We start from the raw sequence: 81180 nt of genomic DNA on the forward strand, positions 1-81180 counted from the left end.
GAAGTTGCTGATCGAGATTCTCAAATTCCTCCATTTCATGGGATAGCGACAATGTCATGGTCTTGAACGTATAGGCCGGATAGTTTTTACGACAATAATCAAGGAGGTTTGCGATGACTTCCGGGTCGCCCTGCGGTTTCTTTTTAGTAGGAAGAACCGTGAGAGTGACGGACAGTGAGGTTTCGGGGAAAATCCTGTAGAGAGCGTCAAGCGCGAGGATGTCCTGCTGACGCGATGCCGCGAAATAGATCACTTCACGTATCTCATCCGTACGTTTGAAACGTAGAGATTCGGGAACTGTAAGCACGCATGACCGACAGGTATCAAGAACTTCAGCCGTGACACTACCGAGCATTGCGCGATTTTGCTTATTAGTTCCGCGAGTACCCATCACAATGAGGAATGGATTATGAGATGAGGCGTAGTTGTTGATGACTTCCTCCGGTAATCCTTCAGTGATATCGGAGGAGAACATTGCTGGAGGGATGACTCCGTCTTTTATCTTTTCACGCAATTGGCTTTCGACTTCCTGCATGTCCTTACGGCTTGTTTCAGTGAGTAGCTTGTCCTCCTGTATCTGTTCGATGACATCGGCGGTGGTGTCGAATGTCATAGTATCGGAAAGCTGCATTGCCGCACCGTCGGCCATGATCGGATCGCAGAATGAGTGCAGGAGCTTTATGTGGGCCTTATGAAGCGATGCGATGTGGAATGCAAGGAAGCATGCTTGGATCGACGATGTTGAGAAGTCGATCGGGACAAGTATCTCCGGACCACCTGCCGGACATTGTTTTACGGCTGAAGGGGAGAAGATCTCAATGTTTTCAATCAGTCGCAGAGCCATCGGGAGGTCATTTTCGTGGATACGCACTCTGATGCCTGACGATACGACAGGTGTCGTGAGGTTGACATTCTGGAGCACTACGCTTATGCCCTCGCATTCGAGAATATTCTTCAGCTGATGCGCCTTCTCATAAGTGTGTATGGCAATGGTGATGAGTCTGTCGTTCTGCATGTCGTTAGAATTGATGATTGTGATTTGTCGGTAGAATGACTTCTACAGTTTTTTATATTTTGACTTACAACTATAGAAACAATTGAAAGGACAAAAAGTCGTTGGCAAGCAGCGCACTTTTTGTCCTTTCGCAATATTTTACCGATCGGAAAAAGAGTGGGATTTATTCCCTGATTATTCCTTGTTGGCCTGAAGGATTTCAATAGCCATATCGTAAATGGTGGTGTCATCGAGGACTACAATACCACCATCGGGACCCGGCTCGATGTGTACGCCACAATTCTTGCCGAATTCATAATTTGTGCCACCGAAGTAGTTTCTGACTGTCTGTGGAGTGACGTTGAGTTTATCGGCTATCTGACGGATTGAACCATCGGGCAGACTATCCTTGATGAGGCGGAGGTCATTGAACGAAATAGTTTTAGTCATGATACTATAGGTGTTTGGGGGGGTTAATACTGAGGTTGGTTATGTGTGGAGTATTTCCACGTCACTAAATTAGGGTTTAATTTCTATTCAGGCAAATAAATGAAGAAAAAAAATCTATGTTATACAACACTTTCTCTTCACAAACCAGCCGTAAGGGAGAATAACCTTTTGACCTCCAATGGCTAATGACTTCGGGGTCAGATTTTCTCAACCGCAGCGGCATTGATCCATGCCCTGTGAGCATTGTCAACCTGAACATCATACCATAGTGAATTGATTGAATCCGTTGTCGAACGAACGGAGTCAAGGATTTCAACCCGTGTACCTTCATGGAGGAGCATTGCCTCCTGAGCACGATCCTTAGGGACACGCGGAGTGGTTGAAAGTATGGTTGATGGAGAGGTGATGATGGCAACATTGTCGGCTGTAGCAATAGCTGCGGAGCGGAATGCGAAATAGATGAAGCAGAGACAGCCTAATAGTGTGAGAAAACCTCCGAAAAATCCTATTTTGCGCAAGGTGACAGCTCCTGAAAAAGCGTAGGTGAGACCTCCGATGAGAGTGAGGACAAAACATCCGAATGCAAGCCATGCCCAGACGTTGGAACGTGCCGAATTGGCTGCGGCATCAAGAGTGTTGCCAAGGAATGTGCCGCGTTCGCCGGGTCGGTCTGCGATGCGGGCATTGACAAACTCAAGATTGGTACGTGCATCATTGAATGTAGGGTCAAGACGAAGGGCACGTTCGTAAGCGAGAATCGCTTTGCCCATCTCACCGAGACGGTAGTAACAGTTTCCGAGATTATATTGGAGCGTTGCCGATGTGCCTTCGGTGGCTATGGCATGGAGATATGTATCGGCAGCTTCCTTAAAGTTGTCGGCTGTGTAGGCAGAGTCAGCCTGCTGGATCAGTGTCGATTCTGACTTTGCATAAAGACAGCAGGCTACAGCAAGTATGAGGGTGACGAAATATTTCATTTTTTGTTGCTTTCAAGTTGGTTAATGGCATTAACACCGCGGTCATAGACACTGTCCATACGGTTTGAGCTGTCAGGGGTATAACGAGCCATCTCGCAGTCATCAAGGACTGAGACAATGGCCTCGGCACTCGCTTCGGAGTAACCCTTGGAGGCAAGCGTGGCCGAGATGTTGTCGCGTGAAAGCTGTGAGACAGGCATCGAAAGCTTATCGGAGAGGTAGCCCCAGATTGCCTTCAGCATCTCTTCGTAGAAGCGTTCGCTGTCACCTGACTTCATGAAGCCTTCGGCTACGCGGAGACGACGATGGGCCATCTTGCTCGCCTTGGCCGTACGACGACCGATGACATCGGCATTCATGCGGGCTTTCCGGCGGTTCACAACCGCGATGACCACAACAATAACAATGAGACCGATGTACATGAACCAATACCACGAGCTGAGGACCACTATCGGGTGAGTCATTGATGGATTCTTGTCGCCGAGATAGATGTGGCGGATATCGGAATTCTTATTTTCAACATCCTTCTGATCAGTGGTGACAGGAGCGGAAATTCCTTTGGCTACCTTGATGGGATATGTGGGCGTGTTGAGTGTAACATAATTCTTGGTCTGCGGATTGAAATAGACAAACTTGTCACTTCCGATTGTGAAGTCACCGACGCTTTGAGGGACGAAGGTGTATTCGACAGTCATGCTACCGCTGACATCGTTGCCGCTGACGGATGCTTCGATATCACTCTTGGGAGTGTATTGCTCAAATTCAGAGGGGAAGTCGATGACAGGTTCTTTGACATACTTTATATTACCCGTACCGCGGATGGTATAGATAAGGGTTGCCGGATCGTTGGTACGGAATGAGTTGCCGACAAGACGGCTGTCAATAGAGAATGTACCGACTGCTCCGGTAAATCCTTCAGGCTGGGGCTGGGGGAGGGGGAGAATGTCGATGGAGGCAGAGTTGGAGTTGACCTTGATCTTGGCTTCCTTGGGCTGACGCACTTGGAACATGCCCATGTTGACATTGTCATACTGCACGACAGAGATATCGTAATTGCCGGAGTTGATGGTCAGCTTTCCACTCTTCTGCGGGAAAATTATACACTTTTTCAGGACAGCGGTCATGTAGTTCTGTCCATTATAGGTCTCCATCTGGTTGAGAGTCGGCTGGAGATCCACCTCCTGAATCAGAAATCCGTCAAAGGCGGGCTGACGTGTCGGGAGGAATGATGAAATGCTGTACTTGGTGTAGAGTTTGATGGTGCATCCGATGGCTTCCTGCTCGTAGGCTGATGACTTCGACAGGATGATCCTGACAAATACGTCGTCGTTGTTGACACGGCGACCGGCAGCCTGAGTATCGACATCGTTCACATCAACCGGACGCTGCGATGCAGGTGTGTTTGCAGCATCAAGATCAAGGACGGCAAAATTGACCGGTTTGGTAGTCATCCGTTTGCCGTCAGCCATGATGCTCGCTGCGGGGATGGTAAAGTTACCGGCTTTGTCGGCCTTATAATAATATGTGTATTCAGTCACCGTGTTCGATGAGCCTTTTCCGTTTATCACCTGATAGCTGTGTGACGTGGAAACGGCGGGTCCGTAGAGCAGCGTGCAGCCATTGATCTGTGATACCTTCAGGTCCGAACCATTTGCATCGGTCAGACGGAAGGTGACAGGGAAACGCTGACCCTCGTGAACTCGCGTCGGGGGCTTGACGGTGAAACTTACTTCCGCCTTGATCGCCGGGACGGCGACCAGTAAGGCGAGTAATATTGATAGTATGAAACGTTTCATTCAGTTGTCTGTTTGAGTGAGGGTGAGTCGTTAGTTCAAATGTTACCAAGGATTAGTGACAGGGCGACGTGAAGGAGCACCGTTCTTCTGCTTCTCGGCGTTGACACGCGCTCTTGTCGCGTTCTCTTCATTTTCCATAGCCTTTAGGATCTTTTCAGCATTCTGTTGGCTTATGCCGCTTTGTTGCTGCTGTGGCTGCTGCTTCTGGTCAGGCTGCTGCGGTTGCTGCTGCTGATCCTTCTGGTCATCTTTATTGTCCTGATTCTGGTTTTGATCCTGATTTTGGTCCTGATCCTGTTTATCCTGATCTTTCTTGTCCTGATCCTGGTTCTGGTCTTGGTTCTGATCCTGATTTTGATCCTGATTCTGCTGTTCCTCCAGACGTTTCTGTGCCAGACGCAGATTCTCGCGTGCCTTATCATTGTCAGGATTCCTGCGGAGAGCATTTTTGTAAAGTTCGATACTCTTTGCATAGTCCTGACCGTTGAAAGCTATGTTGCCGAGATTATAAAATGATTTTTCAGCGATTGAAATATTCTCGGCATCGCGTGTGAGGTTTTGGAGTATGTTCATCGCCTCTTTCTGAGTTTCACCGGAGGCAGAACCCTGACGTAACAGGGATGCAGCGAGATTAAACTGCGCGATCTCGTTCATGGCGTTTTCCTGAAGGGCCTTACGGTAAGCGACCTCGGCTTCGGCATAACGCTCATCATTGTAGAGCTTGTTGCCCTCGACAATGTAGTTGCGCTCGTTGCGTGTGGTCGTAGCTTTGCTTTCTGCCATTACAGGCATGGCGGCCATCATTGCCAAAAGCGGGAATAATATCTTTTTCATTTTTTGTCTCCTTCCTCTTCTTTAGTGAAGAAACGATATCTCTTGAGCCAAGAGATCTTGCGGGTGACGGTGATGGAGTAGATGACGAGCAAGATCAGGGTAATGAAGGCAAAGATAGGGAACTGCTCGCTCGCCGGTGAGAATGATTTGCGCTCGAAATCACCCTGCTCAAGTTCGTCCATCTTTTCATCTATGGCTGTAATGGCTGAATTGGATGCACCGTTGACATAGATACCGTTTCCGGCCTTTGCAATCTGTGCGGCGGTCTCCTCGTCGTGACGTGTCACTACTTCCTCGCCTGTCATAGGGTTGATCATGTATGTTCCCTTTCCGAGAGGAATGCGTGCGCCTTTAGCAGTTCCGAGGCCGATGACATCGACCTGAATACCGGCACTCGCCGCACGTTTTGCGGCCTCGACCGCATTATCCTCAAAGTTCTCGCCATCCGTGATCACCACAATGGCTTTGCCCATATCATCCGTCGGAGTGAATGAATTCATGGCCATTTCGAGAGCAGAACCGATGGCAGTTCCCTGAGTAGGCACCATATCTGTAGTGATTCCGTTAAGGAACATTTTGGCGGATATGTAGTCCGAGGTTATGGGGAGCTGTGTGTAGGCATCTCCGGCAAACACGATAAGACCCACCTTGTCGTTTGTCATCTTGTCGATGAGCTTCTCAAGGATGTGCTTGGCGCGCTGCAGACGGCTGATACCATTATCATCATCCGTAGTTGATGCAAGCATTGAGTTCGATACGTCCAGACAGACCATCACTTCGATACCTCGTGAAGTCTTGGTCTCTGAAGCATCCGGTTCGAGGCCGCCAGTAGCACGTGGACGAGCTATCATGAACACCATTGCCGCAATGACAAGGAGTGACAGGACCATCTTGACCCAAGGCATATATTTTGACACCTCAGGCATAAGGGCCTCGATCACTTCCGGACGTCCGTAGCGCGCAAGTTTACGGCGACGTGTGTAACGTGCCCAGATAAATAGGGCGGCTACTACCGGGAGCAGGAACAGCAGATATAATAAATGTGGATATGCAAACGAGATCATAGAGAAGTTATTTAGGGAATGGTCCTGAAAACTGTGTAGCGGAGGAGCACTGCAAGGCCGAAGAGACTGAGAGCCGCGATGGCCCACGGGAGATAATCGTCCTCGGTGCTTGTGAAGTTCCTTAGATCCATTTTGGTCTTTTCAAGACGGTCAATTTCTGCGAATACATCCTTCAGCACATTATTGCCTGTTGCGCGGAAATATTTTCCGCCTGTGGTCTCGGCAATAGTTTTAAGTGTGGCTTCGTCAATTACTACCGGGAGGTTGACATATTCGATGCGACCGAACATGTTTTCTTGTGGATAGGGAGCGGTGCCGTTTGTACCGATGCCTATTGTATAGACTTTGATGCCGAGTTGCTTTGCGATTTCAGCTGCGGTTATCGGGGCTACGTTGCCGGTATTGTTCGAACCGTCAGTGAGGAGGATGATGCTCTTGGATTTTGCCTTACCGTCCTTGATACGGTTGATGGAAGTCGCAAGACCGTCACCGATGGCTGTGCCGTCCTGAAGCATACCCATCTTTATGTCGCCTATGTAGTTGGCGATGAGCGAACGGTCAGTGGTCATCGGAATTGCTGTGAAGCTTTCTGCGGCAAAAATAACCACTCCGATATTATCGCCCTCACGACCGGCCACGAATTTCGCAGCCACATCCTTGGCTGCTTCAAAACGGTCAGGTTTGAAATCGCGCGCCAACATACTGGTCGATATGTCCATTGCGATCACGATGTCCGTACCCTCGACGCTCGATGTGTTCCATGAGTCACGCGTCTGAGGACGTGCAAGAACCATGATCACACAGCCTATTGCTGCGAGCTGGAGAATAAAGAGAATGTGGCGCATCGAAGCGAGGAGCGATCGCGGTGCTTTACCGAAAGCCGACACAGTCGAGACCTCCATCGAAGCGAAGAGTGAACGCTGTTTATAGATGTACCATGCTATCAGCGGTATGAACAGCAGGAACAGCCAAAGGTATCCGGGGTTTGCCAGTAACATTGTCGCTTAATTATGGTTTTTGGGTTGGGTTTTATCATTTTTATTGTCGTCCGCTGCATCGCCGGCACTATCCTCAGCAGGTTCGGGTTTCGGTTTGGTGTCCTCGACAAACTGCATTGCTGAATTGAATGCGCGGATATTATCATCGGGGAGAGGACGGACCTTTGCAAACTTGACAAAGTCGGCAGTCTCAAGCACACGTTCCATATTCTCCTTGGAGAGACGCGTCTCCTCGTTCGTATTGATGGTATTGCGGATCTGTGTGGATGTCATCTCCATAGCGTTGATGCCGAAGCGTCCCTGCAGATAGATGCGGAGAATATCGGTGAGGCGGGTATAGAATTCCTTTTCGCGTCCGCTTTCGCAAAGTTTCTCCGACTGCAGACGGTTAAGCTCGTCAACCGCTTTCTCGTATGGCGGAACAGGTTTCGCAACCGGTGCAAACGGATTTTTGCGGTTGCGGAGCAGGTAATATGCGTAAGCACCACCGCCAAGTACGATTATTACTGCAAGAATCCATAGACCATAGTTAACCACGAAGTCCGGGAGATAGTCGATGAAACTTCTGTCAATGTCGGCCACATCTGCATAGTCATGTATGGTCTCAAGGGAATCAACCTCTACGGGATATACTTTCAGCACCAGACGGTTGGAGCGGAAAGTATCGTTATTCACGACATACATTATCGGATTCATCCGATAGACACCGGAGTCAAACGACTGGAGTATGATGTCCTGTTTGACTTCAATTCTGCCGTTGCCGAGCTGGGTTGTGTCAGCTTTCAGAAGCTTGAGGATCTCGACTTTGTCACACATAGAATCCTTGGGGATAATAAGGTGGCCTTCGGGATTTTCGGGTGCGACAAGCTCAAGATGCAGGGGTGTGGTGCGTCCCATCAGCAGGAATGCTGAATCAAGGCTTAGTTTCACGCTCGGATTCTGTGCGAAAGCCGATGTCCCTAACAGGGCGGTGAGACATATTAGAAGTATGCGTAGGGGTCGAAGCATAGACTTGAATTGAATATTTTGTTTATGACAGCCGTTAGGGCCTGATAAGGAGAAGATGTAAAAGCCGATATGATAGGAGGGGTGAAATAGAGAATCTTTTCAGCGTACACCACGATTTTTGAACAGTGCCATCAGTGAGCGGGCAAAGTCTTCATCTGTAGCAATTGAGGCATGATCGACACGACATTTGCTCAGGGTGGCCATCATGGCCTGCTGGCGTTCGTACCACCATTTTCCGTATGCCTGACGGGTATGTTTAGAAGACGTGTTCACCCAACGTGTGCCTCCGGTTTCAAGATCCATCACTCTCATCAGCCCGACGTCGGGGAGAGAGGTGTCACGCTTATCATAGACCTGTATGGCTATGATGTCATGTTTGTTGCATGCCACCTGAAGCTGACGCGTGTAGTCATGACTGTCAATGAAGTCGGAGATCACGAATGTCGTGCAACGTTTTTTCAGCGCATCGGTGAAATAGCGCAGGGCCACGCCGATGTCCGTACCGGAGCTTTCGGGGGTGAAGTCGAGGAGCTCACGTATGATAAGAAGGATATGTTTCTTTCCCTTTTTCGGAGGGATGAATTTCTCGATCTTGTCCGAGAAGAAGATCACACCGATCTTGTCATTGTTGGTGATGGCGGAGTAGGCGAGAGTAGCGGCTATTTCAGCGATCATTTCGCGCTTTTCTTCACCGACAGCTCCGAAGAGACGGCTGCGTGACACGTCAATGAGAAGCATTACCGTCAGCTCACGCTCTTCCTCATAGACCTTGACATACGGATGGTTGTGACGTGCGGTGACATTCCAATCAATGTCACGCACATCGTCGCCATACTGATATTCCCTGACTTCCGAAAAGGTCATGCCTCGGCCTTTAAAAGCCGTATGGTACTCTCCCGCAAAAATGTTTTGGGAGAGACCACGCGTCTTTATATCTATTTTTCTAACTTTTTTAAGTAGTTCGTTGGCTTCCATAGGGAGGACTCGGAATGATAGGGGTTAACAAGGATCAGGGCACCTCGACCTTATCGAGGATCTCAGATATAACCTGATCGGTAGTGATATTGTTTGCCTCGGCTTCGTATGTGAGGCCGATACGGTGACGGAGGACATCATGACACACGGCACGCACGTCCTCAGGGATCACATAGCCACGTCCGCGGAGGAAAGCGTAGGCACGTGCTGCCTTTGCGAGACCGATGGATGCACGGGGTGATGCGCCGAAGCTGATCATACCGGCGAGATCCTTGAGGTTATAGTCGGCCGGATTACGTGTAGCGAACACGATATCGACGATGTAACGTTCAATCTTTTCATCAAGATAGATTTTCTCGACGATCTTCTGAACCTCGATGATTTCCGAGGGATGAAGCAGGGGATGGACTTCGACTTTCTCGCCTGAGATGTTTTGGCGGATGATGAGTTTCTCTTCCTCCTTTGTCGGATAACCGATGATGACTTTGAGGAGGAAACGGTCCACCTGCGCTTCGGGGAGGGGATAGGTACCTTCCTGCTCGATCGGGTTCTGTGTAGCCATCACGAGGAAGGGCTCGTCGAGTTTGAATGTCTTCTCACCAATTGTCACCTGACGCTCCTGCATGGCTTCGAGCAGTGCGCTCTGCACCTTTGCGGGGGCACGGTTGATTTCGTCCGCGAGAACGAAATTGGCGAAAATAGGACCACGTTTGATCTGGAACTGCTCCTTCTGGACGCTGTAGATCATAGTACCGATGACGTCGGCAGGGAGAAGGTCAGGGGTGAACTGGATACGGCTGTATTTAGCATCAATGATCTGTGCGAGAGTCTTGATGGCAAGAGTTTTCGCAAGACCGGGGACACCTTCAAGGAGTACATGGCCATTAGAGAGAAGTGCGATGAGAAGTGAATCGATCAAATGCTTCTGACCGACAATGGTCTGATCCATCCCTCGTGTGACGAGATTTATAAAGTCTTTCTTTCCCGCTACGAGGTCGTTGAGTTCGCGGATATTTACTGACTCGCTCATGATTTCAAAAGTGAAATTTCGTATGTATTGTGTTAATTTAATTATCTATCTGCAGTGATTAACTGAAGTACAAAATTATAAATAACAACAATTATTGTGTGAAAAAAGTGTGTTAATTTTAGCTATTTTTCGTTTAACATATAGGATGTGATATATAAAAAAGCATAAAACAAGCCCTCTGACCTACATATCGCAATCAGTGGTGCGACAGGGCTGTCAGAGGGCTTGTTTTTATGTTCTGGTAGAGGCTGTGACAGAATGGATAAATTCCGGGTTTTAGGGTCTGCGCTTGCGCTGGCCGAAATGTAAGGCAATGTGATAATCAGCTAATTACAGTGCAGGATTCGACCGGCTAAAACGTAGGCCATACAACCGAGCTGATTTTGACAAAGTATCCGTTATTTACTGAATTTACGCAGGACTTCTCCGGCTTTGGCACGGGCTTTACGGAGGCTTTCAGGATCATTTGCGGAAATGCCGTATTTTTCAGCCGGCGGGATCACAAGTACAACACCTGCCTGCATGTTGTTGGGATTTCCGATCTTTGATTTGTTTTCCTCGTAGATATAGACCCAGAAGTCCTTGTTGCCGTAATGTTTCTTCGCCATATCATGGATGAGATAGCCACGACGGACAGTATCGGTTACTGTTGCAGCTGTGGTCGCGGTGGCAGGAGCGGTATCAGTCTGTTTCGGCTCATCTTCTTGGGCGGGTTCAGGTTGAACCTCAGGGGTGGATTCAGAGGGGGTGGCAGCAACGGTATCGGTCGGTACTGTCTCTTCCTCTGAAACGGAATCAGACATGATAGCATCAAAGAGCTCATCAGCTTCCGCTGAATCCTCTTCATTGAATACGGATGACTGGTGCATGGTCGGGAAGATCTTGTCAATGGCAAGATAGACACCACACGCTCCGAGAGCGAGACCTACAATAAGTCCGACAATGAGTCCGATCCATAAATTCCCTCCTCCATTAGTTTTGACCGCAGTTGGAGTTACATATTCTTCCTCATCCTCCACTAATTCTGCTACCGGTCTGACCGGAGGTATCGGATGGTTGATGGCTTCAGCTGTTTCTTTTTGCACGACCTCTGGTTCAGTCGTGGCAACTTTCTCTACGGCAGTTTTAGAAACGGTAGGTTGAACAGGCTCTTCCTGTACCGTAGGTTGAGAAGCGAAAGATTGAACAGGCGCAGGGATGGGTTGTGACTGTACGGTTGCTGATTCCGCTGCAATCGGTTCATCATCCTTTTCGGCAGGTTGCTGCTCCTCTTCGACGATTTCTTCAATCACAGGTTCGGTTTCCACGGCTGCCACCGGTGTTTCAGGTTGAGCTTGGGCTGCGATGACTACATCGGTAGATTCCTTTTCAACAATCTCTGTCGCTTCCTCGGAAGTAACCTGATTAAGTTCGGATGATTCAGTAGAAGCAGTCTGATTAGGTTCGGATGATTCTGTCGGTTCGGACGGTTCATCCTCAATCACCTGTTCAGTCAATGTCTCCGGTTCTGAAGCAGCCACAGTGCTGTTCTCCTCTACGGTATCAGTTCCGATTATTGTATCTGCCGGTGTTTCCTCGCTATCGTTCAGGACTTCCTGTTCGATCGTGACGGATTGATCATAAGTCGGTGTTACTATTGTCTCATCCGCGGTTGCAGGAGCTTGAGCTTCGATCGGAACATCGTTTTCAATCTCAGCCAGCATTTCGTCAGAAACGTCGTCACTGAGGCTCACAGCCTCAAACATTGCGAATGGAGCGTTAATCGTATCGTTAATCTCCTTATCCGGCAAAAATTCAATGCTGCGTTCTCCGTCAGCTTCGGTAACATTGAAAGCTCCCAGACCTTTGATGCGGACGCTTTCACCGCTTGTCAGTGCCTCAGAGAGCAGATCGAAGAAGTTTTTGACGAACAGCTCCGCGCTTTCCGCTCCTATGCCTGTGGCCAGTGCGATGCGGGCTGAAAGTTCGTGGAAGGGTATTTTCTGATTCATCTGTGGCTTAACTTTTTCCTAAGTACAATGCTGGGTTGAAACTCCATAGTGATCATCGGAGGATAGAGCTTACGCTCTCCGGTTGCCTCGTCAGTCACAACTTTCTCTTCCTCCTTTGTCGATTTGAAAGTTCCGAATCCGGGAACAGCGATGGAATCAAGTTCAGAACCTGCCTCCCGGATAATAACGCTGAGCCCCTCGACAAGTGTCGTGACCTCAGCCGGTTCACGGTTGAGGCGTTTTGACAGACGGCTGATAAATGCTTTGTTGTCCAATTTTTTCTTATTCAATCAAAAATCCGCGCTGATCATCAGATCATATCACACTGCGGACGCTGTTTAACTTAATAAAATATAGAGTTCTCCGGACTCACACCGATTCCGATGTATGTTTCAATATCGGGATACATACACATTTTTTCATCCGAAAGGATGGGAGAGAGGGGAATGAGTATATGGTTCATGATGGGGTGTCAAAACAATCATTAACGTTCCCATCAGGTATAGATCAATAATTACGTGCGAAGATGACGCGGCGTGCCGAGGGTTTGCCTGTCACCATGCAGAATCCGGGAGTGTCATCGCCATCCAAAGGAATGCAACGGATAGTAGCCTTGGTCTCTTCCTTGACTTTTTCCTCGGTTTCGGTAGTTCCGTCCCAGTGGGCAAGGATGAAGCCACCCTTTTCGATCTCTTCTTTGAACTCCTCGTATGTATCGACTGTACGGGTCATTGATTCGCGGTGTTTGAGTGCCTTCTGGAAGATATTGTCCTGAATCTCTTCGAGAAGTTTGGCAACATAACCGGCAATGCCTTCGAGGGGAGCAACATGCTTTTCGAGAGTGTCGCGGCGCATAACCTCGACAGTCCCGTTTTCAATGTCACGAGCACCGATAGCGAGACGGACAGGAACGCCTTTAAGCTCGTAGTCGGCAAACTTGAAGCCCGGACGCTTATTCTCGGAGTCATCATACTTGACACTGATACCGAGTGCGCGGAGCTCGTTGATGATAGGTTCAACTTTAGCCGAAATTTCAGCAAGCTGCTCGCTGTTCTTATAGATAGGTATAATTACTACCTGAATGGGTGCGAGATGGGGAGGAAGCACGAGGCCATTGTCATCGGAGTGGGTCATGATGAGAGCTCCCATGAGTCGGGTCGATACGCCCCAAGAATTGGCCCACACGTATTCGGGTTTGTTGTCCTTGTTGACGAAGGTCACATCAAACGCTTTGGCAAAATTCTGTCCGAGGTTGTGTGAAGTACCTGACTGAAGAGCCTTGCCGTCCTGCATCATGGCCTCGATAGTGTAGGTGTTGAGTGCACCTGCAAAGCGTTCGTTGGCTGACTTTACACCCTTGATAACAGGCATGGCCATGTATTTTTCAGCGAAGTCCGCATAGAGGTTGATCATCTGAACTGTGCGGGCTTCCGATTCCTCCGCTGTGGCGTGGGCACAGTGGCCTTCCTGCCAAAGGAATTCAGCTGTACGGAGGAACATGCGTGTGCGCATCTCCCAACGCATCACATTGGCCCACTGGTTGCAAAGCAGGGGAAGATCACGGTAACTGTGGATCCAGTTCTTGTATGTGCCCCAGATGATTGTCTCGGAGGTCGGACGTACGATAAGTTCTTCCTCAAGACGGGCGTCGGGATCGACAATCACGCCATTGCCGTTAGGATCATTCTTCAGACGATAGTGGGTGACGACAGCACATTCTTTGGCAAAGCCTTCGACATGTTCGGCCTCGCGGCAAAGAAACGATTTGGGAATGAGTAGGGGAAAATATGCGTTCTGCACGCCGGTTTCCTTAAACATCTTGTCGAGAGTCTGCTGCATCTTTTCCCAGATGGCATAGCCATAGGGCTTGATCACCATACAGCCGCGCACCGCACTCTGTTCGGCAAGATCAGCCTTTACAACAAGTTCGTTGTACCATTTTGAATAGTCTTCACTGCGCTTGGTGAGATCTTTTAGTTCCTTTGCCATTGTATAAAGAAATGTATAGAAATTATATTCTTGATTTTTTGTAGTTTCGTAGTCTGTAATAGAGGTGAGTCGAGGAGGGTGCAAATTTACGAAAAATTATGCATTGCAGCCGTCATTTTAGTGCCCCTTTTTGAGCGAGAGTGATGAGCTTAGGACCGGGAATAAGGAAAATTTCAAGACGGCGGTTCTCCTTGCGGCCCTTTCGGGAGTCATTTGCCACGAGCGGTTCAGTGTCACCAAATTCATAAGGGATTATGATTAGATCCTCGCTGACTTGGTCAAGAAGCCATTCATAGATTGAAGTGTTGCGCTCATGGGAGAGGTTCATATTGTAGGTCGGCGATCCTGTATTGTCAGTGTGTACGGCATAGACCACCTTAAACATCATCGGGTCATTTAGGAGCGAGATGATCGGACGGAGTTTGCCCGGTGCGGCCGGGGTGAGGAGAGTATCGTTGGGCAGGAAGAGATCGTCTGTAGGGATGGTCACAAGTACCACCTCATCGTTGCGCATAAGATCAACGATATAATTTTTCTGTACGAGATCCCGTCCTAAACGCCCCATATAATTCTTGACGGCGGCATGTTCGCGCTCACCGACGGCAGGGGCTTTCAGATTCTCCTCCAGCTCCATGTCCATATAGACAGTCTCATCATAATCTGCATACGGATCATTGTTTCCTGCTTTTGCGGTCAGGCCGGGCAGTGAAACAGAGAGCGTGAGTGCTGTCAGTGAAGCAAAGAGGATTTTTTTCATATTCGGATTTGTGAGTTGCTTATTGTAGAGTTTTCCACAGAAGAGGTCAGAACTCTTCAAGTGACTGTTCGTAACGGAGCTCAGCCATGACCAATGGCTCTACGTCCTCGCGTCGGATGGGGGAATCACTATCTTTAGCGAGCATCTTGCCGACATGCTTTATGAGGGCATCGGTGTTGATATCCTCATCATCTGCTTCAGTATCGATGTCAAGGAGTCCCTGATCATCATACCAGTCCCAGATAATGTCAATGACATTGAGCAGTTCATCATCGTCATAAAGGACCGAGCTTTCATCGGAGAGGACGGCATGCATGGCGTTGATAGCTTCTTTTTCGTCAAATTCTTTCATAAGTTTCAACTATTTAAGTCTATAAGTCCTGTCGGGAGATCGGTAGTGATTACTTCTGAGTCGTGATCAATGGATTCAATATATTCATCCGCTACGGGAACGAAAATTTCTTCGCCGGCCGGAGTTGTGATCAGGAAGAGGACATTCTCTGTCGCGTCATTGATACCTGAAATCATACCGATGTCTCCGAGGTTGAGATCATGAACTTTGTAACCGATCAGGTCAGAAGCATAAAAACCTTCCTCGTCATCATACTCATCCTCGTCATCTTCAGGAATGTCAGAGCGAAGGATGTAGAAGGGCATATTATTGAATTCCTGTGCCCGGACCTCATTGTCAATGCCCTCAAGCGAAAGCAGGCATGTGTCGGCTGTCCGCGGACGCCATGATTTCACAAAAAACGGCACGAAAATTCCCTCGATAGGGATAATGATACATTTGATCTCATCGAGGTCAAGATCCAGATCAAGAGTGGCCGACATCTCGCCCTTAATTCCGTGGGCTTTGTTGAAATGACCGGCTTCAGCGATTTCCGACAGCTTTATCACGTTCCTGATTTATATTGATTAGTTGATTAGACTTATCTCTTTTTCTTTTTCTTGCTTGCAGCCGGAGGTGCGATTATCTTGAACTCGTGTAATCTTACGGTCTCCGGATCAAGACGCAGTGCGCCGTGGGAATATTCGGCAAGATCTTTGAATATCTTCACATCCTCAACACCGTCGGGGTTGACGCCGAGCAGAAGTTTCTTCATGTGGTTGGCTATGAGCAGCACAAGTTCGTCGCGTTCCGGACCCTCATCCATGCTGACAGCCTTGCGTATCATCAGCTCTACATCTTTTCCATAATGACGGTAACGGATGTGTTCCGCCGTATAGGGCACTTTTTCAGGACGAGAATTGAAATTGTCCGATTTAAGTGTCTCGAATGGCCAGTCGATATCAAGACTGAAATCACTCATGATTGCAAGGTGATCCCAAAGTTTACGCTGATAGTCCTCTTCTTCACGGATCTTCGGAAAAAGCTTGGCCATGCTGTTGACGATAGAGTGGGCGCAACGTGTGCGCTCATCCCTGTCCTCGATTGTGAGGCAATGGTCAACCATTTGATGGATATTACGACCGTATTCCGGCAGAATGAGATGTTTGAGTTGAGTGTTGTATGTCAGCATTCGGTATTGTGAGCGTTGTATTATAAGGAATGACATAAGGACCGGTGATTACGGAAAATCCGGTTGACCGTGCCCTTATGTCAAGAAAACGTTAACGGCTTATTACATGTTCATGCCACCGTCCACCTGAATGACCTGACCTGACACGTAGCTTGACATGTCTGATGCAAGGAAGGTGGCGACATTGGCGATGTCCTCGACCTGACCGGCACGGCGGAGAGGAATTTTGAGAGCCCATTCCTTACGCACTTCGTCGGGGAGGGCGGCAGTCATGGCTGTCTCGATGAAGCCGGGGGCAATAGCGTTGGCACGGATGCCGCGCGAGCCGACTTCCTGAGCGATACTCTTTGCGAGAGCGATAAGACCGGCCTTGGATGCAGCATAGTTTGCCTGACCTGCGTTGCCGTGTACGCCTACAACTGATGCCATATTGATGATGGAACCGCTGCGCTGGCGCATCATGATGGGGAGGACTGCATGAATGAAGTTGAACGCGCTCTTGAGGTTGACTGCGATCACTGCATCCCACTGAGCCTCAGTCATACGCATCATAAGGCCGTCCTTAGTGATACCTGCATTGTTGACGAGAATGTCGATATGACCGAAATCTTCCTTTACCTTAGCAACGACTTCCTCGGTCTGAGCGAAGTCAGCTGCATTTGAGGCATATCCCTTAGCCTTTACGCCGAGAGCTTCAAGTTCCTTCTCGGTGGCTTCCATGTTTTCATCGCGGTTAAGGTCAGTGAAGGCGATATTTGCACCTTTCTGTGCGAATTTAAGGGCGATACTCTTACCGATACCACGGGCGGCGCCGGTGATGAGTGCTACTTTTCCTTCAAGTAATTTCATTTTTTTGAAATGTCTTTTAGTTGAACTATGTTGTTGGTTTAATAACAAGCGTATTGATCAGAAAATGGATGACCGATTCACGGATCTCCTCCGCTGTGAGGTTGAAATCCGCAAAGTTGCTGCGCAGATGGCAGAAGTCAAATCCTTGAAAAATCATTTCATAGACTCCCGGAAACAATCTTGACTGGACAGGATCGAACACGCCTTGACTGACACCTTCGTCGATCATCTGCGAGATCAGCCCCTTTTCCTTAGCGACTGCGAGTGTGCGTATGCGCTCAAGACGCTTATAGTCGAGTGTGATATATGAAATGATCTGACTGGTGGTGGATTCACGGATGGTCTCCTCCACGATATCAAATCGAGCCTCAAGGAAGCGTTTGAGTTTTTCGGCCGGCGCGAGATTGGAAATGACCACATTTCTGAGTTTCATCACTATGGCCTCACTCTCGCGTTCGATCACAGCATCGTATATCTCTTTTTTATTTTTGAAATATGTATAGATGGTGCGCCGCCCCTTGTCAGAGGCGGTGGCAATGTCGTTCATCGTAGTCTTTTCAACACCATTGCTGGCAAAGAGTTGACGGGCAACGTCCAGAAGTCTTTCGCGGGTCTTTGACGCCATTGTCATGCTGTAAATCTTTTCTACGGCAAAGTTACAAAAAAATCCTAAACTTTCTTACTTTAATCCGTTGAATGGCGCATTTTCGGAGATATACACATATATTTATAGGAATACTGCCTGAAATCCCGCAATCGGATTTCAGGCAGTATTCGATTATAATAGAGATTAAAAGGCCTGTGTAGGTGATCCGGAAATTATACCGATCCACTACCTGTACCCGAAGTCGGGGTGTCGGACCCGGATTGTCCCGGCTGCGAATTGCCACCGGTGGAGGCTGCGAAGATTTTCGAAAGGTACTTCTCGCGGAATCTCTCGAAAAGTTCCCAGAATCCCGGTACGAACAGAGTGCCGGCGATGGCATTTGTCGCCATACCGAATACCACAGCCGTGCCGAGTGCGATTCGGGACTGTGCGCCTGCACCCGTAGCGAACAGCATGGGGAGGACACCGAAGACAAATGCGAATGCTGTCATCATGATAGGGCGGAAGCGGATGCTACCCGCATCGGCCGCAGCCTGACGTATGCTCTGGCCGGCCGCATGGAAATCACGGGCATACTCGACAATAAGGATCGCATTCTTGGCCGCGAGACCGAGCAGTAGTATTATACCGATCTGCGTGTAGATTGATATGGATTGCGAAAGGAACATACAGCCAAGCACAGTTCCGAAGATGGCTGTAGGCATGGCCACGACAACTGCAAGCGGATCGGTCCAGCTTTCATACTGTGCGGCTAACACGAGGATCGTTATGATGATTGCGAAAATCAGCACGAAAGATATTGTCGTTCCGGACTGGGTCTCCTGATAAGCCTCGCCTGTCCATGCGTAGGCAAATCTGTCGCCTACGGTTTCCTTGAGTACCTCCTCCATAGCCGCGATAGCATCTGAACTTGATACGTTGGCTGCAGGAGTACCGGTAATGGATGCGGAGTTATACATGTTGTAACGGCTCACCGTAGATTGTCCCATTGTCGGAACAATGCTTGCGAATGATGAGAATGGGACCATCTCGTCATCATTGTTCCTTACCGTCAGATTCGGGATCTGGTCGATGCTGCTTCGTGTGAGGCTATTACCACTCATATTGACCTGATAGGTGCGTCCGAATTCGACGAAGTCATTCACATAGCTGCCGCCCATGAATTGAGCGAGGGTGCTATAGATGTTGTCAATCGTCAGACCCATAAGTTTGGCCTTGTCACGATCAATGTCAATGCGATATTGCGGAACGCCGGCTTGGAACATAGTGGTCATCTGAGCCAGTCTCTTATCCTTGGCGGCCGCAGCCTGCATTTCACGCAGTGTCTCCTGAAGCGCATCCGCGCCAAGATTGTTAATGTCAAGAATCTGCATCTCCATACCTGATGTCATGCCGAGACCGGGAATGGCGGGGGGATTGATGGAGAACACGATGGGTTCCTGATAGGAAGCCGCTATCGCGTTGACCTTATCCATCACGGCATTCACATCATGAGATTTACCACGGCGTTCACTCCAAGGCTTGAGCACTACGAACAGTGATGCCATATTACCACCTGAACCACCACCCATCATTGACTGACCGGAGATCGAGATGATGTCCTTTACTTCTTCGATATCCTTGATCTGGTCAGTAAGTTTATCAACGACTTCTTCCGTGCGTTCAAGCGATGCACCCGTCGGCAGCTGAATGGAAGTCATGAAGTAGCCCATATCCTCCTGCGGAATGTAGCTCGACGGAATTTTCACAAATCCCCAGAAGGCAAGGACGCAAAGACCGAAATATATACCTATGGCGACAATGGGGTGTTTCAGGAGTTTCCCGATTGTTGAAGTGTAGTGTTTGAGGACAGAGCCATAGCCCTTGTTGAACCATTTGTAGAGAAAGAAGTGAGGGTTGGGATCGGATTTCTTACGGAGGAAGAGCGCACACATGGCCGGTGTGAATGTGAGTGCATTAAAGCCTGAGAAGGCTACAGATGTAGCGATGGTTAATGCAAACTGTTTGTAGAGCTCGCCTGTGATACCGCTGATGAATGCAGTCGGGATGAATACGGAGAGTAGTACGAGCACCTCGCCGATCACCGGGCCTTCAAGTTCGACCATGGCTTTTTCAGCACTCTGCCGTGGGGTCAGTTTCCCCTCCTGAACCAGTCGAGCACAGTCCTCCACGACGACTATCGCATCATCGACGACTATGGCAATTGCAAGTACGAGACCGAAAAGAGTAAGCGTATTGAGCGAGAAACCGAGAAGCTTCATTACAGCGAACGTGGCTATAAGTGAGACCGGAATCGCTATCATCGGAATGATCACCGCACGCCAGCTCTGAAGGAAGATGAGAATGACAATCATCACGATAAGGGTGGTTTCGACAAACGTTACCAACACCTCGTCAATAGATGCGGTGACAAATTCAGTGGTATCAAGAATTACACGATAGTTAACTCCCGATGGAAAATATTCTGAGAGATCTTCCATCTTGGCCTTAACCTTATTTGCCACCTCAAGAGCATTCGCTCCGGGGAGCTGCTGAACGCCGATCAATCCTGCCGGTTTACCCGACACGGAAGCGTCTCCGGAGTAACTTTGGCTTCCGAGTTCAACTTTTGCAATGTCTTTGAGACGGAGCAGACCTCCGTTGGCTGCCGAACGGATAATGATGTCACCGAACTGCTCGGCACTTTTGAGCTGACCTTGAGAGGTCAATGTGAACTCGAATTCCACTCCGTTATTGACAGGCGGCGTGCCCACGCTACCGGCTGATACTTCGAGATTCTGCGACTGGATCATCGCGCTCACATCTGAAGGCGTGAGATCATAGTAACGCATTTTTTCAGGATCAAGCCATACGCGCATACTGTACTTACCTGCACCGAAGGCAGCCGCACCACCTACACCGTCGATACGTGAAAGCTCGTCGATGATGTTGAGCTGCGCATAGTTGGTTAGATAGAGCGCGTCGTAGCGGCTGCTGTTGTCACCCTCAAGTGCAATGAAGAGGATGATGTTGGATGACTCTGAAGTCACCGATATGCCTTGCTCCTTGACGGCCGTCGGGAGGGTAGCCTCTGCAAGAGAGACACGATTCTGAACCTTCACGGCTGCATCATCGAGATTTGTTCCATTCTCGAATGTTATAGTCAGATTATACGAGCCGTCGCTTGAGTTCGAACTCATGTACATCATTCCTTCTACGCCGTTGATCTGCTCTTCGATAGGTTCGCCGACAACTTTTGCCACCGTAGCTGCATCTGCGCCGGGATAGGAGGCAGACACCATAACTGTCGGGGGAGTGATGTCGGGATACTGTGAGATTGGCAGACTCTTGACGGTCATAAGGCCGACAATCACCATCAATATTGCCAGTACCGTGGCAAATATAGGACGGTCTATAAAAAATCTTGAAAACATCTCTTTACTGAAAATTAGGGGTGGATTAATAGATTTCTGAAATCATTTCATCGGGCTGATGTCAACTGTAGCCGGGTCTATTTGACAAGCTTGGGGTTGACTTTCATTCCCTCCCTGACTTTCAGGAGTGCTTTGGTTACATATTTTGAATCCGGTGTGATACCTGACACAACTACGCGAAGTGAGTCGTGGTAGAGCGGACCTACTTTTATAGGAGTATAGACCACGGTATTGGAATCATTGACCACATACAGATATTTTCCTAACTGGTCGGTGCTGATCGAGGCATCTTTGACAAGAATGGCTTTCGGCTCGACTTTGTAGGGCAGATCAACTTTTACAAACATTCCGGGGCGGAGTTCATCATAAGTGTTCTGGATCTTGCACTGGAGAGCAAGTGTTCCTGTTGATGTATCAAGATTAGGAGCGACGTAGCTAAGATCTCCGTAATATGTATGCTTTACGGAGTCGGAGAACATCAGAGGTATGTGGGACAGGAAAGAACTGTCGATCATCTCCATGTCGATATCCTGCGAGCTTTCCACAGAGAAATTTGCGGTAAGGCTTGAATTATCATATATGGTGGTCATCTTTACCGCGTTACCCTCACCGTTGACATAGTTACCTGCATCCATTGATGCGGATGTTATGACTCCTGATATCGGAGCCGTAATGGTGCAATAGCTCAGATTTGTCCTTGCGGTCTCTAACGCCGCACGAGCGTTCTTTATGCTCGCCTCGGCCTGACGCAGATTGCTTTCAGCCTCGTTTACTTCCATCTTGGACACGGCATCGCTCTCAAGGGCTTTTTTCACGGCTTCATAGTGACTGTTGGCATAATCTCTCTCGCTCATGGCGGTGGCGAGAGCTGCGTTGGCCTGCTGGACAGCGTCACGATACTTACTGTCCTCTATGCGGAATAGTAGGTCGCCTTTATTTACATATTGGCCACCCTCATAATTTTTGGATAGGAGCTGACCGCTCACGCGCGCCACCACATCGACTTTCTGCGCTGCTGTCAGCACTCCGGGATAAGTGTTGCTGAGTGTCACGGAATCCACTTCCGGGAGCGCGACGTCAATGGCCTCTTCTGCGCCATGGATTTCATCTTTCTTATGTCCGCCACATGATACGGCGAGTAAACCGGCGGCAACGGCTGCCAATGCTAAATTCTTATTCATAATGCAGGAATAATAAACTTGGATGATTGAATGGAATTATGGTTATTCGATTGGCGAGCCTCCTAATGATTTGTACAAGTCTATCAGGCTGATAAAGGCATTACCTCTCGCTGAAATAAGTGTGTTGGCGTATGTAAGACTATTGATCTGAGAATCGACGACGTTTGTGAATGCTGTCAGACCCTCCTTATATAGATCCACGGACAGATGAAATGATTCGTCGCATTGATTGATGACATTGGTGTAGCTGTCTATCGCGTGGAGGGCTGCGGAGTAGGATAGCATTGCGTTATCGACTTCCTGAATAGCCGTCATGACGGTCTGATTATAGTTCTCAATTCCGATTTTCATCTGCTCCTTAGCTTCGCTGACAGCTGCTTTTCGTGCGAATCCGTCGAATAGCGTCCATGACAATGTGGGGGCTATGCTGTACGTCAGACTATTGTTCTTGAACATATCGTTAATCTCATGTGCGCCTACGCCTATTGTACCGTTGAGTGTGAGGGTGGGGAGAAAATCCTTTTTCGCTACGCCGAGTTGCGCGGCGTATGCGCTGACCTCACTTTCAGCCGCGATGATGTCAGGACGGCGTCGAAGAAGATTGGCAGGAACTCCGGCAGGGACGAGATGTCGGAAGTCAGGTGTGGTCCACGAAGCCTCAAGTTGTGGAGCAAGATCTTCAGGATATACTCCGAGGAGGATTGCTATCGCGTTTTCGGCTTGTTTCATGGATGATTCAAGTTGCGGGACGGTAGCTTCCGTAGAATAATATACGGTCAGAGCTTGTGCGACATCGAGTTTTGACACCAATCCGGCTTCAAAACGGGCTTTTACTATTTCAACTACTCTTTCCTGAGATGCAAGATGTTCCTTGGTGACATAGAGCTGACGCTGGAATATTCGGAGATTGAAATAATATGTGGCTATATCTGCGGCAAGACTGATCATGGAACTCATGTAGTCCGCACGGCTCACCTGATAGAGAGCTTTTTTGTTTTTCACGCCGTCAGTGATCCTTCCGAATACGTCGATTTCCCACTGCATGTTTGCTCCGAGATTGAAATAGCTCGAATTGCTTGACGGGACTTTACTGCCGCTCATTGCACCTGCACTGCGGCTTTTCGTGTAGCCTCCGCTGAGTCCGAAGGTAGGATAATAGCTCGCCTCCGCACTTTTTATCTGGGCTTTTGCCATATCCATGCGGTGGAGGGCTGTCAGTACATTGAAATTATTGTCCATACCGACGGAAATCAGTGAGTCAAGAAGCGGATCGTTGAATCGTTTCCACCACTGGTCATCACTGGGGAGAGTCTGCTCCATTTCGGAGGCATACATCCATCGGTCAGGGACATTTCGTTTCAAAAGATCCCTATTGGTGCTTTGTGCGGATGAGATCTGAGTTGAGCAGAAGATTATTCCGCATGCAATAGTCAAAACGTGAATTATTTTTCTCATAACAGGTTGGGTTGCTTTTATTCAAACATCCCAATTAAATTCTCTGTTCATCATATCACATATAAAAAATCATGTATATAACGACATTTTAACCTTCATTTTAATTGGTGTGCTTAATATTGGCACATCTATCGCGGTAAATTTGCATTATAATCAGGAGATTAATCTCTCCGGAGTAATTTTAACCATAAATATTCTGATTATGACAGCTATCAATAGAACAGACACCCTCTATGTTACCGCTCTCAGCAGCGGTGTGACTCTTCTTTCGACCAGTCTGCGTGGTGCAGAGTCAATGGGCGATGTGCTCCGTCATGTCAAAAGTCAGGCAGAAATGACAAAAGGAGTGGTTACATTAAGAATACGCAACAGCACCCAAGGGTGGGTACAGCAACACAATGTCGTTCTCAACACGCAGGCTAAACCTAACATGTCGGCCAGCTTCTATGCATCAACCGGGCAGGGACAGCGTAAATCCTATCCTTCATTATTTGATTGAAAACTCGAGGCGGGAAAGGCAGGTAGAAAACCGTAGATGATAAGCGTCACTTCCCAGCTCCAAGCAACTCGAAGTTATCCACATATATTTCTGTTACCGTGCGCTTGATGGCATTACGGTCCTCCCATATCCGATAGCGTATCTTCCCTTCCACATAGAGGCGTGTGCCTGTGCGGATATATTTTTCGGCAAACTCAGCCGCGGCATCCCACATTATTATAGTGTGCCATTCCGTTCTTTCAGGGATCTTTGTTCCGTCGGGGCGTGTGCGTTCGCGCTCGTTTGTCGCAAGCCGTATAGTAGCTATAGGCCGTGATTCTATATAGCGGATTTCGGGATTGCCACCCACGTTACCTATAAGTATGACTTTGTTGACGCTCACCTTGACTTGGATTTTTAATTGTTGGATAATGGGATAAAAAGGATATGGAATCTCCTGCTGACAGGGTCATACGACCATATCCGCCACACAAAATTAATCATTTTTTCCGATAGCCACGAAACTAATCTTAATACATGAGTGTTTATTTGGTAAAAATAGTTAATAACTACAATTAAAGACAATGAAAGGTTTGATCACTTCTGCCTGCATTTTTGCAGCGCTTTCTCTTGTGTCATGTGACGGCAGCAGCCGTCTGGCCAAAGATATCCAAGGTTCTTGGAGCGGTACGCCTGAGAATTTTATGGACAATTCAGTTGCCTCAACAACTATTCTTGAGACTTATGATTTCGCTGCACCTGAAAATGGCGGTAAGACCGGAAGCATAACCATAGCCGGAATGCTGACTATCTCAACGCAGGTATTGGCTGATACAGGAATCGAGCAGCCTCTCACTCTTACAGCTTCTGCGCGTTCGACCATCAGTGGCACATGGACCGCTATTGATGACGATGAGATAACGGTCGCTCTTGATCCTGCCACATTAAATGTTATGGTCGATCCCGATCAGATTGTGGCCGAGGGAAACATGATAGGCACGCAGACCCCGGAGATAGAGACAATGCGTCCGTCTGTAGCGCAGGCTGTAACTTCAAATATGAAGCGGGCTTTGGAAGTGCGCTATTCCTCGATCCGTCATCTCGACGATGTAAAGGTCAAAGGCACGTTACTGAAATTCGAGATCGGTAATATGGATTGCGTGTTTACCCGTCAGGGCACACCGCAATAAGAAAAAAATCCTTACCTTTGCTGTGAAATCTTATACATGGAAAGATGAACAGGAAAGGTAAACTTTATTTCCGTTACGGCACGATGGGGTCGGCAAAGACCGCTATCCTTCTGACAACGGCCTACAATTTTGAGGAACGGCACATGAAATATGTCTGCCTGAAACCGGTAGTCGATACTCGTGACCTGACCAATGTGATCAAGTCGCGTATCGGCATCCAGCGTGAGTGCAGATGGGTCTATCATGATACAAACCTTTATGAGATGGCAAGACAGTTGTCGGAGGAATCGGAGGCTGTCATCGACTGGTTTCTGGTAGATGAAGCGCAGTTTCTTACAGTGGAACAGGTGGATCAGCTTGCACGTGTCGTGGATGATTTCGGCAGCAATGTCATCTGCTATGGACTGCGTACCGACTTCAAGAGTAACCTTTTTGAAGGTTCGCGCCGTCTGTTTGAAATTGCAGATACTATTGATGAGATAAAATCGACATGTACATGTGGCCGAAAGACAATCATCAACGCAAGAATAGACCGTAACGGAGATTTCGTGGAGGAGGGAGAGCAGGTAGAGATCGGTGGCGACGACCGCTATATTGCCGTATGCCGCAAGTGCTGGCGCAATAAACGCATCGAGCAGTCCTACCGTTCGGTTCTGCCATTCCGCGAACTCACGGCAGATTGATAAAACGTATCAAATACGGTTTTGTATGAAACATAAATTTTTTAAAGCCTTTTTCGGCTTGTTCATCATTGCTTCAGCCGCAAACGCGGCAACCCCTGTGGCACTTGAGGATGAAACTCTGACCTACGATGTTATGTATAAATGGGGTTTCATTAATAAAGTGGCAGGCTACGCAACCATGTCGCTCCAAAATGAGGGCGATTGTTACAAGGCATCCCTTTATGCTGAAAACGCACCGTGGGCCAACAGTATCTACATGTTGCGCGACACTCTTTACTCTACAATGACGAAAGACGGTTTCTTTCCTATCAACTACGTCTATATTGCCCACGAGAATGGAAAGTACAAGAAAGACGTGCTTAATTTCCAGCGCGACGGTAATACATTTACCGCAGAGGCTGTACGCTACAAGCGTTCAGCACCCGGTGAACCGATTACATCTTCAACGCTCGATCTTGAGGCGCAGGGTATGACTGTCGATATGCTCAGCTCGTTCTTCTATCTCCGAACTCTGGATTTCGATAATATGTCGAAGGGACAGGGTGTGACAGTCAATATCTTTTCAGGTTCAAAGAAAGAAAAACTGAGGATCACTTATATGGGCCGTCAGAATGTGAGCTTAAATGGCCAGTCATATCCGGCATACTATATAAATTTCACTTTTACCCGCAGAGGTGTTGAAAGTTCTGAGCCTATTTCCGGCTGGATCTCTACTGATGGGCAGAGAATACCTTTGAAAGTGGAAGGCTCATTGCCGGTTGGTAAGGTCCGCGCACTCTACACCGGACCGAATCCCTGACGGGTGTTGGACCGTAAGTCATTATGGACTTAATCAGGATTTTGACTACTGTAAAATCAATAATCACATATATTTTGAAAAAATACATTTTGGCAATGACTATTGCATCATCACTCCTCGGCGCGGCTAATACCGCGGCCGAGGAGCTGACGTTTAAAATCGCAGCTACTTCTGACGTTCACGGAAATTTCTTTCCGTATGACTTTATAAAAATGACACCCGGAAACGGATCACTCGCAAGAGTGGCCACACGTGTGCGTCAGTTGCGCGACTCCTTGGGGAATGACCGTGTAATTCTTCTTGACAACGGCGATATCCTTCAGGGACAGCCCACAGCTTATTATTATAATTTTATCAAGACAGATGTCCCACATCCGACAGCACGGATGCTGAACTACCTTTCGTATGACGCGCAGACGATAGGTAATCATGATGTGGAGACAGGTCATGCCGTTTATGACCGTTACCGTGCCGATCTTGGAAATCTTCCTCTCCTCGGAGCGAATGTCGTTGACCGTTCGACAGGGAAGCCCTATCTCCAGCCTTATGCCGTGATCGAGCGTGATGGAGTCAAGGTTGTAGTGCTCGGACTCCTCACTCCCGCCATCCCTGCGTGGCTTCCTGAAAATCTTTGGTCGGGATTGGAATTTGAGGATATGGTGGAAAGCGCGCGCAAGTGGGTTCCCTATATTCTCGAAAATGAAAAACCTGATCTTCTTGTCGGACTGTTCCATTCAGGTCATGATTCCGGGAAGATGACGGGTGAATGGCGTGAAAATGCCTCGCTTCTTGTGGCTGATCAAGTGCCGGGATTCGATATGATATTCATGGGTCATGATCACACGCTTTATAATTCCACTGACGGCAAGCACCCTGAATCCAAGGCTGTCATCCTGAATCCGGCCAATAGTGCCGGCTATCTTGCCGAGGGTGAGGTAACCTTTACGAGAAATGCCGATGGAAAGATTGTGGATAAAAAGGTGAGCGGATTGCTTACCCCCCTTAATAATCTCAAACCAGACTCTGCCTTTATGCAGGCATTTCATCCCGAACAGCAGGAAATCAAAGAGTTCGTCAGCCGCCGACTTGGTTCTTCCGAAGGTGATTTCTCCGTCCGTGATGCCTATTTCGGTCCTTCGGCTTTCATGACGCTTCTGCATGATTTACAACTGGCCATCTCCGGAGCTGATATTTCACTCGCTGCACCGCTTTCATTCGACGCACTGATCAAGAAAGGTGACCTTCGCATGAGCGATATGTTTACTTTGTATAAGTATGAGAATATGCTCTACACAATTTCTATGACCGGACAGGAGATCAAGGACTACCTTGAGATGAGCTATTCGCTTTGGACTGATGTGATGAAATCGGCTGACGATAATCTTTTGCTTTTCTCAGGTGAAAAGACAGCTGCTAAGGGAGATTATGCCAAGCTTCTCAATCCGTCCTATAATTTTGACTCCGCGTCAGGTATAGATTATACTGTGGATGTCACCAAACCTCAGGGTGAGAAAATAAATATCATCTCCATGAGTGACGGCACTCCCTTTGATCCTCGGAAGGTCTATAAGGTCGCTGTCAATTCCTATCGTGGCAACGGCGGTGGAGATCTGTTGACGAAAGGTGCAGGTATTCCCCATGACCAATTGAAATCCCGCATACTCTCCTCCACTGACAAGGATCTGCGCTACTATCTCATCAAGGAGATAGAGAAGCGTGGCTCTATTTCACCAAAGGTCGATACAAACTGGCGATTCATACCGGAAGATATTGTTGCACCGGCAGCCCGGAGGGATCGTAAGGTTCTGTTCGGCGATTGATAGCGTAATTTATTATAAGACCATCCGCGGGCTGAATTTCTGATAATCCAGTCCGCGGATGGTCTTATAAGGTTTGATGCAGTACGTTTTCGTCACACCTTCCCGTCAATTATATCGAAAGCAGCCTGACGGCCGAAAGTTATGCGTTCAGGGTAATGTACGTCGCTGTTGACTGCGAGAACAGCACTTGCATCCCTTAGACGTCTTACAGTGTGGGGCGACGGGAACATTCGCGGGACATATTTCTTCACTTCTTCTTCCGTGCTTCCGACCGGAGCTTCCCATGCTTTGGTATTGACCTCAATAATGATATCTTTTGCAATGAGAGCATCGATCACATTGTCGAGGTGTTTTCTGTACCAATCCTCATCCTCGATTCCGGGACGGAAATGTGAGGCATTGAACCCCACTTTATCGAAGTGCCCGATTATGTCGAAATCTCCTGCCTCGATCATGTCAAGAGTATGACGGTAAAAAGTATCGACCACATAACGGATGTCATCATGGAAATTGGTGTGCATCTTTTCGATAAATCTCTTAGGACTACCGTCGATGTCGATCAATTCGCCTTCCTGAGTCGGAATGAAATGAATCGAGCTGAGTCGGTAGTCAAGCGGAAGGTTTCTGAAATACTCGTGTGATGCACCCCAGTTCTTGCCAAGATAATCAATTTCCATTGACAGGTAGAGATCGATTTCCCCTGCATGTTCATCCTTGAGATTATGGAATGTCCGGATATATTCATCAACCGCATCAGCACTCATATTGCAGGGCGATGCAATAGGAATCGGGGAATGAGGAGTGAAGCCGAGATGTTGTATCCCGGCTTCGATGGCTGCTTCAACAAAGCGCGCCATATCGGCGCGCCCGTCACAGAATTGAGTATGAGAATGAAGGTTATACGCTCTTGTCGAGCTTATAATTTCTCTTATGTTCACTGGTCTTTATTTAGTTGTTGGAGGATTGGCTATGTTCTGACGCATGGTGGTATCGGATTCGATATTCTTCATGCGGTAATAGTCCATGATACCGAGATTTCCTGAAAGGAAGGCTTGAGCCATAGCACGCGGTAATTCTGCTTCGGCCTCGATCACTTTTGCACGTGCTTCCTGAGCCTTTGCACGCATTTCCTGTTCGAGAGCTATCGCCATAGCGCGGCGTTCCTCCGCCTTGGCCTGTGCGATACTCTTGTCTGCCTGAGCCTGATCGATCTGAAGAGCCGCACCGATATTCTTACCTATGTCAATGTCGGCGATGTCGATCGAAAGGATCTCAAACGCAGTTCCCGAATCAAGACCTTTGCGGAGTACGAGTTTCGAGATGTTGTCGGGGTTTTCAAGAACCTGCTTGTGGCTTTCAGACGATCCGATAGATGATACAATGCCTTCTCCGACACGGGCGAGCACAGTATCCTCACCGGCACCGCCGACAAGTTGACGGATATTCGCACGGACTGTCACACGGGCTATTGCGATAAGCTGAATACCATCCTTAGCAACGGCTGTGACGTGAGGCGTTTCAATCACTTTGGGATTCACTGACATCTGTACGGCCTGAAACACGTCACGACCTGCGAGATCGATAGCGGTAGCCATCTTGAAACCAAGGTCAATGTTGGCTTTTGAAGCCGACACGAGTGCATGAACCACTTTCTCGACATTACCACCGGCAAGGTAGTGTGCTTCAAGATCATCGCGTGTGACATCGTTGAGACCTGCTTTATGAGCCTCGATGAGGGCACGCACGATCAGTGAGGCGGGTACATTTCGTATGCGCATGAGGAATAACTGCATGAGCGAGATCTTCACTCCGCTTACTCGTGCCGAGATCCACAGGAAGAAGGGGACGTAGTAGAAGAAGATACAGATAATGATTACTACTGCAATCAGAATCAGGATTAATGTTATCTCCATAGGCAAAATTAGGGGATTAATGGATTAGACTATAGGGTTAGTTCTTTTCAAGAGAGATCACACGGTTCTTCAGCTGTTTAAGTTCAGCTTCCTTCTGTTCAAGCTCTTTTTCCGCAGCCAGAATCCGGGGGCCGATTGACTTATCACGTTTGGCGTAGGTTGTGCGCATAGCGGCCAAGTCCTGACGCATCTTTTCGACCTTTGCTCCTGCTGCAAAGTATTCGCGCAAAGCCGTAGCGGCCCGCGGACTTCTCAACTGTGAAGTAGAGGTAATTATGCGTCCTCCCGGTAAAGCAAAGCGGATTTCATCCTCATTTTTCTTTCCGGTATTGCTTGAGATAGCAGCTATCTGCTTTCGGATCTGTGCATAATCAGTTTCGCCTTTCTGTGTCATGGCTATGGAACTTACACGTGCATAGTCGGCGAGATCCGGAGTTTCTACCGGATAATTGACGCGCAGATCCTTAGGGAGAAAAGTATAGATTGTCACAGAATCCTGCAGTTGATTTCTGTCTGAAACCCACCATCCGATACCATTCTCCTCATCAATTGCATATAAGTAGTCATTGTAAGGAGAATTATATGGCATACCTATATTGGAAGGTTGGAGGAAACCGTCCGATTCCCTGCGCGAGATGAAGATGTCGAGTTCACCAAGTGAGTTTTCACCGTCTGCAGCGAAATAAAGTGTGATACCATCCGACATGAGAAACGGGTAGGATACCCACGAGCCGTTAGAATCACCGAAGATGGATGCATAGTCGAAGAGTTCCGTCGGATTGTCCCAACTTCCATCGGCAAGACGTATTGACTCGAATACTTTTGAGTTTCCTGTCCCTGTAGAACCATACCATATAATATCGTCACCTGATTCGCTGACATACACCGGTGAGCACAGACCGTTGACGCCAAGCTGTTCCATAGCGGTAGCGTTGACCGCTTTGTCAAGCGCACTATCATCCGCGAGTGCACCCGCACTTTTTGCGAGCTTGACAAATTTGAAAAACTGTTCGGCCGGGACATTGATGCTATCTACGATCTCGATCTGTTCGACACGGTCAAGCATTGAGCGGCCGAGTTCGATACGGTTGCTCAGATTTTCAGTCCAGTCGATCATTTCACTTCCATCACCGTAAGAGAAATTCTGGTCCTTGGCTTCCTCTGCCTTTGTCCTTTTCGCAAGATATTTATCAAGATGCTCCTCAGCTTTGTCAAAATCATAGAGGTAGAAGTAACACTCTGCCGCGCCAAGATTTGCCGCGTTGTCACCTTTAAGATAAAAGCTCACCGCTTCTTTATAGCGGCCTGCTTCCTGCAGAGCTTCACCGGCCTTGCGGTTCAGAACTTTGTTCTTGGGTGCCTCACGAGCGAGGTTCACGGCCTTTGTAACCTCCTCCGGGGTGATTGCCGATGCAACCATCACGGAGGAAATCATTGAGGCCAACAGTATGTGTCGGAATGGTATGTTCATATTCAGACGTTGAAAAAATTACTTTTCCTGTTTCATAAGCTCCTTGTGCATAGCGGCTGCGGCTCTGCGGCCGTCGCCCATAGCAAGGATTACGGTTGCGCCACCGCGGACAATGTCGCCTCCGGCATATATGTCGTAGATCGACGATTGCATACTCTCTTCATTGACAACGATCGTGCCACGGCGTGAGACTTCAAGTTCAGGAATGGCATTGGGGATAAGTGGGTTGGGGGAGACACCTACACTGACGATCACCAGATCCACTTCAATCTCGTCGATTGCACCTTCGATGGCCACGGGGGAGCGTCGGCCGGAAGCATCAGGCTCGCCAAGCTCCATACGCTGAACACGCATTGCCCTCACGCGGCCTTTCTCATCGGCAAGATACTCCAGGGGATTACAGAGGGTCATGAACTCTACGCCTTCCTCCTGCGCGTGATGTACCTCCTCTACGCGGGCAGGCATCTCTTCAAGACTACGGCGATACACGATCATGGCTGTCTTTGCGCCTTGACGCAGTGCCGTGCGCACTGAATCCATCGCAGTGTTGCCGCCGCCGATCACAGCTACGCGGTTACCTTTGAGTACAGGTGTATCCTCACCGGGGCGACCTGCGCCCATAAGATTTATTCGTGTAAGATATTCGTTGGCCGACATTATGCCGATGAAGTTCTCACCGGGGATACCCATGAATCTTGGCAGGCCCGCACCGGAAGCTACGAATATGCCGTCATAGCCCAGCCTGTGAAGTTCATCGTATGAAATAGTCTTGCCGATCACGCAGTCCTTGACAAAGTTTACGCCTTCGGCACGCAGACCATCGATTTCTGCTTCGACAACGACATTCGGGAGGCGGAATTCGGGGATGCCGTATTTCAACACGCCACCTATCTCATGAAGTGCTTCATAGACGGTTACGTTATATCCTTTCTTGATCATATCGCCGGCAAATGACAGACCGGCAGGTCCTGAGCCTACGACTGCGATACTCATGCCGTTTTTCTCCACATCAGGAGCTTGCGGACGGATGTTGTTTGCACGGTTGTTCTCTCGTTCGAAGTCAGCAGCAAAGCGTTCGAGATAGCCGATGGCCACAGGTGCTTTCTTCATTTTATTGTAGATGCAGCGTGACTCGCACTGCTTTTCCTGCGGACAGACGCGGCCGCAGACAGCCGGAAGCGCACTTGTGCGTTTAAGTACCTTTGCAGCCGTAAGGATTTCACCCCGCTCGATATTTTTGATAAATGCAGGAATCTCGATTGACACAGGGCAACCGTTGATACACTGGGGATCGGGACAATCGAGACAGCGGGTAGCTTCGAGCACGGCCTGCGCCTGTGACAGACCCTGATTCACTTCATGGTTGGAGTGAACGCGATATTTAGGATCGAGTTGAGGGATTACGGCTCTTGGAATCGATGTGCGCTCTTTTGCGCCAAGAGCGGAGCGGAGTTCCTCACGCCATTTGGCGTTGCGGTTTGTATCTATATTCATTTCTGAAATTGTATGCTGTGAAAAAACTGAGGTATGAAAAAGCTTTCTCCAAAAGAAAGGTGTTGTTTTAATTATAAGCCTTAAGGCGCATGATCATTTCGTCGAAATCCACTTTGTGTGCATCGAATTCCGGGCCGTCGATACATACGAATTTAGTTTGGCCATCGACAGTCACGCGGCAAGCTCCACACATACCTGTTCCATCGACCATGATCGTGTTGAGCGATACCATTGTCGGGACGTCATGTTTCTTTGTGGTAAGCGCGACAAATTTCATCATCACCGCAGGGCCGATAGCCACTACGAGATCAACTTTTTCGCGTTCGATAACGGCTTCCACACCTGCAGTGACAAGACCTTTCTGTCCCCTTGAGCCGTCATCGGTCATGAAAATCACTTCGTCGCTGAATTCCGCCACCTCGTTTTCAAGTATGATAAGCTCGGATGTACGGGCGGCAAGGATGGAGATCACGCGATTTCCAGCCTGTTTCATTGCCTTGATGATCGGGAGTAGGGGGGCTACACCTACGCCGCCTCCGCAACACACCACTGTGCCTACTTTCTCGATATGCGTAGCCTGTCCGAGTGGTCCGACGACATCTGTGAAACAATCACCCGGTTCGAGCGCGCATATCTTGCGTGTGCTGTCACCTATAGCCTGAATGACGAGTGTGATAGTCCCGCGTTGCAGATCTGCATCAGCGATAGTGAGGGGGATACGCTCGCCACCTTCGCCTGTGCGGACAATGACAAAATGGCCCGGCCTGCGCGACTGCGCTATCATCGGGGCTTCCACTACAAGCTTTACCACATTTTCCGAGAAGTGTTCTTTCTCTACGATTTTAAACATTGACATAACTTAGTGTCTGCGATTGATTTTAATTACGATAAGTGATATTACGTTTTTGTACTATGGTCTGATCCATTGATTCGAGTTTCTCATGACGGAGAGTCCAGTTTCCATGAGCATCAAATTCGAGATATTCATATTTCTGCGCCTCATCCTGATCCGCACCGTCATAGTCATGCTCCTTGAGGAGGCCTCTGGAGTCATAACGGTAATTCTGTACCCAGCTTTCGCCTTGGGATGTAGCAGTTACCTTTATGACGCGTCCGGCACTGTCATACGTGAGTTTCATTTCGATAGTCGTAAACTCATCCTCATTATCCTCCACGGCATCTTCAACTGTGATGCTTGATATGCGGCCTTGTTTGTCACGGGTACACTCCACCTCCGAACCGTCGATCTCAATGAGCATTCCATCCTCATCGAATGTAAATTCGGTTTGCCATTCGAGACCTGCGTCATCCATGATTATACAGATGGAATCCACTGCCCCTTTGAGCCCGAACATGTCAAGATCGTTGACCGCACCGTGGGCTGAAAGGGCGAAAAGAGAGGCAAACAGAAGTATAATTGCTTTCATAACTGTCCAACTGATGTCTATTTCACAAAATTACTATTTATATCTTAAACAAACGCTAAAGTTTGCTAAAAAAAGCCCCTGCATCTCTAATTTTAGTAATTTTGTATTGATGGAATCTGCTACAAAACAATCCAAAAACCTCAAAGAGCTGAGTGAAGCCCCTGTCGGAAGGCTTCTGTGGAAATACAGTCTGCCTGCAGTCGTGGGTATGCTCGTGATGTCATTGTACAATATTATTGACCGTATTTTTATCGGGCAGTGGGTAGGGCCGGAAGCGATAGCCGGACTTGCGATCACGTTTCCGGTGATGAATCTGTCGGCCGCTCTCGGTGTGCTCATCGGTGCAGGTGGCGCGGCAAGAATATCCATACTTCTCGGTGCTAAAGACCATAAGGGGGCACAGGCTGTCCTCGGCAATGCGCTTGTTCTCCTTTCGTTGATAATATGCTGCTATCTTACGGTTTTTGCTGTGTTCATTGACGATATTCTTCTTGCTTTCGGTGCCAGTCAGGTGACACTCCCGTATGCAAGGGATTTCATGCTCTATATACTGCCGGGCATGTTCATGACCAATTTCGCTTTCACGTTCAATAATTTCATGAGAGCGTCAGGCTACCCTGTGCGGGCCATGGTCACGATGTTCATAGGTGCGCTCTCGAATTTACTGCTCGCTCCAATTTTCATATATTATCTGGAGATGGGGATCAAGGGAGCAGCTATTGCAACAGATATATCTATGGGGATTTCGGCATTCTTCGTGCTGTCTCACTTTTTCAAAAAGTCGAGCACTCTGCATTTCCTCCAGGATAAGACTATGTATAGTTTACGAATGCGTGTGTTTGTGCCGATGCTGTCGATCGGTGCAGCTCCATCGCTTGTCAACGCGGCTGCCTGCTTCATAAACGTTATCATTAACAAGACGCTTTACGCCCACGGTGGTGATACGGCGGTGGCTGCCGCCGGCATTTTCACGACCTATACCTCGCTTATGACCATGGTTGTTGTTGGTATCTGTCAGGGAATGCAGCCGATCATAGGATATAATTACGGAGCAGGACTCATCCATCGTCTCCGCCGGACGTTCTGGTTGGCTGTAGGGGTGTCAACGCTTATAGTGACGACTGGTCAGATAATCGGACTTACGATGCCGGCTTATATCGGCCGTGCATTCACGACCGATGCAGGGCTTATTGCCGAGACATCACGCTGTCTCCACATTTCGTTGCTCGCTTTTACGGTGGTTGGTTTCCAGATTGTCGCGACAACGCTTTTCCAGTCCATCGGCAAGGCTTCAGCTTCGATTTTCCTTTCGCTTACCCGTCAGGTGCTTTTCCTTATTCCCCTTCTTCTGATTTTGCCTTCGGAGTACGGACTCGATGGTGTATGGGCGGCATTCCCTACGTCTGACGTAATTGCAACCGTCGTTACAGCTGTCATGGTAGGCTGGCAGCTCGCCCGTTTCAAGAAATCCGAGCAGTATGCCTTGGCATAATTCCGATTACTGCCAGACATAACAGTCGGTATGAAAATTTTTGGAAGCCAGTTATAAAATTTGTATCTTTGCCCTCGCTTAAATAATAAAATTAAATTTATTTATCGAAAACCATGCTTAAAACCATACTTGCAATAGCAGGCCGTCCCGGTCTATACCGTCTTGTCAACCGTGGCAAAAATATGCTCATCGTTGAATCCATCACGACAAAGAAGCGTACTCCCGCCTACGCTCATGACAAGGTGATCTCTCTCGGCGATATTTCTATCTATACAGTCGAGGATGATATACCCTTACCGACAGTTCTTGAAAGCGTCAAAGCTAAGAGCAACGGTCAGCCTGTAGATATCAAGGCCATTGGTAATGACGAGGCTGTACGCGAGTATTTCGCCGAGATCCTCCCTGATTTCGACCGCGATCGCGTCTATACCTCCGACATCAAAAAACTTCTCACATGGTACAACCAACTTCTTGAAGGTGGCATCACTGAATTTGCCGAAAAAGAGGTGGCTGCTCCGAAATCTGCACCTGAAAGCGAAGAGAAGTGAAAATAAACCGTCTGTTTACCGCCGAGGACAGTGTGGTCGATTTGATCGAATATGATTATAACGTCCTCACTGTCCTCAGCCGTTTTTCTCTCCCGTTGGGATTCGGCCATAAGACCATTGCCGAACTTTGCGAGGATTCCGGCATAAATACCGAGGCTTTCCTGCTGGTGGTCAATTTCCTCCTAAGCGGAGAGATAGATCAGCTTACGCTACCTTACGTGAGCCCGGCCGATGTGGCCTATTTCCTTCACAATTCCCATGAGTACTATCTCTCCTACAAACTTCCCCATATAAGGGCCAATTTGCTTACCGCGCTCGATGAGGGTCACAGTGACATCAATCCGATAATAATCAAATTTTTCGATGACTATACCTCGCTCGTAAAACAACATTTCAGTTACGAGGAAGGGGTAGTCTTCCCTTACGTCCGTGCGCTTGCGTCCGGCACACCTACGGACTACAGCATCGATGTGTTCCGCCGACAGCATGACGATGAGATTGAGGAAAAACTCTCGGAACTTAAAAATATAATCCTGCGCTATTATTCCACCTCCATGCCGTTTAAAATGTATGATGCCTTGGTGGACATCTATAACTGCGAGCAGGATCTCAAGTCACATGCGCAAATCGAAAACGATATTCTCGTTCCCATGATCTCGCGGATCGAACATTGCCGGTAAGGAAAGGAGGAGTTTGTCAGCCATGCGTCATCATATCTCTATCGCCCTTATGCTTCCTTCTCCGCTCATGGTCGCGGGGATAGGGACACTTCTTCGTTCGCTCCCCGATCTTCCATGCACGGTCACGGAATTGCAGCCCGATGGCTACATGGAGGCTATCGCACGTATGCATCCGGCCATACTTATAGTCGATCCGGTCATAAACGGCGTTGAGTGGGATGCTCTGAAAAGCTCATCGTCGTCACCCATGAAGATCATAGCCGTTCTTACGCAGCAGATGCCAAAGACGGCTTTAAGATGGTTTGATGATAGTTTTTCGATTTACGATAATGCGACTGCAATTATCGACGTGATCCGACGGAATGTCAAGGCTGATGAAGACAGCGACAAGGGAAAGGATCTAAGCCCACGTGAAAAAGAGGTTATTGTCGGTATCGTTAAAGGACTCTCCAACAAGGAGATCGCATTGGAAATGAATGTTTCGGTCAATACTGTAATGACCCACAGACGCAACATAGCTGCAAAACTTCACATCCATACCCCGGCCGGTCTAACGATATTTGCAATCGTGTCGAATCTTGTCAAGCTTGAGGACATAAAATCCGATATGGATAAGCTATGAGCATTCCTGATGGGTGGGATATAGCAATGCTCTAATACTATTTTTTTATGTTGGTATCGGCAACAAGCCTTTCTGTTCTATGAAGAGGTCTGTTAATCTATGGCCATAGTTTTAATGACGCAGTGTATTGAAAAACTCCTCGCGGAGCGCGGCCGATTCCTCAAATACACCGGCGGTTTCAATAGTCGTTGTTGAAGAATTCTGTTTTTCCACACCGCGCATTTTCATGCACAGGTGTTCGCCCGTACAGATTACGATCACGCCTTTAGCACCGAGTTTTTCCATCACGATCTTGCAGATCTGCGCGGTCATGCGTTCCTGAACCTGAAGACGTCGTGCGTAAAAATCCACGAGACGAGCGAGTTTACTCAGTCCGATAGTTTTACCATCCGGAATATAGCCGATTGAAACTTTTCCGAAGAAGGGGAGGATATGATGCTCACACAGAGAATGAAATTCTATATCCTTGACGACAACCATGCGTGAGCCTTCGTATGAGAAAATCGCACCGTTGATCAGTTCGTCGGCATCCTGACGGTAGCCGCGTGTTACGTAGGCCATTGCTTTGGCCGCACGCATCGGGGTCTTGATCAGACCCTCGCGTTCGACATCTTCTCCGAGAAGACGTATGATTGCCTCGTAATGTGACGCTATTTCCTTGATGGTATCTTCGCTTAGTTCTTTCACTGTGCTTGAGTTTGTTTGGGGACAATTTGATCCGTGTGCGTATGTTCAGTGCAGATTAGTCCTGTACGTTTACGCGATCGCGGACCACACGTATCTCTTTGCTATAGGCCGGAAACGCCTTGCGCAGCTCTTCGGCCGCAGCGTTGGCATCCCTCTGCGTTCTAAAATCGCCCACTCGTAATCGCCAGTAAGGCGAATTGTACATGACGTATGTCTGATAAGCCGGAAAGCGGGAGGATATGACGCGCTGTTTCGAGCGGGCCTCGTTCTTAGCTGTACGCACATTTGTGTCACTGAACACCTGCACGCGGTAACCGGCCATGCGGCCGTTGACCGGGCGGTTGACCTCCTCTTTCTCCTTGTCATCCTCTGGCGCAGCCTCTACAGGGACGAGACGCAGCAGCATCTTGTCCGGTTGGTTGATCACGTTCGAATTGCCCCTTGTGATATGGTCAACGATGGTCACGACTTCTACATCGGCGTTAACGGCCGGAGCAGCCATGAGCATCATCAGTGGTAATACGATTGCTTTCATAAGGATTTTGAGGTGCGGTTGATGTGTCAAAGAAACCGCGCGGACTTGACTGTCCACTGTCAGAGCGGACCGGTAATAGGCCGCGCGGTTTTGAGAATGTGATTATATTTTCGGGGTTGTTATCGTGTGATCTATGATCAGAATGCGTTCACGATACCCATGAATGAAGCAGCTTCGAGCGCGGCGCCACCGATGAGACCGCCATCGACGTCGGGCTTTGCAAAAAGCTGTGCGGCGTTAGAGGGCTTGCAGCTTCCACCGTAGAGGATAGAAGTATTATCAGCCACCTCTGCACCATACTTGTCAGCGATAGTCTTGCGGATGAAGGCGTGGATTTCCTGAGCCTGATCGTCAGTAGCTGTCTTGCCTGTTCCGATAGCCCATACGGGTTCGTAGGCAATGACGATCTTGCCGAATTCCTCTGCGTCGAGGTTGAAGAGACCTTCTTCGAGCTGAGCCTTTACGACTTCGAAGTAGCTGCCGTCCTCACGCTGTTCGAGGACTTCACCGATACAGAAGATAGGAGTAAGACCATTGTCAAGGGCGAGACGCACCTTCTCGCGGAGAGTCTCGGAAGTCTCGTTGTAGTACTGACGACGCTCTGAGTGACCGAGGATCACGTATGTCGCACCGGTGGATGCTACCATGGGAGCGGAAACCTCGCCGGTGTAGGCACCTGAACGGTGATCAGCGCAGTTTTCTGCACCAAGGCCGAGTTTGTTCTTATCAATAACGTTGTTGATTGAAGCGAGGTGAGTGAAAGGAACACAGATGACTACGTCACATTTGGGAGTCTCGCCTTTGAGGGCTGCGTTTACTTCCTCAGCAAGCTTGATGCCTTCGGGCAGGGTGGTGTTCATCTTCCAGTTGCCTGCTACGATGTTTTTTCTCATTTTTACCTTAATTAATGTGGTTTTTTGAAAATTCGAGGACAAAATTAACGATTTCTGTTGAATTATTCAACCTCTTGGGCTTCAATATTGGCTCGCCGCACGTATTTCCTCTGAATTTGCTCCATTTTTTGTGTCCTGAGCGGTTACTTGAAAAAAAATACTTAAATTTGCAGCAGTCAATCAAAGATGATTCCGGACCGGAAAGTCAGGCAGTAATCATCAATAACCAATCATTTCATTAATCACTGATGGCAAAAATAGGAAGTAAATGGACCGGAAGCGGCCGCAAGGCCATGCTTCTCGGAAGTGGAGAATTAGGCAAGGAAGTAGCTATTGAACTGCAGCGTATGGGTGTCGAGGTTGTTGCCTGCGACAAGTATGCCAACGCTCCTGCAATGCAGGTGGCGGATAGCTGCCGCGTGTTCAACATGCTTGATCCTGAAGCTCTGAAAGCTGCTATTGCAGAGGAAAAACCTGACCATATCATCCCGGAAGTGGAAGCCATAGCCACCCCCGTGCTCGTGGAACTTGAAGAGAAAGGTCAGAATGTGACCCCGACAGCCAAGGCAGCATGGCTGACAATGAACCGTGAGGGTATCCGTCGTCTTGCAGCCGAGGAGCTTGGCGTCACGACTTCACCCTACCGTTTTGCTTCGGATTTTGAAGAATTTAAGGCCGCTGTGGAGTCCGTGGGTATTCCTTGTGTCGTGAAACCTATCATGTCGTCGAGCGGTCACGGCCAGAGTGTGATAAAGTCAGCCGATGATATAGAGAAGTCATGGAAAATCGCACAGGAAGGCGGACGCGCAGGTGCTGGTCGTGTCATTGTCGAGGGCTTCGTGAATTTCGATTATGAAATCACCCTTCTTACTGTGCGTTCAGTAGCCGGCACATCGTTCTGCGAGCCTATCGGTCATATTCAGGTTGATGGTGACTACCGTTATTCTTGGCAGCCACAGGCCATGACGCCGGCTGCGAAGGCCAAGGCGCAGGAGATAGCTCGGAAGGTGACCGATGCTCTCGGTGGTTACGGAATTTTCGGTGTGGAGCTTTTTATCAAGGGTGATGAAGTGATCTTCAGCGAGGTTTCGCCACGCCCCCATGACACTGGTATGGTCACTATGATCTCGCAGGAGCTTAGCGAATTTGCTCTCCATGCACGCGCCCTGACAGGCCTCCCTGTTCCTGAAATCCGCTTCCTCGCTCCGTCGGCTTCACGTGCTGTTGTTGTAGAAGGCGACAGTAAGGAAGTCGTGATGGGCGGACTTGAAAAGGTTCTTGAAGAGCCCGGAGTGCAGATGCGTATATTCGGCAAGCCCGAAGTGAAGGGACATCGCCGTATGGCCGTTATCCTTGCCACCGCCGACACAGTGGAGGAGGCGAGAGCCAAGGCTGATCGCGCTTATGAAAAACTTACAGTGGAAGTGCTTTAATGCACTTCCACTCCTCCCTCCTGTCAACCGACTTTCCTCCCCCTTAGATCTAACGCTGTTTCCCGGCTTGATTTAATCTAAAGAACTGCCGTAGGAACTGAAAAATTATATTGTATCCGTGCATCACAGGATATAAAATCCTGATCTCATAATACCTTGATAAGGTCGTCTATACTCCTTCTTGCTATATCCCATTTTTTTTGATCCCAAGATGCATATTTTCATTTCATTTTTAGCCTGTTTGTTTCTCCTTTGCTCATCCGTTGCCGCTTATGCCGGTAATGAAATCGGGACAAAGGATGTCGATGCGATACTTAAACGTCTTGATACCGAACTTGAAAAACGAGGCACCTACCTTAACGCCCGTCACGCATTCATCGATTCCTTGAAGCGCGTGGTGGTTTCAGGTGATATTTCAACTGAAGATCGTCTGGAATCATTCTTGGAGCTCGGTGACAGCTATAATGCGCTCAATACAGACTCCGCATTGACATTTTACAACAAAGGGTATGAGCTGGCCACATCGATAGGGGAGGATTCCATACGGACGCGTTTTGAACTCAGGATAGCAACTTATCTGCCTCTGCTCGCTTTCATGCATGAAGCCTCACGCCGTTTTGAATCGATTGATCCGGGGACTCTACCGGCGGGCTTACGCGAGGAATATTATGATGCGGCACGTCAGATGTACTTCTACATTGCTTCATATTACATCAATCATCCTGAGGTATATGATAAGTACATCAAGCAGTCGCAGGCTTCGCAAGCCGTCCTGCTGACTCTGTTAGAGGAGGGCTCGCCTAAATTCATGTTGAATCAGGGTGAATATCTGCTTTCTCATCAGCAATATGCCAAGGCCAAGGCCATACTCTTCGCGCTTCTCGAACGCGTGTCGGAAGAAGACAACCTATATGCCAGAGCCTGCCACTTCCTCGCGGATATCTCAAAAGCGAACGGTGAGCATAATGCCTACGTCTATTATCTTGCGCTCTCAGCGATAGCTGATACGCGCGGAGCTACGCTTGAAAATTCATCCCTGCAGGAGCTCGGCCGTATAATGTACTTGAACGGTGACGTTCATCATGCCTACGATTATCTCTCCACTGCCTTGTCCGAGGCCGTGGAATGTGATGCTCCTCTGCGTGTGTTGCAGTCATCAAGTATTTTCCCCATTATCGAGAGTGCTTATAAATCAGAACTTAAAAAGTCTGACCGTCGTACTTTTATTGTCATTCTTATAATGGCGATGTTGCTGGTCGGACTTGCCGTCACGCTCTATATCCTTAACCGGAAGAAGCAGCTGATGGATCGCATGGCCTTGAAACTTGAGGAGGCCAATAACACTAAGGATGTCTATATTTCGCAGTTTCTGAATCTCTGTTCGATCTATATGGACAAGCTCAACCAGTTCAATAAGATGGTGAACCGCAAAATTACTACAGGTAAGGTTGACGATCTGCTGAAACTCACAAAGCAGGGCCGCTTCATAGAGGAGCAATCCAAGGAATTCTATGATGTGTTTGACGACGCCTTCCTCCATATCTATCCTCAGTTCGTATCTGAGGTCAACAAGCTTCTGCGCCCTGACGAGCAGATTGTGCTCCGCGAAGGTGAAAAACTCAACACAGATCTTCGCATAGTTGCTTTCATGCGCCTTGGGATCGAGGAGAGCACGCGGATAGCACAGATGCTAAATTATTCGGTCTATACTATCTATACTTATCGCAATAAACTGAAGAACCGGGCCATCAACAGGGATACCTTTGAAGATATGATCATGAACATTAAATCGGTTTCATGATAGGTCGGTTTTGTTAACAATAGGTGATCTATAACCCACATGAATGCCTGATATTTCCTAAACATATTTGTATTTTTGCTAAATTTTGCATGGTATATATTATTGATTTGTATAGTGTTATATGTGATGCAACATTTATATACCCTCAATTCGGCTTCATGGATATTGCATGAGCTGTGATTTCGATATAATTTTGCAATGCAGAGAGGAAAAAGGCAGTGTTTTCAGGCTGCCCGGAACTCGAAGTAATCACTACGAATCAGACAGAATTGCATATTTTTAGTTTTAGGGTTAGTATAGATTGTTAGTATCTTAGCGTAATTCATTAGTTATATGAGAAGAATTGCATAATAGTAAATGTGTTTTTATGTTAGGTTTGTAGAGTCTTATTGCTAAGACAACGATACGACTTCTCCGTGAGGAGAGGTCGTATTGTCGTTTTAGCCAATCAGAATTTGACCGGGGTAAATAAGTTTGGATATGACGTGGATTTTTGCTAATTTCGCGCTGTCTAACCGAAGCTGTTTTAATATCCAGTCAAGACCATGTTTCAGCCCTTCAGCTTAAATATAGGAGGTGAGCTCCGCGAGTATTCCCGCCCTCAGGTGATGGGAATTATCAATGTCACGCCTGATTCTTTTTTCAAGATTTCACGCACGATGGATGAAGATGCATTGGCATCGAGGATAGAAAGATTTATAGCTGACGGCGCAGACTTCATAGACATGGGGGCTTATTCGTCACGTCCCGGAGCGGCCGACGTAGATCCTGCGGAAGAAATAGCTCGTCTCCGTGTAGGGATGAAAGTGCTGAGATCTATTGATCCGCAAATCCCGGTCTCGATAGATACTTTCCGTTCGGAAGTCGCGAGGGTCGCAATAGAAGAACTTGGAGCGAATATTGTCAATGATATTTCCGGCGGTTCGCTTGATCAAGATATGTTCAGAACTGTCGCACGGCTTAAAGTCCCGTATATATTGATGCACATGCGCGGCACTCCGGCTACTATGCAGTCCCTGACGGATTATTCCGATGTTACTGCTGATGTCATTGCTGATCTTTCGGTGAAATTGCGTGAGCTTCATCTGCTTGGAGTTGCTGATGTGGTTGTCGATCCCGGATTTGGTTTCAGTAAAACAACGGAGCAGAATTTCGAGATGATGCGCAACTTGCAGCAGTTCGAAGCACTTGGCTGTCCATTGTTGGTCGGCATCTCGCGCAAATCAATGATAACCCGCACTCTTGATATTGACCCGGCGGATGCTCTTGCCGGTACGGTGGCGTTGGACGCATTTGCTCTTACACAAGGGGCGGCTTTCCTTCGTGTCCACGATGTTCTTGAAGCTGTCCAGACGGTAAAACTGTTTATGAAAACATTTTAAAAATCATCTTTCCTCATGGATCATTTCGGGATAAAAGACGCTCTTGATATTGCGATTGTCGGACTTCTGCTTTATTACCTTTACAAGATAATGAAGGAGAGCGGCACGTTGAATATCTTCTTCGGCGTGCTTGCATTTATCGTTGTGTGGGTGCTTACGTCGCAGATTCTTGAACTGAAATTGCTCGGATCAATCCTCGATCAGTTCATGGGAATTGGTCTTCTCGTCCTCGTAATTCTTTTTCAGGAGCAGATCAAACGGTTTCTCGTTGAACTTGGCGACCATAAGCGATGGCGGTTTTTAAGGAATCTGTTTATTCATGACAAGCGTGACCGCGCATCGGATACGCGCAAATATGTACTACCCATTGTCTATGCCTGTCTTAACATGTCCAAGACAAAGACCGGCGCGCTGATCGTGATTCGTCAGGAGATGCCGCTTGAATCATACGAGAAGAGCGGCGATATCATTGATGCCGATATCAATTCCCGGCTTATCGAGAATATATTTTTCAAAAATTCTCCGCTTCATGACGGTGCAATGATCATAGACCATGACCGCATAAGGAGCGCAGGATGCATCCTGCCGGTGAGTCATGACCGTAATGTTCCCCGTGCGCTCGGATTACGCCACCGCTCGGCTCTCGGTATCTCGCAGGCGACGGATGCTTTTGCAATTGTGGTGTCGGAGGAGACGGGCAACATTTCTGTCGCTCATCGCGGGACCCTGACCACCCGTCTGAGCTCCACGGAGCTTGAGCATCGCCTCTCGTTGGCCATGGCTAACGATTGATAGTCCCCTACGTGGAGACTTTTCTGGTCAAGACAGTGGATTTATTGGCTTTTTCCATTTGCCGGAGTGCGAAAAAATTTGTAATTTTGTTTGCTCAAAAGAGCTGTCGGACGCCCGCTATCCCCGATGTCAGGGATTAGGAGCGATGACATGAAAACATATAACTATTTCGAGAAAATCATTTTATCAGACTATGTCACAAGACAAAGAACGCGAAGAGGCGTATAGCGCAAGTAATATTCAGGTGCTTGAAGGACTTGAAGCCGTAAGAAAACGTCCGGCCATGTATATCGGCGACATCAGCTTCAAGGGACTCCATCATCTTGTTTATGAGGTTGTCGATAACTCTATTGATGAAGCTCTTGCAGGCTATGCCACGCATATTGAAGTGACCATCAATAAGGACAATTCCATCACTGTGGTCGATAATGGCCGCGGTATCCCTGTCGATATGCACGAAAAGGAACACAAGAGCGCACTTGAGGTGGTGCTTACGGTGCTCCATGCAGGTGGTAAGTTCGACAAGGGTTCCTACAAAGTGTCAGGCGGTCTCCACGGCGTCGGTGTGTCATGTGTAAACGCGCTTTCAACCTATCTTCGTGCCGAGGTGCGTCGTGAAGGCAAGATATTCATGCAGGAATACTCATGCGGTAAACCCACCACGGAGCTTCAGGTGATAGGTGAGAGCGACACTACCGGTACGACGATCACCTTCCTCCCGGACGACTCAATCTTCACTGTGACAGAGTACGATTATGACACACTTGCCAACCGTCTCCGTGACCTTGCATTCCTTAATGCCGGCATCACACTCATCCTTACGGATCTTCGTAAGCTCGATGCCGAGGGTAATCCCAAGACTGAAACTTTCTATTCACGCGACGGTCTGCGCGAATTTGTCCAGTATCTCGACTCGAACAAGGAATCACTTATCAACGATGTGATCCATCTCAACACCGAGCGTCAGGGTATTCCCGTGGAAGTGGCGTTGACTTACAACAACACTTACAATGAGAATGTCTATTCCTACGTCAACAACATCCACACCATCGAGGGTGGTACACACCTGACCGGTTTCCGTCGCGGACTCACCACCACGCTCAAGAAATATGCCGAGGACAACAAGCTCCTTGAAAAGTGCAAGGTCGAGGTTTCGGGCGATGACTTCCGCGAGGGTCTTACAGCGGTCATATCCGTAAAGGTGCTCGAACCGCAGTTCGAGGGTCAGACCAAGACTAAACTCGGTAACGGCGAGGTTCAGGGTGCTGTGTCGGCTGCTGTCAGCGAAGCTCTCCGCTACTATCTTGAGGAGCATCCCCGACAGGCCCGTACAATTGTCGATAAGATCGTCCTTGCTGCTCAGGCCCGCCATGCGGCCATGAATGCCCGCCAGAAAATCCAGCGCAAATCACCTCTTGCAGGTGGCGGACTGCCCGGCAAACTGGCCGACTGCTCTTCGCGTCATGCTGAGGACTGTGAGCTCTTCCTCGTCGAGGGTGACTCTGCAGGCGGTACGGCAAAGCAGGGTCGTGACCGCACATTTCAGGCAATCCTTCCTCTCCGTGGTAAAATTCTAAACGTGGAGAAGGCTATGGATCACAAGATCCTCGATAATCAGGAAATCACGAGTCTCTACCGTGCGATGCGTGTGACCATCGGTACGGAGGAAGATCCCATGGCGATCAACCTTTCGCGCCTTGCCTACCACAAGATCATCATCATGACAGATGCCGATGTGGATGGTAGCCATATCGCCACGCTTCTCATGACATTCTTCTTCCGCCGCATGCGTCCAATAATCGAGCAGGGCTATCTCTATCTCGCAACTCCGCCGCTCTATAAGTGCTCTATCCGCGGAAAGAAAGAAGAATATTGCTGGACTGACGCACAAGTGCAGCAGTTTATTGCCATAAATGGAGAGAAAACCAAAGTGCAGCGTTACAAAGGTCTCGGTGAGATGAGTGCGGAAGAGCTCCGTGACACTACCATGGATCCCGAACAGCGTCTCCTTAAACAGGTTACGATCAGTGATGCTGTTGAAGCCGACCGTATTTTCTCGATGCTTATGGGCGAGGATGTGGCTCCCAGACGCGACTTTATCGAGGCAAATGCCAACTACGCGAATATTGACGCATAAACGATTTATGCGTTACAAGCGTTTATTCATAAAATAATCATCAATTCATACACACCTCGTTTATACTATGGCTCAATCAAAGAAAGCAACTGCCGGTTCACGAAGTGCCGCCATCCTCGAGAAGAAGGTGGAGGAATTTGTCGCGCAGCAAAAAAACAACACATATAACTATAAGCAGGTGGCCCATGCTATCGGGGCCACCACTGCAACCCAGCAGCGGAACATCGCGCTTCAACTTGTCGAAATGGCCTTCAACGGACAGATCATAGAAGTAGCTCCCGGTAAGTACAAATCACCCCAGCGTGGCAATGAGGCCACCGGAGTGTTTGTCCGCCGCAGCAACGGTAAGAATTCTGTGATCACCGATGCCGACGGCGAGGCCATCATGGTTGCCGAACGCAATTCAATGCGTGCGCTTAACGGCGATAAGGTACGTGTCAACATTGCTGCTCACCGTCGTGGTGCCGAGCCGGAGGCCGAGGTGATAGAGATAATTGAAAAGAAGGATCAGACGTTCATCGGAACGCTCAAGGTCGATCGACATTTCGCATACCTTCTTACGGATTCCAAATATCTTTCGACCGACATATTCATTCCCAAAGCCAAACTCAAAGGTGGAAAGACCGGTGATAAGGCAGTGGTAAGGATTGTCGAGTGGAAAGAAGACAGCAAGAATCCGAGTGGTGAAGTGGTCGATATTCTCGGACGTGCCGGTGAGAACAATGCTGAGATACATGCTATTCTCGCAGAGTTCGGTCTGCCATATAAATATCCTGCCGCAGTAGAGAAAGCTGCCGACAAGATTGACGCCGGTATAACGGAGGAAGTGATTGCGCAACGTATAGACATGCGTGATGTCCTCACATTTACCATTGACCCTGCGGATGCCAAGGACTTTGACGATGCCTTGTCATTCCGCGTTCTCCCCAGCGGTAATTATGAGGTCGGCGTGCATATTGCCGATGTGACGCACTATGTGCAGCCTGACACTATCATCGATCGTGAGGCTCAGAAGCGAGCCACATCCGTCTATCTTGTCGATCGCGTTGTCCCGATGCTCCCGGAGCATCTGTGTAACGGCATCTGTTCTCTTCGTCCCAATGAGGAAAAGTTGGCGTTTTCAGTCATTTTCCACATGGATAGTGAGGCGAAAGTGCTCAGCTCTAAGATCGCGCGTACCGTCATAAAGTCTGACCGTCGTTTTGCATACGAGGAGGCTCAGGAAGTAATCGAGACCGGTCTCGGTGACTGTGTGGAAGCTATTCAGACCCTCAACGGTCTCGCAAAGATCCTCCGTCGTCAGCGTTACGAGAACGGTTCGGTTGAGTTTGACCGCCCGGAAGTAAAATTTCATATTAATGAAGAAGGCAAACCTTTAGGCGTGTTCTTCAAAGTGATGAAGGATGCCAATAAGCTCATCGAGGAATTCATGCTGCTCGCCAACCGTACGGTTGCAACCTTTGTCGGCAAGCCAAAGGACAAGAAGAAACCAAAGGCATTTGTCTATCGTGTCCATGATGTGCCCGATCCCACACGTCTTGCCGATCTTGCCTCCATCGCACGCGCATTCGGCTACAAGATAAAGGCATCAGGTACGCCACGTGAGATAAACCGTTCGATCAACCGTATGCTTGACGAGGTGAAGGGCAGGGGTGAGGAGAATTACCTTGCAACCCTCGCTATACGTTCGATGGCAAAGGCCGTATATACGACTGACAACATCGGTCACTACGGACTTGGCTTTGAATACTACACTCACTTCACGTCGCCTATCCGCCGTTATCCGGACATGATGGTTCACCGTCTGCTCGAACGCTATCTTGCAGGTGGACGCAGTGTGAATGTCCAGAAGCTTGAGGATCAGTGTAAGCATTCGAGTGAGATGGAGATTCTTGCTTCCACCGCTGAACGCTCGTCGATCAAATATAAGCAGGTCGAGTACATGCAGGAACACATCGGCGAGACTTACTCAGGTATCATTTCCGGCGTTACCGAGTGGGGACTGTATGTCGAGCTTAACGACAATCTTTGTGAAGGTCTTGTCCCTATGCGTGATCTTGCGGACGATTTCTATGATTTCGATGAAAAGAACCACTGTCTCGTAGGTCGTCGTCACAATCATCGTTATCGTCTTGGTGATAATGTTGACATCAAGGTCGCACGTGCTGACCTTGAAAAGAAACAGCTTGACTTCTTCCTTCTTGATGACAAGGGACAACCACTGCGTAAAAGCGGCGAAGACGAGTTAGGCAAAAAGGTTACTGTCGCCGAAGCCCTTTCCAATAACCACGGAAAGAAAAAGCGTCGTCGCAGGTAATAACCGATCATAACAGGCTTCTGACCGTTATAGAACCTGACAGAGACTATATTAACAAATAAGAATTGCAGCGACCTGCGTCTAATCCGCCGGCCGCTGCAAACACAAATACACAACTTTAACCATAACAGACAACACCATGAAGGAATTTGATGAGTATATCGCAATGGTCAATCAGGCGATAGCCAATCTGAAACTTCCCGCACAGCCCGCCGGGCTCTATGATCCGATACGTTACACGCTCGATTGCGGCGGTAAGCGTCTGCGTCCCGTCCTGACACTTGCAGCATGTCAGGCGATGGGCAAAGAACCTATGACCGCGATCCATCAGGCGATTGCAATAGAGATGTTCCATAATTTCACGCTTCTCCATGATGATGTCATGGATAATGCTGATGTCCGCCGCGGACGGCCTACTGTCCATAAGCGTTGGAACATGGAGACAGCAATACTCTCAGGTGACGCGATGCTCACCACTTCAACCATGCTTCTCGCTATAAAAGCCGGCGAACGCCTTGGTTCGGCTCTTGAGCTTTTCAACGGTACTGCGATGAACATATATGAAGGTCAGCAGTACGATATGGATTTTGAGAAACGTCTTGATGTAACCGTTGAGGAGTACATGGAGATGATCCGTCTCAAGACCTCCGTGCTTCTCGGATGTGCATGCGGAATGGGTGCGCTCATGGCGGATGCAGAGTTCGACGCTCAGCTCCAGTTTTTCAACTACGGTGTGAATCTCGGTCTCGCATTCCAGCTTCAGGATGATTTCTTGGATACCTACGGAAATCCCGAAACGTTCGGAAAGGCTATCGGTGGCGACATTCTCAACGATAAAAAGACTTGGTTGCTGATCATGGCACTGAAGGAGGACGAGACAGGTACAGTCAGATCACTTATCGGAAACAACGAAAATCCGGAAGAGAAAATCCGCCGTGTACGTGAGGTCTATGACCGGCTTGGACTTCCCGACAGAATCCATGAGCTTATCCGTGCATATATCGATACTGCCATCAGTTGTCTCGATCAACTCCCGATCATGCCGGACGCACGTGCATTCTTCATTGAGCTTGCCCTGAAATCGGCTACGAGAAATAAGTAATCACGTAGAATCTCCCTAATCAGAATAATGCTGACTGACACTCATACGCATCTCTATCTTGACGACTTTGCGCCCGAAAAGATCGAGACAGTTAAACGCGCCCTCAATGCCGGTGTGAGCAGAATGATCTTCCCGAATGTGGATCTCACCACGATCGTCCCGATGAAGGAGTTGCACGCTGCTTTTCCTTCACAGATATTCATGGCTATGGGGCTACATCCGACTGAGATCCGCGAGACTTGGCAGGAGGATCTTACTAAGATCCGGAAAGAACTTGACAGCTGTCCTGACGATTATATAGCGGTAGGGGAGATCGGTATTGATCTCTACTGGGACAAGACTTACCGTGAAGAGCAGATCGAAGCGTTCTCCCGACAGGTCGATTGGGCTATCGAGAAAGATTTACCCGTGATAATCCACTGCCGCGAAGGACTGCCTGAAGTACTTGATGTGCTTAGCTCCAAAGAAGTCAAGCCAAAAGCCGTGTTTCATAGCTTCGGTGGATCTGTCGATGACGTCAGGGCCATACGTGAAGTCGGTGATTTCTATTTCGGGATAAACGGTATCGTCACTTTTAAAAATTCCCGTCTTCATGAGGTTTTACCTGAAATCGGCATTGACAGAATAGTCCTTGAAACTGACGCTCCATATCTCGCTCCGGTCCCTCATAGGGGGAAACGTAATGAGAGTGCCTACATTGCAAACACAGCAGCTCGTATTGCTGACATATTCGGGATGCCAACTGAGAAAGTGGAGGAGATAACGACTGCTAACGCCCTTGCTTTGTTTGGCAGGATTAAATAAGGACAGTTTTAGTTGGTACTTACTGACGAAATACGTGTTTTAACAGTTAATTTGTGATATTTTATCATTTTAGAGGCCGGTAATCCGGCCTATTTTTTGTAATTTTGTTATTCTAAACTATAGATTGAGAAATCCGAAATTGCAAATGGCTATCAGATCTACCATAAGGACTTTAATAACATTGTTTTCGTTGTCATTCCTTCCTGAGCTTTCGGCTCAGGATTCGGCATGGGTGCAAGTGCGTATCCCGGTTGCTTGTATCCGTGACGGTAAAGGACATTCGACTGAAATGACTTCACAAGCTATCATGGGGACACCCCTGCGCCTGTTGGATTCGGATGGCGAATGGCTTCATATTCAGAGTCCCGAAGGTTACGAAGGATATATGAATGTGTCAAGTGTCGCTAATAAGACCGATGAAGAGATGCAGTCATGGAGGAATGCCGAAAGACTTGTCTCTATCTCCAAGCCGGAAGTAAAAGTCTATGCTTCGATGGAAGGCCGTGGCCCGCGTGATATAGTCACCGAACTTGTGCTTTCATCAATCGTGGAAGGACAGGCTTTAAACGATTCAATAGTAGAAATCCGACTGCCTGACGGCCGTATTGGTTATGCAGATGCAAACTCATTTGTAAAAGCAGAAGAATGGGCGACGACTCCTTTTGACATGGACAAAGCCATCGACAGCGCATACTGGTTGCTTGGGACACCCTATCTTTGGGGTGCATGTTCCACTAAAGGTGTCGATTGTTCCGGACTTGTCCGGGTTATCTATTTTGATCAAGGAGTGCTCACACTGCGTGATGCACGCCAGCAGATCGAGATAGGAACACGAATAGAGTCTTCCGAACTCAGTGATCTGGAGAGGGGCGATCTTTTGTTTTTCTCCAACACTCCTGACGGACGAATCTCACATGTTGCCGTCTATGACGAAGATGGACGTTATATCCACTCATCAGGTTTGGTCAAGACCAATTATATGCGCGAGAACGATCCGGATTATTCCAAACGGTTTTATCGCGGTGCATCGCGCATCGCAGGCAATGAGGGGACTCCCGGAATAGTTAAAATGATAAATCATCCGTGGTACTTCAACAAGGTTGACCAATCACAATAATTGAAATATTCATACCTGAAAATATAAAAGAAACAATATGGTAACTTTTCTTATCTGTCTGGCATTACTTGTCACAGCATACTTTACTTATGGCCGTTATCTCGAACGTCTGGCCGACGTCAATCCCGATCGTAAGACACCTGTGGAACGCATGGAGGATGGCGTGGATTACATCCGTCTGCCCCGTTGGCGCGTTTTCCTTATACAGCTGCTCAACATCGCCGGTACAGGTCCGATCTTCGGTGCTATCCTCGGTGCATGTTTCGGCCCTATAGCTTTCCTTTGGATTACGCTTGGCGGTATTTTCTTCGGGGCGATGCACGATTTTCTTTCCGGAATGATGATCATGCGTCATGACGGCCGCAGCCTCCCGGAAATTATCGGTATCTATCTCGGAATACCTGCACGCACGGTTGTCAGGGTATTTTCCATTGTGCTAATGGTTCTCGTTGGTGCAGTGTTCATTCTCAGTCCGGCTGCGCTGCTTTCCAATATGGTTCCGGTCATCAGCAAAGATATATGGGTGTGGATCATTCTCGCATATTATATCCTTGCCACTATGCTTCCTGTCGATAAGGTCATTGGCAAGGTCTATCCCGTGTTTGGTGTCGCTCTCGTGGCGATGGCCGCCGGTCTTCTGGGTGTGCTTCTGACCGGTCAATATCCCATACCCGAACTTACGAATCTTCATAACTATCAGCTTGATCCGGAGGCCTTGCCCATCGTGCCTACGCTCTTTATCACGATTGCTTGCGGTGCTATTTCCGGTTTCCATGCCACGCAGTCACCACTCATGGCACGCTGTATCACAAGTGAGAAAAAATGCCGTTCGGTGTTCTATGGTTCGATGATTTCAGAGAGTATCATCGCGCTTATCTGGGCTGCCATAGCGATGGCCTTCTTCCACGGGCCGACAGAGCTTGGTGAGCAACTTGCAGCCAACGGTGGAAATGCCGCGTGGGCTGTGGATGTGATCTCGAATACCACACTCGGTAAGGTTGGAGCTGTGCTCGCACTCTTGGGCGTTGTCGTCGCTCCCATCACTTCAGGTGATACTGCATTCCGTGGTGCGCGTCTTATCGTGGCCGATATCTTCAATATCGATCAGCGTCCCATCCTCAAGCGTTTTGCGGTCTGCATTCCGCTCTTTGTTGTGGGATATGCTATTACACTGATCAATTTCGACATCGTGTGGCGTTATTTCGCATGGGCGAATCAGACACTTGCCGCTGTGGTTCTCTGGACAATCTATGTATGGCTCGCACGCCGTAATTCAAACTATTGGGTCGCTCTTGTTCCGGCAGTTGCAATGACATTCGTGGTTACATGTTTTGTTTTTGTCTCACCACAATTCTTCGGTATTGAAAATCGTGTTCTTGCATTTATCCTTGCCGGAATCACGACGATCGGCTTCGGCTTCCTCGCCAATACCCGTGTAAACCCTAAGGTCATAATCCCGGAGGAGGGTGGTCTGGCCTGATCATTAATTTATTCCAACGATAATCCATGCTTATACTGAATACAAGTTTTCACGTGCACCTGAATTTTGATTCCGAATTTAAGGAATGGGTGCGCAGGACCTATATACCGTCAGCCGTTAAATCAGGGCTGCTCACATCTCCGCGCTTTGCAGCCTTGCTTATCGAGGTGCAGGAGGAATGTGTGAGCTATGCGGTAAGTTTCGAAGCAGAGACAGCAGAAAATGCTGTCGAATGGCACGACAACGAAGGAGCTGAACTTCGCGCTGAGCTTCACAAGCGTTTTGGTGAAGGAGTGGTGTTCTTTACGACCTATATGGAGGAACTCCCTCTTGACTGCTGACCGGAAGGGATACTGTATGCACGACAAGATTATAATCGGAATCGACCCGGGCACTAACGTGATGGGCTACGGTATCCTTGGCATCAAGGGAAAGAAACCGGAGCTGATAGCCCTCGGCGTTGTCAAATTGAATAAATTTGACAGCCACTATCTGCGTCTGTTGCGTATCCATGAGCGGGTGCTCGGACTGGTCGAACAGTTCCTGCCGGACGAAATGGCCATTGAAGCTCCATTCTTTGGCAAAAACGTTCAGTCAATGCTGAAGCTCGGACGTGCACAGGGTGTGGCGATGGCCGCAGCCTTGTCGCGCGACGTACCTATCACGGAATATGAACCACGAAAAATAAAGATGGCGATTACCGGCAACGGTGCTGCAAGCAAGGAACAAGTCCGCGAAATGCTCAGACGAATCCTGAACATCTCGGCCGATAAACTTGACATAGAACTTGATGCGACAGATGCTCTTGCCGCTGCATTATGCCATCATTACGAGTCATCGCGCCCCATCCCGTCCGGAGGGCCAAAATCATGGAAAGACTTTGTGGCGAAGAATCCTGATCGTGTGAAGTAGAATCGGTCAGCACCATGCTGACCGGAATATCAGCCGACGTCGGATGGATAAGGTTGTGGTAATGGATTGAGAGTCTTAGAGTCATTGAGCTGTGGGATGTGGAGAGGTAAGAATGAGATTTACACTGCAAATTTACATCCTGAAGTCAATGAAAAAGGTGCGATAATGAAAATTGACAATAAAATTAACTGATTGAAGGACTTGGACTCCCGTATCATGTATGCGATTCCGTCTGATGTCCTTCAATCTTTTTTATCATCCTTGCGGGATTTCCGGCCACGACTGTCGATGCTTCGACATCCTTTGTCACAACACTGGCTGCACCTATGACAGCACCCTCACCAACAGTTACTCCCGGCAGGATCGTCACATCGGCCGCGATCCATACATTGTCACCGATAATGATGGGGAGCGCACGCATTATTCCCTCGTTCCGTTTTTCCCAGTCAAGGGCATGGATAATGGTACAGAGGGTTGTATTCGGACCGATAAACACATTATTACCGATTCTGACCTCGGCTTCATCAAGAATGGTAAGGTTGAAGTTACCGACGAAGTGCTCTCCAATGTGAATGTTGCATCCGAAATCACAATGGAATGGACTGTGGAGTACAAAATTCTCCCCGATATTTCCCAAGAGATTCCTGATGATTTCACGTCGGTCATTGCTGCGTGATGGCGGGAGTGAATTTAAGGTGAAACAAAGCTCCTCACATTCCGTAAGCCTAACAGAAAGCTCATCGCTAAAACCGTTCATCCATTCACCAGAAGCAAGCAGCTTCATGTCATTCGATATATCCATATTGGATTGACAATCACTTATTGTTTTTATTACGACGCATATTGCGGAAATAGAATCCGACATGACGATAGAGAGTGGGGAAGAATCCGAAATAGAAGCTCATGATCTTGAATCGTTCCCACAATGAACTCCAACGGTTTGAAGTGGTGATTCCCTCCGAAAGATAGTCGATCAGTATTCGGTCAATATAACAATTACGGTGAGAGCGTTGGAGGCAGCGGATACACCACTCGAAATCAGCTGAAAACTTATAGCGTGTGTCGTAATTGTCAACGAGTTTCCTTAGCACGATGAATGCCTGATGGCAGACCACCATTCCTTCCTTGAAACTGTCAAGCGTAAGAATGGCCGGGGCAGTCAGATGACGGTCTCCGATGCGTTTGCGGTCAGCATTGACTATCTGGGTCTGACCATAGACAATTCCGGGATAATCATTCTCCATAATAGCATCGGCAATGAGCTGGAGCACATTGGGACTGTGGAAACTGTCACCCGCATTCAGGAAAATTACATAGTCACCCTTAGCCAGTCCCAATCCCTTGTTCATGGCATCATAGAGACCACGGTCAGGTTCACAGACCACAGTCAGATTATCGATACCTGAAGCATTGGCAAGGTCGGCTGTCCCGTCTTTAGAATCTCCGTCAATGACAAGATATTCATATAATTTACAAGTCTGTTCGCCGACACTGCGCAACGTGGCCGGCAGTGTTGAGGCGGCGTTGTAGGTAACGGTAATTATTGAGAACAGTGGATTCATGTATATTATATTCGAGCTATTGTACGTGTTAGAATAATTTGTGTCTGATTGGCTTTGACCAAAAAATCTCCCGCCGGGACATTGGATCGGCAGGAGTGATGCGGGAGAGGATCTGAGGAGAGTGTATGTGGGTTATAATCAAGAGTAACTCTTTTTTATCTGACATCCGCCTCATGAACCTTGCGGGTACTTTTATTCCTGTACGAGAGAGACGATCAGCTCCTTGCTATCCTCACTCTCTTCAAACTTGATTTTTCCTTCACGGGCGAGCCATCCGAGAGCAGCGAAAAGTTCCTTATCATTCTTGAGTTTGGCAATCTTTTTAAGCTGCTTTGTTCCGACTGCTTCCGCCTCGTTGAGGGCGGCCCAAACGCGACCTGCGTTAAGACCGATAATGTCAGTGTTCATTTGTTTTGTGAATTAATGTATCAAAAAAGTAGATTTTATTGATTGAATGCCTGATATCTTAGCGTTATGGCGCAAATATACTATTTTTTTATAAATTTATTACTATTTTGCTAACAATTTTATATGTCTAAAAGTTCACAAGGCACCAATGGGTTTACCATCAGTGCCTTGTGCTCTTGTTTTATGTGTGTTTTTTTATTTTCCGTAGAGAATATATGATGTATAGGGAGCAAGTTGTCCGCTCAGCTGTCCGTCAGTCACAGTGAATGTGTTTCCATTTACAACATCGGTGAACTCACCGTCAGGGAGGGAGGTAGCGAGATTCTCGACGGTCTGATTTTCACCGGTGATATTGATAATGGCTGCTCCGGCAGTTCCGCGAGACACCTCTATAACAGCTCCATTGTCCGTAGCAGAGATGGTTTCAGGCTGTCCTTTCATGTCGCGTCGGAATTTATTTACAGCAACAACTTCCGGATGTTTGAATTCATCATTACCGCGTGCGCCGACACGGTTATTTCCCCAGTAATTCTCACGGGTGCTTCCGGCAGGGCGGCTGAAGAAGAGGGGAGTACCGTTCTGGCGTGCGGTGAGGAACACCCATCCCATTCTGATCTGTTCGTCCGTGAGGCCGGCTGACTCATGTTCGTTGGCATAGGTATCATGTGATTCCACCCATGTCACGAGGTGTTTTCCATCCACGGGATGATGCCAGTTTAGCAGAGAATCCGCCTTGAAATCCGAATTGCCGAGCACGTTGCGGAGTGCGTGTCCATAGGCACTTGCCGTTAGATCCATGTATTCGGCATATTCGGTTTCCTTTACATTTCTGTCCTGAAGGACTTCACCGTATATGAAAAGTGAATCGGCCGGAACAGCGAGTCGAAGCCCCTTGACTTCTTCACGGCCTGTAGCCACATCCCAGAAGTTGTTTCTCGTTGCAAGACTGTCAAGCGGATCGGAAGGGAGACCGATGTGTTTTGCTGTATCGTAGCGGAAACCCTTGACACCGAGGCTCAGAAGATCGTTGACATACGTCATGTAGTAGTGCTGGAAATCGGGATTCTCTGTGTTGACGTCCGGAAGTCCGCCCATCTCGCCTGTGGTGCATTCATAACGGTCATTATAGTCTCTGATCGGTGTGAAACCGTTGGCATGAAATAGCTTGTCGTGACCCCCGACAGCTTCGTCAAGAGATGGAAGGACAGCCGTGTGATCCACAGCAGTATGATTGGGGAGCACATCTACAATCACCTTTACATTATACTTAGCCGCACTGTCCATCATAGATTTGAACTGATCGCGTGACCCGAGTAGATAGTTTCCTATTTTCCAATCGGTTGGCTGATAGTAATAATACCATTTTCCTTTTACGGTATCACCCGGCTGCGAAAATAGAGCCATGCCTCCATCCTCGCCTACAAAACATGTGTTGGCAGGTGAGGTCTGCACGTATGCATAGCCGGCTTCGGCTATGTCTTTCATATTTGCTGCTATGGTGTCGAATGACCACGACCAAGCGTGAAGGATCACATCATCATTTGTGTCTGCAGTTGATTGCAGGGCCTTGTCAGTCGAACAGGCTACAAACAATCCGGCTCCTGCAAATGCGAAGCAAAGAAGTTTATTCATGTCTGTTTAAAAGCTTAAAAATGTAAGTATGATAGAAAACTAAATTTATACCCTATAGATCGGAAGAGAGGACTATTGCCCGGCCAAATATATCCTTATTATTGGAAATAAAGACGGAGGGCGGTAAGATAGAGAAGAGAGGCAGGAACGACAAGCAGTAGCGAATCAATACGGTCAAGAATGCCACCATGACCGGGGAGGAGTTTTCCGGAATCCTTCACGCCAAGCGTACGTTTGATCAGAGATTCCACAAGATCACCCCATGTGGCGAAACCCGCAACAACAGCACCGAGGCCGCAGAGTCCGACAAGCGAGATATTGTTGAAGTAATCGGGAAATCCGTATTTGAATACAAATGCCGAGGCGATGGCGAAAAATACACCTCCGAAGAATCCTTCCCACGATTTGTTAGGCGATATTCTCGGAAACAATTTGTGCTTGCCGAGAAGCGAGCCGACACAGAACGCGCCGGTATCGTTGAGCCAGATCATGATGAACATGGCAAGGAGAAGATGAGTGCCGTTGGGAAGGGTATAGAACATGGACATGAGGCCCAGCGGAAGTGCTATGTACATCTGTCCCATATAGGAATAAGCGAGGTTGGTGAGGGGAGAGGCTTCCTGATTGTAGAGTTGCATCACGAGGCGGACAATCAGATACAGGAGATAGATTGTGAAGAATGTACCGCCGAGCACGGCCTTGGTGAAGGGTGTCAGCACTCCGGTATTTACAATTCCGAGACCTATGCACATAATCAACCCTCCTGCGACATCTATGATCAGTGTGGTCATATTTTCACCACCGGTGGAGGCATTGGTGAGATTGTAAAATTCTTCAAGCGCGAGGATGGCTATCAGACCGAAGAATACGATGTAGGACCAACCGCCTGTAAGGACGACAGCACAGATGAGACCGACGTAGATTATGCCTGTTATGCTTCTTAATATGAGGTTTTTCATTGCTAAGTGTTACTTTTGTGCAAAAGTAGTCAAAATTTAGTAATTAACCATTTGTTTAGACTATTTATTTAAACGGTTGTCTTTCTCACCTTAGATTTCTTACGGCTTCATCATATTTTGAGAGAGTGGATGCTTTCATGATTTTCTTCACTGTCCTGCGGTCAAATTCTTCTCCGAAATATTCCCACAAGGGTTTGATTTTAGATAGGATCTGTGTATCGCCTCCGGTCAGAGTGCTGCGGTAATTATCTGCAATCCTTGAGTGAAGTGTCAGAATTTTTGCGATACGTTCGGAGCGGGACCACTCGCGGTTTTCAATCCATTCTGCTATTATTGATGGTCTTTTCAGCAGACCGCGGCCTATCATCACCCCGCTTAATTCAGGATAACGCTCACGAAGCTGTCCGATTTGATCCGGATTCTCGATATCACCATTAAAGACCACGGGATGCTCAAATGTATGGAGCATTTCCTCAAACTGATCGTAATGTAACTCCCCACCGTATTGCTGGGAAGCAGTGCGCGGATGGATAGTGACATGACTCAAAGGCGTAGAATTAATATCTGCAATGAGGGCACGCCATTCGTCGGGAGCAGAGATCCCGACACGCATCTTGATGGAAAACCGGATCTCAGGCATTGACCGTATGATCCCGCAAATATCTTTGAATACTGCAGGATTTCCAATTATACCGGCACCACGACCTTTGCGAACTTGGGGGACGAAGGGGCAACCCATGTTCAGATCAATCTCCCGATAACCGTTTCCATACAGCTCCTCCGTCAGCTTTGAAAATTCGGTCGTGTCCTTGAAAATTATCTGAGGGATGAGATGATGATTGGTATTGAGTGTGGAACAGGCTTCGCGCATGTCACGTGAGCGGATCTCACCTCTTTCAATTCTGATGAAGGGTGTGAAGTATGTTACAGACTCTATTGCCGGATAGAGTTGGGCATGAAAATGTCGGAATGCCGCTTCAGTAAATCCCTGAAGCGGTGCGCACATAAGTCTGAAGTCTTTGTCGATAGTCATTGCTTTGGCTTTGATGAAAATCGGGTTTTAATGACAGGAATATCCAGAAACCCGTTACTTACTTCCAGTGATATAGTGTCTCCCTGATGGATACGGTCATATCTTCCTTTGAGGACCTGATGAGATTTGAGTCTGCCGTCAGAAAAACGGATTTCAATGAAATAAACATAATATGGAGTACCACGCCCCACCACACGACGCCCGATTCTCTTAGTCCGGTAACGCGTCTCACGGTAGCGGCGTTCGACGGTCACATTCTCCGTATGCCCAGCGTCATCGTCTGAAAAGAAATAGTTCACACTGAAAAATGCAAAGATAAGCACCGAGAAGCCAACGATAGCCTGTATGCAGAAATTTATGGGAAAGAAATCTGTACAGGTAAATCGTTTCCACCGGTGACCGTAGATCAAGGCTGATATGACGGCGAGAATCGCGCAGCCCGTCACCGGTTTCCACCAGTCGATCAGAGTGTCTGAATAGAGTACGCAACTTCCTCCGACAAACAGGACTACACCTATGCCGAGTCCCATCCAACAAACTATTCGCAATAGGTCGCTTGATTTAGATTTAGCCATTTATATCAATGTGAACTGATTCTGATGCAAAGGTAATGAAAAATTATATAGTTGCCATAATCCACCCGTCGGACTACTCATCCTCATTGATCAGTCTATTATACTCGGTGTGCGTGTTACATCTTCTATGAATATTTAACTTTTTATAGCTATTTTAGAACAATTGTCGTACATTTGCAGTTAGTAAATATGTATGGCCGGAGGGAATTGTATCTCGGCTTACCTTTCATCACAATTGAAATATTAACCTTTAAAAATTGATGTGCCTTGAGCCGTAACATAGCTAAAAAGTTGCTGAGGATTTTCCTTTGGGCTATTCTTGGCCTCGTCTTGTTATTGATTGCAATACCGGTGCTCCTCTACGTTCCTTTCGTGCAGGATTTTGCTGTAAGGATTGCAACCGAACAGGTGAGCAAATCCACCGGCATGAAAATCGAAGTCGGCAGAATGCGACTTGGTTTCCCCCTCAAACTGAAAGTAGATGACGCCACTGTCATTCAGGCTAACGGAGATACCATGTTGACATCGGCGCATCTTGCAGTTGATGTCAAGTTGAGTCCTCTCTTCAAAGGCAATATCGAGATCGGTGGTGCTGAACTTGACAGTGTCTTTTATCAGCTCGGCAATAATGATTCCATAATGTGGCTCAGAGCCAATATATCCCGCGCTGATATCAATGCTACTGATATCATCCTTAAAGATGGTAATATTGACCTTACCACTGTCAATATCGATGGTGTAAGGGTAAAACTGCGTATGCTTGAGGATTCGACAGCCACTCCTGTTGACACTGCACAAGGTACACCTTGGAATGTGAAAGCTGACCGGATAACCATTACTGATCTCACTTACGATATGTCAATGCAGCCGATGATCGACAGCCTTGGTTGTAGCGTTGACCGGATGGAGTTACGCAACGGGCATTTCGATATGGCTACCAAACGCATCTATGGTCAGAGTCTGCATGTCGATAGTGTTTCAGCTGCATATATCTATCCACTTGTTACGGAGACTGTGCCCGTAGCTGCTGATACGGTTGTCACACCCGAATCCGAAATGTGGACGATAACCGCCGATACCTTACGCCTGACTGCCCGTGAAGGTCTTTATGCGCAGAAGGATGTGAAACCGCTTCCCGGCTTTGATCCGTCATACATAGCTGTTAGCAATGTCAGCATTGAGGTTGATTCATTCTATAATAAAGGAACCTCAATCCGCGTTCCCCTGAAGGAACTTTCCGGTTTAGAGCGAAGCGGTTTGCAGCTTCACGCCGACGGCCTGTTTGAGATGGACAGTAACGCAATGTCCGCAAAAGATTTTTCGATCGAGACACTCCGATCTTCCTTGCTGGTCAATGCATCGATGGGTATGGGCGACCTTATGTCTGATCCAAATCTTCCGCTTATGCTCAAGGCTTCCGGTCTTATTGACCCCGCAGAGATTGCAATTGCTTTCCCTGACATGAAAAGCATGTTGAAACCCTTGACTCCGATTTCCGTATCGGCCGACATCGAGGGAACACCAAAACTCTTGAATGTCTATACTTTTGATGTGAGGATGCCCGGTTTGGCACATGTCGCACTTGAAGGTGAGGTCAGCGATGCTTTCGATCCTGACAAGATCGGTGGACAGCTTAGCCTTGACGGAAATCTCTCAACTATTACAGACAAGCAATTTGCCTTCCTGCCGATCAAAAAAGTTCCGGCTCTCGCTGTCAACGGCACTGTAGATTATTATCCCGGTAAGGTGGCAGGTGACCTCGTTCTTACAACCGGGGGAGGTCGTCTTGCCGGTGCAGGCCGATGGGTGGCAAAAGCCGAATCATACAATGCGACACTCAATTTAAGGAATTTCCCGGTGGATGCATTTGTGCCTGAGTATGGAGTAGAACGTCTGACTGCATCTCTGACCGTTGATGGCCGTGGTTACAATCCGCTCAGCAAGAATACCACAATTGATGCTAATGTCAAGCTTGACAGTATCAGATACAATAAGGAGACTTACCGCGATATTGTGCTCAACACGACGCTTCATGACGGTAACGCAAAGGGGGCTCTCGACAGTTATAATCACGACGCTGATGCTTCGGCACGTTTTGATGCAAGTATTGACGGTGACAGCGTGCGCTGGGATCTGACTACTAACGTAAGAAATATCAACCTGCAGGCTCTCGGCCTGTCTCCGACAGTCAACCGCGGAAGTCTTGATCTCTCGACTTCCGGCTACTATAATGTCGTATCGTCAGACATAGATGCGAAAGCCGATGTCAGCAATCTGACATGGAATCTTCCCGAACTTGACATAGTGTCTCCCCAGCCTGTTAACCTCACACTCGTTTCGGCTGATTCTGTGCTTGACGGATCGCTCATCAACGGCGATATGAATGTAAAACTCCATTCACAGCAGACACTCTTCCCATTCATTAACGGACTTACGTCGGGAATGAAGGAGGCTGTAACCCAGATGGACAGTATGCGTATCGATGTGGATAGACTGCATCAGGCATTGCCGCCATTCGATATGCTGTTTGAAATGGGACAGAATAACCTTGCAGCCAAGTTCCTTAGCGAGTCCTCCGCCATTGACATGAAAAAGGTTATCGGTGGTGTCCATAATGACTCTCTCCTGTGGCTCAACACGCAGATCTATAGATTTGCCACCGGCACTACGCGTATTGACACCATTACATTCAATGCCATACAGCACGGACTCTATCTTGTCTATAAGGCCGATATCAATAATAGGCCCGGAACGTTTGACGATTTTGCTCATGTCGCTCTCAATGGTTTCGTGGGCACGAACCGGTTCTCCGCCTACATGAAACAGCAGAATATAAAAGGAGAGAACGGATTTAATCTCGGCCTTACCGCACTGCTGGTCGATAGCGTAGTGACAGTAAAGATTGTTCCTACCAAACCCACCATTGCCTACAAACCGTGGACAATCAACAAGGATAATTTCATAAGTTATAATCTTGGTACTCGTCATCTCGAAGCATCCCTTGCCTTGCATGGCGATAACAGTTTCATCAAAATATTCACGGAGCATCCTGCCGGTGTGGATTCAGTCGGTATGACAAACGACAGTATCCTGAAATATGACGACCTGATCGTTCAGATCTCCGACGTGCATCTACAGGATTGGCTTGCGATCAACCCGTTCGCACCTCCGATCAAGGGTGATCTCAACGCTGATATGCGTATCAGCTATGATGCAGGTGTACTGACCGGAAAGGGAAGTGTCGGATTAAAGGATCTCTTCTATGGACGCGATCGCGTCGGTGATTTTGATCTGGCTGTTGATGTGGCCAATAATCCCGGCGGTAAGCTGATGGCCGACGTAAGCCTTATGGTAGATTCCATAAAGACCATAACCGCTCATGGTGTGCTCAATGACAGCACTGCAGGAAATCCCTTCCTTCTTGATTTCCGAATGATCAAATTCCCGCTGCGTGTGGTCAATCCATTCATACCGCAGGGAATGGCCAAACTGTCAGGTATGCTCAACGGTGAAATGGAAATTACAGGCAATATGGCTCACCCCGTTTTCAATGGGTTCATTGACTTTGACACAACCGAAGTCAAAGTAACGATGCTTGGCACTCCTTTCCGCTTCTCGGATGAGAAGATCCCTGTTGACAGCGGTATCGTATCATTTAATGATTTCGCGGTCACGGGCTGCAATGAGAATCCTCTATATGTGAACGGAACAGTCAATGCCCGCAATCTTGCGAATCTCGGTCTTGACCTTACGCTCAAGGCAAATAATATACAGATCGTCAACAGCAACCGCGCGAAGAATGGTTCGGAGGTTTATGGTAAGGCATTCCTTGATATTGATGCAAGTGCTAAAGGTGACATGACGCGCCTTGATGTCAATGCCGACCTCAGTGTGCTTACAGGTACAAATGTCACCTATGTCGTGACTGAAAGTGTGCAGAACCTCAGCTCACAGACTGATGAGGATATGGTCCATTTCGTTCAGTTCAACGACACATCGGTTGTTGTGAAGGCTGATTCGCTCGTCACACCTTCAATGTCGCTCGATCTTGAGGCACACCTGCATCTGATGGAGGGGGCGATATTCAATGTCGATCTTTCCGCCAACGGTTCAAATAAAGCTCAGATCATGCCGCAGGGCAATGTGACATTCTCCATGTCGGAACTCAACGGCGAACGTATGACAGGACGTATAAATATCAACAGCGGTTTCGTACGCTATACGCCTCCCTTCATGTCCGAAAAGAACTTCGCATTTCAGGAAGGGTCATACATTTCATTTAACGGTGACATGATGAATCCTACATTGAACATTCATGCCATTGATGTGATCAAAGCCAATGTCACTCAGGAGGGACAGAACTCACGACTCGTAAACTTCGATGTCAGTCTTGCCATAACCAACACGCTCGCCAATATGAACGTAGCGTTTGATCTCTCGACTGACGACGATATAACGGTCCAGAACGAACTCTCATCAATGTCTGCGGAGCAGCGAGCCAATCAGGCTATGAATATGCTCCTTTATAATGTGTATTCCGGAGCAGGCACAAAGGGCAATGCAAATCTGTCGGGCAATCAGCTCTACTCGTTCCTTACATCCAGACTCAACTCATGGGCTGCGAATAATATCCGAGGCGTGGATATCTCGTTCGGTATCGATCAGTATGACCAGACATACGGTGGTAATACCTCTACGACGACATCTTACAGCTATCGTGTAAGCAAATCATTCTTCAATGATCGCTTCAAGATCATTGTCGGAGGTAATTACACAGACTCGGATGCCGATGAAAACTTCTCACAGAATCTTATCAACGATATCTCGTTTGAATATCTGCTCAACAAATCAGGCTCAATGTATGTCAGGATCTTCCGCCACACGGGCTATGAAAGTATCCTTGAAGGTGAGATCACGCAGACAGGTGTCGGTTTTGTGCTGAAGAGAAAAATCAATTCGCTTTGGGAACTTTTCGGTATCCGCAGGGACTGACAGAAGTGACCATCCGTATAGTATTAAGAAATATAATTTAAGTCTCCAGAGATAATATATGAGGAAACTTTTTATATACGTTGTCGCAAGCCTTATGCTTGCAGGATGCTCCACCACACGCCGTATAGGACAGGACGAGATTCTTTACACAGGACTCAAGGGGGTAGAAGTGACAACTCCTGATAAAGAGAAATTCCCGACAGGTGTACGTTCGACCCTCACGGAAGCGGTATCGGTCAAGCCGAACAATTCATTGCTCGGTTCGGCATCTGTCCGCGTGCCGTTTCCACTCGGATTGTGGGTATATAACAATTGGCCGAATCCTCCCAAGGGCCTGAAACACTGGATATATGAGAAACTCGCTGCCACTCCTGTACTCGTGAGCGATGTCCGCCCGGAGGTGCGTACACACATGCTTGAAGAACTGCTGGACAATAACGGCTATTTTTCGGGCACTGCCAGTTATGAACTTGTGCAGAAACGCAACAAGAAAAAAGCCTCGATCCTTTATAAGATAAATGCCGGACATCCTTATAATATCGACTCGCTGATATTGCTACCGGATTCGGTGCCTCTCTTTCATGTGATCGACTCCGTCGTCAACCGCTCAAAATATTTTAAGGTCGGTTCGCGTTATTCAACTGATTCCTTGTCGGCATTACGCGTAAATATCGCTAATGCTGTCCGCAATCACGGCTATTATTTCTTCAGACCGGAATACATACAGTATCTCGCCGACAGTACTATCAATCCCGGTAGTATTGCGATTAAGCTGGATATTGCCAATAATATCCCGTCTTTGGCTCTTGCAAAGTATAAGACAGGACAGATCACTACCTATATATATAAGAACCGTTCAGGTGGTGTACCTGACACGACAGAGACTCAACGAGGCACGTTGATCCGCTATATGCCGTCGCGTCTGCGCAAAGGATTGATCCCGTCTTGTATAGTATTTCAGGAAGGGCGGACATTTTCTGTCCGTCAGATGAACGCTACTCAAACACGTCTTGCACGTCTCGGAATTTTCAATGATATAACAATCAACGTTGAGCGTGACAGTACGAACACTTCTGAAAATCTGCTTGACGTGACGATCGAGTGTACCTATGACCGACCGCTGGAGGCATCTATCGAAGCTAATGTTTCGTCAAAATCCAATTCATATCTTGGGCCGGGTCTAAGTCTCGGCCTGACCAACCGCAATCTTTTCGGTGGCGGTGAGCTGCTGACTGTTGCGCTTACGGGTTCATACGAATGGCAGACAGGCTCCGGACGACATAATTCTGTGTTTAATTCCTACGAGGTAGGTCTCAACGGTACGCTTGCTTTTCCACGTTTGCTTGCACCGAATGTCATACCACGTATGAGGCGTAATGTCAATTGGACACGTCTGTCACTCGGCATTGATCTTCTAAACCGTCCCCATTATTTCAAACTTAGTCAGTTCAACGCCGGTATAGCTTACGATTGGCAATCGTCGAGATACATCTCGAATACATTTACACTATTCAAGATGACCTACAATAAGCTTCAGCGCACGACGGCTGTCTTTGATTCGATCATGAATGCTAATCCAGCCATTGCACTAAGCTTCCAGAGCCAGTATGTCCCGCAGATGTCCTATGGTTTCGTCTATGACCGTGCGATGAACAAGAGCAATACCATCAATGTCCAGTTTACTCTTCAGGAAGCCGGCAATATTTTCTGGTCCATCTATGAACTTTGCGGAAAGAAAGGGGAGAAGACATTGTTCCACACACCCTTCTCTCAGTTTGTCAAGGGTTACGCGCAGATTGTCTATGGCCGGAAATTTTTCGGAGATCATTGGCTCGTGAGTCGTATAGGCACTGGAGCAGCATACGCCTACGGGAACTCGTCACAGGTTCCTTACAGCGAGCAGTTCTATTGTGGTGGTGCGAACTCGGTGCGTGCATTTACAGTCCGGTCTATAGGCCCCGGTTCATACCACGCCCCAGCAAGTCAGGTCAATGGTTATTTCGATCAGACAGGTACATTCACCTTTATTGCTAACAGTGAATATCGTTTCCCGATACTTGGTCCGCTGCACGGAGCGGCATTTCTCGATGCCGGTAATGTCTGGACTATTAAAAATGAACCGGAACGACCCGGAGGTCAGTTGAGAGCCAATAACTTCTTCAAGGATCTCGCACTCGGCACCGGAGTAGGCCTGCGTTTCGATATCTCGATGCTTGTCCTGCGCGGTGACCTCGGAATTGGCATCCATGCTCCATATAATACAGGTAAGAGAGGATATTACAACATGGAATCATTCAAAAAATCACTCGCATTCCATCTCGCCATAGGCTATCCTTTCTGATGATCAGAGAGGAGCGTTATAGAACTTTTATGGGTCTGAGTTGTCTTAATAGTATGGGGCAATTCAGGCCCATAAAAGTTCTACAACGCATATAGACATGAAAAAAGCATTAACTTATATAGTATTTTTTGCCGCGCTGATTGCATTGATAGCGGCTTATTCAGATCGTGTCGTCAAAGCCGATGAAGGCTACACGGCGCCGGAAATTGAGCTTCTTGCCAATGATTCTGTAAATGTTTCGCTCGATAAGCTCCGAGGAAAATACGTTCTGGTCAATTTCTGGGACTCCTCAAATGCGGTCTCGCGTATTGCTGCGGGTGAGTATGACAGGTTTCTCCATGCGAATCCAGAACATGATTTCTCACTTCTGTCGGTTAACACCGATGCTGACCCCGATCTGTTCCGTGAAATCGTGAAGAAGGATAATCTTGATAACTCGACACAATTTCATATCTCTGATGCCAAGGCTCGCCATCTTTCCTCAAATTATCGTCTTGATTCAGGTTTTTCATCTTATCTCATTGATCCACAGGGAAAGATCGTAGCCGTTAACCCCTCTGTAAGCACTCTTGAAAAGTATCTCTCCAAGCATTGAGCTGAAGAGAAAGTTTGCTCAAATTAATAATTCTCACTAAATTTGCATTACCATTCATCATGAAAAGAATCGTCACACTCATAGCATCTGCCGCATTCGTTTGCACTACGCTCTCGGCAAAAGTCGTAAAGGATTTTACCAGTACTTCAGATAATGTGCTGACCTTTACTGTGGATAGTATCGACTATCGTCCTGACCTGACGAGGGTCTATGGGCGTGTGCAAGGCCGTCCGCACACTTCAGCGCGTATAGACGAAGTGCAGTATGTAGGCAATAGTGCATCATGGAAGGCTACAGATATTGATGGCGTTGATTTCCGCCGTTACTTCCAGTGGGAGGATGAGGGCGAAATACCTTTGGAAATCGACTTTCCCGCAACGAAACCTGATGCCGGAGTGCAGCTTCTTTTCACCACAGCACGCGGACAGTCAACGACTACCGCTAAAAAGATCGCAACTAAAAAACGCAAATGAAGCTCTGTATCACCGAGAAACCCAGTGTAGCAAAGGATATAGCACAGATACTTGGCGCGGATGTGCGCCGCGACGGTTATTACGAGGGTGGGGACTATAAAGTCACTTGGACCTTCGGACATCTTTGTACACTTAAAGAACCCGGTGATTATGAAGAGCGTTGGAAACGGTGGGCACTCGGTGTGCTCCCCATGATTCCACATCGTTTCGGTATAAAAGTCATACCGGATAAGGGAATTGAACGCCAGTTTCAGGTAATCGAGAATCTCATAGCCGAAGCTGATGAAGTGATCAATTGCGGTGATGCCGGTCAGGAAGGAGAACTGATACAGCGTTGGGTGATGCAGAAAGCATCGATCCATTGTCCGGTGAAACGGCTTTGGATTTCATCGCTGACGGATGAATCCATCCGTGAAGGCTTTGCTCATCTGCAACCTGAATCTGATTTTGACAATCTCTACCATGCAGGCCTTTCGCGTGCCATAGGAGACTGGATTCTCGGAATGAATGCCACACGCCTTTATTCGCTCAAATATTCATCTCCCGGCAATGTACTGTCGATCGGACGAGTGCAGACACCGACACTGGCACTTATAGTGCAGCGTCACTTCGAGATCGAGAATTTCAAGCCGGAGGATTATTGGGAACTCAAGACTTTATATAGAGGTGCGGTGTTCAATGCAACGGCCGGACGTTTTAAGTCGCCTGAGGAGGCTGAATCGACTCTTGAAGCGATAAAGGCTTTCCCGATGGTCATCACAGATGTGCAGAAAAAGAAGGGTAGGGAAGCTCCGCCACGACTCTTTGACCTGACATCCTTACAGGTTGAGTGTAATAAGAAATGGGGTTGGACCGCTGACGAAACTCTCCGTCTCATACAGTCACTTTACGAGAAAAAGGTGACGACTTATCCGCGTGTTGATACGACGTATCTTTCCGATGATATCTATGGCAAGGTGCCCGGCATATTGCGCAACATGACGCCGTATGCGTCGCTTACAGCTCCTTTGCTCGAATCGAAACTACCTAAGAGCAAGAAGGTATTTGACAATTCAAAGGTAACGGATCACCATGCCATCATTCCTACCGGACAGTCTCCGACGGTGCTCGTAGGACATGAACGTAAGCTTTACCATCTTATAGCACTCCGTTTCATAGCTGCCTTTTATCCTGATTGTAAATTCCTGAGTACGACAGTGATGGGAGAGGTAGATAAGACAGGTTTCAAAGCTACAGGTAAGGTAATCGAAGATCCGGGCTGGAGAAAATTGTATGATAATGCCGCTCCGGATGAATCCAAGAATGATGAAGACAATAGCGATGACCGTATTCTACCTGATTTTACGGTAGGAGAGAGCGGCCCGCATGAGCCTTCATTGCAGAAACGTACCACTCAACCGCCTAAGTATTATACGGAGGGTACGCTGTTACGTGCTATGGAATCGGCTGGTAAAACGGTTGAGGATGAGGAACTTCGTGAGGCAATGAAAGAGAATGGCATAGGTCGGCCATCGACTCGTGCGGCAATAATCGAAACCCTTTTCAAGAGAAAGTATATCCATCGCAACCGTAAGTCAATCATGGCTTCTCAGGCCGGTATCGATCTGATTGACAGCATAAATGAAGAGCTGCTTAAAAGTGCTAAACTGACGGGGCTTTGGGAAAATAAACTGCGTAGGATCGAACGTGGCGAATACTCGGCGGCAGAATTTATTCAGGAGCTGAAAATCCTGATTAATCAGATTGTAATCAATGTGTTGAGTGATAATTCCCGTTCAAAAATTATTGTGGATAATTCACCGAAGAAATCTGATGACGGGGATCAGAAAGATGGTAGCGTAAGTGCTAAGCCTGACAAACCGAAACCTCGTGCGCCACGCACACGTAAATTTGAGCAGATCGAGTGTCCTGTATGTGGACAAGGCCATCTACTAAAAGGTAAGACGGCTTTTGGATGTAGCCGTTATCGTGAGGGCTGCACACTGCGTCTCAATTTCTCAGAATATCCCGAAGATCTGACTCCAGCCAAACTCAAAAAGCTTCTTCAGAAGAAAAAAGCATAAGGACGGGATGTGGCTGTGTCAGACTGGATAAATTTCTGGTTGGAAGGTTTGGGACTTGCATTGGCTGAAATTTAAGACAATATGAAAATCGGCTAATTAAAGCGTAGAATCCGGCAAGTGCAAGTACAGATCCTACAACAGAGTTAATTTTTAGACTGAAGCATCTTTTGCGTGCAGATCTAAAACTCGTGATGAATATGAATCTTTTTTCATTAATAACATCCGAAAATAATACGGACCGTGAAAATGAAGTAGGGTGGCCCAGCATCCACAAGACGGAAAGATGAGAAAGAGAGAAATGATAAAAATTTACCGCCGTTGTAAAAAAAGATAGACGTTATTTTACATAATCGAGATTATGGGACTAATTTTGCCCTTGTAATTCTAACGGCTATTGTCTATGTCCCGAAAAAATCGTAAAACCCTTGAATCCTGCTACGCTGCAGATCCTCGCAAGATGTTGCAGAATTTATTGTCACATGCCGACTATCTTCAATCCTTTCTACGGAATTACAGTTCTGTGCTATTCCTCGGTTCGAAATCTGAACTCTATAAAGAATTGTCGCAGACCTATCAATTAGTTTCAACTTTATGTACCCGGCTACATGGCACTAACTCAAATTAACAAGCTTGCTATCTTACAGTGTGTTTCTCTTGTCCAGTCACTCCAATCCCTTCCTAATCCTGATCCCGGTGTTTGGTCTGTACTGGATGATATCCGTTCCCGCCTTGAGCGTATCGCTAATGGATCACCCCTTAGACTTACCGAGCATTTTACCCTCGAAGAGTTCTTGGCTCCTCCTACTGCTGTCCGCCATGGCATTACCCTTTATCCCAATGCTAAGGTGTTTCAGAATCTCTCTACATTGTGTAATGAGGTTCTTGAACCTGCCCGCTGCCGTTTGAACTGTCCCATTTATGTCAGCTCCGGTTACCGTAACCAATCACTCAACCGCCTTGTCGGAGGTGTCCCTACCTCCCTTCATCTTGAAGGTCGTGCTGCTGATATTTCCTGCTCCGGTGGTCTTTTGGATCGCCTCTTTGAGGTTCTTTCAACCCTGCCTCATACTGAACTTATTAAATACGATTCATTCATCCATGTTGCTCTATGAAAAAAGATGTAATAAAAAAGATCTTGGAGATCCTTGTTGCAGTCGCTTCTGCCTTTCTCGGCTGTCTTGGCGCATCCTCTATCTGATTCTCTCTACGATCTTGCGCATCCTCTTGCGCCTTTATCCTTTTAGGGATTAAACACACACTTTAAACCTTTATCTTAATCTTTATTTTATGGCTAATCCATTTGGTAAAAATGGAGGTCCCGCCAACAGTGTTCCCCGCAACACATTTGATCTTTCTTTTCAGAATAATCTGACGCTCCCATTTGGTGCGCTTGTCCCCTGTTTCTGTAAGGAGGTTCTTCCCGGCGATTCCTTCCGCATTAACACAACTTTCGGTCTCCGTTTCATGCCTACGGCTTTCCCGTTGCAAACCCGTATTCGTGCTGATGTCCATTTCTTCTATGTACGAAACCGCAACTTATGGGAAGACTGGCCTGATTTCTATGGCAAGACTAAATCTAATCTTTCGTTCCCCGTGCTCAAAGGACAATCTTCTGATTTCTACAAGACTGGTTCTCTCGCTGATTTCCTTGGCGTGCCATCTTCCGTATATGGCAGTAGATCTAATTTTGTCCCTGTCAATGCCTCTGCTGTTTTTGCTGTCCAAGACGGTACGCAATATGCTCTCGCTTTAGAGAATACAAATGAACCATTTTCCTATGATCAAAAACTTATTTTATCCGGTTATCGTGTTCAATGGCTTCGTAATCCGTCCTTTACGATAGGTACTAAATGGTCTCCTTCTGCCCGCATAACCTTTACTGACGGGATACCCTATTCTGAACGCCTTAAAGTTGAATTCGGTATCGGTATGCGTATGAAATACCCAACAAAGGCTTCCCTACTTTTCTGTGATTCAAGTAATCTCGTCTTTTCTGCTATTGAGGTATCTGTTACTCAAACTGTCGGTGGCTTTGCTGCCGAATTCGATATGCCTGATTCTTTCGGTATCGAAGTAGAACGCTGTTATTTTGTTGTTGATGTAGTATCTCCTATTGTCAGTGATACTCTTGAGTATTTCGAGTATTTCACTAATTTCAGTTTTTCTGCTTCTGAAAGTGTTACCTTCCTTGACTATCCTGAAATTCATTCCGGGCCCTATGGAGATTCCCTGATGCTTTCTGCACTTCCCTTCCGTGCATACGAGAGTATTTACAATTCATTCTATCGTGATGAACGTAATAATCCATTTGTTATCGATGGCGAGAAGGAATACAATAAATATCTTCCAACTAAAGCCGGTGGCTTTGATTCTACCAATTATCAGCTACGTTATCGTAACTGGGAACAGGATTTTCTTACCACGTGTGTAGCTTCCCCCCAACAGGGTGTCGCTCCTCTTGTCGGTATTTCCGCTACTGGTGTTATGTCTGTTTCCGATCCTGATACCGGTCAGGTTTATCAGGTTCAAGCACAAACCGGAGATGATGCCGATACTATTACTGGTTTCGATGTTACGGAGACGCTCCCCAAGGCTGTCACACGTTCTCTTGTAAATTATGCTTCCTCCGGTATTTCTATCAATGATTTTCGCAACGTCAATGCCTTTCAGCGTTGGCTTGAAACCAATATCCGTCGAGGTTACAAGTATCGTGATCAGATCAAGTCTCACTATGATGTCGATATTTCCTATCAGGAATTGGATATGCCTGAATTTATTGGAGGTGTTTCCTGTGATGTCACTCCTAATACAGTCTCTCAGACTACTCCCACCGATGAGCCTCTTGGATCATACGCTGGTCAGCTGTATGGATCAGGATCTTCAAAGAACTCGGTCGATAATTACTGTGATGAGCATGGTTTCATTATCGGTATTCTTTCAGTTGTCCCCGTTCCTAACTACTCCCAGTTGCTTCCCAAACATTTCCTCAAGACAGATGATTCACTTGACTATTATTCTCCTGAATTTGGTCATATCGGTATGCAGGCCGTGCATAATCAAGAAGTAGCACCCTTGCAATGTACTAAGTCTGATCTTTCGGGTGTTTTTGGCTATCAACGTGCTTGGTACGATTATCTCCAGTCTGTCGATGAAGTGCATGGTCAGTTCCGTACCACTCTCCGTGACTTTGTTATGAACCGTGTCTTTAAAAATCTTCCTGCTCTCGGTCCGTCATTTACGGTGATTGATCCTGAACAGTTGAATGATGTCTTTACTGTCCGTGAGGTTGATGGTGAACCGATTCAGCCTATCCTCGGCCAGCTCTATTTTGACGTTCAGGCAAAACGTCCTATCCCTCGTTTCGGTGTTCCACGTCTTGAATAATTTATTATGATTAAAAATATTCGCAGATCAAAGTCTGCCCGTATAGCTCACATTATAGACAATGGAGTTGATAAGGTCGTTCCCGGTCTTTCTGTCTCTCCTACTCAGATGGCTCTTATGGCCGCCAAAGGTATTCCCATTTCAGCACAGATGTCAGAATCTTTTGTCGATGGAGTTTCTAACCCCTCTTTTGATATTCCTATCGAGGATCAACGCGGTATCGATGTCAATGCCGTTTGGAATGCCCAGAAGGATGCTCGTAAGAGATTGATCGCAGCCCATAAAGCTGATAAGGAAGCCTACGATTAGACATTTTGACCAATTTAACCTTTAAGATCTTGCCGGATCTCCCCCTGATCCGGTAGGATCTTTTGATATTTTGTTCCATTTTTGACCAATTATCTCTATGGGTAATATTTTTAAATCTATTGCTAAAGGTCTCGGATCTGTTGCCGGATCTGCTGCCAGTTTTATCCCTGTTGTCGGTCCTTATGCTCAAAAAGCTGTCGATGGACTTGTCGGATCTCTTACTTCCGGATCTGATGCGCGTGCCTCACTCCGTGCCCAGTCAGAACTCTTGCAAAAGCAACAACAGTTCGCTCATGATGAAGCCGAATTGAACCGCCAGTTCCAAGTCGATATGTTTAACCGTACCAATGATTATAACTCCCCAAAATCACAGGTTGACCGTTTGGTTGCTGCCGGTCTTAATCCGCAGTTAGCTTACGGAGGCTCAATGGCTGAAGCTGCCTCCCCCTCCGGATCTCAAGCTTCTTCTCCCGGAGCACCCTCAGTTGATGGTCTTTCGGATCTTTCTTTGCGTGCTGCTGAAATTGCAAAAATTAATGCTGAAACTAATTATATCAAGTCGCAGACTTCTAATGTTGATGCCGATACTGAAGGTAAATTGACTTTCAATCGATATCAGGAAGAGTTACTTACCGGTCAGATCGAGTGCAATAGTATGACTGTAAAGCTCGGTTCTTCTCAGATCTCTCTCAATGATGCAGAGAAAAAGAAATTGTATCGTGAAATTAAGAACCTTGAAAAGCAATTTGATGTTTTGGATGCCACTATTGGTGAGATTAAAGCTAAGACTGCTAATCTTGGTGCTGATACATATTCTAAGCGTGTCCATACTTTTCTTGACACTTCTATTGCTAAGGCTCAGATTGAAAAGATGGCTTCTGAATGTCATTTGAATTATACTCAAGCCAAAACTCTTATTAGTGATATCCTTATCAAGTCTCGCCTTGCGGATTCTCAGATTAATCTTAATAATTCTCAGATAGATCTCAATGAGCTTAATGGCATAGGAATTGGTATTCAAAATGATCGTCTTCTGATCGATCTTGAAATTGATCAAGGTACTACAACTAATCGCTCGTTTCGTGCATATGAACGCCGTATGCAAGCAGCTGGCAATATGGGAAAAGAAGCTTATACTATTGTTCAACAGTTTTTAGAGTTTCTCGAATAGGTTAGGAAGGGCAAAGCCCTTCCTCCCCCTAACTTGAGTATAACGTAGCGAATGACACAGTGTGTCGCTTCGCGGAAAAATTTACCTCTTTATCGCCTTTATGGTACTTTCTGGAAAGTTCCCTCACCCCAAAACAAAAGAAGGAGCTAACGATGTTCCGAAGCAAACAATTACTCATTCTCCTCTCTCCTCCAATAATAATCATTAACAAATTTTCGTTATGTGTTTAAACCCTACCATTATTCTTAACCCCCGTTTTTCTCAACATCGCCATGAATTCTCCGAAATCGTCTGGAAAGGAAAGTCTATACCGCAGCACAAGTTGTCTGATTCGACTTATTATCCTGTTCTTCTGCCTCATGCTCCTAATGATGTTTCTAAATGTGATAATACATTCGCGGTAACTCCTGATGGTGTCTGTGTGCCCATCTTCATGCAAGTCCCCTGTAACAAATGTCTTGAATGTGTCGAAAGTAAGAGATCTGCTATCCGTACCCGGATGCTTCTTGAACAGATGTCGCATAATGGATGTCCGCAGGTTTTTATTACCCTTACATACAATGATGAGAATCTTCCCTCTGATGGTGTCTCTCGTGAGGATGTTCGCCGGTTCTTAAACCGTTTTCATCTTTATCTCGGTCGTGCCGGTTATCCTACCTACTTCCGCCATGTCGTGTTCTCTGAATACGGTAGTTTGCATCAGCGTCCCCATTATCATGGACTTCTTTATGGCATAGATTGGCTTACTGACTATAATCGTCTTTTCTTTATCGATATTCTTGAAAAAGCATGGGGCAAAGGATTTGTTTATGTTAAGATTGTTGACGGATCTGCTTCTAAATACGTTTCCAAGTATGTTGGTAAGGATGTTTCTTTCCCTGTTGGTGAAGGTATGAATCCTAATTTTTGGACTGCTTCCCGTGTTGATGGTGGCTTAGGATCTCTAATCTGTAAACAGGAATCTTTTCTTGATCTCTGTGCAACTCCTGAATTTCCTACAGTACAACTTCCTGTGGATGGTCGTGTCTATACTGTCACCCTCCCTGCCTATATCCGTGATAAGGTTCTGCCTGCGCTCCGTCAGTTCGTTCCTCGTCATGTCCGTATGGCATATATCCGCTATCGTAAAAACCTCTGTCTCCTTGATGCCCTTATAAAATTTGGTCTCTCGAATGATTATCTACCCTATCGATGTCATGAATATCTTAAACAGTTTAATCTTCCATATTCACATGATACTGATAGTTTCGACTGCCTCATACATGAGATGTTTATTGAATATCCTCGTTTTTCACACTTAGATCCTCTGCTTGATCATTATCATGGATCAGACCTTTATTGGCTTGATCAGTTCCGTGATGTATCCTTTAAGTTCTTTGATCTTATCGCCCTTGAGACTCAATTGAAATATGATCGTAATATCTTGATTAATTTTGATTGTGATGTGTCTGCTATCCTCACGGAGATCCTATCCCGACAACGCGTCTCAGATCGTTTCTCTCGGAAAGTAGAAAAATATCAATCTACTCTCCCACCCGCTCATGAGCGTGAATCCCATTTGCGTTCTAAGAATGTCAAGGAATTCGCCATGCGCGTCAAAGATAATCAGTAGTGTTAACTATATTTAACTGGTTTTATTCGTACTAATCGAGATTATGGGACAATTTATAGGGGGCTAAGTATAGGTAGTGACTTAGGTCAGTTTGTAAGTGTTCTAATATGACGTTTTGAATCATTTGAAGATTTATTAAGATTTTAAGTTAATAATTCCATTAATTTCATTGCATTTTGTGCCGAATAGTTAAATCATACCGGAGTTTGGTCAATAAGAGTTAAGTCATTTGGTAGTGAATTGAATTCTTTATAATTTTGCACTGTGAAAATGAAATAACGCACACAACTTCATAACAAGGAATCATATTTTTAGCTTCAGCTAAACTAACGATAATCCGATCATAATTGCAAATGTCAACCCCGTTCCTAAAAAAGATTCAAACCAAAAACTGATTAATTTGAAATCTTGATCCCTCTCTCCACAATTTAAGCGTCACAGAGAGTATTTCTCAGAATCGCTGACAACATTAAACCTATTATTATCTAAAAAATCTTATTGAATAATCATTCTTATCCTTTTCTGAATCAAATGAAAAATTACCGCTAATTTTCCTATCCCAAATCAATTTAAGCTGTTATCAATCTGAAAGATAAAGCGATCACACACTTATGTTTGTGTGTAACCGCCTTGTCTCTTACAGAATGAGTTTGAGAAAACGAATACCGATAATTAGAATTGATGATTATAATTTCGGGCGTCATGCTGCGCGATGCAGCGGACGCTTTTTTATTTTATCTAAGTGTCAGTGATACAACGTTTTCGACGTGCTGCGTATGAGGGAACATGTCAACGGGTTGTACAGCTTCGATATCATACTTTTCATGTAACAGCGCGAGATCCCGTGCCTGTGTAGCCGGATTGCAGCTTACATATACAATGCGCGAAGGAGCTGCATCAAGGATTACTTTTACAACATCCTCATGCATTCCGGCTCTCGGAGGATCGACGATCATCACATCGGGACGACCGTGGGCAGCGATAAAATCTGCGGTCAACACGTTTTTCATATCTCCGGCATAGAATTCAGTGTTGCCGAGATTATTGACTTCCGCATTAATCTTAGCATCCTCAATGGCTTCAGGGACATATTCGATACCGATTACGTGGCGGACTTTAGGCGCGATGAAACATGCGATAGTGCCTGTGCCGGTGTAGAGGTCATAGACGAGTTCGTCACCCTTGAGCTTTGCAAAATCACGGGCAACGCTGTAAAGTCTGTAAGCCTGTCGGGAATTAGTCTGATAGAAAGACTTAGGCCCTACCCTGAATTTCAGTCCTTCCATCTCCTCTTCGATATATTCACGACCCTTGAAGAGAATGATTTCCTGATCAGCGATAGTGTCATTCACTTTGGTGTTTACAACATAGAGCAGCGATGTGATTTCAGGAAATTTCTCCGCAATGGCGTTCATGAGTTCAGAGATCTTCTCCTTGTCATCCTCACCAAAGACCATGACGGCCATCACCTCGCCTGTAGAGGCGATTCGTATCATCAGCGTACGCAACAGTCCATGCTGCTCGCGGAGATCGTAGAAGCTATAGTCATGCTCCATGCCATAGTGCTTGATGAAAAGACGCAGGCGGTTTCCGAGATCATCCTGAAGGTGACAACGGTTTATGTCCAATACCTTATCAAATGCACCGGAAATATGGAATCCCGCCGCACGGCGTTCGGGGAACTCTTCTCCGGAACGAAGCTGGTCAAATGTCAGCCATTTCTTGTTTGAGAAGGTATATTCCATCTTATTACGGTATTCCCAGATGTTTTCAGAGCCAAGTATCGGCGTAAGTTCCGGGAAAGGTATTTTGGCAATCCGCTGCAGAGCATCCTCAACCTGCTTCTGCTTGCATTTCAATTGAAATTCGTACGGGAGATGCTGCCATCGGCAACCTCCACATAGTGTGAAATGTTCGCATCGGGGCTCAACACGTATTGGCGATGGTTTTGTCAGTTTTTCGATATGTCCTTCGGCATAATTACGTTTCTTGCGGTCAATTTTTACATCGGCCACATCGCCGGGTGCGCCGAATGGCACAAACACCACCATATCATCCACACGGGCTATCGAGTTTCCCTCAGCAGCGACATCTAGTATCTCGACGTCATTGAGGAGTGGTAATTCTTTCTTTTTTCTTGCCATAAGAAATATATGTGATTTGATCTGATT

72 protein-coding genes are annotated in these 81180 nt (G+C 47.4%); 32 read left to right on the forward strand and 40 right to left on the reverse strand.

All coding sequences use genetic code 11. The features are described 5' to 3' along the window. From K2G41_RS00860 to K2G41_RS00965, 22 genes are all read right to left on the reverse strand, one after another. On the reverse strand, positions 1 to 1015 hold a 1015-nt coding region (locus tag K2G41_RS00860), incomplete at its 3' end, for a universal stress protein (RefSeq protein ID WP_300113063.1). Between the two features lie 174 nt (positions 1016 to 1189). Further along, positions 1190 to 1444: a DNA-binding protein gene (locus K2G41_RS00865; protein ID WP_300113066.1), complete on the reverse strand. Its 255-nt coding sequence runs from the start codon at positions 1442 to 1444 to the stop codon at positions 1190 to 1192. Between the two features lie 197 nt (positions 1445 to 1641). Next, positions 1642 to 2421 carry a tetratricopeptide repeat protein gene (locus K2G41_RS00870; RefSeq protein WP_300113069.1) on the reverse strand — a complete coding sequence of 260 codons (780 nt, stop codon included), beginning with the start codon at positions 2419 to 2421 and terminating at the stop codon, positions 1642 to 1644. Beyond that, entirely contained in the window at positions 2418 to 4217 is a 1800-nt protein-coding gene (locus K2G41_RS00875; protein WP_300113072.1) for a BatD family protein, read from the reverse strand. Before K2G41_RS00875 ends, K2G41_RS00870 begins: the two co-directional genes overlap by 4 nt. A 42-nt stretch (positions 4218 to 4259) precedes the next feature. Then, entirely contained in the window at positions 4260 to 5051 is a 792-nt protein-coding gene (locus K2G41_RS00880) for a tetratricopeptide repeat protein (RefSeq protein ID WP_300113075.1), read from the reverse strand. Further along, positions 5048 to 6115 carry a VWA domain-containing protein gene (locus K2G41_RS00885; protein WP_300113078.1) on the reverse strand — a complete coding sequence of 356 codons (1068 nt, stop codon included), beginning with the start codon at positions 6113 to 6115 and terminating at the stop codon, positions 5048 to 5050. The genes K2G41_RS00880 and K2G41_RS00885 overlap by 4 nt, the downstream gene beginning before the upstream one ends. A gap of 11 nt (positions 6116 to 6126) precedes the next feature. Next, on the reverse strand, positions 6127 to 7113 hold the full coding sequence (locus tag K2G41_RS00890; protein ID WP_300113081.1) for a VWA domain-containing protein: 987 nt from the start codon (positions 7111 to 7113) through the stop codon (positions 6127 to 6129). A 6-nt stretch (positions 7114 to 7119) separates the two neighbouring features. After that, the gene (locus K2G41_RS00895; protein WP_300113084.1) at positions 7120 to 8121 is read right to left on the reverse strand and encodes a cell wall anchor protein; all 1002 of its coding nucleotides are present in this window, start codon (positions 8119 to 8121) and stop codon (positions 7120 to 7122) included. A 99-nt stretch (positions 8122 to 8220) separates the two neighbouring features. Further along, positions 8221 to 9096, reverse strand: coding sequence for a DUF58 domain-containing protein (locus K2G41_RS00900; RefSeq protein ID WP_300113087.1), 876 nt, complete (start codon positions 9094 to 9096; stop codon positions 8221 to 8223). Between the two features lie 34 nt (positions 9097 to 9130). Then, positions 9131 to 10126, reverse strand: coding sequence for a MoxR family ATPase (locus K2G41_RS00905; protein WP_300113090.1), 996 nt, complete (start codon positions 10124 to 10126; stop codon positions 9131 to 9133). Between the two features lie 398 nt (positions 10127 to 10524). After that, entirely contained in the window at positions 10525 to 12117 is a 1593-nt protein-coding gene (locus K2G41_RS00910; protein ID WP_300113093.1) for an HU family DNA-binding protein, read from the reverse strand. Beyond that, on the reverse strand, positions 12114 to 12392 hold the full coding sequence (locus K2G41_RS00915) for an HU family DNA-binding protein (RefSeq protein ID WP_300113096.1): 279 nt from the start codon (positions 12390 to 12392) through the stop codon (positions 12114 to 12116). Before K2G41_RS00915 ends, K2G41_RS00910 begins: the two co-directional genes overlap by 4 nt. A gap of 232 nt (positions 12393 to 12624) precedes the next feature. Then, complete coding sequence (gene proS, locus K2G41_RS00920; protein ID WP_300113099.1) at positions 12625 to 14106, reverse strand: proline--tRNA ligase; 1482 nt, start codon at positions 14104 to 14106, stop codon at positions 12625 to 12627. Between the two features lie 112 nt (positions 14107 to 14218). After that, a complete protein-coding gene (locus K2G41_RS00925) occupies positions 14219 to 14863 on the reverse strand; it encodes an OmpA family protein (RefSeq protein ID WP_300113102.1) in 645 nt (214 codons plus the stop codon). Positions 14864 to 14909: 46 nt separating this feature from the next. Continuing rightward, entirely contained in the window at positions 14910 to 15215 is a 306-nt protein-coding gene (locus tag K2G41_RS00930; protein ID WP_300113105.1) for a hypothetical protein, read from the reverse strand. Positions 15216 to 15220: 5 nt separating this feature from the next. Then, entirely contained in the window at positions 15221 to 15763 is a 543-nt protein-coding gene (gene rimM, locus K2G41_RS00935) for a ribosome maturation factor RimM (RefSeq protein WP_300113108.1), read from the reverse strand. Between the two features lie 32 nt (positions 15764 to 15795). Beyond that, a complete protein-coding gene (locus K2G41_RS00940; protein ID WP_366145368.1) occupies positions 15796 to 16422 on the reverse strand; it encodes a DUF4290 domain-containing protein in 627 nt (208 codons plus the stop codon). Between the two features lie 66 nt (positions 16423 to 16488). Then, complete coding sequence (gene fabG / locus K2G41_RS00945) at positions 16489 to 17235, reverse strand: 3-oxoacyl-[acyl-carrier-protein] reductase (protein WP_300113114.1); 747 nt, start codon at positions 17233 to 17235, stop codon at positions 16489 to 16491. A 25-nt stretch (positions 17236 to 17260) separates the two neighbouring features. Next, entirely contained in the window at positions 17261 to 17866 is a 606-nt protein-coding gene (locus K2G41_RS00950; protein WP_300113116.1) for a TetR/AcrR family transcriptional regulator, read from the reverse strand. Between the two features lie 188 nt (positions 17867 to 18054). After that, complete coding sequence (locus tag K2G41_RS00955) at positions 18055 to 21255, reverse strand: multidrug efflux RND transporter permease subunit (RefSeq protein ID WP_300113119.1); 3201 nt, start codon at positions 21253 to 21255, stop codon at positions 18055 to 18057. A 77-nt stretch (positions 21256 to 21332) separates the two neighbouring features. Next, entirely contained in the window at positions 21333 to 22436 is a 1104-nt protein-coding gene (locus tag K2G41_RS00960; RefSeq protein ID WP_300113122.1) for an efflux RND transporter periplasmic adaptor subunit, read from the reverse strand. 42 nt (positions 22437 to 22478) lie between these two features. Further along, positions 22479 to 23798 carry an efflux transporter outer membrane subunit gene (locus K2G41_RS00965; protein WP_300113125.1) on the reverse strand — a complete coding sequence of 440 codons (1320 nt, stop codon included), beginning with the start codon at positions 23796 to 23798 and terminating at the stop codon, positions 22479 to 22481. Between the two features lie 295 nt (positions 23799 to 24093). Between K2G41_RS00965 and K2G41_RS00970 the strand changes: the two genes are divergently transcribed. Further along, positions 24094 to 24390 carry a hypothetical protein gene (locus K2G41_RS00970; protein WP_300113128.1) on the forward strand — a complete coding sequence of 99 codons (297 nt, stop codon included), beginning with the start codon at positions 24094 to 24096 and terminating at the stop codon, positions 24388 to 24390. A 46-nt stretch (positions 24391 to 24436) separates the two neighbouring features. Here K2G41_RS00970 and ssb read toward each other — a convergent pair whose 3' ends face one another. Beyond that, on the reverse strand, positions 24437 to 24772 hold the full coding sequence (gene ssb / locus K2G41_RS00975) for a single-stranded DNA-binding protein (protein WP_300113131.1): 336 nt from the start codon (positions 24770 to 24772) through the stop codon (positions 24437 to 24439). Positions 24773 to 24953: 181 nt separating this feature from the next. On the opposite strand from ssb, the gene K2G41_RS00980 reads away from it, so the two are divergent. From K2G41_RS00980 to K2G41_RS00995, 4 genes are all read left to right on the forward strand, one after another. After that, positions 24954 to 25559 carry a hypothetical protein gene (locus tag K2G41_RS00980; protein WP_300113134.1) on the forward strand — a complete coding sequence of 202 codons (606 nt, stop codon included), beginning with the start codon at positions 24954 to 24956 and terminating at the stop codon, positions 25557 to 25559. 44 nt (positions 25560 to 25603) lie between these two features. Continuing rightward, the gene (locus K2G41_RS00985) at positions 25604 to 26242 is read left to right on the forward strand and encodes a thymidine kinase (protein WP_300113137.1); all 639 of its coding nucleotides are present in this window, start codon (positions 25604 to 25606) and stop codon (positions 26240 to 26242) included. A 25-nt stretch (positions 26243 to 26267) separates the two neighbouring features. Beyond that, positions 26268 to 27041 (forward strand): DUF3108 domain-containing protein, encoded by a 774-nt coding sequence (locus K2G41_RS00990; protein ID WP_300113140.1) that lies wholly within the window; start codon positions 26268 to 26270, stop codon positions 27039 to 27041. Between the two features lie 95 nt (positions 27042 to 27136). Continuing rightward, positions 27137 to 28861 carry a 5'-nucleotidase C-terminal domain-containing protein gene (locus K2G41_RS00995; protein WP_300113142.1) on the forward strand — a complete coding sequence of 575 codons (1725 nt, stop codon included), beginning with the start codon at positions 27137 to 27139 and terminating at the stop codon, positions 28859 to 28861. 92 nt (positions 28862 to 28953) lie between these two features. On the opposite strand, the gene K2G41_RS01000 is transcribed toward K2G41_RS00995, so the two are convergent. The 6 genes from K2G41_RS01000 to K2G41_RS01025 all read right to left on the reverse strand — a co-directional run bounded on the left by K2G41_RS01000 (position 28954) and on the right by K2G41_RS01025 (position 35166). Further along, entirely contained in the window at positions 28954 to 29799 is an 846-nt protein-coding gene (locus K2G41_RS01000) for a histidinol-phosphatase HisJ family protein (RefSeq protein WP_300113145.1), read from the reverse strand. A 6-nt stretch (positions 29800 to 29805) separates the two neighbouring features. Further along, a complete protein-coding gene (gene floA / locus K2G41_RS01005) occupies positions 29806 to 30774 on the reverse strand; it encodes a flotillin-like protein FloA (RefSeq protein WP_300113148.1) in 969 nt (322 codons plus the stop codon). Between the two features lie 37 nt (positions 30775 to 30811). Next, on the reverse strand, positions 30812 to 32245 hold the full coding sequence (locus K2G41_RS01010) for a hypothetical protein (RefSeq protein ID WP_300113151.1): 1434 nt from the start codon (positions 32243 to 32245) through the stop codon (positions 30812 to 30814). Positions 32246 to 32263: 18 nt separating this feature from the next. Next, a complete protein-coding gene (gene gltA / locus K2G41_RS01015; RefSeq protein ID WP_300113153.1) occupies positions 32264 to 33739 on the reverse strand; it encodes an NADPH-dependent glutamate synthase in 1476 nt (491 codons plus the stop codon). 67 nt (positions 33740 to 33806) lie between these two features. Further along, positions 33807 to 34589 (reverse strand): sulfide/dihydroorotate dehydrogenase-like FAD/NAD-binding protein, encoded by a 783-nt coding sequence (locus tag K2G41_RS01020; protein ID WP_300113261.1) that lies wholly within the window; start codon positions 34587 to 34589, stop codon positions 33807 to 33809. Between the two features lie 28 nt (positions 34590 to 34617). Beyond that, positions 34618 to 35166 carry a hypothetical protein gene (locus K2G41_RS01025; protein ID WP_300113156.1) on the reverse strand — a complete coding sequence of 183 codons (549 nt, stop codon included), beginning with the start codon at positions 35164 to 35166 and terminating at the stop codon, positions 34618 to 34620. A 109-nt stretch (positions 35167 to 35275) separates the two neighbouring features. Between K2G41_RS01025 and K2G41_RS01030 the strand changes: the two genes are divergently transcribed. The 4 genes from K2G41_RS01030 to K2G41_RS01045 all read left to right on the forward strand — a co-directional run bounded on the left by K2G41_RS01030 (position 35276) and on the right by K2G41_RS01045 (position 38508). Beyond that, complete coding sequence (locus K2G41_RS01030; RefSeq protein ID WP_300113159.1) at positions 35276 to 36658, forward strand: MATE family efflux transporter; 1383 nt, start codon at positions 35276 to 35278, stop codon at positions 36656 to 36658. A gap of 113 nt (positions 36659 to 36771) precedes the next feature. Further along, entirely contained in the window at positions 36772 to 37206 is a 435-nt protein-coding gene (locus K2G41_RS01035; RefSeq protein WP_300113162.1) for a DUF5606 domain-containing protein, read from the forward strand. Beyond that, the gene (locus K2G41_RS01040) at positions 37203 to 37886 is read left to right on the forward strand and encodes a hemerythrin domain-containing protein (protein WP_300113165.1); all 684 of its coding nucleotides are present in this window, start codon (positions 37203 to 37205) and stop codon (positions 37884 to 37886) included. The genes K2G41_RS01035 and K2G41_RS01040 overlap by 4 nt, the downstream gene beginning before the upstream one ends. Positions 37887 to 37908: 22 nt before the next feature. Further along, complete coding sequence (locus K2G41_RS01045) at positions 37909 to 38508, forward strand: LuxR C-terminal-related transcriptional regulator (RefSeq protein ID WP_300113168.1); 600 nt, start codon at positions 37909 to 37911, stop codon at positions 38506 to 38508. A 111-nt stretch (positions 38509 to 38619) separates the two neighbouring features. On the opposite strand, the gene folE is transcribed toward K2G41_RS01045, so the two are convergent. From folE to tpiA, 3 genes are all read right to left on the reverse strand, one after another. Beyond that, the gene (gene folE, locus K2G41_RS01050; protein ID WP_300113171.1) at positions 38620 to 39195 is read right to left on the reverse strand and encodes a GTP cyclohydrolase I FolE; all 576 of its coding nucleotides are present in this window, start codon (positions 39193 to 39195) and stop codon (positions 38620 to 38622) included. A 55-nt stretch (positions 39196 to 39250) separates the two neighbouring features. Continuing rightward, positions 39251 to 39730 carry an SPOR domain-containing protein gene (locus K2G41_RS01055; protein WP_300113173.1) on the reverse strand — a complete coding sequence of 160 codons (480 nt, stop codon included), beginning with the start codon at positions 39728 to 39730 and terminating at the stop codon, positions 39251 to 39253. Between the two features lie 137 nt (positions 39731 to 39867). Continuing rightward, entirely contained in the window at positions 39868 to 40623 is a 756-nt protein-coding gene (gene tpiA / locus K2G41_RS01060; RefSeq protein ID WP_300113176.1) for a triose-phosphate isomerase, read from the reverse strand. Positions 40624 to 40871: 248 nt separating this feature from the next. Here tpiA and purT point away from each other — a divergent pair, with 248 nt between their 5' ends. The 12 genes from purT to ruvC all read left to right on the forward strand — a co-directional run bounded on the left by purT (position 40872) and on the right by ruvC (position 55900). After that, complete coding sequence (purT, locus tag K2G41_RS01065; protein ID WP_300113179.1) at positions 40872 to 42056, forward strand: formate-dependent phosphoribosylglycinamide formyltransferase; 1185 nt, start codon at positions 40872 to 40874, stop codon at positions 42054 to 42056. 241 nt (positions 42057 to 42297) lie between these two features. Beyond that, entirely contained in the window at positions 42298 to 43857 is a 1560-nt protein-coding gene (locus K2G41_RS01070) for a DUF6377 domain-containing protein (RefSeq protein WP_300113182.1), read from the forward strand. 545 nt (positions 43858 to 44402) lie between these two features. Continuing rightward, positions 44403 to 45239, forward strand: coding sequence for a dihydropteroate synthase (folP, locus tag K2G41_RS01075; protein ID WP_300113184.1), 837 nt, complete (start codon positions 44403 to 44405; stop codon positions 45237 to 45239). A gap of 15 nt (positions 45240 to 45254) precedes the next feature. Then, complete coding sequence (gene cdaA / locus K2G41_RS01080; protein WP_300113186.1) at positions 45255 to 46031, forward strand: diadenylate cyclase CdaA; 777 nt, start codon at positions 45255 to 45257, stop codon at positions 46029 to 46031. Positions 46032 to 46224: 193 nt separating this feature from the next. Further along, positions 46225 to 48168, forward strand: a complete 1944-nt coding sequence (gene gyrB, locus K2G41_RS01085) for a DNA topoisomerase (ATP-hydrolyzing) subunit B (protein ID WP_300113190.1) — start codon at positions 46225 to 46227, stop codon at positions 48166 to 48168. 67 nt (positions 48169 to 48235) lie between these two features. Next, complete coding sequence (gene rnr / locus K2G41_RS01090) at positions 48236 to 50485, forward strand: ribonuclease R (protein WP_300113193.1); 2250 nt, start codon at positions 48236 to 48238, stop codon at positions 50483 to 50485. 139 nt (positions 50486 to 50624) lie between these two features. Beyond that, positions 50625 to 51587 (forward strand): polyprenyl synthetase family protein, encoded by a 963-nt coding sequence (locus K2G41_RS01095; RefSeq protein WP_300113196.1) that lies wholly within the window; start codon positions 50625 to 50627, stop codon positions 51585 to 51587. 27 nt (positions 51588 to 51614) lie between these two features. Beyond that, positions 51615 to 52391, forward strand: coding sequence for a TatD family hydrolase (locus K2G41_RS01100; RefSeq protein ID WP_300113198.1), 777 nt, complete (start codon positions 51615 to 51617; stop codon positions 52389 to 52391). 145 nt (positions 52392 to 52536) lie between these two features. Further along, a complete protein-coding gene (locus K2G41_RS01105; protein ID WP_300113201.1) occupies positions 52537 to 53508 on the forward strand; it encodes a C40 family peptidase in 972 nt (323 codons plus the stop codon). 37 nt (positions 53509 to 53545) lie between these two features. Continuing rightward, complete coding sequence (locus tag K2G41_RS01110; protein ID WP_300113204.1) at positions 53546 to 54988, forward strand: carbon starvation CstA family protein; 1443 nt, start codon at positions 53546 to 53548, stop codon at positions 54986 to 54988. Positions 54989 to 55014: 26 nt separating this feature from the next. After that, positions 55015 to 55329 (forward strand): DUF4286 family protein, encoded by a 315-nt coding sequence (locus K2G41_RS01115; protein WP_300113207.1) that lies wholly within the window; start codon positions 55015 to 55017, stop codon positions 55327 to 55329. Between the two features lie 16 nt (positions 55330 to 55345). Continuing rightward, a complete protein-coding gene (ruvC, locus tag K2G41_RS01120) occupies positions 55346 to 55900 on the forward strand; it encodes a crossover junction endodeoxyribonuclease RuvC (RefSeq protein WP_300113210.1) in 555 nt (184 codons plus the stop codon). A gap of 214 nt (positions 55901 to 56114) precedes the next feature. Here the strand turns inward: ruvC and K2G41_RS01125 are convergent, their stop codons facing one another. From K2G41_RS01125 to K2G41_RS01155, 7 genes are all read right to left on the reverse strand, one after another. Next, a complete protein-coding gene (locus tag K2G41_RS01125) occupies positions 56115 to 56702 on the reverse strand; it encodes a sugar O-acetyltransferase (protein ID WP_300113212.1) in 588 nt (195 codons plus the stop codon). Positions 56703 to 56715: 13 nt separating this feature from the next. After that, the gene (locus K2G41_RS01130) at positions 56716 to 57462 is read right to left on the reverse strand and encodes a glycosyltransferase family 2 protein (RefSeq protein WP_300113215.1); all 747 of its coding nucleotides are present in this window, start codon (positions 57460 to 57462) and stop codon (positions 56716 to 56718) included. A 192-nt stretch (positions 57463 to 57654) separates the two neighbouring features. Further along, positions 57655 to 57870, reverse strand: a complete 216-nt coding sequence (locus K2G41_RS01135; RefSeq protein ID WP_300113217.1) for a winged helix-turn-helix domain-containing protein — start codon at positions 57868 to 57870, stop codon at positions 57655 to 57657. Positions 57871 to 58065: 195 nt separating this feature from the next. Next, positions 58066 to 59502 carry an alpha-amylase family glycosyl hydrolase gene (locus K2G41_RS01140; RefSeq protein WP_300113219.1) on the reverse strand — a complete coding sequence of 479 codons (1437 nt, stop codon included), beginning with the start codon at positions 59500 to 59502 and terminating at the stop codon, positions 58066 to 58068. Between the two features lie 98 nt (positions 59503 to 59600). Further along, on the reverse strand, positions 59601 to 60461 hold the full coding sequence (locus tag K2G41_RS01145; protein ID WP_300113222.1) for a phosphatidate cytidylyltransferase: 861 nt from the start codon (positions 60459 to 60461) through the stop codon (positions 59601 to 59603). An 85-nt stretch (positions 60462 to 60546) separates the two neighbouring features. After that, entirely contained in the window at positions 60547 to 61494 is a 948-nt protein-coding gene (locus tag K2G41_RS01150; protein ID WP_300113225.1) for a tRNA-dihydrouridine synthase family protein, read from the reverse strand. Next, positions 61491 to 62069: a hypothetical protein gene (locus K2G41_RS01155; protein ID WP_300113227.1), complete on the reverse strand. Its 579-nt coding sequence runs from the start codon at positions 62067 to 62069 to the stop codon at positions 61491 to 61493. The genes K2G41_RS01150 and K2G41_RS01155 overlap by 4 nt, the downstream gene beginning before the upstream one ends. Positions 62070 to 62336: 267 nt before the next feature. Between K2G41_RS01155 and K2G41_RS01160 the strand changes: the two genes are divergently transcribed. The 11 genes from K2G41_RS01160 (at position 62337) to K2G41_RS01210 (ending at position 79009) form a co-directional block, all read left to right on the forward strand. Beyond that, positions 62337 to 67061, forward strand: coding sequence for a translocation/assembly module TamB domain-containing protein (locus K2G41_RS01160; protein WP_300113229.1), 4725 nt, complete (start codon positions 62337 to 62339; stop codon positions 67059 to 67061). Between the two features lie 58 nt (positions 67062 to 67119). Continuing rightward, complete coding sequence (locus K2G41_RS01165) at positions 67120 to 69402, forward strand: BamA/TamA family outer membrane protein (protein ID WP_300113232.1); 2283 nt, start codon at positions 67120 to 67122, stop codon at positions 69400 to 69402. 97 nt (positions 69403 to 69499) lie between these two features. Then, on the forward strand, positions 69500 to 69997 hold the full coding sequence (locus tag K2G41_RS01170; RefSeq protein WP_300113236.1) for a redoxin domain-containing protein: 498 nt from the start codon (positions 69500 to 69502) through the stop codon (positions 69995 to 69997). A gap of 59 nt (positions 69998 to 70056) precedes the next feature. Continuing rightward, complete coding sequence (locus tag K2G41_RS01175) at positions 70057 to 70470, forward strand: hypothetical protein (RefSeq protein ID WP_300113238.1); 414 nt, start codon at positions 70057 to 70059, stop codon at positions 70468 to 70470. Next, positions 70467 to 72533 carry a DNA topoisomerase 3 gene (locus K2G41_RS01180; RefSeq protein WP_300113240.1) on the forward strand — a complete coding sequence of 689 codons (2067 nt, stop codon included), beginning with the start codon at positions 70467 to 70469 and terminating at the stop codon, positions 72531 to 72533. Before K2G41_RS01175 ends, K2G41_RS01180 begins: the two co-directional genes overlap by 4 nt. A gap of 605 nt (positions 72534 to 73138) precedes the next feature. Next, positions 73139 to 73645: a D-Ala-D-Ala carboxypeptidase family metallohydrolase gene (locus tag K2G41_RS01185; RefSeq protein WP_300113243.1), complete on the forward strand. Its 507-nt coding sequence runs from the start codon at positions 73139 to 73141 to the stop codon at positions 73643 to 73645. Then, complete coding sequence (locus K2G41_RS01190) at positions 73642 to 73731, forward strand: smalltalk protein (protein ID WP_300113246.1); 90 nt, start codon at positions 73642 to 73644, stop codon at positions 73729 to 73731. The genes K2G41_RS01185 and K2G41_RS01190 overlap by 4 nt, the downstream gene beginning before the upstream one ends. Before the next feature lie 89 nt (positions 73732 to 73820). Further along, positions 73821 to 75917, forward strand: a complete 2097-nt coding sequence (locus K2G41_RS01195) for a major capsid protein (RefSeq protein WP_300113249.1) — start codon at positions 73821 to 73823, stop codon at positions 75915 to 75917. A gap of 6 nt (positions 75918 to 75923) precedes the next feature. Beyond that, the gene (locus K2G41_RS01200; protein ID WP_300113252.1) at positions 75924 to 76226 is read left to right on the forward strand and encodes a hypothetical protein; all 303 of its coding nucleotides are present in this window, start codon (positions 75924 to 75926) and stop codon (positions 76224 to 76226) included. A 97-nt stretch (positions 76227 to 76323) separates the two neighbouring features. Then, the gene (locus K2G41_RS01205) at positions 76324 to 77397 is read left to right on the forward strand and encodes a hypothetical protein (protein ID WP_300113255.1); all 1074 of its coding nucleotides are present in this window, start codon (positions 76324 to 76326) and stop codon (positions 77395 to 77397) included. A gap of 220 nt (positions 77398 to 77617) precedes the next feature. Then, the gene (locus tag K2G41_RS01210) at positions 77618 to 79009 is read left to right on the forward strand and encodes a hypothetical protein (RefSeq protein ID WP_300113259.1); all 1392 of its coding nucleotides are present in this window, start codon (positions 77618 to 77620) and stop codon (positions 79007 to 79009) included. Positions 79010 to 79743: 734 nt separating this feature from the next. On the opposite strand, the gene rlmD is transcribed toward K2G41_RS01210, so the two are convergent. Continuing rightward, positions 79744 to 81153, reverse strand: coding sequence for a 23S rRNA (uracil(1939)-C(5))-methyltransferase RlmD (rlmD, locus tag K2G41_RS01215; RefSeq protein WP_300113264.1), 1410 nt, complete (start codon positions 81151 to 81153; stop codon positions 79744 to 79746). Positions 81154 to 81180 lie beyond the last annotated feature (27 nt).

This window comes from Duncaniella sp. (assembly GCF_029056165.1).
Classification (GTDB): domain Bacteria; phylum Bacteroidota; class Bacteroidia; order Bacteroidales; family Muribaculaceae; genus Duncaniella.

Bases quoted from the DNA above. Each gene is read 5' to 3' on its own strand.
- K2G41_RS00865 (WP_300113066.1), bottom strand. From the start codon at position 1,444: ATGACTAAAACTATTTCGTTCAATGACCTCCGCCTCATCAAGGATAGT.
- K2G41_RS00870 (WP_300113069.1), bottom strand. From the start codon at position 2,421: ATGAAATATTTCGTCACCCTCATACTTGCTGTAGCCTGCTGTCTTTAT.
- K2G41_RS00875 (WP_300113072.1), bottom strand. From the start codon at position 4,217: ATGAAACGTTTCATACTATCAATATTACTCGCCTTACTGGTCGCCGTC.
- K2G41_RS00880 (WP_300113075.1), bottom strand. From the start codon at position 5,051: ATGAAAAAGATATTATTCCCGCTTTTGGCAATGATGGCCGCCATGCCT.
- K2G41_RS00885 (WP_300113078.1), bottom strand. From the start codon at position 6,115: ATGATCTCGTTTGCATATCCACATTTATTATATCTGCTGTTCCTGCTC.
- K2G41_RS00890 (WP_300113081.1), bottom strand. From the start codon at position 7,113: ATGTTACTGGCAAACCCCGGATACCTTTGGCTGTTCCTGCTGTTCATA.
- K2G41_RS00895 (WP_300113084.1), bottom strand. From the start codon at position 8,121: ATGCTTCGACCCCTACGCATACTTCTAATATGTCTCACCGCCCTGTTA.
- K2G41_RS00900 (WP_300113087.1), bottom strand. From the start codon at position 9,096: ATGGAAGCCAACGAACTACTTAAAAAAGTTAGAAAAATAGATATAAAG.
- K2G41_RS00905 (WP_300113090.1), bottom strand. From the start codon at position 10,126: ATGAGCGAGTCAGTAAATATCCGCGAACTCAACGACCTCGTAGCGGGA.
- K2G41_RS00910 (WP_300113093.1), bottom strand. From the start codon at position 12,117: ATGAATCAGAAAATACCCTTCCACGAACTTTCAGCCCGCATCGCACTG.
- proS (WP_300113099.1), bottom strand. From the start codon at position 14,106: ATGGCAAAGGAACTAAAAGATCTCACCAAGCGCAGTGAAGACTATTCA.
- K2G41_RS00925 (WP_300113102.1), bottom strand. From the start codon at position 14,863: ATGAAAAAAATCCTCTTTGCTTCACTGACAGCACTCACGCTCTCTGTT.
- K2G41_RS00930 (WP_300113105.1), bottom strand. From the start codon at position 15,215: ATGAAAGAATTTGACGAAAAAGAAGCTATCAACGCCATGCATGCCGTC.
- K2G41_RS00940 (WP_366145368.1), bottom strand. From the start codon at position 16,422: ATGTCATTCCTTATAATACAACGCTCACAATACCGAATGCTGACATAC.
- fabG (WP_300113114.1), bottom strand. From the start codon at position 17,235: ATGAAATTACTTGAAGGAAAAGTAGCACTCATCACCGGCGCCGCCCGT.
- K2G41_RS00950 (WP_300113116.1), bottom strand. From the start codon at position 17,866: ATGACAATGGCGTCAAAGACCCGCGAAAGACTTCTGGACGTTGCCCGT.
- K2G41_RS00955 (WP_300113119.1), bottom strand. From the start codon at position 21,255: ATGTTTTCAAGATTTTTTATAGACCGTCCTATATTTGCCACGGTACTG.
- K2G41_RS00960 (WP_300113122.1), bottom strand. From the start codon at position 22,436: ATGAATAAGAATTTAGCATTGGCAGCCGTTGCCGCCGGTTTACTCGCC.
- K2G41_RS00970 (WP_300113128.1), top strand. From the start codon at position 24,094: ATGACAGCTATCAATAGAACAGACACCCTCTATGTTACCGCTCTCAGC.
- K2G41_RS00980 (WP_300113134.1), top strand. From the start codon at position 24,954: ATGAAAGGTTTGATCACTTCTGCCTGCATTTTTGCAGCGCTTTCTCTT.
- K2G41_RS00985 (WP_300113137.1), top strand. From the start codon at position 25,604: ATGAACAGGAAAGGTAAACTTTATTTCCGTTACGGCACGATGGGGTCG.
- K2G41_RS00990 (WP_300113140.1), top strand. From the start codon at position 26,268: ATGAAACATAAATTTTTTAAAGCCTTTTTCGGCTTGTTCATCATTGCT.
- K2G41_RS00995 (WP_300113142.1), top strand. From the start codon at position 27,137: ATGACTATTGCATCATCACTCCTCGGCGCGGCTAATACCGCGGCCGAG.
- floA (WP_300113148.1), bottom strand. From the start codon at position 30,774: ATGGAGATAACATTAATCCTGATTCTGATTGCAGTAGTAATCATTATC.
- K2G41_RS01010 (WP_300113151.1), bottom strand. From the start codon at position 32,245: ATGAACATACCATTCCGACACATACTGTTGGCCTCAATGATTTCCTCC.
- gltA (WP_300113153.1), bottom strand. From the start codon at position 33,739: ATGAATATAGATACAAACCGCAACGCCAAATGGCGTGAGGAACTCCGC.
- K2G41_RS01020 (WP_300113261.1), bottom strand. From the start codon at position 34,589: ATGTTTAAAATCGTAGAGAAAGAACACTTCTCGGAAAATGTGGTAAAG.
- K2G41_RS01025 (WP_300113156.1), bottom strand. From the start codon at position 35,166: ATGAAAGCAATTATACTTCTGTTTGCCTCTCTTTTCGCCCTTTCAGCC.
- K2G41_RS01030 (WP_300113159.1), top strand. From the start codon at position 35,276: ATGGAATCTGCTACAAAACAATCCAAAAACCTCAAAGAGCTGAGTGAA.
- K2G41_RS01035 (WP_300113162.1), top strand. From the start codon at position 36,772: ATGCTTAAAACCATACTTGCAATAGCAGGCCGTCCCGGTCTATACCGT.
- K2G41_RS01045 (WP_300113168.1), top strand. From the start codon at position 37,909: ATGCGTCATCATATCTCTATCGCCCTTATGCTTCCTTCTCCGCTCATG.
- K2G41_RS01055 (WP_300113173.1), bottom strand. From the start codon at position 39,730: ATGAAAGCAATCGTATTACCACTGATGATGCTCATGGCTGCTCCGGCC.
- tpiA (WP_300113176.1), bottom strand. From the start codon at position 40,623: ATGAGAAAAAACATCGTAGCAGGCAACTGGAAGATGAACACCACCCTG.
- purT (WP_300113179.1), top strand. From the start codon at position 40,872: ATGGCAAAAATAGGAAGTAAATGGACCGGAAGCGGCCGCAAGGCCATG.
- folP (WP_300113184.1), top strand. From the start codon at position 44,403: ATGTTTCAGCCCTTCAGCTTAAATATAGGAGGTGAGCTCCGCGAGTAT.
- cdaA (WP_300113186.1), top strand. From the start codon at position 45,255: ATGGATCATTTCGGGATAAAAGACGCTCTTGATATTGCGATTGTCGGA.
- gyrB (WP_300113190.1), top strand. From the start codon at position 46,225: ATGTCACAAGACAAAGAACGCGAAGAGGCGTATAGCGCAAGTAATATT.
- rnr (WP_300113193.1), top strand. From the start codon at position 48,236: ATGGCTCAATCAAAGAAAGCAACTGCCGGTTCACGAAGTGCCGCCATC.
- K2G41_RS01095 (WP_300113196.1), top strand. From the start codon at position 50,625: ATGAAGGAATTTGATGAGTATATCGCAATGGTCAATCAGGCGATAGCC.
- K2G41_RS01100 (WP_300113198.1), top strand. From the start codon at position 51,615: ATGCTGACTGACACTCATACGCATCTCTATCTTGACGACTTTGCGCCC.
- K2G41_RS01105 (WP_300113201.1), top strand. From the start codon at position 52,537: ATGGCTATCAGATCTACCATAAGGACTTTAATAACATTGTTTTCGTTG.
- K2G41_RS01110 (WP_300113204.1), top strand. From the start codon at position 53,546: ATGGTAACTTTTCTTATCTGTCTGGCATTACTTGTCACAGCATACTTT.
- K2G41_RS01115 (WP_300113207.1), top strand. From the start codon at position 55,015: ATGCTTATACTGAATACAAGTTTTCACGTGCACCTGAATTTTGATTCC.
- ruvC (WP_300113210.1), top strand. From the start codon at position 55,346: ATGCACGACAAGATTATAATCGGAATCGACCCGGGCACTAACGTGATG.
- K2G41_RS01125 (WP_300113212.1), bottom strand. From the start codon at position 56,702: ATGGATATATCGAATGACATGAAGCTGCTTGCTTCTGGTGAATGGATG.
- K2G41_RS01130 (WP_300113215.1), bottom strand. From the start codon at position 57,462: ATGAATCCACTGTTCTCAATAATTACCGTTACCTACAACGCCGCCTCA.
- K2G41_RS01135 (WP_300113217.1), bottom strand. From the start codon at position 57,870: ATGAACACTGACATTATCGGTCTTAACGCAGGTCGCGTTTGGGCCGCC.
- K2G41_RS01140 (WP_300113219.1), bottom strand. From the start codon at position 59,502: ATGAATAAACTTCTTTGCTTCGCATTTGCAGGAGCCGGATTGTTTGTA.
- K2G41_RS01145 (WP_300113222.1), bottom strand. From the start codon at position 60,461: ATGAAAAACCTCATATTAAGAAGCATAACAGGCATAATCTACGTCGGT.
- K2G41_RS01150 (WP_300113225.1), bottom strand. From the start codon at position 61,494: ATGACTATCGACAAAGACTTCAGACTTATGTGCGCACCGCTTCAGGGA.
- K2G41_RS01155 (WP_300113227.1), bottom strand. From the start codon at position 62,069: ATGGCTAAATCTAAATCAAGCGACCTATTGCGAATAGTTTGTTGGATG.
- K2G41_RS01165 (WP_300113232.1), top strand. From the start codon at position 67,120: ATGAGGAAACTTTTTATATACGTTGTCGCAAGCCTTATGCTTGCAGGA.
- K2G41_RS01170 (WP_300113236.1), top strand. From the start codon at position 69,500: ATGAAAAAAGCATTAACTTATATAGTATTTTTTGCCGCGCTGATTGCA.
- K2G41_RS01175 (WP_300113238.1), top strand. From the start codon at position 70,057: ATGAAAAGAATCGTCACACTCATAGCATCTGCCGCATTCGTTTGCACT.
- K2G41_RS01180 (WP_300113240.1), top strand. From the start codon at position 70,467: ATGAAGCTCTGTATCACCGAGAAACCCAGTGTAGCAAAGGATATAGCA.
- K2G41_RS01185 (WP_300113243.1), top strand. From the start codon at position 73,139: ATGGCACTAACTCAAATTAACAAGCTTGCTATCTTACAGTGTGTTTCT.
- K2G41_RS01190 (WP_300113246.1), top strand. From the start codon at position 73,642: ATGAAAAAAGATGTAATAAAAAAGATCTTGGAGATCCTTGTTGCAGTC.
- K2G41_RS01195 (WP_300113249.1), top strand. From the start codon at position 73,821: ATGGCTAATCCATTTGGTAAAAATGGAGGTCCCGCCAACAGTGTTCCC.
- K2G41_RS01200 (WP_300113252.1), top strand. From the start codon at position 75,924: ATGATTAAAAATATTCGCAGATCAAAGTCTGCCCGTATAGCTCACATT.
- K2G41_RS01205 (WP_300113255.1), top strand. From the start codon at position 76,324: ATGGGTAATATTTTTAAATCTATTGCTAAAGGTCTCGGATCTGTTGCC.
- K2G41_RS01210 (WP_300113259.1), top strand. From the start codon at position 77,618: ATGTGTTTAAACCCTACCATTATTCTTAACCCCCGTTTTTCTCAACAT.
- rlmD (WP_300113264.1), bottom strand. From the start codon at position 81,153: ATGGCAAGAAAAAAGAAAGAATTACCACTCCTCAATGACGTCGAGATA.